Source organism: Bacteroidota bacterium, assembly GCA_021300195.1.
In the GTDB taxonomy this organism is placed as follows: Bacteria; Bacteroidota; Bacteroidia; order J057; family JAJTIE01; genus JAJTIE01.
Genome location: JAJTIE010000018.1, coordinates 57121 through 172463, shown reverse-complemented (window position 1 = coordinate 172463; position 115343 = coordinate 57121). Strand labels below are relative to the sequence as shown.

General features: G+C 58.3%; 96 protein-coding genes, 1 other RNA gene and 1 pseudogene (1 of these 98 running past the window's edge). 52 read left to right on the top strand and 46 right to left on the bottom strand.

Translation table 11 applies throughout. The features are described from left to right. Together LW884_05000 and LW884_04995 are read left to right on the top strand one after the other, a co-directional pair. Positions 1–595: the 3' portion of a hypothetical protein gene (locus tag LW884_05000; GenBank protein ID MCE3007694.1), read on the top strand. Its footprint begins 974 nt before the window's first position; the window shows 595 of its 1569 coding nt (coding positions 975–1569); its start codon lies off the left edge, out of view; its stop codon occupies positions 593–595. Then, a complete protein-coding gene (locus LW884_04995; GenBank protein ID MCE3007693.1) occupies positions 592–1467 on the top strand; it encodes a UbiA family prenyltransferase in 876 nt (291 codons plus the stop codon). The genes LW884_05000 and LW884_04995 overlap by 4 nt, the downstream gene beginning before the upstream one ends. A 147-nt stretch (positions 1468–1614) precedes the next feature. Here LW884_04995 and ssrA read toward each other — a convergent pair. The 3 genes from ssrA to LW884_04980 all read right to left on the bottom strand — a co-directional run bounded on the left by ssrA (position 1615) and on the right by LW884_04980 (position 3742). Next, positions 1615–1983, bottom strand: a transfer-messenger RNA (tmRNA) gene (gene ssrA / locus LW884_04990). A gap of 163 nt (positions 1984–2146) precedes the next feature. Further along, positions 2147–2683 (bottom strand): GtrA family protein, encoded by a 537-nt coding sequence (locus tag LW884_04985; GenBank protein ID MCE3007692.1) that lies wholly within the window; start codon positions 2681–2683, stop codon positions 2147–2149. A 75-nt stretch (positions 2684–2758) separates the two neighbouring features. Beyond that, positions 2759–3742 carry a glycerol-3-phosphate dehydrogenase gene (locus LW884_04980; GenBank protein MCE3007691.1) on the bottom strand — a complete coding sequence of 328 codons (984 nt, stop codon included), beginning with the start codon at positions 3740–3742 and terminating at the stop codon, positions 2759–2761. A 58-nt stretch (positions 3743–3800) separates the two neighbouring features. Between LW884_04980 and LW884_04975 the strand changes: the two genes are divergently transcribed. From LW884_04975 to LW884_04965, 3 genes are read left to right on the top strand one after another with little or no spacing between them, the layout of a single operon-like run. Further along, positions 3801–4391: a hypothetical protein gene (locus LW884_04975; GenBank protein MCE3007690.1), complete on the top strand. Its 591-nt coding sequence runs from the start codon at positions 3801–3803 to the stop codon at positions 4389–4391. Next, positions 4381–5433: an iron ABC transporter permease gene (locus tag LW884_04970; protein MCE3007689.1), complete on the top strand. Its 1053-nt coding sequence runs from the start codon at positions 4381–4383 to the stop codon at positions 5431–5433. Before LW884_04975 ends, LW884_04970 begins: the two co-directional genes overlap by 11 nt. Next, complete coding sequence (locus tag LW884_04965) at positions 5433–6218, top strand: heme ABC transporter ATP-binding protein (protein ID MCE3007688.1); 786 nt, start codon at positions 5433–5435, stop codon at positions 6216–6218. Before LW884_04970 ends, LW884_04965 begins: the two co-directional genes overlap by 1 nt. Positions 6219–6255: 37 nt before the next feature. Here LW884_04965 and LW884_04960 read toward each other — a convergent pair whose 3' ends face one another. After that, a complete protein-coding gene (locus LW884_04960) occupies positions 6256–6753 on the bottom strand; it encodes an acetyl-CoA carboxylase biotin carboxyl carrier protein subunit (protein MCE3007687.1) in 498 nt (165 codons plus the stop codon). Positions 6754–6834: 81 nt separating this feature from the next. Between LW884_04960 and LW884_04955 the strand changes: the two genes are divergently transcribed. Then, positions 6835–9474, top strand: a complete 2640-nt coding sequence (locus tag LW884_04955) for a hypothetical protein (protein MCE3007686.1) — start codon at positions 6835–6837, stop codon at positions 9472–9474. A 79-nt stretch (positions 9475–9553) separates the two neighbouring features. Further along, positions 9554–10456, top strand: a complete 903-nt coding sequence (locus LW884_04950; GenBank protein ID MCE3007685.1) for a histone deacetylase — start codon at positions 9554–9556, stop codon at positions 10454–10456. 213 nt (positions 10457–10669) lie between these two features. Here LW884_04950 and LW884_04945 read toward each other — a convergent pair whose 3' ends face one another. Further along, a complete protein-coding gene (locus LW884_04945) occupies positions 10670–13537 on the bottom strand; it encodes a DEAD/DEAH box helicase (GenBank protein ID MCE3007684.1) in 2868 nt (955 codons plus the stop codon). A 188-nt stretch (positions 13538–13725) separates the two neighbouring features. Between LW884_04945 and LW884_04940 the strand changes: the two genes are divergently transcribed. Then, positions 13726–14337 (top strand): YceI family protein, encoded by a 612-nt coding sequence (locus LW884_04940; GenBank protein MCE3007683.1) that lies wholly within the window; start codon positions 13726–13728, stop codon positions 14335–14337. A 163-nt stretch (positions 14338–14500) separates the two neighbouring features. On the opposite strand, the gene LW884_04935 is transcribed toward LW884_04940, so the two are convergent. The 4 genes from LW884_04935 to LW884_04920 are packed head-to-tail and all read right to left on the bottom strand — an operon-like array spanning position 14501 to position 16444. Continuing rightward, on the bottom strand, positions 14501–15241 hold the full coding sequence (locus tag LW884_04935) for a geranylgeranylglyceryl/heptaprenylglyceryl phosphate synthase (GenBank protein MCE3007682.1): 741 nt from the start codon (positions 15239–15241) through the stop codon (positions 14501–14503). Then, complete coding sequence (locus LW884_04930) at positions 15213–15647, bottom strand: hypothetical protein (protein MCE3007681.1); 435 nt, start codon at positions 15645–15647, stop codon at positions 15213–15215. The genes LW884_04935 and LW884_04930 overlap by 29 nt, the downstream gene beginning before the upstream one ends. After that, the gene (locus LW884_04925) at positions 15601–16011 is read right to left on the bottom strand and encodes a hypothetical protein (protein MCE3007680.1); all 411 of its coding nucleotides are present in this window, start codon (positions 16009–16011) and stop codon (positions 15601–15603) included. Before LW884_04925 ends, LW884_04930 begins: the two co-directional genes overlap by 47 nt. Positions 16012–16030: 19 nt before the next feature. Continuing rightward, the gene (locus LW884_04920; protein MCE3007679.1) at positions 16031–16444 is read right to left on the bottom strand and encodes an OsmC family protein; all 414 of its coding nucleotides are present in this window, start codon (positions 16442–16444) and stop codon (positions 16031–16033) included. A gap of 234 nt (positions 16445–16678) precedes the next feature. On the opposite strand from LW884_04920, the gene LW884_04915 reads away from it, so the two are divergent. From LW884_04915 to LW884_04905, 3 genes are all read left to right on the top strand, one after another. Continuing rightward, entirely contained in the window at positions 16679–20731 is a 4053-nt protein-coding gene (locus LW884_04915; GenBank protein MCE3007678.1) for an isoleucine--tRNA ligase, read from the top strand. After that, positions 20728–21102, top strand: coding sequence for a TraR/DksA family transcriptional regulator (locus LW884_04910; protein ID MCE3007677.1), 375 nt, complete (start codon positions 20728–20730; stop codon positions 21100–21102). The genes LW884_04915 and LW884_04910 overlap by 4 nt, the downstream gene beginning before the upstream one ends. Positions 21103–21204: 102 nt before the next feature. Further along, positions 21205–21924 carry a lipoprotein signal peptidase gene (locus LW884_04905; protein MCE3007676.1) on the top strand — a complete coding sequence of 240 codons (720 nt, stop codon included), beginning with the start codon at positions 21205–21207 and terminating at the stop codon, positions 21922–21924. Between the two features lie 108 nt (positions 21925–22032). Here the strand turns inward: LW884_04905 and LW884_04900 are convergent, their stop codons facing one another. The 5 genes from LW884_04900 to LW884_04880 all read right to left on the bottom strand — a co-directional run bounded on the left by LW884_04900 (position 22033) and on the right by LW884_04880 (position 26424). Next, positions 22033–22977, bottom strand: a complete 945-nt coding sequence (locus LW884_04900) for a restriction endonuclease (protein MCE3007675.1) — start codon at positions 22975–22977, stop codon at positions 22033–22035. Positions 22978–22997: 20 nt separating this feature from the next. Then, a complete protein-coding gene (bioB, locus tag LW884_04895; GenBank protein MCE3007674.1) occupies positions 22998–23984 on the bottom strand; it encodes a biotin synthase BioB in 987 nt (328 codons plus the stop codon). A 134-nt stretch (positions 23985–24118) separates the two neighbouring features. Continuing rightward, on the bottom strand, positions 24119–25267 hold the full coding sequence (locus LW884_04890) for a WG repeat-containing protein (GenBank protein ID MCE3007673.1): 1149 nt from the start codon (positions 25265–25267) through the stop codon (positions 24119–24121). Between the two features lie 57 nt (positions 25268–25324). Then, positions 25325–25795: a DinB family protein gene (locus tag LW884_04885; protein ID MCE3007672.1), complete on the bottom strand. Its 471-nt coding sequence runs from the start codon at positions 25793–25795 to the stop codon at positions 25325–25327. A gap of 62 nt (positions 25796–25857) precedes the next feature. Beyond that, positions 25858–26424, bottom strand: a complete 567-nt coding sequence (locus tag LW884_04880; GenBank protein MCE3007671.1) for a DNA-3-methyladenine glycosylase I — start codon at positions 26422–26424, stop codon at positions 25858–25860. Positions 26425–26619: 195 nt separating this feature from the next. Between LW884_04880 and LW884_04875 the strand changes: the two genes are divergently transcribed. From LW884_04875 to lon, 3 genes are all read left to right on the top strand, one after another. Continuing rightward, complete coding sequence (locus LW884_04875) at positions 26620–27042, top strand: hypothetical protein (GenBank protein ID MCE3007670.1); 423 nt, start codon at positions 26620–26622, stop codon at positions 27040–27042. Between the two features lie 48 nt (positions 27043–27090). Further along, positions 27091–27477, top strand: a complete 387-nt coding sequence (gene rbfA, locus LW884_04870; GenBank protein ID MCE3007669.1) for a 30S ribosome-binding factor RbfA — start codon at positions 27091–27093, stop codon at positions 27475–27477. Between the two features lie 130 nt (positions 27478–27607). Beyond that, on the top strand, positions 27608–30088 hold the full coding sequence (gene lon / locus LW884_04865) for an endopeptidase La (GenBank protein ID MCE3007668.1): 2481 nt from the start codon (positions 27608–27610) through the stop codon (positions 30086–30088). Between the two features lie 20 nt (positions 30089–30108). Here lon and LW884_04860 read toward each other — a convergent pair whose 3' ends face one another. From LW884_04860 to LW884_04850, 3 genes are all read right to left on the bottom strand, one after another. Beyond that, the gene (locus LW884_04860; GenBank protein ID MCE3007667.1) at positions 30109–31032 is read right to left on the bottom strand and encodes an alpha/beta hydrolase; all 924 of its coding nucleotides are present in this window, start codon (positions 31030–31032) and stop codon (positions 30109–30111) included. Positions 31033–31155: 123 nt separating this feature from the next. Further along, entirely contained in the window at positions 31156–33618 is a 2463-nt protein-coding gene (locus LW884_04855) for an MMPL family transporter (GenBank protein ID MCE3007666.1), read from the bottom strand. A gap of 193 nt (positions 33619–33811) precedes the next feature. Continuing rightward, positions 33812–36574, bottom strand: coding sequence for a 2-oxoglutarate dehydrogenase E1 component (locus LW884_04850; GenBank protein ID MCE3007665.1), 2763 nt, complete (start codon positions 36572–36574; stop codon positions 33812–33814). A gap of 412 nt (positions 36575–36986) precedes the next feature. On the opposite strand from LW884_04850, the gene LW884_04845 reads away from it, so the two are divergent. The 3 genes from LW884_04845 (at position 36987) to LW884_04835 (ending at position 43629) form a co-directional block, all read left to right on the top strand. Further along, the gene (locus LW884_04845; GenBank protein ID MCE3007664.1) at positions 36987–38444 is read left to right on the top strand and encodes a choice-of-anchor L domain-containing protein; all 1458 of its coding nucleotides are present in this window, start codon (positions 36987–36989) and stop codon (positions 38442–38444) included. Beyond that, positions 38420–40672: a gliding motility-associated C-terminal domain-containing protein gene (locus LW884_04840; GenBank protein ID MCE3007663.1), complete on the top strand. Its 2253-nt coding sequence runs from the start codon at positions 38420–38422 to the stop codon at positions 40670–40672. Before LW884_04845 ends, LW884_04840 begins: the two co-directional genes overlap by 25 nt. Before the next feature lie 281 nt (positions 40673–40953). Then, positions 40954–43629: a choice-of-anchor L domain-containing protein gene (locus LW884_04835; GenBank protein ID MCE3007662.1), complete on the top strand. Its 2676-nt coding sequence runs from the start codon at positions 40954–40956 to the stop codon at positions 43627–43629. Here LW884_04835 and LW884_04830 read toward each other — a convergent pair. From LW884_04830 to LW884_04820, 3 genes are all read right to left on the bottom strand, one after another. Beyond that, positions 43626–44291 carry a LysE family translocator gene (locus LW884_04830; protein ID MCE3007661.1) on the bottom strand — a complete coding sequence of 222 codons (666 nt, stop codon included), beginning with the start codon at positions 44289–44291 and terminating at the stop codon, positions 43626–43628. The genes LW884_04835 and LW884_04830 overlap by 4 nt on opposite strands. Next, positions 44291–45784, bottom strand: a complete 1494-nt coding sequence (locus LW884_04825) for a carboxypeptidase M32 (protein ID MCE3007660.1) — start codon at positions 45782–45784, stop codon at positions 44291–44293. The genes LW884_04830 and LW884_04825 overlap by 1 nt, the downstream gene beginning before the upstream one ends. Before the next feature lie 73 nt (positions 45785–45857). Next, a complete protein-coding gene (locus LW884_04820) occupies positions 45858–46907 on the bottom strand; it encodes an agmatine deiminase family protein (GenBank protein ID MCE3007659.1) in 1050 nt (349 codons plus the stop codon). A 63-nt stretch (positions 46908–46970) separates the two neighbouring features. Between LW884_04820 and LW884_04815 the strand changes: the two genes are divergently transcribed. Next, positions 46971–47447, top strand: a complete 477-nt coding sequence (locus tag LW884_04815; GenBank protein MCE3007658.1) for a hypothetical protein — start codon at positions 46971–46973, stop codon at positions 47445–47447. Between the two features lie 106 nt (positions 47448–47553). Here LW884_04815 and LW884_04810 read toward each other — a convergent pair whose 3' ends face one another. The 3 genes from LW884_04810 to LW884_04800 form a co-directional block, all read right to left on the bottom strand. Next, positions 47554–49878: a M1 family metallopeptidase gene (locus tag LW884_04810; protein ID MCE3007657.1), complete on the bottom strand. Its 2325-nt coding sequence runs from the start codon at positions 49876–49878 to the stop codon at positions 47554–47556. 387 nt (positions 49879–50265) lie between these two features. Beyond that, positions 50266–51342: an SPFH domain-containing protein gene (locus LW884_04805; GenBank protein MCE3007656.1), complete on the bottom strand. Its 1077-nt coding sequence runs from the start codon at positions 51340–51342 to the stop codon at positions 50266–50268. 53 nt (positions 51343–51395) lie between these two features. Then, positions 51396–51911 (bottom strand): DUF2480 family protein, encoded by a 516-nt coding sequence (locus LW884_04800; protein ID MCE3007655.1) that lies wholly within the window; start codon positions 51909–51911, stop codon positions 51396–51398. 149 nt (positions 51912–52060) lie between these two features. Between LW884_04800 and lgt the strand changes: the two genes are divergently transcribed. From lgt to LW884_04780, 4 genes and pseudogenes are all read left to right on the top strand, one after another. Further along, positions 52061–52879: a prolipoprotein diacylglyceryl transferase gene (gene lgt, locus LW884_04795; protein ID MCE3007654.1), complete on the top strand. Its 819-nt coding sequence runs from the start codon at positions 52061–52063 to the stop codon at positions 52877–52879. After that, positions 52837–53331, top strand: coding sequence for a hypothetical protein (locus LW884_04790; protein ID MCE3007653.1), 495 nt, complete (start codon positions 52837–52839; stop codon positions 53329–53331). Before lgt ends, LW884_04790 begins: the two co-directional genes overlap by 43 nt. Positions 53332–53392: 61 nt before the next feature. Beyond that, a pseudogene (locus LW884_04785) lies at positions 53393–53794 on the top strand (metal-dependent transcriptional regulator). A gap of 372 nt (positions 53795–54166) precedes the next feature. Beyond that, positions 54167–54346: a hypothetical protein gene (locus LW884_04780; protein ID MCE3007652.1), complete on the top strand. Its 180-nt coding sequence runs from the start codon at positions 54167–54169 to the stop codon at positions 54344–54346. Positions 54347–54441: 95 nt separating this feature from the next. Here the strand turns inward: LW884_04780 and LW884_04775 are convergent, their stop codons facing one another. Then, positions 54442–55134, bottom strand: a complete 693-nt coding sequence (locus LW884_04775; protein ID MCE3007651.1) for a response regulator transcription factor — start codon at positions 55132–55134, stop codon at positions 54442–54444. Beyond that, a complete protein-coding gene (locus LW884_04770) occupies positions 55121–56752 on the bottom strand; it encodes a HAMP domain-containing histidine kinase (protein MCE3007650.1) in 1632 nt (543 codons plus the stop codon). Before LW884_04770 ends, LW884_04775 begins: the two co-directional genes overlap by 14 nt. A 134-nt stretch (positions 56753–56886) precedes the next feature. On the opposite strand from LW884_04770, the gene pseB reads away from it, so the two are divergent. The 3 genes from pseB to LW884_04755 all read left to right on the top strand — a co-directional run bounded on the left by pseB (position 56887) and on the right by LW884_04755 (position 60538). Next, a complete protein-coding gene (gene pseB, locus LW884_04765) occupies positions 56887–57903 on the top strand; it encodes a UDP-N-acetylglucosamine 4,6-dehydratase (inverting) (GenBank protein ID MCE3007649.1) in 1017 nt (338 codons plus the stop codon). Beyond that, positions 57900–59732 carry an ABC transporter ATP-binding protein/permease gene (locus tag LW884_04760; GenBank protein ID MCE3007648.1) on the top strand — a complete coding sequence of 611 codons (1833 nt, stop codon included), beginning with the start codon at positions 57900–57902 and terminating at the stop codon, positions 59730–59732. Before pseB ends, LW884_04760 begins: the two co-directional genes overlap by 4 nt. Positions 59733–59794: 62 nt before the next feature. Continuing rightward, the gene (locus LW884_04755) at positions 59795–60538 is read left to right on the top strand and encodes an NRDE family protein (protein ID MCE3007647.1); all 744 of its coding nucleotides are present in this window, start codon (positions 59795–59797) and stop codon (positions 60536–60538) included. A 1-nt stretch (position 60539) separates the two neighbouring features. Here LW884_04755 and LW884_04750 read toward each other — a convergent pair whose 3' ends face one another. Together LW884_04750 and LW884_04745 are read right to left on the bottom strand one after the other, a co-directional pair. Continuing rightward, a complete protein-coding gene (locus LW884_04750) occupies positions 60540–61244 on the bottom strand; it encodes a hypothetical protein (protein ID MCE3007646.1) in 705 nt (234 codons plus the stop codon). Next, entirely contained in the window at positions 61241–63352 is a 2112-nt protein-coding gene (locus tag LW884_04745) for a hypothetical protein (GenBank protein ID MCE3007645.1), read from the bottom strand. The genes LW884_04750 and LW884_04745 overlap by 4 nt, the downstream gene beginning before the upstream one ends. Before the next feature lie 75 nt (positions 63353–63427). Here LW884_04745 and LW884_04740 point away from each other — a divergent pair, with 75 nt between their 5' ends. After that, positions 63428–65089, top strand: a complete 1662-nt coding sequence (locus LW884_04740; GenBank protein ID MCE3007644.1) for an Ig-like domain-containing protein — start codon at positions 63428–63430, stop codon at positions 65087–65089. Between the two features lie 41 nt (positions 65090–65130). On the opposite strand, the gene LW884_04735 is transcribed toward LW884_04740, so the two are convergent. The 6 genes from LW884_04735 to LW884_04710 form a co-directional block, all read right to left on the bottom strand. Then, positions 65131–66384 (bottom strand): efflux RND transporter periplasmic adaptor subunit, encoded by a 1254-nt coding sequence (locus LW884_04735; protein ID MCE3007643.1) that lies wholly within the window; start codon positions 66382–66384, stop codon positions 65131–65133. A gap of 4 nt (positions 66385–66388) precedes the next feature. Then, positions 66389–67738: a TolC family protein gene (locus LW884_04730; protein ID MCE3007642.1), complete on the bottom strand. Its 1350-nt coding sequence runs from the start codon at positions 67736–67738 to the stop codon at positions 66389–66391. Then, positions 67735–68412 carry an L-serine ammonia-lyase, iron-sulfur-dependent subunit beta gene (gene sdaAB / locus LW884_04725; protein ID MCE3007641.1) on the bottom strand — a complete coding sequence of 226 codons (678 nt, stop codon included), beginning with the start codon at positions 68410–68412 and terminating at the stop codon, positions 67735–67737. Before sdaAB ends, LW884_04730 begins: the two co-directional genes overlap by 4 nt. Positions 68413–68515: 103 nt before the next feature. After that, positions 68516–69172 carry a potassium channel family protein gene (locus LW884_04720; GenBank protein ID MCE3007640.1) on the bottom strand — a complete coding sequence of 219 codons (657 nt, stop codon included), beginning with the start codon at positions 69170–69172 and terminating at the stop codon, positions 68516–68518. Between the two features lie 181 nt (positions 69173–69353). Further along, positions 69354–69824, bottom strand: coding sequence for a potassium channel family protein (locus LW884_04715; GenBank protein ID MCE3007639.1), 471 nt, complete (start codon positions 69822–69824; stop codon positions 69354–69356). A 185-nt stretch (positions 69825–70009) separates the two neighbouring features. After that, the gene (locus LW884_04710) at positions 70010–70855 is read right to left on the bottom strand and encodes a DMT family transporter (protein ID MCE3007638.1); all 846 of its coding nucleotides are present in this window, start codon (positions 70853–70855) and stop codon (positions 70010–70012) included. 187 nt (positions 70856–71042) lie between these two features. Between LW884_04710 and LW884_04705 the strand changes: the two genes are divergently transcribed. Together LW884_04705 and LW884_04700 are read left to right on the top strand one after the other, a co-directional pair. Then, positions 71043–72002 (top strand): acetyl-CoA carboxylase carboxyltransferase subunit alpha, encoded by a 960-nt coding sequence (locus tag LW884_04705; protein MCE3007637.1) that lies wholly within the window; start codon positions 71043–71045, stop codon positions 72000–72002. A 140-nt stretch (positions 72003–72142) separates the two neighbouring features. Further along, positions 72143–73966: a tetratricopeptide repeat protein gene (locus LW884_04700; protein MCE3007636.1), complete on the top strand. Its 1824-nt coding sequence runs from the start codon at positions 72143–72145 to the stop codon at positions 73964–73966. Between the two features lie 87 nt (positions 73967–74053). On the opposite strand, the gene LW884_04695 is transcribed toward LW884_04700, so the two are convergent. Continuing rightward, positions 74054–74833, bottom strand: coding sequence for a (Fe-S)-binding protein (locus LW884_04695; GenBank protein MCE3007635.1), 780 nt, complete (start codon positions 74831–74833; stop codon positions 74054–74056). A 33-nt stretch (positions 74834–74866) separates the two neighbouring features. Then, positions 74867–76162 (bottom strand): (Fe-S)-binding protein, encoded by a 1296-nt coding sequence (locus LW884_04690; GenBank protein MCE3007634.1) that lies wholly within the window; start codon positions 76160–76162, stop codon positions 74867–74869. Between the two features lie 284 nt (positions 76163–76446). Here LW884_04690 and LW884_04685 point away from each other — a divergent pair, with 284 nt between their 5' ends. Beyond that, positions 76447–77307, top strand: coding sequence for a 3-hydroxyacyl-CoA dehydrogenase NAD-binding domain-containing protein (locus LW884_04685; protein MCE3007633.1), 861 nt, complete (start codon positions 76447–76449; stop codon positions 77305–77307). 13 nt (positions 77308–77320) lie between these two features. Beyond that, positions 77321–77938 (top strand): ribonuclease HII, encoded by a 618-nt coding sequence (locus LW884_04680; GenBank protein ID MCE3007632.1) that lies wholly within the window; start codon positions 77321–77323, stop codon positions 77936–77938. Here LW884_04680 and LW884_04675 read toward each other — a convergent pair. The 3 genes from LW884_04675 to dnaG all read right to left on the bottom strand — a co-directional run bounded on the left by LW884_04675 (position 77935) and on the right by dnaG (position 80833). Further along, positions 77935–78333, bottom strand: a complete 399-nt coding sequence (locus LW884_04675; GenBank protein ID MCE3007631.1) for a hypothetical protein — start codon at positions 78331–78333, stop codon at positions 77935–77937. The genes LW884_04680 and LW884_04675 overlap by 4 nt on opposite strands. A gap of 127 nt (positions 78334–78460) precedes the next feature. Beyond that, a complete protein-coding gene (locus LW884_04670; GenBank protein MCE3007630.1) occupies positions 78461–78757 on the bottom strand; it encodes a hypothetical protein in 297 nt (98 codons plus the stop codon). A 159-nt stretch (positions 78758–78916) separates the two neighbouring features. Further along, on the bottom strand, positions 78917–80833 hold the full coding sequence (gene dnaG / locus LW884_04665) for a DNA primase (GenBank protein MCE3007629.1): 1917 nt from the start codon (positions 80831–80833) through the stop codon (positions 78917–78919). Between the two features lie 404 nt (positions 80834–81237). On the opposite strand from dnaG, the gene nadA reads away from it, so the two are divergent. The 7 genes from nadA to mnmG all read left to right on the top strand — a co-directional run bounded on the left by nadA (position 81238) and on the right by mnmG (position 90237). Then, a complete protein-coding gene (gene nadA, locus LW884_04660; protein MCE3007628.1) occupies positions 81238–82233 on the top strand; it encodes a quinolinate synthase NadA in 996 nt (331 codons plus the stop codon). Between the two features lie 13 nt (positions 82234–82246). Further along, positions 82247–83296 carry a thiamine-phosphate kinase gene (gene thiL / locus LW884_04655; GenBank protein ID MCE3007627.1) on the top strand — a complete coding sequence of 350 codons (1050 nt, stop codon included), beginning with the start codon at positions 82247–82249 and terminating at the stop codon, positions 83294–83296. Next, complete coding sequence (locus LW884_04650) at positions 83297–84064, top strand: exodeoxyribonuclease III (GenBank protein ID MCE3007626.1); 768 nt, start codon at positions 83297–83299, stop codon at positions 84062–84064. It begins immediately after the preceding gene. 2 nt (positions 84065–84066) lie between these two features. Then, positions 84067–87432, top strand: a complete 3366-nt coding sequence (locus tag LW884_04645; GenBank protein ID MCE3007625.1) for a hypothetical protein — start codon at positions 84067–84069, stop codon at positions 87430–87432. Further along, positions 87432–87866 (top strand): ATP-binding protein, encoded by a 435-nt coding sequence (locus LW884_04640; GenBank protein ID MCE3007624.1) that lies wholly within the window; start codon positions 87432–87434, stop codon positions 87864–87866. The genes LW884_04645 and LW884_04640 overlap by 1 nt, the downstream gene beginning before the upstream one ends. Further along, positions 87863–88276: an rRNA maturation RNase YbeY gene (ybeY, locus tag LW884_04635; protein MCE3007623.1), complete on the top strand. Its 414-nt coding sequence runs from the start codon at positions 87863–87865 to the stop codon at positions 88274–88276. The genes LW884_04640 and ybeY overlap by 4 nt, the downstream gene beginning before the upstream one ends. 92 nt (positions 88277–88368) lie before the next feature. Beyond that, positions 88369–90237: a tRNA uridine-5-carboxymethylaminomethyl(34) synthesis enzyme MnmG gene (mnmG, locus tag LW884_04630; GenBank protein MCE3007622.1), complete on the top strand. Its 1869-nt coding sequence runs from the start codon at positions 88369–88371 to the stop codon at positions 90235–90237. On the opposite strand, the gene LW884_04625 is transcribed toward mnmG, so the two are convergent. Beyond that, entirely contained in the window at positions 90199–91044 is an 846-nt protein-coding gene (locus LW884_04625; GenBank protein MCE3007621.1) for a phosphoribosyltransferase family protein, read from the bottom strand. The two genes, mnmG and LW884_04625, sit on opposite strands and share 39 nt — an antisense overlap. An 85-nt stretch (positions 91045–91129) precedes the next feature. Here LW884_04625 and hemW point away from each other — a divergent pair, with 85 nt between their 5' ends. The 5 genes from hemW (at position 91130) to LW884_04600 (ending at position 95702) form a co-directional block, all read left to right on the top strand. Then, positions 91130–92245, top strand: a complete 1116-nt coding sequence (hemW, locus tag LW884_04620) for a radical SAM family heme chaperone HemW (protein MCE3007620.1) — start codon at positions 91130–91132, stop codon at positions 92243–92245. A gap of 12 nt (positions 92246–92257) precedes the next feature. Beyond that, the gene (locus tag LW884_04615) at positions 92258–93133 is read left to right on the top strand and encodes a DUF58 domain-containing protein (GenBank protein ID MCE3007619.1); all 876 of its coding nucleotides are present in this window, start codon (positions 92258–92260) and stop codon (positions 93131–93133) included. Then, positions 93130–94023: a hypothetical protein gene (locus tag LW884_04610; protein MCE3007618.1), complete on the top strand. Its 894-nt coding sequence runs from the start codon at positions 93130–93132 to the stop codon at positions 94021–94023. The genes LW884_04615 and LW884_04610 overlap by 4 nt, the downstream gene beginning before the upstream one ends. Further along, positions 94013–94939 (top strand): VWA domain-containing protein, encoded by a 927-nt coding sequence (locus LW884_04605; protein MCE3007617.1) that lies wholly within the window; start codon positions 94013–94015, stop codon positions 94937–94939. Before LW884_04610 ends, LW884_04605 begins: the two co-directional genes overlap by 11 nt. 79 nt (positions 94940–95018) lie before the next feature. Further along, a complete protein-coding gene (locus tag LW884_04600) occupies positions 95019–95702 on the top strand; it encodes a thioredoxin family protein (GenBank protein ID MCE3007616.1) in 684 nt (227 codons plus the stop codon). Here LW884_04600 and LW884_04595 read toward each other — a convergent pair. Beyond that, positions 95662–96993 (bottom strand): MFS transporter, encoded by a 1332-nt coding sequence (locus tag LW884_04595; GenBank protein MCE3007615.1) that lies wholly within the window; start codon positions 96991–96993, stop codon positions 95662–95664. The genes LW884_04600 and LW884_04595 overlap by 41 nt on opposite strands. A gap of 80 nt (positions 96994–97073) precedes the next feature. Here LW884_04595 and LW884_04590 point away from each other — a divergent pair, with 80 nt between their 5' ends. Further along, positions 97074–98858 (top strand): T9SS type A sorting domain-containing protein, encoded by a 1785-nt coding sequence (locus LW884_04590; GenBank protein ID MCE3007614.1) that lies wholly within the window; start codon positions 97074–97076, stop codon positions 98856–98858. 93 nt (positions 98859–98951) lie between these two features. Here LW884_04590 and LW884_04585 read toward each other — a convergent pair whose 3' ends face one another. The 3 genes from LW884_04585 to LW884_04575 form a co-directional block, all read right to left on the bottom strand. Next, positions 98952–100508, bottom strand: coding sequence for an Rne/Rng family ribonuclease (locus tag LW884_04585; GenBank protein ID MCE3007613.1), 1557 nt, complete (start codon positions 100506–100508; stop codon positions 98952–98954). A 253-nt stretch (positions 100509–100761) separates the two neighbouring features. Beyond that, positions 100762–101604, bottom strand: a complete 843-nt coding sequence (locus tag LW884_04580) for a hypothetical protein (protein MCE3007612.1) — start codon at positions 101602–101604, stop codon at positions 100762–100764. A gap of 86 nt (positions 101605–101690) precedes the next feature. After that, a complete protein-coding gene (locus tag LW884_04575) occupies positions 101691–101993 on the bottom strand; it encodes an integration host factor subunit beta (GenBank protein ID MCE3007611.1) in 303 nt (100 codons plus the stop codon). A gap of 138 nt (positions 101994–102131) precedes the next feature. Here LW884_04575 and mutY point away from each other — a divergent pair, with 138 nt between their 5' ends. Together mutY and LW884_04565 are read left to right on the top strand one after the other, a co-directional pair. Beyond that, positions 102132–103094, top strand: coding sequence for an A/G-specific adenine glycosylase (gene mutY / locus LW884_04570; GenBank protein ID MCE3007610.1), 963 nt, complete (start codon positions 102132–102134; stop codon positions 103092–103094). Between the two features lie 55 nt (positions 103095–103149). Continuing rightward, on the top strand, positions 103150–104424 hold the full coding sequence (locus tag LW884_04565) for a hemolysin family protein (GenBank protein MCE3007609.1): 1275 nt from the start codon (positions 103150–103152) through the stop codon (positions 104422–104424). A 9-nt stretch (positions 104425–104433) separates the two neighbouring features. Here the strand turns inward: LW884_04565 and LW884_04560 are convergent, their stop codons facing one another. Together LW884_04560 and LW884_04555 are read right to left on the bottom strand one after the other, a co-directional pair. After that, positions 104434–105111: a YggS family pyridoxal phosphate-dependent enzyme gene (locus tag LW884_04560; protein ID MCE3007608.1), complete on the bottom strand. Its 678-nt coding sequence runs from the start codon at positions 105109–105111 to the stop codon at positions 104434–104436. Further along, positions 105108–105785: a VTT domain-containing protein gene (locus tag LW884_04555; protein MCE3007607.1), complete on the bottom strand. Its 678-nt coding sequence runs from the start codon at positions 105783–105785 to the stop codon at positions 105108–105110. Before LW884_04555 ends, LW884_04560 begins: the two co-directional genes overlap by 4 nt. A 344-nt stretch (positions 105786–106129) precedes the next feature. On the opposite strand from LW884_04555, the gene LW884_04550 reads away from it, so the two are divergent. The 7 genes from LW884_04550 (at position 106130) to LW884_04520 (ending at position 113747) form a co-directional block, all read left to right on the top strand. Beyond that, positions 106130–107488 carry a peptide MFS transporter gene (locus LW884_04550; GenBank protein MCE3007606.1) on the top strand — a complete coding sequence of 453 codons (1359 nt, stop codon included), beginning with the start codon at positions 106130–106132 and terminating at the stop codon, positions 107486–107488. Between the two features lie 72 nt (positions 107489–107560). Continuing rightward, on the top strand, positions 107561–109093 hold the full coding sequence (locus LW884_04545; GenBank protein MCE3007605.1) for an NFACT RNA binding domain-containing protein: 1533 nt from the start codon (positions 107561–107563) through the stop codon (positions 109091–109093). Between the two features lie 171 nt (positions 109094–109264). Continuing rightward, complete coding sequence (locus LW884_04540; protein ID MCE3007604.1) at positions 109265–109591, top strand: YbaB/EbfC family nucleoid-associated protein; 327 nt, start codon at positions 109265–109267, stop codon at positions 109589–109591. Between the two features lie 17 nt (positions 109592–109608). Next, the gene (locus LW884_04535; protein MCE3007603.1) at positions 109609–110634 is read left to right on the top strand and encodes a glycosyltransferase family 2 protein; all 1026 of its coding nucleotides are present in this window, start codon (positions 109609–109611) and stop codon (positions 110632–110634) included. Continuing rightward, a complete protein-coding gene (locus tag LW884_04530; protein MCE3007602.1) occupies positions 110631–110981 on the top strand; it encodes an MmcQ/YjbR family DNA-binding protein in 351 nt (116 codons plus the stop codon). The genes LW884_04535 and LW884_04530 overlap by 4 nt, the downstream gene beginning before the upstream one ends. Next, positions 110978–111442 (top strand): RecX family transcriptional regulator, encoded by a 465-nt coding sequence (locus tag LW884_04525; protein MCE3007601.1) that lies wholly within the window; start codon positions 110978–110980, stop codon positions 111440–111442. The genes LW884_04530 and LW884_04525 overlap by 4 nt, the downstream gene beginning before the upstream one ends. Positions 111443–111467: 25 nt before the next feature. Then, positions 111468–113747 carry a hypothetical protein gene (locus LW884_04520; GenBank protein ID MCE3007600.1) on the top strand — a complete coding sequence of 760 codons (2280 nt, stop codon included), beginning with the start codon at positions 111468–111470 and terminating at the stop codon, positions 113745–113747. On the opposite strand, the gene LW884_04515 is transcribed toward LW884_04520, so the two are convergent. Beyond that, positions 113744–115222: an oligosaccharide flippase family protein gene (locus LW884_04515; GenBank protein ID MCE3007599.1), complete on the bottom strand. Its 1479-nt coding sequence runs from the start codon at positions 115220–115222 to the stop codon at positions 113744–113746. The genes LW884_04520 and LW884_04515 overlap by 4 nt on opposite strands. Positions 115223–115343: the final 121 nt, after the last annotated feature.

The window sequence follows — 115343 nt, the reverse complement described above, 5'->3', positions numbered from 1 at the left end:
CGCCCGCATCCTGGAGGGTATGGCAGCCCTGCTGCGGCAGCTGCCTAAGGAGCATGCAGACCGGCCACACACAGTAGCCCGGTTTGCAGCGGCTGTGCGCTACCTGCTGCAGCAGTACCGGGCCTGTGGTAACACAGCGGGCCTGGACTGGGCCCTGGCAGTACACAGCGTAGAAGGCCTGCCAGCGGAACTGCAGGACGATGTTTCTACCCTGATCGGGCAGCTGACGCAGCAGACTGAGGCCATACAAGACATCCCCGTACTGGCACGCTACGCCCGGCAGCTAGCCACAGCCAACCTGACCGACCGGAGTAGCAGCAGCGGGCAGGAGGCTACCTTGACAGCGTTTCCGGTTACCCCAAATCCCTTTCAGGACTATGCCATGATCTCCTTTGAAGTGCCAGAGCGATGCCCGGTGGTGCTGAAGGTGCTGAACGCAAAGGGCAAACAGCTGGCGGTGCTGATAGACGAGGAGCGGGAGGCTGGCATCTACCACATCCGCTGGGACAGCAGCCGGCAGCCCGACGGGGCCTATCTCTTTCAGCTAACCCTAAAGGGCCGGGCCTACCTGAGAAAGGCCGACCTGAAGCGATGAGCCTGACCGCCCGAGATGGATGGATCCTGCTGCGCCTCAGCCGCCCGGTCAACCTGCTGATCGCGGCCCTCACCTTCACCCTGGCCGCCTACCTCAGCGGCCTGCACCACACCTACTTTGTGTGGAGCCGACTGTACTGGCACCAGCTGGCGGTGCTGATGGGCATAATGGCCGGGGGATACTGGATCAATGACGTGTACGACCGGCGGATCGACCAGGTCAATAAACCCAGGCGCAGCCTGGTATCGGTGCACATATCGGCCAAGAAGGTGGTAAGCGCCTACCTTGTATCCGTACTTGTATGCCTGCTGGCCACTGCCTGGCTACCGCTCAAGTACCTGCTGCTAAACACAGCCGCACTGGGGGCGCTGCATCTCTACGCCCGCTACTGGAAACGCGCTGCCATACTGGGCAATCTGGCAATAGCCCTGCTGGCAGCCCTGGTGGTGCTGGCGGGGGGCTTTGTGTTTTATCTACGCCTATCTATCGTGTGGGGCATGGTCTTTGCCTTCCTCTCCACCCTACTGCGAGAGATAACCAAGGATGTGGAAGACATGCGGGGCGACATGCAGTTTGGCCTGCGCACCTTTCCCATCCTGATGGGCATAGGCCGCAGCAAGCAGCTGCTGGGGGCCTTTTACCTCCTGCTGGCACTGGCCCTGCAGCTACCTTTTTGGGTATATGGGCTGGGCTGGTATGGCGTGTGGCTGTGGGGCTACCAGCTGTACCTGTGGGTGGTGCTCTACCCCCTGCTGGGCCTGTGCGGCTGGCTGCTGTGGCGGGCGCGCAAGCCGGCACACTTTGGGCTACAGAGCCTGCTGCTCAAGCTGCTGATGCTGCTGGGCCTGGGCAGCCTGCTACTGATGCCGTAGTGCTACGATAGGCTGGTGGCGCTTGCAGTATCTACACCGGCCTACATGAATCGAAACACCTCATTAACAAGCCTTTAATTCAAAAAACAATAAAGGTTCAGACAAAAAAAGCGGGTGTTCTTTCTAGCCTGAAAAAACACCCGCGCGGTGTGGAGATGGGGGGAATTGAACCCCCGTCCGGCGAAGCTGGCCATAGAGCCTTCTACATGCTTAGTGCGCCCTGGGGTCTCGGCTTCGTGCTAAAGGGTGCACCAAATGCACAAAGCCCAGTGCCTGAAGTTTAGGGGGATTTAGGCACGTCCGCCCCCGAGTCTATCTGAGGTTGATACCGCAGAGGAAGGCCGATAGACAGGCCCGCCGAGCGGTAGCTAGCGAGTCCTAATACTAATTAGGCGGCTAGCGCATAAGAATGGTTGCCATTTACAGGCTGACGATCCAGTTTTAAGAGGTACACCGTCCCGGCTCTGCATGCTTATACCCTATACCCGCGCAGCCCGTCTAGTCCATGTCATCCCCAGAGGTCTTTATCCATTAGCCGTAGAGGGGGTTTTTATTCCAGCCTACTGCTGCCAGATGTACGCGATCGGTATACGTAGTATTCCGTGATTGCAAATATACGGGTATATAACCGATTTTCTTGCCTTTGGCGTTCCCATGTTTCAGGCCGCTGTCCGGGCCGCTAGTTTCGGGCCGGCCCTTCGGCCTCGGTTTCTTCTATCTCGGCTACCACGCGCTTCACCTCGAAGCTGAAGGCGCGGTGTAGTAGGAAGCTGAAGACGGCTATCAGGCCGGCACTCAGGGTGCGAACGATTAGCGCATCTACCGACTCTGGCAGGCCCTGCACCACATAGGGCACAATGCTCCACAGCAGCCGCGCCATCAGGTAGTTTGCCACAAATACAATCTCGGCCACCAGCCAAAAGCGTACAAATTGCGTGCGGGTACGCAGGTCGCTCTCGCCGAATACATAAAACTTGCTAATAACAAAATTCACCACCAGGCCGCAGTGATAGCTGAGCAGAATGGCCAGCATCTGGCGGGTAATGACCACATCGGGGGTAATGGTCAGGTAGGGCTGGTCGACGGTAAAGAGGTAGCCGTAGGCCAGGAAGTAGACCAGAATATCGACCACGGTGGCTATGCCAGCGGCTATAACGTAGCGGATAAATCGCTTCTCGAGTAGTTCGTATACCTTGCGCTGTACGCGTTCTCGCATGGCGGGTTAATGCGTTGGGGTAAAAATGTGCGACAAGATAGGGCATTCGGCCCACAAGTGTTCGTTTTTTTCTGTCTACAGGTCGGCCAGCAGGCTGGCAAAGGCCTGCTGTACAGGCACCTGCCGGTATAGCACCTGTGCCACCATGTGGATGATAGGGTTGGGCAGGGCATAGTGTTCGGCCAGCACGCGGCAGGCATAGTAGCCCTCTGCCACCATCCCCATCTGGCCCAAGGCCTCCTGGGGGCTGTGCCCCTGGCCGATCAGTATGCCCAGCTGGCGGTTTCGGCTATAGGGGCTGTAGCAGGTGGCCAGCAGGTCGCCCAGGTAGTGGGGTGCGCCCATGCGCCTGCCCGGCAGGGGGGCCTGGGCATACAGCACGTCCTCCAGCTCATACAGGGCCTCGCCCACCAGGCTGGCTATCATGTTATCGCCATGGCCCAGCCCCTTGGCTATGCCGGCAGCAATGGCAAATACGTTTTTCAGAATTCCGCCCCACTGTATGCCATCCAGGTCGCTGCTGGGCCGCGGGTGCAGGTGTGGCAGCTGCAGGGCCTGTAGCCAGTACTGCTGGCTGGCCGCACTGGGGGATGCCACGGTGAGCCAGGTGTGGCGGCCGGTGCTTACCTCCTCGCTATGGGCTGGGCCGCTGATGACGGCCAGCTGGTCGGGCGAGCACCCATGCGTGCCCACCAGATAATCCGACACCAGCTGATGCGTTTCGGGCACCAGGCCCTTGATGCCGCTGGCTATGGGCTTGCTACCCCAGCAGCCAGCAGGCAGGCCGCTCAGGGTGGTGTGCAGAAAAGCCGAGGGCGTTACCAGCAGGATAGCCTCTCCCGCCTGCATGGCCTCCTCCGGGCGGGTATACAGCTGCAGGTACTGTGTATCCAGGTGGGCCTCGGTCAGGTAGCGGGGGTTTCGGCCCTGGCACCGGATGTGCTCGGCCAGCGCAGGTGAGCGCAAGTGCCAGTGTACGCGGTGCTGCTGCTGTAGCAGGGCCTGCACCAGGGCGGTGCCCCAGCTGCCGTAGCCAATAACGGTGATGGCATGCTTCATGAGCGAACAAAACTACCTAAAATCTGCTGTCTTGCATAAATCCTTACATTTGTAAGGTATGGAGAATGCACCCGATGCGCAGCTAGACTTTTCCGATGAGGAGCTGAACCGGATACTGGATGAGGTGGAGCAGTGGTATGCACGCTTTGCCGATACGGGCCAGTATCAGCGGCTGAGCGGCTACGCCCACCTGGTAGGAGCTTCTGTTATCCTATACTTTGCCGAGTACCTGTACACCCATGTAGGGCAGGCACCACAGGAGTGGACACCAGGCGGGGTGGAGGAAGTATGCATGCGGGTGATGCCCAGCAAGATTGCTGCCGGGCCCGAGTTCTTCAGCGCAGCGCCCGATGTGCTAACGGCTTTTCTGGACTATACCCAAGAGGCAGGGCTGCTGGCCCAGGCACCAGCCCTGCGCAAGCGGGTGCAGCAGATGGCCACCGATATGCTAGCCGCTGCCGAGGACGAGGCCAACTGGAGCATGAGCAAGGTGGTGGGCATGATGGCCCTGAAAGCAGGTGTAGACCTGGAAGATGAGGACCAAATGCGCCACTTTATGCAGATGATGAACATCCGCTTCGAAGAACAGGCCTGGCAGGTGCAAAAAAGCAAGGATGCCGATGGAAAAGCAGGGGCCGATGAAGCCTAAGGGCCGATACCTGCTGATCTTTTTGATCCTGAGCGTAGGTCTTTTTGTTCTCATACTCTTATCGCTGGCACTGGGGGCAGAGCCTATACCGGTGCAGCACAGCCTTGCTATCCTGGCCAGTGTGCTGGGGCTGGATGCAGGCACTGCCTACAGCTTTAATGAAGCCTACACCCTGCTGGAGATACGGCTGCCCCGTGCCCTGATGGCCGTGCTGGTGGGGGCCACCCTGGCCACGGCGGGCACGGCCCTTCAGGGCCTGTTCCGCAATCCGCTGGCCGAGCCTGCGCTCATCGGCATCTCGGGGGGGGCTACACTGGGTGCCGTGCTGGTCATTCTGGTGGTAGAGGGCCTGGCCCTGGGTGCCAGCACCTTATCGGTGCTGGGCTGGCTGGTGCCCCTGGGTGCTTTTGGCACCGGTATGGCCTTTAGCTGGATCGTGTATCACCTGGCCACCTTCCGGGGCCGCACCTCAGTTATCCACCTGCTACTGGGGGGCATCGCCATGAATGCGCTGATAGGGGCCACCCTGGGGTTCCTCATCTTCCTGGCCGACGATGCCCAGGTACGCACCATCAACTTCTGGACACTGGGCAGCCTGAGCGCTGCCAGCTGGCGCACAGTAGGGGTGGTAAGCCCCTTTGTCTTGCTGGGCCTGCTGGGCCTGCTCAGCTTTGCCCGCGTGCTAAATGCCCTGCTACTGGGAGAATCGGAGGCTGTACACCTGGGTATCCGCCTACAGCGACTAAAGCAGCGACTTTTTGTACTGATCGCCCTAAGTGTGGGGGCTACTGTTGCCTTTACGGGCATCATCTCTTTTGTGGGGCTGGTGGTGCCCCAGCTGCTGCGCCTGTGGCTGGGGCCAGACCACCGCGGGCTGCTGCCCGGCTCGATCCTGCTGGGGGCTGCACTGCTACTGGCAGCCGACCTGCTGGCCCGCACCCTGCTGGCCCCGGCCGAAATGCCCATCGGCATCATCACCGCCCTGGTGGGGGCACCTTTTTTTATCGCACTCCTGCTCCAAAGCAAAAAAAGACAAGGCTAATGCTCTCCCTCAGGCAGGTATCCTTTTACTATCAAAGCCAGCCCGTACTGCGCAATATAGACCTACAGTTAGCGCCCGGCCAGCTGGTGGGCCTATTGGGCCCCAACGGAGCCGGAAAAAGCACCCTGCTGAGGCTAATGGCCGGGGAGCTGGAGCCGGGCGCGGGCCAGGTGCAGCTGCACGGCTATCCCGCCAGCGATAACCGCCGGCATGCCTGCTACCGGGCCATGCTACCGCAGCAGAGCACCCTCAGCTTTCCCTTCCGCGTTGTCGAGGTAGTGCTGATGGGCCGCCTACCCCACCTGCGGGCACGCACCGAGCGGGCCGAGGACTGGGAGATTGCCCGGGCAGCCCTGGCCGCGGCGGGCATGGCTGCCTATGCCGACAAGCGCTACACCGCCCTAAGCGGTGGCGAGCAGCAGCGGGTGCAGTTTGCCCGCGTATTGGCACAGGTGTGGCAGCCCGTAGCAGGCAGGCCCCGCCTGCTGCTGCTGGATGAGCCGATTGCCAACCTGGATCCCGCCTTTCAGCTCCAGATCCTGCAGGAGGCACGGCAGCTGGCGGCGGCGCAGGCACTGGTGGTGGTGAGCCTGCACGACCTGAATATGGCGAGCCTGTTTGCCGATCAGATCCTGCTGCTGCACGACGGGCACTTCCCCTACCAGGGGGCACCCGCCGAGGTGCTCACCGCGCCGAACCTGAATCAGGTCTATGGCCTACCCTTCCAGGTGCAGGCCTACCCCGGGCGACCAGAGCGGCCACTGGTGCTAGTACCCCCGGGCTAATCTGCGCAAGCCCAATACACCAACAGGCGCGGGATGATCAGGCAAAAGATACCAGCACCTGGTTCTTCTCCACTGCCTGGCCTACCTGAACCGCTATGCTGGCTATCACCACATCTGCCGGGCTTTTTATTACGTTCTCCATCTTCATGGCCTCCAGCACAATCAGGGGTTCGCCCTTGGCAATCTGCTGGCCCGGGCTGATGGGTAGGGCCCGGATAAGGCCGGGCATAGGGGCACGCAGGTCGGTAACCTTTTGCACGGCACCTGGCTCTATGCCTATTTTCTTCTGCAGGCGCATCTCCAGCGTCTCGTATTGCAGCTGCATGCGCTTGCCATTCAGGCGTATATCCAGCGTGGCAGTCTCTACATCTTGGCCCAAGAGAAGGATGCGGTAGGTTTTGCCGCCGTGCTCCGCCTGCCATCGGTAGGGGCCTGCTGGCTGCCATTGTACCCGGCTGCCATCGGGTAGGGTGCTCAGCCCCGCCTGATGAAAAATGGCTATGGGGTCCAGATCTGCTATCTGTACAAGTGTCATATCCCGCTGAAAAGCTCAAAGATGCACAAAGTAGCTGAGAAAAGTTTTGCCTATTTTGGGTGCCTAACCAAGTTGGTATTCATGCGTGTATTCTCCTTTTTTCTTCCGCAGGGGTGCCTTGCACCGGCAGCACGGGTATTGGGCCTATGTATACTGGTCGGCCTGCTGGCTGGCTGCAAGGCCCGCCGGGCCAACCAGCTTGAACCCCTGGGTGTGGCCGTAGACAAGGTGCTGAAGAGCACAGACCCCGGCCAGCAGGCACCCATATGGGCAGCAGCTGCCAGAGAGCCCAGGCAATACACCCGCGTGCGACGGATGGACCTGCTGCATACGGAGCTATCTGTGCGCTTCGACTGGGCCGAGCGCAGCCTGCGGGGCCGGGCCCTCCTGCAGCTTACCCCCTATTTTTATCCGACAGACAGCCTGGTGCTGGACGCAAAGGGGCTGGACATACACAGCCTGCAACTGGCAGGGGGCACGCCCCTGACCTACCGCTATGCCGACAGCCTGCAGCTGCACATAGCCCTGCCCCACACCTACACGCGTAGGGACACCCTGTGGCTGGAAATAGACTACACAGCACGGCCCTACCGCCTGCAGCGGGCGGGTAGCGAATACATCAGCGGGGCACAGGGCCTCTACTTCATCAATGCCGATGGACGGCACCCCTACAAGCCCCGGCAGATATGGACACAGGGAGAGACCGAGGCCAGCAGCTGCTGGTTCCCCACAATAGACCAGCCCAATGAGCGCTGCACACAAGACCTGCGCATAACCGTAGACAGCAGCTACCAAACGCTGAGCAACGGCCTGCTAATGAGCAGTACCCCCGCGCCAAGCGGACAGCGGACAGACCGCTGGGTACTAACGCAGCCCCACGCCCCCTACCTGTTTATGATGGCGGTAGGAAAGTTCTACAAGCATACCGACACCTGGCGGGGGCGCGAGGTAAGCTACTATGTAGAGCCCGCCTATGCCCCCTATGCCCAGCTGGTGTTTGGCCATACGCCCGAAATGCTGGAGTTCTTCAGCCAAAAACTAGGCGTACCCTACCCCTGGCCCAAATACAGCCAAGTGGTGGTGCGCGACTTTGTAAGTGGGGCCATGGAAAACACCACCGCCACCATACACTACAGCGAACTACAGCACGACAGCCTGGCACATCTGGACGAGAGTCGTGAGGACTTCATCAGCCACGAACTGGCACACCAATGGTTTGGAGACCTGGTAACCTGCGAAAGCTGGGGGCAGCTGCCGCTGAATGAATCCTTTGCCACCTATGGCGAGTACCTGTGGCGCGAGCATAAGTATGGAAAAGACAATGCCGACGCCCACCTGGCAGCGGAGAAACAAACCTACCTGAGCGAGGCCACCACCAAGCGGCGCCCCCTGATCCGCGAAGCGTATGCAGATGCCGGCGACCTATTCGATGCCCATAGCTACCAGAAGGGCGGGCTGGTGCTGCACTACCTGCGGCAGCAGCTGGGGGATGAGGCCTTTTTTGCCGGCATACAGCGCTACCTGCAGCAGCATGCGTACCAGCCTGTGGAGGTGCACGACCTGCGCCTGGCCCTGGAGGCCGTGAGTGGCCGAGACCTCACGCCTTTCTTCCAGCAGTGGTTTTATGCTGCCGGCCACCCGGCACTGGCTGTTACCTACGAATATGACCTGCAGGCCGAGGCGCTACGCGTACATGTGCTGCAGCAGCAGGACCTGCGTTACCAGCCCGTGTATACCCTGCCCCTGCAGCTGGAGATAGCCGGACACCGGGGCACACAGCGCGTGGCGGTTACCATCCATAGTGCCGATACGGTGCTTACGATTCCATATCCCAGTGCGCCCCCCACAGCCATCGAGCAGGGCTGGCCCGCATTCATCCAGAATGTGGAGCTGGATGCGGACCATGTGCTACCCGGAACTATAAGCGAAACCAAGCCCCCCCGCTTCTGGGTCTATCAGCTGGGCCAGGGCCGGGGCTTTGGGCAGCGCATGGCAGCCCTGGAGCAGCTGCCTGGCCTGGCACTGCCAGCAGCCGAGATAGAGGAAGAGCTGTGGCGCGCTACGCAAGACCCCATCTGGCAGATCCGTGTAGAGGCACTTCAGTACCTGGCGCAGCTAGCCACATCAACTAAACGGCCCGATCGCCTGGATAGCCTGCTAGGCTACTACCTGGGCGAGCCACAGCCTGCCGTACGCAGTGCCGCCATTGAGCTGCTGGCCAACTATGCCGGCAGTGAAGGAGGCGGTAGGGCCAGCCAGGCCTACCAGAAGGTGCTGACCGCGCTGGAGGCGGCCCTGCATGACAGCAGCTACAGCGTGCGGGCACATGCCCTGGTGCGGCTAGGCATGCTGGAGCCAGCACGGGCGGTGCAGGCTGCCCTACCCCTGCAGCATGCCCCCGATGCGCTACTGAGCCAGGCCGTGATAGACATCCTGCTGGAAAACAAGCACCCGGCGGCAAATGCCCTGGTGGTAGAGAAACTGTGGAGGCTGGAAAGCTACATGCGCATACTGATCATGAACTCCTACAGTGCCTTTCTGCAAGACCGTAGCCCGGAGGAAATGCGTGCCCTGCTGCCGGTGCTGATGTACACCGCCGAGATGGACAGCCAGGCGTTTGTGCAAGACGTCGCGGGCAGCCTGCTGGCCGAGATGGAGCCCCACCTGCCCGAACTGAAACCCTGGCTGGAGCGTTCGTACCCCAAACGCCTGCGCGAGTAGCTGGAAAAGCACAGCTAGAGTCTTGCATAGCACTCCCACGGGCAGGCCAAAGGCCCACACAGAGCCGGATGCACGCCCTATGCTGAAAATAGCCTACAAGCCCAACTACTGCCATCCGCTGCCGGAATCGCACCGGTTCCCGATGCTGAAGTACGAGCTGATACCCGAGCAACTGCTGTATGAGCACAGCATAACAGAGGCCAACCTGTTTGCGCCCACGCCCCTGAGCGAGGCGGAGGTGCTGCGCACGCACAGCGCCGCCTATGTGCAGCAGCTGCGCACCGCCAGCCTGGAGCGCCGCGCCGAACGGCGACTGGGCTTCCCCCTCAGCCAGGCCCTGTACCAGCGCGAGCTGGATATATGCGGGGGCACCTGGCAGCTGTGCCAGGCAGCCCAGCAGTATGGGGTGGCCATGAATGTGAGCGGAGGCACCCACCACGCCTACTACGACCGGGGAGAGGGCTTCTGCCTGCTGAATGACCTAGCCATGGCCGCCCGCCTGCTGCTAGACAGCGGCCGCGCCCGGCAGATCCTGATCATAGACCTGGATGTGCACCAGGGCAATGGCACAGCGGCGCTATTTGCCGGCGAGTCGCGGGTCTTCACCTTCAGCATGCACGGGGCGGCCAATTATCCGCACCCGAAGGAGCATGGCGACCTGGACCTTGCCCTGCCACGGTGTACCGAGGACGGCCCCTATATGCGGCTGCTGGCCGATACGCTGCCCCGCCTGATAGACGAGCTGGAGCCGGACTTTGCCTTCTACCAGGCGGGGGTAGATGTGCTGGCTACAGACAAGCTGGGCACCCTGGCCCTCAGCCTGGCCGGCTGCCACCAGCGAGACCGCTATGTGTACCAGCAGCTGAAGCAAAACGCCATACCGGTGGTAACCGTGATGGGTGGGGGGTACAGCCCACGCCTGCGAGACATTGTGCAGGCTCACTGCAACACCTACCGCGCCGCCCTGGAGGTATTCTTCTAGGCCCGGCAGGCATACAGGGGTAGCCCGAGAGCAGACTAAGCCTTCAGGCTACTGCACAAAAAAGGCCCGCACTTGCGTACGGGCCTCCACAGGCCTCTACTGGGGGCGACTGCATGCTCAGTTTGCCGCTGTAGGTGCCACTAGTTTCGTAGTGTACGAATTTGTTCTGTAGCGCATACCCACGCTGGCAAGGTCTTGCCCCGCCGGGGGTAGTTACCGGAACAGGTCCAGCAGTTCGGTCTTGTCCAGGCTCTTGAAGAAGTTCTCTTCGGTGTGGATGATGTCTCCGGCTATTTTTTGCTTGCGCTCCTGCAGCAGTTGTATCTTCTCCTCTATGCTGCCCTCGGTAATAAACTTGTACACAAATACCGGCTTATCCTGGCCAATGCGGTGGGCGCGGTTCATGGCCTGCTGCTCTATGGCGGGGTTCCACCAGGGGTCTAGCAGGAAGACGTATTCGGCAGCGGTAAGGTTGAGGCCGGTGCCGCCCGCCTTCAGGCTAATGAGGAAGAGCTTGGTAGCGGGGTCGGTCTGAAACTTCTCCACCTCGGCGCCGCGGTCTCGCACGCTGCCGTCTATGTAGCTATAGGGGAGGCCGCGCTGCATGAGGTCATACTTCAGTATCTGGAGGAATTTTACAAACTGGCTGAAAATGAGCACCTTGCTGCCTTCGGCCAGGATGCTGTCCAGCATGCTCCACATCTCGGCGTACTTACCGCTTTCGTTCACCTCCGGCTCTACCATGCGGGGGTGGATGGCTATCTGGCGTAGCTGCTGCAGGCCGCTCAGCACCTGTATTTTGTTGTTGTACAGGCTATCCAGGGCGGTCTCGCTGAAGAGGGTGCGGCGTATAGCGCCTTTGGTGTCGTTGTACAGGCGCTGCTGCTCGGGCAGCATTTCACACAGCTGAACCTGCTCGGTGCGGGGGGGTAGCTCGGTGGCTACCATTTCCTTGGTACGGCGTAGCAGGAAGGGAGCGGTGAGCTTTCGCAGCTTGGCGGCACGCTGCTCATTTCCTTCCCTCTCTATGGGGAAGGCATAGTAGCGCTCGAAGAAGGACTCGCTGCCCAGCAAGCCCGGGTTCAGGAACTGCATTTGCGTCCACAGGTCCATGGCGGTGTTTTCCACGGGTGTGCCGGTCAGGCTCAGGCGGTATTCGCTCTGCAGGCGCAGCACGGCGCGGGTTATCTTGGCATCGCGGTTTTTTATGGTCTGGCTTTCGTCTAGCACAATGTAGTGAAAGCGGTGCTGCAGCAGCTGCTCCAGGTCTTGGCGCACGGTGCCATAGGTGGTTATCACCAGGTCGTGGGTGTGCAGCTGCTCCAGCTCGGCACGGCGGCGGCTGCCGGTGTACTGCAGGCAGCGCAGGGTGGGGGCAAATTTTTTGGCTTCGTTCAGCCAGTTGTACACCAGGCTATTGGGCACCACCACCAGGCTGGGGGCTGCCGGCTTGGGCACCGTGCCGCCGTGCTGGCGCAGCAGCAGGCTTAGGGTTTGCAGGGTTTTGCCCAGGCCCATGTCGTCGGCCAGTATTCCGCCAAAGCCGTACTTCTGCAAGAAGCACATCCAGTCGTAGCCCGCCTGCTGGTAGTCTCGGGGGATAGCCTGTAGGCCGCTAGGCAGGGGCTGTGGCTCTATGCGGTCAAAGTCTGTGAGCGCTTCCGACTTATACTGCTGCTCACGGGGTTTGCCGGTCTGCAGGCTATCTAGCAGGCTAGCCTGGTAGTTGTACAGGGTATAGTGGCCGTCTTCCAGGCGGGCTACTTCGAAGAAGTGCTTCCACTCCTCCAGCCACTCGGTGGGTAGCAGGGCGGTGGTGCCATCGGGCAGATCCAGGTTCTGGTTTCCCTTCAGGATGTGGCTGCGCAGGTCGCTGAGCGGCAGCCGGTGGGGGCCTATCTGCACTTCGGCTCGTATCCAGAATCGGTGGTCGCGCTCCTGTATCTCGGCCCTTAGTTCGGGTTTCTGAAAGACGAGTGGCTTGCCGGGCCCGGTCTGGCGGATCTCGATGCCCCGGCGCTGGATGTCTTGCACATGGGCATACAGCCAGCGGTAGGCTTCGTCTTCGCTCAGCACCAGGTCGCTCAGCAGGCCCTGCTCGGGGCGGAGGCCCTGGAAAAAAGCACGCATCTCTTCCTCGGGCTCCTGCTGGCGGTGCACCTTGTAGAAGGTGTAGTCGTCGGTGGCCTTGTCGTGCAGCAGGCTTACCGAAACCGCGCGGAAAGGCACCAGCGGAAAGAGGTAGCTGCCATACTGCACTTTCATCTGGAAGGTGTAATGGCTTTGTGCATCGGCTGTTACCTGTAGTATGAAGTGGGGTGGTTGCTTAATTTTCTCTATACTGAAGCCCTTGGCCCATACCGGATAGTCTTCTACCAGCTTCAGCAGGAACTTCCGGTAGTAGTCTGGCTCCATTTTTCGGGGTATGCCGATGTAGCGCTTCTGTATGAAGGGGAGCAGTTTTTTTCCGTCCAGCTTCTGGTCGAAGGTAAAGGCCGTTTCGCCCACCATCATCCAGCAGGGCTCGTGGGTGAGTAGGGCCACGGGCTGGCGGTACAGGTCTAGCCGCTGGTCGCCCAGCTTTACAAAGGCCTTGTAGCGCGTTTCGTCCGGTTCTCGGTCTATGTTGAAGTTGGCGCGGGCATACAGGTCGCTTATCTCCAGGCGCTGATAGGCGGGGTAGCCGTCCTTGCCCATCAGGTAGAAGTTTCGGCCCCGCAGCAGGGGCAGGGCCTGCGCCACCCGGCGCTGTATGTAGGCCTGTATGTACTCGCGTGTGGGGAGCTGCTCATACTTTTTCAGGAAGGCATCGATGCTGCTGTGCTTCTGGCCAAACTGCTTGTACAGGGCCTGCACCGTCAGGTCGTTCAGCAGTTCTGTCAGCTTTCGGTCGGTTTCGTCCAGGCGGTGGGCAAACTGGGGGTAGTTTTCGGGCAGCAGGCGCTGGTTGCTCAGGCTTAGGCCGCCGGTGGCCGTGTTCTGCACCACGTAGGCACCCACAATGTAGCCCAGCTGCGGATGCAGATAGATGCTGTATACGGCCTCGAAGGCCTGGTTTTCGTCTATCAGGGCCTTTACCATGCGTATTTCGACTTGCGCTGTGTTTGCTTTTAAAATTTTATCTTTGCGCTGGTTCCGCCAGGCGCACAAACTGCCAAAGGTACGAGCGAAAAAACCTTTTAGAAGAAGTGTGGAAACTATGGAACTTTAATGTACGTACATTGTTTTTGTTAATCAGTTTGTTTTTTAACCCTAATCCATATCACAACATGAAAACCAAATTTTTTGTACTAGCCCTAGCCCTTATGGGCATCCTGGTGGCCTGCGGAGAGAAAAAGAAAGATGCCGCGGACGATCAGAAGGCTGACAGCGTAGTGGTGGCCCTACCCGAAAACCTGGACACGGCAAATACCTGGGTGGAGTTCCGCGCTACCAAGCAAGCCGGCCAAGGCGAACACACCGGCAAATTCCTCCTGAAAGAAGGCAAGCTGGAAGGTAAGGACGGTAAGATAACCGGTGGCAAACTGGTGTTTGACATTGCCAGCCTGAAGATTACCGACGAGCAACCGCTGCCCGCCGCCGATGAGAAGAAACTGGTGGACCACCTGAAGAGCCCCGACTTCTTCAACCTGGAGAAACACCCCGAGGCTACTTTTGAAATTACCGAAGTGAAGGAAAACATAGCCAAGGGTAACCTGACTGTGGCCGGCAAAACCAAAGAGGTGGAGCTGAACCTGAGCAGCCTGAACCTGGCTGGTGCCCAAGCTAAAGTAGAAGGCACTGCCAAGGTAATGCGCGAAGACTTCGGCATGAAGTTTCAGCCGAAGCAAGCTGTTATCAACAACGAAGTAGAGCTGAAATTCCAACTGGCTGGCAAGTAAGCCACCCGGAACACGATGCAGGCATAGCCGTAGCTAGCCGGATTGTGAAAAAGTCCCTGGAGGTATCTCCGGGGACTTTTTTTCTGCCCGACCGACAATCGGCACGAAACGCACTGAGAGCCTGGCCAGGAAAGGCTACTCTGGCCAAGGCCCGGCGCTAGTGCTATACAAAGCTTTTTACTGCCTGCACCAGGTCCAGCAGCAGGTCGGCATCCTGGGTGCGCTCCAGGGCGGTGCCCACCACCACACAGTCGGCCCCGGCGGCCAGCGCCTGCTGGATGTGGGCCACCGTGCGCAGCCCGCCCCCCACCAGCAGCGGCAGCTGTACCTGCCCACGCACGGCGCGGATCATATCGGGCGAAATGGGCCGCTCGGCCCCGCTGCCGCCATCCAGGTATAGGCACTGCAGGCCCAGGTACTGGCCCGCCAGGGCGGTGTACTGCGCCAGCTCCGGCTTGTCATACGGCAGGGGCTGGGTGCCACTCATATAGCTGGCACTGGTGCTGCGCCCACAGTCTACCAGCATATAGCCGGTGGGGATAACCTCTAGCTGCAGCTGTGCCAGCAGGGGCGCGCTGGCCACATGGTGGCCAATCAGATACTCGGGGTTTCGGCCACTGATGAGGCTGAGGTACAGCAGGGCATCGGCCTGGCCCGATAGCTGGAGCGGGTGCCCAGGGAAGAGTACGACTGGAAGCTGCGTGTGCGATCGTATCTGGCCTATCAGGGCATCCAGGGCCAGGCGGCTCACCAGGCTGCCACCCAGCAGCAGGTAGTCTGTGCCTGCGGCCTCGGCTAGGGGTAGCAGGCGGGCTAGTGCAGCCGGTTCGGCATGGTCGGGGTCCAGCAGCAGGGCAAAGCGCCTGTGGCCGGCCCTATGGGCGGCCTGCAGGCTGGCTAGCATCGTGTGCTGGGGTGGTGGGGGCAGACTTGGACTCGAGAAAGGCCGTCAGGCGCTTGCGGGCATAGGTTAGCAGAAAGGTCTGCACGGCACGCTGCAGCAGCTGGGTCCAGAAGCCGGGTGCCTCGGCCTCTACAACTACGGCCTGCACATGGCCGTCGGGCGACTGCATGGGCAGGATGCGCCTGCTACGCCCACCCAGCAGGCTGCGCACCAGTATATACACCACCACACCGGCTCCAAGGCCGTATAGCACGCGGGTCTGCAGGTCGGCCTGCATAAAGCGGCGGCGCAGGCCCGCCCACAGCGCGGCAGGTCGGAAGGAGGCCGCCAGGCTGTGCGCCTGCTGCTGAATCTGATCTTCAAACAGCTCGTTCTGTAGTTCCATCTCCGCCAGTCGTTCCCGCATCGTTCGGGCTTGCGCTGGTTGTTTCGGGCCGGTCCGGGGTGTCATCTTGTGCCAGATACTGGGTCAGTTTACGGTCAATCAGCTGCTGTAGAAGGGCTACAATACGGCTACGACAAAGATACAGCAAGAGCGAAATAATACCACAAAAAATGCCCGCTATCGCAAAGCCTAGCCAAACATGGCCCAGCCAGCTGCCCAGGCCATAGCCCAGGGCCAGGCACAGCAGCAGGAAGGCCAGCAGCAGCGGTACCAGCACCAGTGCCAGATAGCCCAGCACAGCCAGCACTACCGTGCCCTGGTACTGTAGCCGCAGGCCCAGCAGGCGTATGCGGTGCTCCAGGTAGGTCTTCAGCAGTTCGATCACAAAAACAGACTAAGGGTGGCTAGGCCGCTTCTACCTGTACTTCAAAGACGATGGGCACGGCCTTGCGGAGCAGGGCGCTCACGCCGCAGTACTTCTCGCGGCTCAGGTCTACCGCCTTTTGCACCTTCTGGGCATCCAGGTTGTGGCCCCGCACGGTGTAGCGCACTTTCATTTCGGTATAGGTCTGCGGGTGCTCCTCGGTTACGGGTGCCTCTACGCTTACATCAAAAAAGGTAACCTCCTGCTGCATCTTCTTCAGTAGGCTGATCACGTCCATGGCCGTGCAGCCGGCCAGGCTTAGCAGCGTCAGCTTCTTGGGGGTTACCTGCTGCTTGCTGTGGTCGCCATCCAGGTGAACCACCGTGCCATTTATGTCGCTGTCAAAGCCCAGACCCTCGCCGGTCCAGGTGCAGTGTATCTCGTGTGTGCTCATAGGGTGTGAAATTGAAAAGATTACCTGTTGTGAACAGGATAACAAGACCTCGGCCGAAATAAATCCCCCGATAGGGCCGGGCGCAAGATACAAAATAGCCGCAGCCGGGCGGGCCTCCGCGCGGGCCGCTGCACAAATCGGTACACAAAAAGCCGAGCTTTATTGCGTAATTTTGCGTTTTTATGCCTCGGCATATTTTTTCTCTCCATTCTCTCTCCCAAAGCGCCTAGCCCCATGAGCCCTACCCCCACCCCCCGCACACCCAGCTCTACCCCCACCGCTGCCACACCGGCGGCCCTGTATCCGCAGTACCGCCAGCCCGACTTCCCGGCCTGGGAGCGCGAGATACTGGAATACTGGGCGCAGCACCGCGTGTTTGAGCAGAGTGTGGAGAGCCGGCAGGGGCAGCCTACCTTCACCTTTTACGAGGGGCCACCCTCGGCCAACGGTTCGCCGGGTATCCACCACGTAATGGCACGCGCCATAAAGGACACCTTTTGCCGCTACCAGACCCTGCAGGGCCGCCAGGTGCACCGCAAGGGCGGATGGGACACCCACGGCCTGCCCATCGAGATAGCCGTAGAGAAGCAGCTGGGCATTACCAAAAAGGACATCGGCACCAAAATATCGGTAGACGAATACAACGCCGCCTGCCGCCGCGAGGTGATGAAGTACAAGCAGGAGTGGGACGAGCTGACCCGAAAAATGGGCTACTGGGTAGACCTGCAGAACCCCTACATCACCTACGAAACCTCCTACATGGAGAGCGTGTGGCAGCTGCTGAAGCGCCTGTACGACAAAACGTACCGGGATGAGCAGGGCAAGGAGCAGCGCTACCTGTACAAGGGCTACACCATACAGCCCTACAGCCCCGCTGCCGGCACGGGCCTGAGCAGCCACGAGCTAAACCAGCCCGGTGCCTACCGGATGGTAAAGGACACCAGCGCCGTGGTGATGTTTGAACTGACAGCCGAGCTGCCCTTTGCAGCGGAAGCCGGAGACACTGGCGAGACCCCCAAGACCTACCTGCTGGCCTGGACCACCACCCCCTGGACGCTGCCCGCCAACGCCGCCCTGGCGGTGGGTAAGGACATTGAGTATGTATGTGTAGAGACCTACTACCCCTATGCCCCGGACAAGGCAAATCCTGACCGCATTCGGGTCATCCTGGCCAAGGAACGACTAGGTGCCTACTTTGCTGCTGAGGCTGAGGTAAGGGAGGGGCCTATTTCGGTGCCCGCCGCCTGGCCCAAAGACCCAAGTAAACTGCCGTGGAAGATCATAGGCTTTTATGATAAAGAAAAGAACCAAGAATCGACGCAAATAACAGGAAAAACACTTAGAGTTTTAATAAAACTTGATTTTTCAAATTCACGTTACATTACGGTCTTTGATGGTCTATCAATTTTAAATAGCTACAAGCGAAAACCAGGAATGTTTCAGGTTATTCCTGCTGATTTTGTTACGACCGAAGATGGTACGGGGATTGTGCATATTAGTCCTACCTTTGGTTCTGACGACAAACTAGTAGCTGATAAATATGACATTTCTGGAATATTTATACCTGAAAATGGGGCGGAACTTCCTGAACCTATTGTAGACCGAGAGGGAAAATATAGCACGGCAACCGATAAAGAGGGAAATCCCCTGATGGGCCAGTGGGCAGGCCGCTATGTAAAGAACTATACCGACGACCCGAACTATCAGTCGCTGGACGTAGACCTGGTCGTCTGGCTAAAAGAACAGGGCAGATGCTTCCGGGCCGAGAAGTACGAGCACAACTACCCCCACTGCTGGCGCACCGATAAGCCGGTGCTGTACTACCCGCTGGATAGCTGGTTTATCGCCACCAGCCAGGCCAAGGAGCAGCTGATAGCCAAAAACCAGGAGATAAACTGGAAGCCTGCCAGCACCGGCAGTGGCCGCTTTGGCAACTGGCTGGAAAACCTGGTAGACTGGAACCTAAGCAGAAGCCGCTACTGGGGGATTCCGCTGCCTATTTGGAAAGCCAAGCGGAAGTATCTTGAATGGTTCAAATCAGGCGAGCAATGGACAAACTATCTTGCAGCAGTTCAGAATAAAGCACGCGCCCTGCTGGAACAATTAATTTCAATTGATTTTTTTGAAAATGTACGTAACGTCGACAATATCCGAGTTAGCATAGAAGATTTCTTAAATAAGAAATTAAATTCGGAAGATTTTATTGTTCTCGATGAAAAATCAAGAGAAACTCGAGATGCATTTCGGGAGTATTATTTTTTCATTCTAGAAATATATAATTTCAAAAACATCTTTACAGGCAAAGGGAAACAAGGGGAATTCGAAGACTATCGAGAATTGAGCAAAGACCTTCTAAATGCCGGGATTCTAAAACCATTATCTGATGAATCCCTAAAGCAATTAAGGGAGGGATATAAAGAAAGAGCAAATTTGCTAGATCGTACAGATGAAATGCTTAGAGATCTATTGTCTATTATAGAATCTGAACCCATCTGCATCGGCAGCGTAGCGGAACTAAAAGCGGAACTGGAAAAAGCCCTGGCGGCGGGGGTGGAGACCGAAGCCAACCAAGCCTACCTGGCCAAGATAAAAGCCTACGAAGCGGGCGACACCGAGGCGCTAGACCTGCACCGCCCCTATATAGACGAGATAGTGCTGGTGGACGACTACGGCCGCCGCATGACGCGCGAGCCCGACCTGATAGACGTGTGGTTCGACAGCGGCAGCATGCCCTTTGCCCAGTGGCACTACCCTTTTGAGAACCAGGATACCTTCCGCGCCAACTACCCCGCCGACTTTATCGCCGAGGGGGTAGACCAAACCCGGGGCTGGTTCTTCACCCTGCACGCCATCAGCGTACTGCTGGAGGACAGCGTGGCCTACCGCAACGTGATTGCCAACGGACTGGTGCTGGATAAAGACGGCAACAAGATGAGCAAGCGCCTGGGCAATGCCGTAGATCCCTTTGGCCTGATAGACCAATACGGGGCCGATGCCGTGCGCTGGTATATGCTGGAGAATAACCCGCCCTGGGAGAACCTGCGCTTCAACGAGGCGCACCTGCAGGAAACCCAGCGCAAGTTTTTCGGCACCCTGCTGAATACGTACAACTTCTTTGCCCTGTATGCCAACATAGACCAGTGGCGGCCTGGCAGCCTGGAGCAGAACGCCGTACCTGCCGAGCTGGACCGCTGGCTGCTGAGCACACTGAACAGCCTGACCCTGGAGGTGGAACAGCACTACAACGACTACGACCCCACGCGGGCGGCGCGGGCCATCCAGCACTTTGTGGTAGAGCAGCTGAGCAACTGGTATGTGCGCCTGTGCAGGCGGCGTTTCTGGAAAGGGGAGATGAATGCCGACAAGGAAGCCGCCTACCGCACCCTGCACGTATGCCTGTGCTCGGTGGCGCAGCTGATGAGCCCCATAGCGCCCTTTTACAGCGAATGGCTGTACCGCAGCCTGAACCTGGCAGGCCCGGGAGATGCCACCACCTCGGTACACCTGAGCTGGTGGCCCACCGTAGACAGCGCCGACCGGGATACCGACCTGGAAGCCCGCATGCGCTGGGCCATGCAGATATGCAGCCTGGGCCACAGCATCCGCAAAAAAGCGAAGATAAAGGCCCGCCAGCCCCTGCAAAAAATACTGGTGCCGGTGCTGAATGCAGACCAGCAGCACTATGTGGAGGCCGTGGCCGAGCTGGTGCAGGCCGAAATAAACGTGAAGGAGGTGGAGGCCATAGATGCCCGCAGTGGGCGGCTAACGAAGAAGGTAAAGCCGGACTTCAAGCTGCTGGGGCCCAAGCTGGGAGCCCACATGAAGCAGCTGGCCGCAGCCGTGGCACAGCTAGGCCAGGCCGAAATACTGCAGCTGGAGGCCCAGGGCGAGCTACGCGTCCCCCTGGGCCAGGCCGAAGCCTACACCCTGCTGCTGAGCGAGGTAGAAATCCACACCGAAGACATACCGGGCTGGAGCGTGGCCAGCGAGGGGGGCGTAACCGTGGCCCTGGACCTGACGCTAACGGAGGCCCTGAAGCAGGAGGGCATAGCCCGAGACCTGGTAAACCGCATCCAGAACCTGCGCAAGCAGCTAGACTACGCCGTAACAGACCGAATACAGATTACCCTATCGCCCGAACCAGCCTGGATTTCTGCCGTGCAGGCCTATGAGCACTACATAACTGGCGAAACGCTGGCAAAAAGTGTAACTTTGGCCGCGCCAATAGTGGGCGAACCCATCGAGATAGACGGGCATGCAGGACAAATTATGATAGAACGGATATGAGTGAAGAGAAAACACATTACGCCAAGGGCGAACTGCAAGAGTTCAAAGACATCATCCAGGACAAGCTGGCAGAGGCCCGCCAGGAGTACAAAACCCTGCAAGAGAGCCTGAAGCAACAGGGGAGTGAGGGCGGCGTGGATGCCCTGAATGTAACCGAGATGGGCACCGAGTTTGCCGACAAGGAGCAGACCGAAATGCTGCTGGCCCGCACCGGCAAGTTTATAGACGGCCTGGAGCGCGCCCTTATCCGCATAGAGAATGGCACCTATGGCCGCTGCAAGGTAACGGGCAAGCTGATACCCAAGGAGCGCCTGCGCGTGGTGCCCCACACCGAAACCTCGCTAGAGGCCAAGCTGAAGCAAAACACCTAGGCCCGGCCCAGCGCTACCCAGGTACACAGGCCCAGGAACGGCTATCCGCCCACTCCCGCACTGTACCCGTAGCCTGCCACTAGCCCATCCGCCCCCCCCTCCATGACCGAAAAACAAGACACTCCGGCAAGCGGGTACGGCCTTTTCCGGCCCGGCTTTCGCACCTACCTGCTGCTGGCCCTGGCCATTATTCTGGTAGACCAGATCGTAAAACTGGTGGTAAAAACCCAGATGCACCTGGGCGAGGAGTTCCGCGTGCTGGGCGATGTGTTCAAGATTCACTTTGTCGAAAATCCGGGTGCCGCCTTCGGCATGACGCTGGGCAAATTCGGCATCAGCAACCCGGATGTGGCCAAGCTGGTGCTTACCCTCTTTTCCATCCTGGCTGTAGGGGTCATCATCTGGTATCTGTACAAGATCCGCCACTACCGCACCGCCCTACCCTACTGGGTAGCCATCATCCTGGCGGGTGCGCTGGGCAATATCATCGATCGGGTGTTCTACGGGGCCTGGTTTGCCGAGCAGAACGCCTACGAGGGCGGCCTGCTGTACGGCCAGGTGGTGGATATGTTCTACGTCGACATCTGGCAGGGCGTGCTCCCCAGCTGGGTGCCCTTTTTCGGCGGCCAGTTCTATGCCTTCTGGCCCATCTTCAATATAGCCGATGCGGCCATCTCCACTGGTATCCTTGCCATCCTCATCTGGCAGAAGCGCCTGTTCGTAAAGCCCGACGCGCAGCCAGCCGCCCATCCGCAGGCACCCTACTCGCCAGGCACCGAGGGCGCTGCTACCCAGGCCCAGGATGCCCCTGCGGCCCAATAAGGCCAGCCCTCCAGCCCGAAAAAACGCGGCCTTTGCGCCACAGTAAGCCATATCCAGGTGGAGAAGTGAGGGGGGAGTTCAAAAAAAGCAGAGAAAGATGAATAGGCCCTACAGCAACTCAAAAAAGTCGCTGTCGAGTGCCTTCACATGGTAGGTGTCGCGTATGCTTACCCCCAGGTTAAACTCGATCATATAGTGGGTAAGCAGGCTGCCGTTGATGAGGACTACCTTCTGGTTTCGCAGCGTATCGGCATAGTCGCGCGCCTCTTTCGAGAAATCGGAGGTGGTGATGAACACCCCCTTCTGCGCGCCATGGCCTAGCAGGGCACCGGCAAAGGCCTGTATGGCAGGCCTGCCCACCCGGCTATCCTCAGCATAGCGCTTGGCCTGTACGTACACGCTGTCAAAGCCCAGAATATCGGCTTTTATCAAGCCATCTATGCCGCCATCTCCACTGCGGCCAATAACACTGGCGGCCTCGCGAAAGCTGCCACCATAGCCCATTTTTACCAGCAGCTTTACTACCAGTTGCTCAAAAAAACTGCTGTCCTGGGCCAGGATGGCATCCAGCAGCTCCCTTTCCAGGTTTTGGCGCTGTGCACGCAGCACCGTCTCCAGCATCTCGTCTGGGGTTTGGTTGGGCAGCAGGCCCTGTTCGTCGTCGCCGTTTGCGTCCTCGTGTGCGCTGTCCGCTGCATCCATTTTCGTCCTGGTCTGGAAAGCCCGGAAGCTCTCATACCGCATGAGGTCTTTGCGCTTTATCTCACCCGTATGGGTACGCAAAAACTGCCGTCCCTCGGGGCTAATGGCCACCAGGCCCCGGGTGGGGTTTAGCAGCAGGCCCGCCTTTACCAGGTAGGTCTTTGCCCAGCTCAGCCGGTCGTAAAAGGTGGAGCGCAAGCCACTGGGAATCATCAGGTTCATCTCCCCGTGCTGCACGCCCAGTGCTGCCTGCACAGCGGGTACAGCCGCCTGTAGCCGGAAGGGGGCTGCCTGGGTATCGGCATGCGCCAGCAGGGGCCGCATAAATGCCTGGTAGTCTGGGAGTGTCATGTTCGTTTTGGGCGGGATGGCTAGGCGGGCTGTGCCGCCGCCTTATAGCTGGGGCGGGGGTGTAGGCCCAGGGTGGCAAACAGCTCTGCGTCGCTGGTGGCATCGGGGTTGGGGGTGGTCAGCAGTTTATCTCCGGCAAAGATGCTGCTGGCCCCGGCCAGGAAGCAAAGGGCCTGCTCCTCGGTATTCATGCGCACCCGGCCAGCACTCAGGCGCACCTGTGCCCGTGGCATCAGGATGCGGGCGGTGGCTATCATGCGCACCATGTCCCACACGGGCACACGGGGCTGATCCTCCAGGGGGGTGCCCTCTACGGGTACCAGGGCATTCACGGGCACACTCTCGGGGTGGGGGTTCATGGTGGCCAGGGTGTGCAGCATGCCTATCCGGTCTTCTATGCTTTCGCCCAGGCCTATTATGCCGCCGCTGCACACGGTTACGCCGCTTTTCCGCACATTCTGCAGCGTCTGTAGCCTATCTTGGTAGGTGCGGGTACTGATGATTTCGCCGTAGTACTCCTCACTGGTGTCCAGGTTGTGGTTGTAGGCATACAGGCCTGCCTCGGCCAGTGCGCGGGCCTGCGCCTCGTCTACCATACCCAGGGTGGCACACACCTCCAGGTCTAGCGCCTTCACCTCCCGCACCATTTCCAGCACCTTGTCAAAGTCTCGGTTGGTGCGCACCTCGCGCCAGGCCGCGCCCATGCAGAAGCGGGTACTGCCGCTGGCCTTGGCCTCTTTGGCTGCTTCCACCACCGTCTCCAGCTCCAGCAGCTTGTGCACCTCTACATCCGTATGGTAGCGGGCAGCCTGGGGGCAGTAGGCGCAGTCCTCGGGGCAGCCCCCCGTTTTGATGCTGAGCAGGGTGCACACCTGCACCTCCTTGGGGTCGTTGTGGGCGCGGTGCACGGTAGCGGCATCGTAGATAAGTTCCATCAAGGGGCGATGGTAGATGGCCGAGATCTCGTCGGGTGTCCAGTCAAAGCGGGCTTGGGTGGGGGTGGTCATATTGTATCCTGCTAGGGGGAATAAAAGCGTACGAAACACACAAACAGCTGCTGTGCAGCCAGCCACAAAGATAAGGAATCCGACCGGAGTGCAAATGCGCGGACGGGGCGGGCTGCGGAGGCCGATAAGGCCCATCAGGGCTGATAGACGCGGGGGGGGTGGCTGTAGGTATGCCCAGGCAGGGCGGGCTGCCCCTGCCTGTTGATGAGCTGCCAGCCCTGCTGGGTGCGCACGGCTGCATATCCGGCCTCAAAGGCCTCGGCCTGCAGGTAGCGGGGGGGGATGGCCACCTTGCCTGCCAGGTCCATATAGCCCCACAGCCCGCCCAGCTGCACGGCCGCCATACTGTCTGCATAGGGGGCGGCCCACTCCAGCGGCTCGGTGGGTATGCGCAGCTGCCCGCTGGTATCGGCATACACCCAGCCCGTGTCGGTACGTAGGGGTGCCCAGCCCTGGTGGTAGTCTCCGGCAGCAGAGAAGGTGTCGGCCAGGGCACGCTGCCCGTCTGTGTGGTAGTAGTGCACCTGCTCGAACGCATCCATAGCCCATACACGCCCCTCGGCAGGTCTGCCTAGTTCTACAAACTGCGGCTCCATCACGATGCGGCCTTGCAGGTCTACCCAGCCCCACAGCTCGCCCCCCTTTACGGGGCCAATGCCCTGGGCGTAGGGCAGGGCCAGCTGGTAGCGGGGGGGGGCCACCCAGCGGCCCAGCGTGTCGATATACCCCCAGCCAGACTCCGTCCGTACGGCTGCCCGGCCCTGCTGAAACGGCAATACCTCCATGTACTGCGGGGCAATGACCCACCTGCCCCGGGTATCAATAAAGCCCCAATGATCGGCCTCGTACACAGCCGCTAGGCCCTGGCTAAAGCCTTCGGCATATTCATAGCGGGGGGGTAGGTGCCAGTTTCCGGTGGTATCCACGTATCCGGAGGTACTGTCGGTATGCACAGCCGCCAGGCCCTCCTGAAAAGAGGTGGCCAGGGAAAAGGCCAAGGGCGTGAGCAGCCTGCCCTGTGTGTCGATATAGCCCTCGCGACCCTGGCGCTGTACTACAGCATACCCCTGCCGATAGGGCAGCATCTGCTGAAAGGAAGGCGCATATAGCCACTGGCCATCCAGCGTCTGTAGGCCCCAGTAGCCACCCACAGCCACCTGTAGCACGGCAGGTGGTAGCCCGCTAGCCTGTGCGTGGGCTACCGCCACCCATCGGCCGCATAGCAGGGGCAGCAGGGCCAAGCACAGGGCCACACCAGCACGGATACGCTTGCCAGCCATCATGTGGCAAAGATAGGGAGTAGGGACACACAGCACCCAACCGCTGCACCAGGCCACCGGCTAGGCAGATGGGGCGTGCCGCTCGCGCGCATACAGGATAAAGCTGAGGTCGGGCGGGGTGTGGCCCAGCCGCCGCAGTTGGCTAAGCAGCTGCGCCCGGTGGTGCGTACCGTGATTGGCTACATGAAACAGCACCTCCTCCAGGGGAATGCGAAAGACCCGCCCTTCGGCATTGCTATGCTCCAGGGGGGCGGCCAAGGCCCCTGCATCCAGGCGCTGGGGCAGCTGGATCAGGGCCTCGGTAGTCTCCCGCTCCAGCGCGATCAAGTCCGGCCAAGGCAGTACCTGGAAAAAATCGGTGTAGCGCAGGGGCACCTGGGCTATGCGGTCCAGCCACACGGCTTGTGCAATCACCACATGGCTCATTAGCCGCTGTGTATAGGCATCGTCCGCATACACGGGCTGCAAGTATGGCAGCAGGCGGGCGTCTGCCCAGCGGCTGTAGGCAAAAAGAGCACTCAGGGAGATCATACCCGAAGATAGAAAAGTTGTGGCACAAAACCTGGCCCAGGTGTGGCGAGGGGGGCCGGAGCCTACTGCCCGCCGGCACGCAGCCAGGCTGGCTGCCGGGCCAGAACCAGGGGGTAGGTGGGGCAGTCGGGGTGGTGGGCACCGGGCAGGTAGCCAGTGCTGCGCAGAAACTCATTGCAGATTTCGCCACCCGTAAAGCGAAAGAGCCGCTTGAAGCGCTTGACCCAATCGGACAGCGGCAGCTGACCCTGCTGGTCTAGCCAGTGTGCGAAAGACCCGTGCTCGGCCTGAAGCTGCAGGATTACCTGCGCATTGTGGATGGCGGCGGCCACCTTCAGCCGGTTGCGAATGATGGCAGGGTCTTGCAGCAGGCGGTCTACCTCGGCCGGACCGTAAGCAGCCACAGTGGCGATGTGAAACTGATCGTAGGCCTGGTCGAAGCCCGCCTCCTTCTTCAGAATGGTAGTCCAGCTGAGGCCAGCCTGGTTTATCTCCAGTACCAGGCGTTTGAAAAGGTCCTGATCGGTGCCCACCGGGAAGCCATACTGGGTGTCGTGGTAACGACGGTGTACATTGTCTGCCTCCTGCTGCAGGGCATGGTGGCAGTAGGATTTTTCGAACGAGTCCATGATTTGGCCAGAACAAGAATACCTGAAAGTGGAAAGGGAAAGGATGGCGTGCCAAAGGTACGGGGAGATGCGCTGGTGTACAACGGCCATGCTAGCCGCACGGTGGATGCCTATGTATACCTACAAAGCGCCCTACATACAGGGATAAACAACCCGCCTGGGCGACAGAGTGGATCAGAATCTGTATCTTGCCAGATGCTCAAATTCGAGGACTCACTCACGGGTTTTGCCTCCGCAGCACTGGCCCACCTGTTCATCGGGCTGATGAAGGCCGATGGGGTAATCACCATCTCCGAAGAAATACTGATGGAGGAAATGCTGCTGAAGAAGAGTAACCTGCCCGGCGATGGACCTACCATCCACCGGCACATCCGGCAGATGGTGCGCGACAAAGACTACGAGCGCTGGGGGCCCCGGCAGCACTTTGACCACGCTTTCAACGTATACCAGCGGGTGCTGGATAGTGAGGAGGGCAAGGAGAAGAAGCTGGACACCCTGCTACACATGATGAACCTGCTGATGCGCGTAGACAGCATACAGCCCAGCGAGCAGGAGTACATTGCCAATGTGGCAGCCATGTTTCGCGAGCGCTACAACTACGAAGACAAAAACTACTAGGAAGACCGACAGGCGTATACCCCCCCCCGCCCGGAAAACAGCCATCTCATGGAATCGACCCGACAGAAAAAATTTGCCCGTGCCATACAGCGCGAACTAAGCGACCTGCTGCAAAAGGAAGTGGAAGGCGAACTGGGTGTGATGATTACCCTAAACCACATAAAAACCACACCCGACCTGCAGCTAGCCCGCGCCTATATAACCGTACTACCCGAAGAAAAAACCGCCCAAACCCTGGCACTGCTGGAGCAGGAGAACTGGCAGATACGCCACGCCCTGGCCAAGCGAATCCGAAATATGGTGAAACAGATGCCCGAGCTACAATTCTTTGAAGACGACACGCTGAAAACGGCTGCACGCCTGGAAGACCTGTTCCGAGACATAGACTACACAACACCAGACGGCGAAGAACCCCTGGAGGGCTATAAGGCCTGAGCCCCCGCTGTGGGCACGGGCCTGACAGCTTGTCTGTATACCCCGGACGGCATAGCATTTGTGCCCACGCCCCGGATAGATCAACACAGGCAAATCTCTGACACCCTGACGCAACCGCAAGAGACCACACATGAACTGGGATATAAAGCATCTATTAGCCGCAGACAGCCACTTCGAGTCTGACTTTCAGGAGCTAATAGAAGGAGACGATAAGCATCTGAATGACGAGGCACTGCCCCAAACACTGGGCATACTGCCCCTGCGAAACACGGTACTGTTCCCCGGTGTGGTAATCCCCATCACCGTAGCGCGCGATAAAAGCATTGCCCTGGTGCGCCAGGCCAACCAGCAGCAGCCCAAGCTGATCGGGGTGGTTACACAGCGAAATCCTGAAACCGAAGAGCCCGGGCCCGAAGACCTGTACGACGTGGGCACCCTGGCCAGCATCCTGCGGCTGATCCGCATGCCCGATGGCAGCGTTACCATCATCATCCAGGGCCGCAGCCGCTTCAAGGTGGAGAACTACGTGGAAACAGACCCCTACCTGCGGGCCAGCATCTCGCGCTACGACGAGGTGTACCCGGGTGCCAAACCCACCAAAGCCCTGATGCAGAGCCTGAAGCGCGAAGCCATACGTGCCATCGAGCTCTCGCCCCACATCCCCACCGAGGCAACCAACACCATCCAGAACATTAATAGCCTGGCCTTTCTGGTCCACTTCATAGCCAACAACCTGAACCTGGAGATACCCGACAAGCAACGGATCCTGGCCCTGCCCACCATGAAAGAAAAGTGTGAGCAGGTGCTGGAGGGCCTGGCCGGCGAGGTGCAGATGCTGGAGCTGACAGAAGAGATACAGAGCCGTGTGAAGCAGGACATGGACAAGCAGCAGCGAGACTACATGCTGCGCCAGCAGATGAAGGCCATACAGGACGAACTGGGCGACTATAGCGCCGAAACGGAGCTGGATGAACTACGCCAGCGCGGCGACCAGAAAAAATGGCCCAAAGAGGCCCGAGAGGCATTCAACAAAGAGCTGAACAAGCTGATGCGTAGCAACCCGGGCGCGCCAGACTATACCGTGAGCCTGAACTACCTGGACTGGCTGCTGGATCTGCCGTGGAATGCGTACACAAAAGACCACTTCGACCTGGACAAGGCACAGAAGACCCTGGACAAACAGCACTATGGGCTGGAAAAGGTGAAAGAACGTGTGGTGGAACACCTGGCTGTGCTGAAACTGCAACCCAAAGGCAAGGCCAACATCCTATGCTTCTATGGCCCGCCCGGCGTGGGCAAAACCAGCCTGGGCAAAAGTATAGCGGATGCCCTGGGCCGCAGCTTTGTGCGGATGAGCCTGGGCGGCGTACGCGATGAGGCCGAAATACGTGGCCACCGCCGTACCTATATTGGGGCACTGCCTGGCCGGATACTGCAGGGGCTGAAAAAAGCCAAAAGCAGTAACCCGGTGTTCATCCTGGACGAAATAGACAAGGTAGGGCAAGACTTCCGGGGCGACCCGGCCAGCGCACTGCTGGAGGTGCTGGACCCGGAGCAGAACAGCGCCTTCAACGACCACTACCTGGAGCTGGACTACGACCTAAGCCAGGTACTCTTTATTGCCACCGCAAACAGCCTGGACACCATACATCCCGCCCTGCGCGACCGTATGGAAATCATCGAGATAAATGGCTATACGGTGGAAGAGAAAATGCAGATTGCCAAAAGCCACCTGCTGCCCAGGATAAAGGCAGACCATGGCCTGGGAAACAAGCAGCTGAAGGCAGACCAAAAGGTCATCCAGCTGGTGATAGATGGCTATACCCGAGAGAGCGGCGTACGCCAGCTAAACCAGCAGCTAAGCACGCTGGCACGCAAGGTGGTGCGCCAGGTAGTAACCCAGCCCGAACTGGAAGTAAAGCTGACACCCGCCCTGGTGGAGGAGTATCTGGGCCCAGCGCGTTTCGACCTGGAGCAGTACCAAAAGGTGGAAATTCCCGGTGTAGCCATCGGCCTGGCCTGGACCCCCGTGGGTGGAGAGATCCTTTTCATCGAAACAGCCCTGAGCCGGGGTACTGGCCGCTTTAGCCTCACTGGCCAGCTGGGCGATGTGATGAAGGAAAGCGCAAACCTGGCCTACATCTGGCTAAAAGCCCATGCCCAACAATACAACATACCGGCAGATGCCTTCCGCCACTGGGATCTGCACATTCACATTCCGGCTGGTGCAGTGCCCAAGGATGGCCCGAGCGCGGGCATAGCCCTGCTCTCTGCCATGACCAGCGCCCTATGCCAGCGCAAGGTGAAGGTCGGGCTGGCCATGACCGGTGAGATCACCCTGCGGGGCAAAGTACTGCCGGTAGGCGGCATCAAGGAGAAAGTGCTGGCGGCAGCCCGAGCCGGAATAAAAGAGGTGATCCTGTGCAGGCAGAACCGTAAAGACCTGGAGCAGATAAAGGAAGATACGATCCGCAGCCTGACCGTACACTACGTGGAGCACATGGAGGAAGTGCTACAGCTAGCCCTGGAGCCTAAGCCCGTGCGCCAGCCGGTAGACCTGGTAATACCCGAGAGCGAAAAAAACCAGCTGCGTACCAGCCCCGCACTGTAGGCTGTGCGTGCGCGCACTAGCTACCCGCTGGCAGGGGGGCCATGGACTACCCCCAACTGATGGAGAGACCGGTGCACCGCCTGCCGTACGCGCTGTGGCTCGTCGAACGGAAACAAATGCCCCACCTGCGGGGGCAGGTCCCACACGATGGGCAAGTGAGACAGCCGGAAACGAGCAAAATCAGCATTAGACGGCGATACCAGCTCGTCCGCCCCACCCTGTACCAGCACGATGGGCTGCCGCAGGCTGTGGTAGCGGGGCAGCATGTCCTCCAGGTCTTGCTTAAGCCCCTGTATCTCGCGGTTGCTATACACCAGTGCATCCGGCATCATCCACTGCACGGCCCGCAGGTCTAGCAACTCGTTGTACCACGCCATTTCCTCCAGGGCTGGGTCCAGCGCTGCCGCCAGCAGCACCAGTCCGTCCACCTGCTGGGGGTAGTCCATGGCCAGCCGCACAGCCAGGGGGCCACCTAGGCTATGGCCCGCCAGTATCAGGGGGCCGCGTGCACGGAGGTACGCAACCAGAGGACCCAAACGACGGCTCTGCTCCGCCAGGCCAAGGGCACCACTGCCGGCAGACAGGCCAAAACCGGGCCGATCCAGGGTAGCCAGCCGGGCGCGAGCAAACAGGCTACTATCCGCCAGGTAGGGGGCAAAGTCGGTGCCGCTGCCCGGGCTGCCATGAATGAAAAGAACGGTGGTATCCTGCCCCCCATCTCGCAGGGCACATACTACTGGGGAGGGGTGGGCGGCGGGGCCAGCCTGGTAGGATATCAGCTGTAGCGGCACGGCCTGCTCCAGCAGGGGCCGAAAAGCCACCGGCCCACGGTCAAAGGGCAGGTTGTAGAGCAACAGGCCCCACAGCAAAAGGAAAAGCCAGAGAAAAGCATGTAGCAGATAGCGCCCAGCCTGGCGGAGGAAAAACAGAAAGCGAGTAGCCACCCGAAAAGATACAGAAAATACGTGCGAGCATACCCAGTCTGCACACTATTGGCGGCTGCGCAACGCGCTTGCGCCCATACTGTGCAGGCGGTGTTCCTTTCCCGTGCGGCCTGCACACGGTGCTCACTGCTTGTACGCCGTAGGCAGGGGTGTACCAGACGCATGGGCGGTGGCTTCCTCCGGGTCGTCATCCTCCTCATCGGCATCATCTATCAGGGCGTGCCCTTTACTGGTGCTATCCCGGTCGAACGAAACCAGCAGGGCCGGCATCAACAGCAGATTGCTGAACGTGGCCATGAAAAGTGTGATGCTGGTGAGGATGCCCAGGGCCTGGGTGCTGCCAAAGGTGCTGGGGGTGAATATGACAAAGCCCATGAAGAGCACAATGGAGGTATAGATAATGCTCATGCCCGTTACGCGCAGGGTGCTGCCCACTGCGCCCGGTATGCTCAGGCCAGCCCGACGCTTGTGCCGATACATGGCCAGGTAGTGGATGCTGTTATCGATAGCAATGCCAAATGCGAGCTCGTAAATAAGCGCGGTGCTAGGCTTCAGCGCAATGCCCAGGTAGCCCATCAGCCCCGCAGTTACCACCAGCGGGATGAGGTTGGGCACCAGGCTGATGAGCATAATGCGCACAGAGCCAAAGAGCAGCCACATCTGCAGGCCAATAAGAACAAAAGTGGCCAATAGACTCCAGAACAGGTTGTCTACCAGGTACTCGTTGGCCTTGAGAAAGATGGCGGTGGTGCCGGTAACAAAGTGCTCCAGCGGCTGGGTATTGGCAGATTTTTTCTGTTGTTCTTGTTCAAAGACGGCATCGATATCGGCCTGTATTTTCTCGATCAGCACCGGCATCTCCAGCGAGCCCATGTCTTGCACATAGCCAGTAATGCGTGCCACCTGGTAGCTGCTGTCTACCAAGCTGTGCAGGATGTCTCGCTGGCCTGCCGGGGCCTGTGCCTGTGCGCGGCGGTTGTGCAGGCGTGTGTTCTCGGCATAGTCTGCCAGAAAGGCCAGTTCGTCTCGGGCGGGCAGCTTATATTGTTCGGCATCGCCGCCCAGATAGGCCTGGCGGCTCCACTTCATCACGTCTACCAGGCTCAGGGTACGCCCCAGCTGCGGATACTTCTTCAGGCTATCCTGCAGGGCCTCTATCTTCTTCAGGTAGCGCAGCTTCTTCAGTGCCCCCGCCTGCCTGGTGTCTATTACGATCTCGAAGGGCATTACGCCATGAAAGTTTTCCTCCAGGAAGTTCAGATCCTTGCGGATTCGGTCCTGCTTGGGCAGGTCGTCCACCATATAGCTTACTGCCTGCAGCTTGAAGCATCCGGCTATGGCAACCCCAAAAATGACCAGGGTAGTCCAATAGATGGCACGGCGACGGTGCTGCACCAGCTTATCTGTCAGGCGCACGATGCGTACGATGTGGGGGGCATCCAGGTGCCGCAGGTTCTTGTCCGTAGGGGGCGGCAGCAGGCTGAAGACCCCGGGGATGATCACCATCGTCAGCACATAGGTCATCATAGTGGCCAAAAAGGCTACCAGGCCAAATTCCTGCAAAATGGTAACCTGGGTGAAGTATAGGGTAAGGAAACCGAAAGCCGTATTGGCGTTTATCATGAAAGTAACTAGGCCCAGCTTGCGCACCATCTTGCTAATGGCCAGCCGTTTGTGCCCATACTTCTTGTACTCATCGTGGTAGTCGCTGAGCATGTAGATGCTGGGGGGTATGCCCAGGATGACGATGATGGGGGGCAGCAGGGCACTGAGGGTGGTGAGCTGGTAGCCCAGCAGCGTGATAAGCCCCAGCGTAACCAGCGAGGCCACACACAGCAGGATGAGCGGGAAGATAACCGCATAAAAGGAGCGGTAGAAGAGGAAGAGGCAGGCCGCCGTAAAGAGGATGGCCAGGGCCATGAACAGATTAAGCTCGGAGGCAATCTGCGTGCTCATGTAGCTGCGGATATAGGGCAGGCCCACCAGGTGGTACTCCATGCCTGTTTCCTCGGCCAGCCGCTCCACGTCCTCCTTTAGCTTGGCTACCAGCGCGTGTTTCTGCTTACTATTGCTCGCTGCTTTGGTGATGGTAACAGCCACTACGGTGGTTGTACCCTTCTCGTTCAGGATCAACCCCTGGTAAAAAGGGAGATTAGTTACCTTTTCTCTGAGCGAATCGGCCTGGGCCTGGGTCTGTACGGGCTTATCCAGCAGTTTCTCGGCCTGGAAGATTTTCAGGCTGTCATTGGCCGTAAGCCTGTACAGACTGGTGATGCTGAGCACCTCCTTCACCCCATCTCGGCCGCGTGTCTGGTTTACAAAACGCTGTATGGCATTCAGGCGGGCGGGCGTAAAAAAGTTTTCGGCCTTCAGGCCAATTATGATGGTGTTGGCATCTTCGCCAAACAGCTGTTTGAACTTGAGAAAGTTCTGATAGTCGGGATCATCCTTTGGAACAACCCGGGCAAACTCCTGGCTCTTCTCTACCTGCGTACCCTTGTATCCAAAGAAAATGGTGAGAAGACCCACCAGAATGAGCAGCGTAATCCGGAAGCGGAGTATAAATCGTGAAACGGCTTTCCACATAAGAAGAGCGGGATAGGCAAAAGCCTTGCCTGAGATGAAGCGGCACTGTAAATGGGCCTAAAGTTACGACATATTCGGGCGCAACCCAACGGGACTGCGTGTTGTACGCGGCATTGTTATGCAGTAGCCTAGCCGGGCCAATGCCTGGGTGGCTAGACCTGTGGCGGGCTGCCTATTCCGGCAGGCTAGTCGGCTATGCCAGCTCCAGCTCTGGTGCCAGGTTCAGGGCCGTACGGATGATGTATTCCTGCTGCCGCTTGTGCTGGCTGGCGGTGCCGGTGGCGGGGCTGGCGCTCTCCTTGCGTGCCACTACCTCCAGGGGTATCTGGCGTAGCTTACGGGCCACAAAGGGCCAGGCACCCATATTCTCGGGTTCCTCTTGTGCCCACACATAGCTGCTAGCCTTCTTATACTTTTTCAGGGTAGCCTCTATCTCCTGCTGGGGCAGTGGGTACAGCTGCTCTAGCCGTATCAGGGCCACCTTGTCTTGCTGGTGCTTCTCTTTCTGCTCCAGCAGGTCGTAATACAGCTTGCCATTCACAAATACCAGTCGCTCCACCTTCTTCGGGTCGGCAGTGGCATCGTCTATCAGCTCCTGGAAGCTGGCCGTTGCGGTAAAATCTTCCAGGCTGCTTACGCATCGCGGGTGGCGCAGCAGGCTCTTGGGGGTGAAGACGACCAGCGGGCGGCGGGTGTTGCTATACACCTGGCGGCGCAGTGCGTGGAAGAGGTTGGCCGGGGTGGTGCAGTTGGTGATGTACATATTGTTCTCGGCGCACAGCACCAGGAAGCGCTCCATGCGGGCCGAGCTGTGCTCGGGGCCCTGGCCCTCGTAGCCATGTGGCAGCAGTAGCACCAGGCCACACAGGCGCTGCCATTTGGTTTTGCTGGCGCTGAGGAACTGATCGATAATAATCTGGGCACCATTCACAAAGTCGCCAAACTGGGCTTCCCAGATGGTGAGGCCATGGGGGGCACTCAGGGCATAGCCGGTTTCAAAGCCGAGTACGGCATACTCGCTCAGCAGGGAGTTGTAGATGGAGAGGTGGCCCTGCTGCTCAGCCAGATGGTTCAGCGGGATGTGGGTGCTGGGCAGGTTCTCCATGTCGTGCAGCACCGCGTGGCGGTGGCTGAAGGTGCCGCGCTGTACATCCTGGCCGCTTATGCGCACGTCCCTTCCGTCCAGCAGGATGGAGCCGTAGGCCAGGTGCTCAGCCATGCCCCAGTCTATTTTGCCGGTCGACTGCACCATCTCTCGGCGTTGCTGCAGCAGCTTCTCTATGTTTTTGTGTGGCACAAAGCCTTCGGGCAGCTGGGTGGACAGGGTGGCAATTTGCAGGGCTACCTCCTGGCTGATCTGGGTCGCGGGATTGGGCTCCACGGTTTTATCGTCGTAGTACGCCAGGCCGTGCCACAGGCGGGCGGGTGGGGTGCCCAGCTCGTAGGCGTATACCTTGCTCTCCTCCCATTCCTTGTCCAGGTATCCGGCCTGCTGCTGCTGCAGGTTCTTCAGGTAGGGGGCGTCTATGGCGTTCTCGGCTATCAGCTTCTGGGCATATACCTCAAAAGGGCTCTTTTGCTTTGAAATGGCCTGGTACATCCCTGGCTGGGTAAACCGGGGTTCGTCGCCCTCATTGTGGCCATACTTGCGGTAGCACACTACGTCTATAAACACGTCCCGATTAAACGCTTGGCGGAAAGCCATGGCTATCTGGGCTACGTAGTAGAAGGCCTCGGGGTCGTCTCCGTTTACATGGAAGACCGGACTCAGGGTTACCTTGGCCACGTCGGTACAGTAGGTGCTGCTGCGGGCATCGCGCCAGTCGGTAGTGAAGCCAATCTGGTTGTTCAGTACAATATGTATGGTTCCGCCTACCTCGTAGCCCTTCAGGCGGCTCATCTGTATCAGCTCATACACCACACCCTGGCCGGCCAGGGCGGCATCTCCGTGGATCAGGATGGGGCAGATGCGGCTATGGTCATGGTTATAGACGGCATCCATCTTTGCCCGGGCCGAGCCGAGCACAATGGGGTCTACGGCCTCCAGGTGGCTGGGGTTCGGCATCAGGCTCAGGTGTACCTTTTTCCCAGTCCGGGTTTCTATATCCGAGCTGTGGCCCAGGTGGTACTTCACGTCTCCGTCAAAGACGTGGTCGCTCAGGTAGCGGCCCTCAAACTCGCTGAACACATTGTCATACTCCTTGCGCAGGATGTTGGTCAGCACATTCAGGCGACCCCGGTGGGCCATGCCGAGTACGAACTCCTGTATACCCAGATCGGCTCCCTCTTCGATGATGGCGTGCAGGGCGGGGATTACGGACTCGGCCCCCTCCAGGCTGAATCGCTTCTGGCCCACAAACTTGCGGTGCAGAAACTGCTCGAAGGAGCTGCTTTTGCCCAGCATCTCCAGGATGGTCTTTTTCCGGGCTGTGTCAAAGTTTGGCTGCATCTTGCTGCCCTCTATGCGCTCTTCGAACCAGCCGGTAATGCGCGGATTGCGGATGTAGCGATACTCGATGCCGATGGTGCCGCAATACGTGGCCTCCAGATGGGCCACAATGGCTCGCAGGGGGCGGGCACCGATGCCCAGCTCGGAGCCGCTAACGAACACCTGATCCAGGTCGGACTCGGCAAGGCCAAAGTTCTCGATGGCCAGCGTAGGCTGAAAGTCTCGGCGGGGCAGGATGGGGTTTGTTTTTGCAAACAGGTGGCCGCGGCTGCGGTAGGCATTGATCAGGTTAACTACGCTAATCTCTTTGGCTATGTGCTCCGGACTATCGGCCACACCGGCATTTTTCGCCGTCTGCCCATTGTTGTACTGGCTGCGGGCAAAGGTAAAACCCTCGAAAAAGCGCTTCCACTCGTAGGCTACAGACTCGGGGTCTTGCTGATACTGGGTATACAGCCCGTCGATAAAGCCAATCTCAGCATTCGACAAGTAAGAGAGAGTGTCCATGTTTACAGTCCGGAAGGAAGTGGGGGTGAAAATCAATACTTAAAGCTCGCGGGATGCAAAATTACGCATTTTAGCACGAACCTGTCTTCCATGACTGTTCAAACACAAATTTGAGCCGTTCAGTTTTTTCATGGACGCTATCTGTCCCGAATTCATTATGTTCATCTTTTCATTGTTGTCTTATCTGTTGCTGTTCCTATCTGGTGCGTGCGCCTGGTCGGGAAAAGGCTTAGTGCGACAGCCCTCACTTGCCGACACAAGAGCTAGCTATAATTTTTTAGACGACCGCTACATAATGATGATACGCATTCATCTCCGCCTTCTCTTGCTTCTTTACCTGTCGGGGCTCGGCTTGGTACAACTAGTGACAGGGCAGGCCTTGCAAATAACCACGAACAATAATGCTACGACATTGTCCGAATCTCTGGAGGGTGCGGGCGTTACGATCCAGAACGCAATCTACACTGGCCCACCAAATGCCGTGGGCTTGTTTGAAAACACCAGTGAGGACTTTCCCATCCAGCGGGGCCTGGTGCTCACCACGGGTAGGGCTACTGTAGCTGCCGGGCCTAACGACATAGAAAACGCCACTATTGATAACACGGTAAGAAACCTCTTTGGGGTTCCCATAAATACCTGGCCAAACGCCTGGGCCGAAACCACAACCGGAAGAGAGAGCCGAGATGCGGCGGTACTCGCCTTCGATGTGGTGCCCGGCGGAAACCGGCTGAAGTTTCGGTATGTGTTTGCCAGCGAGGAATATCGAGAGTTTGTATACTCAGAATTTAATGACATTTTTGGGCTGCTTATTTCGGGCCCGGGTATAGTGGGCAGGCAAAACCTGGCACTGGTGCCGGGCACCAGCGTACCCGTTACGATTAACACCGTCAATAATGGAAATGACGATATTCTTTCCATTCCTTCCAATCCTGAGTTTTTCATCGACAACACGCCCCTGGATAGCCCGCTGCGCGAGGTTACCCAGTATGATGGGCTAACGGTGCTGCTGGAGGCCGAGGCCGAGGTGCAACCCTGCCAAACCTATCGAATCGAACTGATTGTCTCGGACATTGGAGATCCAACACTTGATTCGGGTGTGTTCCTAGAAGCCGAGAGCTTCACCAGCGAGGAGAACTATGCCCTGCAGGTAGAGAATGCGCTAAGTGAGGTAGACTTTGCCGAGAACTGCGGCGACGAACAGAAGATCGTGCTGGAACGTACGGGCGACATAGATCAGCCCGTAACGATCAGCTGGGTGGTGGGTGGCACCGCTACCCAGGGGGTGGACTATACGCTGGGCCTCAGCAGCCCCCAGCTGCTGCCCGCCGGTCAGGCGGTTATTGAGATACCGGTTACCATCCTGAGTGATGCCCTGGTGGAGGGGACGGAGACCCTGGAGTTCGATCTGTTCAGCAGCCTGTGCGGCTCGCCCATCCTGGCCCTAAAGGATACCTTCCGCATTCGCGACTTTCAGCCGCTGGTGGTTACCGTGCCCGGCGAGGTAACCTTCTGCGCCTCCGCCCCCACAAAGACCCTGACCGCTACGGCTAGTGGTGCCTTTGGCAACTACCGCTTCCGCTGGACAGGCGCACCCCAGGGGGCCGACCTGGCCATAACGGCACCCGGCACCTATACAGTAGCCGTACGCGACTCCTGCCCCGTGGGTGCCAGCAGTACCGAGGTGGTAAAGACCGTAAGCGTCAGCTTCGTAGGGACGGATGGAATAAGCAGCAACGACACGACCTACACACACTGCACGCTGGGTGCCTACTCGCTGCAGGCCCCGCAGGTGCTGGGGGGGGGGTGCGGCCCTATGCCTATCAGTGGGCGGTGGGCGGTGCCTTCGTGCCTGAGGCTATTTTTGAGGTGAACCTGACGGGCTTCCCCTACAGCCAGGCACTGGTGGTGCGCGACCAGTGCGGCCAAACAGACACAGTACAGCTGACCGTAAGCAACGAGGTGGACACCCCGCTAAGCCAAACCTACTCCTACATGGCCGAGCAGTGCTTTGCGGGCCATAGCCTGGGCTTTGCCACAGCGGGCACAATAGAGGCGGGCACTTACACCTGGGACTTCGGGCCCGAGGCCACCCCCGGCACGAGCAACCAGGTAGCCCCCACCGGCATCACCTACAGCCAGGCCGGGATGCACGAAATCACCCTGGCGGTGCAGCTTGCCAGTGGATGCATCACACGAGACACCTTTCTGTTAACCCTGGAGCTACCGTTGGAAAGTGTTGTATTGCAGGGCTTTGGCTCCGATACACTGGTCGAAAACTGTGGCACCAATCAGCGGATACGCATCCGCCGAACGGGCGGCACCACCACCGCAGAGACCCTGAGCTGGACACTGGCGGGCACCGCTACCCAGGGGCTGGACTACACCCTGGGCCTTACCAGCCCGCAGACCTTTGCCGTGGGGCAGGAGGAGATAGAGCTGCCTGTCAACGTACTTACTGATGTACTAGATGAGACCGATGAGACGCTGGAGCTAATCTTCAACTACACGCCAGCTACTGGCCTGTGTGCGGGCCGTGCTACCGAGGTGCGGGACACCTTTGTCATTCGCGACTTCAGGCCGCTGGTGGCGGTGCACGACGCTGAGCAGCAGTTCTGCCTTGCTGCGGATAAAACGATCGGCCCTACGGTTTCGGGGGGCTTTGGCAACTACAGGTACCTGTGGAGCACTGGCCAAACCACCCCTACCATTGTCCCCAGCGCATCGGGCACTTATAGCCTGCTGGTGGTGGACAGCTGTAGCAGCGGTACCAGGCTAACAGAGACCTTGGACTTTGACGTGGAAATATACTCTGAACCGGCTATGCAAGATAGCACCTATGCGCACTGCCTGCTGGGTGCCTACACGCTGCAGGCCCCGCAGGTGCTGGGCGGCCTGCCCCCCTTTGAATATCAGTGGACAGCGGGGGGTACCTTTGTGCCAGCATCTACTTTTGAGGTGAACCTGGCGGGCTTCCCCTACAGCCAGGCACTGGTGGTGCGCGACCAATGTGGCGAAACAGACACTGTGCAGCTTACAGTAGTGGATACACCGGTGGGCGTGCAGCGTTATCGGGTAGACAGTCTACAGTGCTTCGAGGGGCATGCGGTGGACCTTCAGGTAGCTGGAGCTGCGGTACCCATAGCGGGTGCCTACAGCTGGAGCTTCGGCCCCGGTGCCAGCCCGGCTACCCATGCGGGTGCCCTGCCGCCAGTGGTTACCTACGCCGCCGCCGGGGTATACACCATCTCGCTGAATATAGCGCTACCGGGCGGCTGCAACTATGACACGAGCCTTGTGGTACGCCTAACCACGCCCGAGGAGGTGGCACTGGCACAGGTGGCCACCTGCCAGGCCAATCTTTATCAGTTCGTGGTAGAGAACCCCACTGCCGGTGCAGACTACCGCTGGAGCCGGGTAGACCCCGCCACGGGTACCGAAACGCCTCTGCCGAGCACCGGCAGCAGCTTGGACCTGGAAGAGGCGACGCAAGACAGCATCACCCTGCTGCTTACCAATGTGCAAAACCCGTGTACCCGTGTGCAGCGGCGCTATGCCCTGGCCAGGCCTGTGGCCAGCTTTCTGCCAGTATCAGGCGAAGCAAAGCTGAATGAGCTCGGCTTTGCCGAGCTGCCCTTCCTCGGCTTCTTCCGTGGCGATGGCAACCTATATAGCTGGCAGATAGATGAACTGCCGGGTGCGGGTAGCTACACTGGGCCCGAGGTATCGATGCTTTTTGAAGCAACAGGTACTTACAGCTTTACCCTAACGGTAACGGATGCAGACGGATGTGACTGGTCTGCACGCTGTGAACAATGCATCACCATTTTGCCCGGCACGGTACGCCTGCAGCTTTCCAATGTGTTTACCCCTAATGCCGATGGCCGAAATGACCGCTGGCCCGACAATGTGAATACACTCTGGCCAGTGCGGGTAGCCAGCCTGAAGATATTTGACCGCCTGGGTGTGCTGGCCTATGAGGGGCAGAATGCCTGGGATGGAACCACTGACGGGGCCAATGCATTCGAGGGAACCTATTTCTATGTGTTGGAACTGGAGGACAACCAGTCCTTCACTGGCAGTGTAACCTTACTACGGTAAGGGGTGTACTGATATAAAGCCCGATCCCGGCATTCGATAGATAAGAGCGGGTGTCCTTCTTTTGCGAATAAAAGGATAGGAGCCAACAAGCGATCTATCAGCGCAGATTACACGCATTTCTTGAAGATTTGATGGAAACGCAAGGCTTGTATGCCAAGTCTGGGGCAGAAATATCAACCTGCCTGTATTTGCCTGTAGATTAGCTCCGTGTGGGGCTCCCGAGAGCGCACTAAGGGGCGGCTCTGCTCGTTCTATTACTCGGAATACTTCCCCCTGCTATTATGGTTAACGCATTTACCTGTTTCCGCCTTGTCTGGTCCACGCGCTGTATTCTGCTGGGGGTGCTGTGCTGGTCGGCACATGCCCAGCCGCTGCAGGTTACACCCGGCGGAAGTGCCACGCAGCTGGCGGGGGCGCTCGCAGGGACGGGTGTAACGATCCAGAATGCCAGCTACACCGGGGCCATAGATGCGTCGGGTTTGTTTCAGAATACAAATTCCGGTTTTCCGATTCGGACTGGTATTGTGCTCACCACTGGGCTAGCCGGGCTTGCAACAGGGCCAGGCTTCAACTTACCGACCTGGGTAAATGGTACAGAAGGCAACTTGTGGGCAACCACCACAGCAGGCGCTGCCAGCGAAGATGCGGTGGTGCTGGCCTTTGACGTAATTCCCTCAGGAAACAGGCTCAGTTTTCGATATGTATTTGGCAGCGAAGAGTATCCCGAATTTGTGGGTTCACTTTTCAATGATGTGTTTGGCTTACTGATATCGGGCCCCGGCATAGCCGGGCGGCAGAACCTGGCTGTAATCCCCGGAACAAGTACCCCGATCAGCATAGCAAACGTGAATGGTGGGAATCCGTTTGATGTGCCGCCCGTGGCACCTACAAATCCGCTTTTCTATGTAGACAATTCTGCGGCTGGCGGGCCGGTGTTTACTACCGTGGCGTACGATGGGCTGACCGTACTACTGGAGGCCGTGGCCACCGTACAGCCCTGCCAAACGTACCGCATCGAACTGATTGTGGCCGATGTGGGAGATGCAACCGTGGACTCTGGCGTGTTTCTCGAAGCCGGGAGCTTTACCAGCAACCTGTATGCGGTAAGGGCTGAAAACAGCCTGAATGCCAGCATACTGGCAGAAAACTGCGGCAATAGCCAGCAGCTGGCGGTAACAAGGAGCGGAGACCTATCTCAGCCCGCCCAGATAAGCTGGACGCTGGGCGGCAGCGCCACAGCAGGCCTGGACTACAGCCTGGGCGTGGCCAGCCCACAGACGCTGGCCCCCGGACAGGCTACACTGACAATACCGGTAACGGTGCTGGACGATGCCCTGGTGGAGGGCGAGGAACGGCTGGAGCTCAACCTCTTCAGCGAATCGTGTGGCAGCCGGATACTGGCACTGCGGGATACCTTTGTATTACGCGACTTTCAGCCCCTGCAGGTTACAGCGCCTGCCAGCTTGCGCTTCTGCACCACCGAACCTGGCAAGGTGCTGGAAGCCCTGGTAAGTGGGGGCTACGGAAACTACACCTACAGCTGGGGGGCCGCCAGCCCAGGCAACACCAACCGGATAGAGATAACGGCACCGGGCAGCTATACGCTTAGGGTGCGAGACTCGTGCCGCGCCGGCGAAGCAAGCCTACAGGCAAGCCGCACCATTGTCGTGAGCTTTTGGGATCTCCCTACAGCCCGAGATACCAGCTTCGTGAGCTGTGGGCCAGGCACCGTTACCCTAAGGGCGCCGAACGTACGGGGGGGACGACCGCCCTTTACCTACCGCTGGGGGAGCTCGGGCAGCTTCGGCACGATCGATACCCAGAACGTGTCGCTCACGGGGCCCTCTCTTACCCAGGCTCTCACCATCCGAGACCAGTGCGGTGTAACAGTGGACCTAACACTAGGCGTACTGGACGGAACGGCCCTTATCCAGCGATACCTGCTGGAGGCCACCCAGTGCTTTGTGGGGCACCGCATCCAGTTTGGCATAGCCGGGGGCGACACCGTGGCTGCCGTATATAGCTGGAACTTTGGCCCGGGTGCCAGCCTGGCCAGCTATGCCGGCGCACTGCCGCCGCCCATCACCTATAGTACGCCTGGCGCACACCGCATCACGCTCAGCATCACGCTAGACAATGACTGCATCTACAGCACGGCCTATGACATACTGCTTACCCTACCCGAGGAAGTAGGCGTCCGGGCTGTTCCTTCCTGTGTTCCGTATCGGTATGATTTTGAGATTGAGCGTGCCAGCCCAGGCGCACCGTACCGCTGGCTACGGGTAGGCACAGGGGCCGGGCAGCCCCCGGTACAGATAGGGCAGGGTGCGCGCATCAGCCTGACCGACAGCCTGGCGAATAACCTGCAGCTGGTGGTGGAAAATGCGGCAAACCCCTGCACGCGGGTAGAAGCCCGGTTTCCGCTTTTCACGCCCAGCCTCCGCTTTCTGCCTGCGCAGGCGCGCGCGCAGCTGAACGCACAAGACTATGTGGACCTGAGCTTCACCGCCATTTTTGATGGGGATCCGGTGGAATACCGCTGGCGGATTGGCGGCCAAAGGGGGCAGAGCTACCTGGGCGAACGGATCGTGGCCCGGCTGGACAGCACGGGCCTGTATGACCTGGAACTGACGGCTACAGACCGGGATGGCTGTGCGTGGCAGGCGCGTTGCACCGGCTGTATACAGGTGCTGGGGAAGCAGCTGCGGGTACCCAATGCCTTCAGCCCGAATGCAGACGGCCTGAATGACTACTGGCCGGGCCGGGCAGAGGTGTTCTTTCCCCGCATTGTACAGCATGTAATTTATGACTACTGGGGGAACCAGGTATACCGGGGTGCGGGAGCTTGGGACGGCACCGTAGAGGGCAAAACACCAGCACCCGAGGGAGCCTATGTGTACAGCCTACAGCTGGAAAACGGCGAGGTACTGACGGGTACCGTTACACTCATCCGCTAGAGCCAGCCTATCTCCAGCATAGTCTGTGCCATCAGGTAGGCCACGTATAGGCCCAGGCCGATGAAGAGATAGCCGATGATGCGGGTTACGGTCACTTTGCTCTTGTAGCTCATGCCGGCCTGCTTGCGTGCAGCCACCAGGGCCACACTCAGCTGGAGCAGAAAGGTGCCAAGCATAACCCCCATGGAGTAGATAAGCAGGTGCGCCAGGTCATTGCTCAGCCAGCTGCGGCTACGCAAAAAAGTAGCCACCATTAGCCAGAAGGGCAGCAGCATGGGGTTGAAAAAGTTGAGGGTAAAGCCTAGCATCAAGCCGCCCCCCTTGCGCACCTTTTTGGTAGCCATACCCTCCTCCTCATCGGTCTTTACCCGGCGAAACAGGTTGTAAAAACCCAGGCTGAGAATAAAGGGGATGCTAAGCATCTGCAGCACCAGTACAAACACATCCTGGTCTCGCTGGTTGCTAAAGAGCAGGTCTACACCAATGACTGCCAACAGACAGTACAGCAGCTCCATGGTACTGCTGCCAACGGCTACCAGGATAGCCTGATTCCGACCTTGGTTCAAGGCCGTTTGCACAACGGCCAGGTTTACCGGCCCCAGCGGCATGGCCGCAAAGAAGCTGATAAAGGTACCAAGCAGGAGGTGGATAAGGAAGGGCATTAGGCAATCGGTAAAGCGTATACCTGCACAAGTTTATCAGACAAATAACGGAGAAAATACCGGGGATCCAGGGGCTCGCCCAGCACTTGCAAGCTCCATTCCCGGGCCGAATACAGGCTGCCATACTGGTGCACCCGCTGGCGCAGCCAGGCGTGTATGGGTGCAAAGTGGCCGGTACGCAGCTGGGCCTGCAGCTCGGGCAGCTGCTGGGCCATGTGGGCGTACTGCTGGGCGGCATAGAGGCTGCCCAGGGTATAGGTGGGAAAGTAGCCTATGGCACCGATGGCCCAGTGGATGTCTTGCAGCGGGCCATCGGCCTCGGTGGTGGGCTGTATGCCCAGGTGCTGTAGTAAGAAGGCGCTCCAGTAGTCCGGAATATCGCGCACAGCCAGGCGGCCCTCTATCAGCTGGCGCTCCACCTGGTAGCGCAGCAGGATGTGGGTGTGGTAGGTAAGCTCATCTGCCTGGATGCGGATGGGGCCTGGCTGTACTTTGTTCACAGCACGATACAGGTCTTCGGGGGTTTTGCCAGCCAGGGCATGCGGCATATACTCGGCCAGTAGGGGGAATAGCCACTGGCAGAAAGCCTGGCTACGGCCTATGTTGTTCTCCCACAGTCGGCTTTGGCTCTCGTGCAGGCTCAGGCTACTGGCCTCGCCCTCGGGCAGGCCGTAGGCATGGGCAGGCAGGCCTTGCTCATACAGGCCGTGTCCCATCTCGTGCAGGGTGCTGTAGAGCATGGCCTGCATATCACGCTCCACAATCAGCGTAGTGAGGCGCACATCCTCCGGCCCCGCACTGGTGGTAAAGGGGTGGGTACTCAGATCCTGCCTGCCGTGCTGTAGGTCAAAGCCCATCTCGGCAAGCAGACGCATGCTCAGCGCCCACTGTGCGTCCTTGCCCACAGGTGTAGCCAGAAATGCATCTGGCACCTGGGGCTGCCCCTGCAGAGACTTAAGCAGCGGAACCAGCCCAGCCAGCAGCTGCTCAAATATCGGGTCTACCTCTGCCAGCGTCAGGCCTGGCTCATAGCTATCCATCAGCGCCTCGTAGGGGCTGTTTGTGTAGCCATAGTATTCGGCTTCGCGGCGCTTGCTGTCCACCATTTGCTCCAGGGCGGGGCAGAAGGCTTGCCAACTAGCCTGCTTTTTGGCCTGCTCCCAGGCATATTGGGTACGGGCGGCCAGCTCGGCCTGGGCCTGCACAAAGGCGGCTGGCAGCTTCAGGGCCTTCTGGGTTTGCAGGCGCAATTGGGCCAGGTTGAGCCGCTCTTTTTCGTTCAGGCTGGCAGTCTCCACCCTGGGCAGCAGGGGTGCCAGCTCTTCTGCCAGGATCCTGTGGCGCAGGGCAGCGAGTGTGCCCAGCTGGGTAGCGCGGCGCTCTATGGCACCGGCAGGCATGTACACCTCTTGATCCCAGCCCAGCAGGCTGGCAGCACCCGACAGGTCCTTGAGCTGGGCGGAAATTTTCTTGATGGTCTCGAAAGCCTCCATAAGCAAAAAAAACTTACACCATCCATCTAGCCTGGCCGGTAAAGATAGCGCATCTGAAATACAGAAGCCCGCCCTATGTCAGATTGACACCTGTGGGAACCTGCTGTGTAACACAGTGGATGCCGCCCAGCCCCCACAGCAGGTCCTCGCAACGGATGGGGATGATCCGGCGCTCCGGATAGCACTGCTGTAGTATCTCCATAGCTGCCTGATCTGTAGGTACCCCGAATGTGGGTAGCAGCACAACGCCATTGGCCACATAGTAGTTGGCATAGCTGGCGGGCAGCCGTACTCCGTCTGCAACCAGCGGGGGGGGCATGGGCAGCTGCAGCACCCGATACGGCTGGCCCGTGGCGGTGCGGAAGCCCCGGATGCGGCGAAGGTTTTCCTGGAGGATGGCATAGTTTTCGTCCTCAGCAGCTGGCTCTACGATGGTCAGAATGGTGTCGGTTCCCACCAGCCGGGTCAGGTCGTCTATGTGTCCGTCGGTATCATCCCCGGCTACGCCATCGGCCAGCCAGAGTATCCGTTCTATACCCAGGTGGGTGCGCAGGGCCTCCTCTATCTCGGCCTGCCCCAGGTGCGGGTTTCGGTTGGGGTTTAGCAGGCAAGACTCGGTGGTGAGGAGTGTACCCTGGCCGTCTACCTCTATGCTGCCCCCCTCCAGGATCAGGGGTGGGCTCACCACAGGCAGCTCCAGAAAGCGGGCTATGTGCTCCGGAATCTGATTGTCCAGGTCATAGGGCGGATACTTGCCTCCCCAGGCATTGTAGCCCCAGTTGGTTACGGCCAGCTCTTGTGTATCGCGGTGCTGCACCAGGATCGGGCCATGGTCGCGCATCCAGTTATCGTTGGTTTCAAAGGGTAGCAGGGTTAGCTCGCCAGGCTCTATGCCTGCGCGTGTAAGCACGCGGCTCACGCGGTGCTCTATGCCACCGGCACAGATGAGCACCGCCTCGTAGGGCAGCAGGGCCTGCACGATCAGGGCAAACACGCGTTCTACGCGGTCTAGCTTCTCGCCCGGCCAGGTCTGGGCATTTCGGGGCCAGCTAAGCAGGGTGGCGTAGTGGGGTGCCCACTCTGCGGGCATGCGGTACTGCTGGATAGGGTGGGGCAAGCGCATGAGCAAAGATAGATGAAAGCCCCATGGCCACGTGTTTTTTGCCACATTTATGTATATTTCTGCATGGCAGGGAGGTTGAGTCCATCTGTATTTCTATTCCGCTTCCGCCCAGGCTGGCTGCATGTGCACTGGCTGTGGGTATGTGCATCGTTGGCCGTGTGTGTATGTGGCTGTAGCTCGGAGCCCGACCTAACGGGCAGCTGGGTGGTGCAGCAGGCCGAGCTGGAGGACCCGGGCGGAACGGTGCCAGTAGCACTAAAAAACATGGTGCGGCAGGGCATGCCCGGCACCTGCTATACGTTTGGCGCAGATGGGCAATACCGCAAGGTGTTTGCACACGAGGCGGGCGTGAACCAGGCGGGAACCTGGGAACGAACCGGTGCTCGGCTTAGCCTGACGGACACAGCAGGCAACCGGGAGACCTGGCGCATAACCGGGATGGAGGGAGACCAGCTGAGGGCAACGGTAGTGGGCGACGAGGCCGAAGTAGGGGCGGCGCATGCACGCATGAACCTGGTGCTAAACAGGCAGCCCGAGTGATGAGTGCCATTTGAACACGGCGGTGCCCCGGCTAGAAGGCCGGGGTACTGCTGTGAAGTGTACCGATGATAAGCGCAATAGCGCATCTATGGCAGGGGCCGCAGGGCTACTCCCCCTGGTACCCCTTGCCGTCCTGGCGTATTGCACGGTCCAGCTGCATGGGGTTCAGGCTTGGCTCGCTCGCTTGCGGCTTGTCTACACTAATCTGCCTCCGGAGTATCTCGCGCGGATACACATTGTCTTGCCGGTCTATGTCTGCGGTCTCCAGGTAGGGGTCCAGCACCACTTTCTGCAGGGGCTTATCCAGGATGAGGGCCTTGCTACAGGCATAGTTGTTGCGGCGCCATATCTCTACGGGTATGCGCATCAGTTCGTCGCTACCATCCTGGTACACCAGCTGTAGCACCAGGGGCATCATCATCCCGCCCTCGTTTACAAAGTCTAGCTGATAGTAGTATTTGTTGGGCTGGTCCAGATACTTCTTGTCCTCCTCGCTCAGGCTTTCGCGAAAACGCGTATACAGCTGCCGGTGGTACGCATTCGGGGCATAGGGGTCGTAGGTGGTGTAGAAGTCGTGGGTGCTGGTGTCGCGCTGTGTGTAGGTGCTCTTTATGTCTCGCTCATTCCGTATTTGGGATATATGCCGGCTTTGTGCCTGTGCTTCCTTCCGTTCCCATTGCAGCACGCGCTCGGGGTTTTGGCCCAGTAGTTCATATTGGGTCAGGGTGGCCAGGTTAATGTCTACGGGGTCGCTACCCATCCACCATCCGCGCCAAAACCAGTCCAGGTCTACCCCGCTGGCATCTTCCATGCTGCGGAAGAAGTCTGCCGGGCGGGGGTGCTTGAAGGCCCAGCGCTGGCAGTAGGTTTTGAAGGCAAAGTCGAACAGCTGGCGGCCCATCACCGTTTCGCGCAGGATGTTTAGCCCAGCGGCCACCTTCAGGTACTGGGTGTTGCGAAATTGGCTTATGCGATCGCTATGCTGATGGATTGTTTCGCCGCCGCTGTTTCGCAAAAAGTCTGTAATACCGGTGCTAGGGCCCCGGCGGCTATTATAGCCCAGCTCCCACTCCTGCTCCGTCAGGTACTGGATAAAGGTGTTGAAACCCTCATCTTGCCAGGTATGGTCGCGCTCGTCGCTATTGATGAGCATGGGGAAGAAGTTGTGCCCCACCTCGTGAAAAATGACGCTGATGAGGGCATTCTTTTGTGCCAGGCTGTAGGTACCGTCTGCCTCGGGCCGTGGGCCGTTGAAGGTAATCATGGGATACTCCATGCCGACCACAGGTCCGTTTACACTGATCATGGTGGGCCAGGGGAAGTCTGCCGTGTACTTGCTGTAGGTTTTTACCGCATGGGCTATGGCCTTGGTGGAGTATTTCTCCCACAGGGGGTTTCCTTCGCGGGGGTAATAGCTCATGCACATTACGGGCTTTCCGTTCAGGTCCAGCTTCATGGCATCCCAGATGAAGCGGCGGCTAGCCGCCCAGGCAAAGTCGCGCACCTGCTCGGCCTTGTATATCCAGGTTTTTTTTGTCGTCAGGCGCTGCTGGGCATTTTCGTCGGCCTCCGCCTGGGTAATGATCAAGACTGGCTGCACCTCCTCCTGCTGGGCCTGCTTCCAGCGCTGCAGCTGGGTGGCGGCCAGCACCCGGCTGGCATTGGTCAGCTCGCCGGTAGCAGCCACTACAAAGTCTGCCGGTAGGGTAATCTGCACCTGATAGTTACCAAAGGGGAGTGCAAACTCTCCCTGACCCAGAAACTGCTGGTTTTGCCAGCCCTCGGCATCGTTGTACACCATCATACGGGGAAACCAGTGGGCCAGTTCATAAATTCGGTTGCCGTCGGCAAACTCCTCGAAGCCGGTACGTGCGCCAAAGCGTGCGTGCCGCTGCATCTGGTAGCGCCACTTCACTTTCAGGGTAAACTTGCCGCCCGGGCCCAGCGGCGCAGGCAGGTCTACCCGCAGGTTGGTATAGTGTATCTGGTAGGTGAGGGCGCGGCCCGATGCATCCGATACTTCCAGGCCCTGTATTCCGCCCGGGAAGTCTTGCCGGTAGTTCATCCCGTTCCAGTCTTCGGTGGTCATTTTTTGAAAGCGGGTACTCTCCGTCAGCTGGCTGATGCCTTGGGGGTCGAAGTAGTTCTGCTCCAGCTGCAGGAACAGATAGCGGAGGGCATCCGGGCTGTTGTTGGTGTAGGTAATGGTCTCTTCGCCCATAACCATCTGGGTGCTGTCTACCAGCTCTACCGAGATGTTATAGTCCGCCGTGTTTTGCCAATACTGGGGGCCGGGGGCACCGCTACCCGTACGATATACATTGGGGGTAGGCAGCAGGAGCTCTATGCTATCGAACAGGTTTTTCTGTGGATCGTGCTTCCTGGGCTCAGCGTCCTTCTGGGCCTGCATGGCTATAGGGAATAGCACCATACAGGCAAAAACAGCCAGAGATAAATAACGTTTTTTCATATAGCTATTGGTTTGGGTGCCAAAGATACACAATTCGCTTCAGGCGGGTGCACCATTCATCCCTTTTAGCCCGTTGTGTGGGCTGGTGGGGGTGCAGCTTGGCAGCGCTCTATACCTACTGATCTAGAAACGACTTGCCGAAAATAAACTCTGTAGTACACAGCGGCTATCGCTGTTGGGGGGAGTAGGGATGATTTTGTGCTTGTGGATGTGGGCAAATAGCAGCTGCCAAATATAGCCCGCCTTACTAACCCACCGATTTATTTTAACTATCTATCTATCAAGATTTTACAAAAATATAGGGGCCGTGTAGCCCCTATACATATCACAGTTCCCATGCCGGTAGTTCTACAGGCGGCTAAGCAGGTCTTTCTTCTTCGCCTCAAACTCGGCCTCGGAGAGGATGCCGGCGGCTTTTAGTTCGCCCAGCTGCTTCAGGGTTTCCATTATCTTTTCCTGCGTCATGGGCTCGGCTGCCTGGGGCTTCTGCTGGGCATTCATCATCTGGTTGGCCAGGTTCATGCCCATGGCCATCTGCATCATGTCTCCGGCGGTGCTGCTGCCGCCCGCACCGGCCTGGGGGTTGTTTTGTGCAGGGTTCATGCTGCTGCCAGCCTGAAACTGCATGTACTTCTGCACATCCTGCACGTTCTGGCTGATGTTGGCCTTGCCCATCAGGTTGCTCAGTTCCACCTCGTTCTGGTCCATGGCCTCCATTTTCTTGAAGTCCATTTCATTCAGGCGCTGCTGCACCTCTGGCGGCAGGCTTACGTTTTCTACATGAAAGGCGGTGAGGGTAAGGCCCGCCCCCTGAAAATCCTGCGTCAGGGTCTGTAGCAGGTCGGCCCCTATGTCGTGCGCGTTTGCGTTAATCTCACCCAGGCTCTTGCCGCTCTTCTTCAGCGCGCTACTAAACCGGGTAACCACCGAGCTACGGAAGTCTTCCAGAATATCGTCGCTGGTTACATGCGGGTCGGTTTTGGCTATCTCCTGGAAGAAGAGTTTGGGATCGGTAATGCGAAAATCGAAGGTGCCGAACGCACGCAGCTGGATGGGGAAACGAAAGGCAGGGTCGTTTACCAGGATTGGCGACTTGGTACCCCACTTCATGTTGCGTATCTGCCCCATGTTGAAGAAGTATACGTCGGACTTGAAGGGCGACTCAAAGCCATACTTCCAGCTTTTCAGCGAGGTAAGGAGGGGGATGTTTCGGCTTACCAGCTCGTGCCGGCCAGCCGCAAACACATCGGCGGCCTGGCCCTCGCTTACAAACAGCGCGGCCTGGCCCTCGCGCACCGTTAGCTGTGCGCCGTTCTTTATTTCCTTATCGGCATCGGGGAACTTCCACACCACCGTATCGCGGTCTGTCTGTACCCATTCAATAACTTCAATAAATTGGCCCTTGGCCCAGGAAAATAGTCCCATGTGGCGGATGTAAAATTGTTTTCGGGAGAATTATGACTGAAAGATACTAAAAATCAGGGAGTTTTAGGCTTTTTGTAGATGGGCACCGTGCTACAGGGCTCTCCGTACATCAGGCTTTTCACTACCGGCTTCAGGATGCGGCTAGCCTCTACATAGGCGCTGATGGGAACGCTGCCACAGCCCTTCAGGATCACCCGTGCATCGGCGTAAGCGGCCGGATCCAGGGCCTGCAGCAGGGCAGTGCGGTACAGCTCGTCCCGCCGGTGGTCGGGTGTGGCAAACACAACGGAAGCTGCCTGTGCCAGCCGGGTGGTAAGTAGCATATAGGCCCAAGTGGGCACAATGGCATCGGCACTACAGTGTATAGCCACGTGCTTGCCTGCATAGGCGGCCCAGTCGTGGGTATCTACCCAGGCCCGAAAGTCCTTTTCGCGCAGGATGAGGCCCTGAAACAGCTGTTCCTTTATGTCCATACCCACCACTGCCTGCGTAGGGGCATACTGCTCCAGATTCAGGGTAACGAGGCCACTCTGGGCTACTTTGTTCACAATTTCTTCTTGCACGGCCATCTGTCAGTTAGGCTATTCCTACACATGGAATAGTACCGCAAAAGCGATACCAACTAAACCCCGCTGTGGCTTATGCCGTTCCTTTCTGCCACTTTGTCTTTTTCACTTTTGTATATGGCAGCTGGGGAATGATGGCTAACTTGCCGGGTATGACAGCCGCCATCCATTGGGGCCCAGACCCCATTGCCTTCTCGCCTTTCGGGCTCGACATTGCCTGGTATGGTATTTTGTTTGCCGTGGCTTTTCTGGCCGGGCACTACTACATGCGCTGGGTATACCGGCGCGAGGGCCGCAGCCTGGAAGACTTGGATCGGCTAAGCATGTGGATCATCCTGGGTACAATCGTGGGGGCGCGGCTTGGGCATATGCTGTTCTATGACTTTGATGCCCTCGTGGCCAATCCCATCAGCGTGCTCTACATCCGCGATGGGGGCCTGGCCAGCCATGGGGCTGGCATCATGATCTTGGCCGTGCTGCTCTACTGGGGCCATCGGCACCCCGATCAGTCCTTCATCTGGCTGCTAGACCGCATAGGGCCCGTTATCCTGCTAGGGGGCATGTTCATCCGCCTGGGCAACTTTGTGAATGGTGAGATCTATGGGTATGTAACAGACCTCCCCTGGGGCGTATATTTTGAAGGCCCAAAGGTACCCTTGGCCGACCGGCTAGCACCACGACACCCCAGCCAGCTGTATGAGGCGATAGCAGTGCTGATCCTGTTTTTTGCCCTGCACTACGCTTATCTGCGCAGGGGACGCAGCTGGCAGGCTGGCCGCCTGGGGGGCCTGTTTCTGGTGCTCCTGTTTGCCAGCCGCTTCCTGCTGGAGTATACCAAGCTGGAGCAGGCCCATTCCGGGTCGGGCGGCCTAATCAGTGGCCTGAAGGTAGGCCAGCAACTGAGTATTCCCTTTGTGCTTATAGGGCTATGGCTACTGTTTCGGCCCGCCCGCCGGGCAAACGCCACCTAACACACCTACCGGCCTATCCCACCACCCTGCTCACTATCGTCCCGATGAAAAACCCCTTCCAGCCCGGAGACCGGCAGGTATATCAGGTGGTGGTGGGCCCAGCAGACTTGGCCAGCTTCCAGGGGCAGCAGGTGCACCCACTGTACAGCACCTTTGCCCTGGGCCGCGATGCCGAATGGTGCTGTCGGCTATTTGTGCTGCAAATGCTAGAGGAGGGCGAGGAGGGGATCGGCACCTACCTCAGTATTGAGCACCTGGGGCCAGCCCCGCTGGGGGCTACGGTAGACATTTGCGCTACGCTGCTGTCCGTATCGGGTAGCCGCATCCGCTGCGCCTACGAGGCGCGGGTGGGCCAGCGCCTGATCGCGCGGGGAGAACAGGAGCAGCGCATCCTGGAAAAAGCTATTTTCGAGGCACGGCTGGCAGAACTAAACCCGGGCCGCCCACGGTAGGGCCTACAGCTACACCCGGGCAAAACAGGACCCCCCCCACCCCACCACTCTCCAGAAGCTGATGTCAACGCCCACGATATCCGAAGAAAACTACCTGAAGGCGATCTATAAGCTGAGTGGGAATGACCAGCCTGTAAGTACCAACGTGCTGGCCCGAGAGCTGGGCACCAGCGCCGCCTCGGCGAGCGATATGCTGCGGCGGCTGAGCGAGAAGGGCTACCTGGTGTACAAGCGCTACTACGGTGCACGCATGACCGAGAAGGGCACCCGGCTGGCACGCTCCATCATCCGGAAGCACCGGCTGTGGGAAACCTTCCTGGTAGAGAAACTACAGTTCGGCTGGGAGCAGGTGCACGAGGTGGCCGAGCAGCTGGAGCATGTGCAGCACCCGCTGCTTATCCAGCGACTGGATGCCTACCTGGGCTACCCCCGCTACGACCCCCATGGTGCGCCCATACCGGATGCACAGGGGCTGGATGCCCCTACGGAAAAGGGTGCGCCCGGCCATGCTGGCCCGACGGAGGATGATGCCGATGGCCGCCCTACAGACTGACAACCCTGGTTTTTTTCGCCGTCTAAAATGAGCGGGCGCCCACGCGCCCCAATGGAAGCCCGACGGTACATGCCTAGCCATACAAAGATGGTAGTGTGTGGCACGCTGTACACCAGCGCCGCTACGCGCTGCCGCTACTGGCTACCAGCCAGAGACAAGGCCCTGTGCAGCGTCGATACAAGAGCTACCTTAAACGAATTTTTGGGATTATTAATCGAGGCCGTGTTGAAAACACAAAAGGTTTCGTTTATTTATCCACAGGATTACAACCACAAACTAACCATGGCAATGATACGCAACAAGGAAGAGAAGCCCAACCCATCCAAGCCCACGCGCTGGGTGGTGGACTACAGTAATGGCCGCTTTATCCCCATTGCAGCCTCAGATCTGGAGGCCGGATATTTCCTGACGGATCGCGAGATTGCCGAGCAGCGGGGAAAAGATCCGGGCAGCCGGAAGTAGATCCGGCTGATTTCTACTCCCATACAAACCACTAGCGCACGGCGCAGCGGGGGTGCTTTGGTGAACGCGGAGATGGGGGTGCGGGAAGCGAAGACTCAGTCCGGGTGGAGCAGCAGCTTGAAACCCTCCCCATGTACATTCAAGATTTCCAGCCGGGGGTCCTGCCTCAGGTACTTACGCAGCTTGGTGATGTATACGTCCATGCTACGGCTGGTGTAGTAGTTGTGTCCGCCCCATATGCGGGCCAGGGCTTGCTCCCGAGTCAGCAGGTGGCCCCAGTGCAGGCATAGCATCTTTAGCAGCTCGCTTTCCTTGCTGCTCAGCCGCTGCACTTCGCCGCCCCTATGGCTCAGGGTTCGCTTGGGGTAGCTAAACTGATAGGTTCCTATCTCGTAGGTATCCTGGTCCGTAGCCTGGCCCTGGCTGCGTTTTAGCACGGCCTCTACACGCATCACCAGCTCCTCTACGCTAAAGGGTTTGGTCAGATAGTCGTCCGCCCCCAGGGCAAAGCCCTCTGCCTTGTCTTCTATCCGGCCCCGGGCTGTAGTAAAGATGATGGGCAGAGTGGGCCGCTGCTGTTTCAGCAGGGCCGCCAGTTCAAAGCCGTCTCTCTTAGGCATCATTACATCCAGCACACACACATCCGGCTGTAGGCTATGGCATACGTGCTCGGCCTCCAGGCCATCTCGGCATAGGCTCACGCTATAGCCCTGCTCTTCCAGATATTCCTGCAGGAGCAGCCCCAGGTTCGGGTCATCCTCGGCAAGAAGAATTTTAGCTTTGGTCATGCGGAAAGAATAAGGTGAACGTAGTGCCACGGCCCAGCTGGCTCTGCACCTCCACCCGGCCATTGTGGCCCAGCATAACCGACTGTACGTAGCTTAGGCCCAGGCCATAGCCCCGCGTATCCTGCCGGTTTCCGGTCTGGCTGCGGTAGAAGGGTTCGAAGATATGCTTCAGCACTTTTGCATCCATGCCCGGCCCCTGGTCTACCACCTGCAGGGCGTAGTAGCCCGGCAGTGGGTAGGCTTGCAGGACAATCCGGGGCTTGGGGCCGGCATACTTCAGGGCATTATCTATCAGGTTTGCCAGCACCTGGTGCAGGTGTATGGGGTCGGCCAGCAGGTGCGCGTCCGGCTCTGCCAGGTGGGTATCCATCTGGCCCTCCGCCTGCTCCAGCGCTAGCATAAACTGCTGGCCCAGCGCGGCAAACACAGGCTGCAGGGCCACACGCTCGGGCATATAGGCCCTGCCATGCTTCAGCTCCACCGTTTGCAGCACGCGGGTTACCTGCTGGCTTAGGCGCTGGCTCTCCTCCTGTATAATGCCGGCATAGCGCTGTACGCGCTGCTGGGGTAGTGGCTCTCGGGCACGGTATAGGGCCTCGGCAGCTATGCCGATTGTAGCCAGGGGGGTCTTCAGCTCGTGCGTCATGTTGTTTATGAAGTCTGTCTTCATGGCACTCAGCCGCTTCTGCCGGCGTAGTGCCCGCAGGGTGTAGGCAAAGAGGGCCCAGAGGCAGAGCAGCAGTAGCATGCTTAGGCCTATCTCGCCCCACATGCCCAGCAGCAGCCAGGCATAGTTGGGGGGTAGATAAAGGGTAAGGTAGGTATCCGGGGTAAAAACCTGCCGGGTGAAAAGCTGCACCACCACCGAGTCTGACCCGGCAGGCTGGGCTGGTACATAGAGGCGCTGATCTCCATCCGGTAGCCTGCGCAGCAGGCTGAAGTTCACGGTCTCGTGGATGCCCGCTGCAGCCAGGCTGGCATGCAGCTGCTCGGCCAGGTACAGGCTGTCCAGCTGGTGGCTAGCCAGGGGTTGCGGGGCTATCATCTGCACAAACACGCGGTCTAGCACCCGCCGGCTGCTATCCAGCAGATACTGGTAGCGCTGCTGCGCCTGCTGGCGCTGGCGCTGCAGGCTGTCTTGGGGCCGGGCGCCCGGCCGCTGGCGCAGCACATAGGTGGTATCGGTATAGTAGCGGGGGGCCAGCCTACCCATAATCAGCGTATCGGTATGGAAGATCAGGGTATCTCGCACATGCTCCATACGCATGTGGCTCCGGGGGATCTTATAGTACGCATCCTCTTCAGCACGCACCCCGCCCCCTAGCACAGGCCCTGCCAGCTCGCCCAGGGCATCGCGCAGGGTGCGCAGGGTATCGGCCATCTCTCGAAACTGCAGCTGGGTGCGCTCCGTAGTCTCGGTATACTGCAGCTGTTCGGCTAGCTTCTGGGCTGCCGAGCGGGCTTTCTCCAGGCGCAGTGCGCGCTGCGTATTCAGGCCCACACCCACCCAGCGCGCCTGCACCCACACGATGCCCGCCATCGCCAGCGCCATGCACAGCATCAGCCACTGGCTCTGGCGCCAGCGCAGAAAAGGGAAATACTGCTGCCAGATGTGCATGCACGCAAAAATACGCGCATCTAGCCAGCCAGGCGGCGCCTTAACAATCTTTAAAGCTTTTGCTACCCCAAAAAGCCTAGGCTCAGCCCCTGGGCCGTGCAGGGCCTGCAGCAGAAAAAGCTACCTTTGTGCACATGCTACGCGATGCTTCCTTGCTCATAACAGGAGGAACCGGCTCCTTCGGCAGGGCCTTTGTGCGCCAGATACTGGGCCAGTATCCGGATATCGGGCAGCTCATCATCTTCAGCCGAGATGAGCAGAAGCAATATGAGATGGCCCAGGAGTATCCACGTGCACGCTACCCGGCGCTGCGCTTTGTGCTGGGCGATGTGCGCGATGAGCAGCGCCTGATACGCAGCCTGCAGGGGGTAGACTATGTGGTGCATGCCGCAGCACTGAAGCACGTGCCCATAGCCGAAGAAAACCCCTGGGAGTGCATACGCACCAATGTGATGGGGGCCGAAAACCTGATCAACGCCGCCCTGGAGACGGGTGTAAAGCGCGTGATAGCCCTGAGTACAGACAAGGCCGCTGCCCCCATAAACCTGTATGGTGCCAGCAAGCTGTGTGCCGACAAGCTCTTTATTGCAGCCAACAACCTGGCGCAGCGCAATGAGGCCACACAGTTCTCTGTAGTGCGCTACGGCAACTTTATGGGTAGCCGTGGCAGCGTGGTGCCCCATTTCCTGAAAGCTCGCCATACCGGTGTGCTGCCAATCACCCATCCGGACATGACGCGCTTTGGCATTCGGCTAGACCGCTGCATAGAGCTGCTGCTGTATGCCCTGGCCCACAGCTGGGGCGGAGAGATCTTTATCCCCAAAATCCCCTGCTTCCGTGTGGCCGACCTGGCCACAGCCATAGGCCCAGACTGTAGGCAGCAGATCATTGGCATACGGCCAGGAGAGAAGCTGCACGAAGACCTGATTACCCCATCAGACGCGCTGAACACCCTCGAGTTTGCCAAGCATTATGTAATTGGCCCTACCCTGCCCCTATGGGATACGGACGAATACCTCGCATACTTTAAGGGCAAGCGGGTGGAACAAGACTTCAGCTACCACAGCAACAGGCCGGCAGACTGGCTAAGCATAGAAGCACTGCGCCAGGAGGTAGAAGCCGCGCTGAATATCCAACTAGCACCCCTATGAGAAAATTCTGGGCCATCCTGGCCTATGGCCGCGCCTACCGCACCCAGCTCATCCTGTCCTTTGTATTTCTGGTACTGTTCAACCTCTTTGGCATCTTCAGCCTGGGGATGGCCATTCCCTTCTTGCAGATCCTCTTCGAGCCTGGGCAGCCCACCCAGCCCGTGGATCCTGGTCCGTTCCAGCTTAGCGGAACGTACATCAAGGCCTACGGCGAGTTTTGGATAACGGAAAACATCCTGGCTTATGGCAAGATGCAGGTGCTCTATCTATTCAGCGGGGTTTTGTTCCTGCTGGTGGTGATCAAAAACTTCTTTCGCCTGCTCAGCAGCTGGGTGCTGGCCCCGGTGGAGCAGGGGGTAATAGAGGAAATGCGCAACGTGATCTTTGACCACCTGAACCGCCTGGGGCTGCCCTACTACACCCGGATGCGGAAGGGGGGGCTGATGACGCTGGTGGTCAATGATGTACAGATCATCCAGGAAGCGGTCATTGGCACACTAATGCCGCTTTTTCGAGATCCGCTAAGCATGCTCTTTTTGCTGCTGGCCATGCTGTTTCTCAGCTGGAAGCTCACGCTCTTTACGCTACTGGTGCTGCCGCTTACCGGCTACGTAATCAGCCGGGTAAACAAGAGCCTGAAAAAGCGGGCCAGGCGGGGCCAGGCCAATCTGGACGTGCTGGTATCCTACCTGGATGAATTTCTGAGTGGCATCCGCATCGTCCGTGCCTTTGCGGCCGAGCAGTACGTACGCCGCCGCTACCGCGAGATCAACGGGAAATACTCGCACGAGATGGTGCGATTCCGCGAGCGAGAGTCCATAGCAAGCCCGGTAAACGAGGTGCTCACCATACTCGTCGTCCTGGTCATCATTTTGTACGGCGGCAGCCTCATTGTACAGGGCGCTAGCGAGATGAGTGGGGCCCAGTTTATTGGTTTCATCATCTTTTTCTCCCAGTTCATTGCACCTATCAAGACTTTTACCAGCGCCCTGAACCGGGTGCAGAAGGCACTGGTAAGCTATGACCGGGTAAAGGAGCTGCTAGACGAACCGGTGCGAGATGCCGAGTCCGATACGGGGCAGCAAAGCGTCCGGCTAAAACATGGGCTCAGCATCCGCAAGCTACGCTTCCGCTACGAACCCGACAGCAAAGAGGTACTCAAGGGCATCCAGCTGGAGATAAAGAAAGGCGAGAAGATAGCGCTAGTAGGGCCCAGCGGCGGCGGAAAGAGCACGCTGGCCGACCTGATAGCCCGCTTTCACGACCCCACCGAGGGAGCCATCCTGCTGGATGGAACCGACTACCGAAACCTGAACGCGACAGCCCTGCGCAGCAGCATGGGCATTGTAACCCAGGAGGCGATCCTGTTCAACGACACCGTGTACCACAACATCGCCTTTGGCCGGCCCGATACCCCGCTGGAGCGGGTAATTGCAGCCGCCAAGATTGCCAATGCACACGATTTCATCCTGCAAATGGAGCAGGGCTATGACACCCTGATAGGAGAGCGGGGGGGTGCCCTGAGTGGCGGCCAGCGGCAGCGGCTGTGCATTGCGCGGGCCATCCTGCACAATCCGGATATACTCATCCTGGACGAAGCCACCAGTGCACTGGACAACCAGAGCGAAAAAATTGTGCAGCAGGCGCTGGATCGTATTATGGAAGGCCGCACCAGCATCATCATTGCCCACCGGCTGAGCACGGTGCGGAATGTAGACCGTATCGTGGTGATAGAAGAAGGCGTAATGGTAGAAGAGGGGACGCATGAAGCACTACTGGCCAAGGGCGGCGTGTATGCACGCCTGTACGAAATGCAGTTCCAGGTATAGCAAAAACCCCAGCCGCCGGCCCAGCACGTGCCTGGTGAACAAAAGAAGCGGAATAAAAAGAAGTGTGTACGCTTACTTATCACCCAGGTATACGCAGGGCGTTTACCTTCAGCCGCGACGAGCGGAGTAGCAGGCCTGCTGCCCTGCTGCCCGAGCGGCATGCACCCACCGGGGCCGAGGCCCGCTGGTACCCGCTGGACCCGCAGGGGCTGGGGAGCTGGATAGCCCTGGGCGAGCGGGGCCGCTTTGCCTGCCTGCTAAACGGGGCCTTTGTGCGCCACGAGCGCCAACCGCCCTACCGGCACAGCCGCGGACTGGTGGTAACACAGTATTTTGATTATCCCGATTTTTCTGCATTCCACACGCGCTATGCACTACAGGGCCTGGAGCCCTTCACCCTGGTGGTATATGAGCACGAAGCCCTGTATAGCCTGGTATGGGATGGCAGCCAGGCCCACGCTAGGCAGCTACCCACAGCCGAACCCGTCTTGTTTGCCAGTGCTACCCTATACACCCCAGCGGTGCAGGCGGGCAGGCAGGCAGCCTATGCGCGCTTCCTGGTACAGCAAGCGGACCCGACCCCCGCGGCCCTGCGCGATTTCCACCTGCAGCCAGGTAGCCAAACAGACAGCGCGGGCATACACCTGCCACCGGTGGCAGACCTACGCACCGTTAGCCTATGCCAGGTAGTACTGGCACCAGCCGAGCACCGGGCATCTTTTCTTTACGAAGACTACCACCCCGAGCAAGTGGGTGTTTGGAGGCAAGAAGTCCCTTTGAACCCTAAAAGCCCGCCGGCGCTTTAGGTCAATAAAGCAGGAGGCCAAAGCCCAGTTTTACATTCAGGCCGGTGTGGTTCAGCAGGCGAGCCTGCACACGGGGGCGGAGCTGCTCGGGGCTTAGGCTGGTTTTGCTGCTTTGCCCCGTACTCAGCCATAACCCGGTCTGCACACCCACATCAATCAGAAAACGATCTGCTACCACCCAGTGGTTGCCCAGCTCGGCCTGAAGGGCCAGTCCGCGCGTCCAGCCCTGGTGGTAGCCACCATACTGTGCCTTGAGGCGGCCACTACTGGCATCCGGCTCGTAGGCAAGTGCCCAGTGGTGCTGGGCAGCCAGGGCAGCATACAGGCCCACAGGGGCTACACCACCCGCCAGCCTACGGAGGAAATACTTGGCCCGCAACCCCAGGTAGTAGCTGTTGATCCGCAAGTAATCGTCGGACGAACCCCTGCCGGTACCTACCTGGCCCGGCTTGGCTGGCGGCAGTTTGTAGGGCAGGGTAGTAGTGAGGAAACCCAGCTGTAGCTCGGTGGCCAGCTGTGGCCCCAGCACAAAGCCTCCAGCGGCCTCTTGCCGCAAGTTCCAACGCATGGAAGGAAAAGGCTGATAACGCAAGTTTGGAAACAAGTAGGCATTCCCCAGTACATAAAAACGATGACCCAGGTAGCCCGCCGTCTGGGCACCGGCCAGTGTGGGTAGTGCGCATAGGATCAGCAAGACTTTCTTCATTTCTGGGGTACCTCCAGGCTTTTCAGGGTCATGAGCTGCTGATACAGCTGGGCGCGCAGCAGGTCTCGGCGCCACCAGTCTCCCCGTATTTGCTGGCTGTGGCTATACACTGCTTGTCCATCGTGCGCATCCCATACTTCGGTCTGCACATCAAAGGTGGCTTGGGGGCTAAAATAGTAATACAGCCCGGCAGGCAACAGGGGAAATACCAGTACGCTGGCGGCCAGCACATAGCCCTTGTGCTTGCGGGGGCTGCGCAGGCCGGCCATGTGGTAGCTCAGCACATAGGGGTTGGGGCCCAGGGCAAGGGGCAGTACCAGCTCGGGCACCAGCTGCTGCATGCCCGGGCAGCGCTGGCGCTCCGCCACCCACAGGCCCAGCAGGGCCATACGGTTATAGGCGGCCATGCTATCTCTGCCGTAGTGAAAGGGGTCCAGCAGGTCGTAGGTCGGGTAGGTTTCGGGCAGCGTCTGCCTCAGCGTCTGCAGGTGTAGCTGCTGCTCAGCCTGGGCGCGCGCATATAGCTGCGGCTGCGGCCTACGTGTGTCTGTCAGGCTATAGGTTGGCACCAGGATATGCACCCTGCCCAGGCTACGCGTAGGCAGGGCAGGGGGGCGTGGACCCAGGCGGGGCCACCAGGCAAACCGGGGCCGCGGGGCCGCCGGAGACACGGCATCCGGGAACAATGCCTGTATCGCCGGGTTGCCAGCGTGGGGTTTCATGGCACCCAGCGAAATATCCGTTAGCAGTAGCGAATCTGGAAAGTCTGACGGGCTCGACCGATCCGTCATGCGCAGCACATGCGCCCGCTGCCAGCCCCCCTGCTGGTGCAGGAGCAGGGCCAGGTGGCGGGCATAGGACCATGCCAGGGTGTCGGCGGGGTGCAGCGCCAGGTGGCTGGCTACGCTGTGGAAGGCCAGGGCCTGAACCTCCAGGGGCCTTAGCCCCCGAAAGAGGTGGTAAACCCGAGTAATCTGCCCGCTGTGCGCACTGGGATTGGGTATGAAACCGCGTGCCGGATCCTGTGCCGTGTAGACGGCAAGCCCATACAAGGCCCGCATCTGCACTTCGGCCAGATAGGCATTGTTAAAATCGCTGAGCGAGAGCGCATACGCCTGGTAGAGTGCCTGGCAAAACTGATGTTGTGCCAGATACAGCAGGCACAGTTCGTAGCGGGCCACGCGGACAATGGTGGCAAAAGCAGCTGCCGAAACCGGGCGAACCTGCCGGGGCTGATTTTGATAGGCATATAGGGCTATATGGAGTGCGCTAAGCCGCTGGGCAGGGGGGGCAAAACGCAGTGGATCGCCCGCAGCCCGGGCGGGCGGGGCCAGGTCGGGCACCTCCTCGGGCATCAGCTCAGACGGGATACGCAGCCGGGCGTGCTCCAGGAAGGCGGGGGAGAAGTACAGGTCTTCGTGGGGTGCATAAGAATGCCCCAGGAGGGCCAGGGCGGATTCCACCTCCGCCGGCGGATAGCCCGCTTGCAGGTAGTAAGTCAGGGCCGCCGTATCGGCATAGATCTGCTCCTGGGCAAGGTATCGGCTGTTTGTCAGCAGGTATTCCATGGGGGCCTGGCGCTGCGGGCCAGGTACCGATTCATCCGGCTGCGGGTGCTGCGGCATGGCCCCGGGCAGGGGTGCTGGCTGGAGCAGCTGCTGCGCCGCGTGCTGGGCGATTAGCCGGCTTAGCATCCAGGCCAGGCCACCCTCGGTGGTGCAGCCGGCAATGGCTCCCAGCGTGATAAAGGCCATATCGCCCTCGGCCACAAAAGCATGGATGGCAGGGGAGCGCAGTACATAAAAGCGCAACTTGGCCACCTGGGCGGGTGCGGCCTGCAGCAGCCGCTGGGCCAGGTGCTGCACATGGCGGCTCACCGTATCTCCCACCAGCACCAGGCCCTGCTGAAACAGGGGTTGTGCCAGGGACTGCGGGGCCTGTTGTGCTCCGGCCAGTGCCCCCTGCTGATACGGGCCCGGGCTGGCATCGCGGTGCAGCAGCTCCAGGGCCTGGGGGGGTAGGGTCCCGGCATTCAGCAAGCCCTCGTAGCGGCCAAAGTCTGGCTGCGCATACAGCCCCGGCGGCAGCAGGCATAGTAGCCAGCACACTGTTTTTTTTATTCCGCCTGCCTTCACACCCTAAAATGTGCACAAAGGTAGCCAAAAGCCCCTAGTTTTGTGCAGATGCAACCTCCCTTGTGTATAGGGGCCGGTCTACGCCGGCACTTCTGGCTGGGCCTTCAGTGTATCGGCTGCTTCCTGCTTATTCGGTGTGCATCCGTACAGGCCCCCCAGGGGGGCCCACGCGACCAGCAGGGCCCGCTGCTGATGCGTGTCAGCCCGCCCCATCAGCAGACGGGGATACGGCCCCGGCGCATCCTCTTTCAGTTTGATGAATATCTGGATGCGAAAAGTGCGAGCCAGGCGGTCTTCATCTCGCCAGTGCAGCAGAATAGCCCGGATATCTGGATCAAAAACCGCCGGCTGCACATCCGGCTGCGCGATAGCCTGCTGCCCGGCACCACCTATGTGATCAGCCTGAATAGCCAGCTGAAGGACTTTCATGAAGGCACGCCCATTGCCCAGCCCTACACCTACGCCTTCAGCACCGGCAGCCAGATCGATACAGGCTATGTGGCAGGCCACATTACGAATGCCCATACGGGCCAAGCAGCGGGGGGCTACCTGGCACTGCTGTACCCGGCCGATAGTGTGGTGGAGGGAAGCACAGCGGAGTACCAGCGCATTCGGCCCCTGTACGCCAGCCAGGCCGGCCCAGATGGCAGCTTCCGCTTGGGCTATATTCGCCCGGGGCGCTATCGGCTACTGGCTGTGCAAGACGGAGACAACAGCAACAGCTATAGCCTGGGCACAGAGTCTATTGCGGTGCTGGCGGACAATCTCTTTGTGCTAAGTGCCGACACCACAGCCTGGCATGCAGAGCTGACGGCCTTCGCACCCGACGAGCAGGGGCCCCAGGTGGTAACGGTGGTACCCGCAAGCACTACGGCCCTGCGGCTAACGCTGAACGAGCCCCTCAGCCAGGTGCAGGCCATACGCACGGCAGGCGGAGCTAGCCTGCCCTTCCGGCTGGATCCCAAAACCCCCACGCAGCTGCTGGTGGGGGCCCACTGGCAGCAGGCTGCCGATAGCCTGCTGCTTTCGCTCATTGGGCTGACGGATACTGCGGGCAATCGTACTGATAGCCTGCTGACACTGGAGATAGCGCCAGACTGGCGGCTGCCTGGCCGCCGCCAGCTGCGGCCCAGCATACAGCCGGGGCCCGACCCCTATACCTATGAACTGCAACTGCCTGGGCTGCCAGACAGCCTGGCCTACCAACAGCTGAGCGTAAGCGGGGGCGATACGCTGGCGAGCGGCAGCTGGGCACTGTGGGACCTGAGCCAACCCCTGGGCCCGAGGCTCATGCTGGACAAGTACTATCCGGATACGCTGTGGATTACCCTGCCCCAGGATAGCCTATGGAGAGACAGTGCGCGGGTACTACCCCTGGTAATGACCAAGCCGGAGGCACTGGCCCGGCTACAGCTGCCTGTGGCTACAGCCGCGCCAGCCGTGCTGGAGCTGTGGCAGGGAGCTGTGCGGATGGGGGCACGTATTGCCCTGCCAGCCGGTACCGATACCCTGCTGGTGTGGCCCTACCTGCCGGCCCAGCCGGTACAGGTACACATCATCCACGACCGGGATGGGAACGGCCTGTGGACCCCCGGCCGCCTGCACCCCTACCGTGCGCCAGAGGGCTACTATCGCTGGCCCGAGCAGATCGGCCTACGGCCTGGCTGGGAGATAACCGCACCCAAACTGATATACCCACCGCGCCAGTAGCGCGGGCAAGCATTCTCCGATCCAGGAAGCAGGATCGGGGCTTATTCGGTGGCTTGCCCATCCATTACGTCTACGGCCTGGCCGTCCTCCAGCTCCTTTTCTATCACAGTAAAGGGGCCTACCACTATTCGCTCGCCTTTCTTCAGGCCGTTCTTTATCTCTATATACTGGTCGTCGCTCAGGCCGGTGCTTACCTGTCGCGTGCGCACCGTACCATCGGGCTGCCACACATACAGGATGGTGGGCAGCAGCCCGGCAGCAGCGGGCTCTGCACTACGGTCTACCGTTACGGCCTGTATGGGCACTGCAAGCACGGAGTCTGCCCGATCTGTATAGATCTGCACCACGCCCGACATGCCTGGGCGGAAGGGGCTTTCGTGCGCCTTCAGGCCCCGCATCAGGCTGCTATCCCGTGCATAGCTCTCGCGCAGGATGCGCACCTCTACGGCATAGTTGGTTACCTGGTCGGTGGTGCCCTGGGCCTGTAGGGCAGCACTGTAGGCAATCTCGGTTACCCGGCCGCTAAACACACGGTCTCGGTAGGCATCTACGGTAATGGTGGCGGTATCTCCCGGGCGTACGTGCACAATGTCGTTTTCATTGATGCTGACCTTTAGCTGCATTTCGCGGAGATCGGCCAGTTTTATCACCTCCGTGCCGGCCATCATTCCGGTACCTACCACCCGCTGGCCCATCTCCAGTTTCAGGTAGGTAACGGTGCCCTCTACGCTGGCATACACCCGCGTACGCTGTAGCTGGTCTAGGCTCTGGCGCATGCTAGCCCCGGCACTCAGGCTGCGGTAATAGGCAGCCTGGCGGGTTTCCAGTGCACCCACATAGCTGGCGCGGCTCAGGCTATAGGCCAGCTCGGCCTGCTGATACTCTTGCTCGCTTACCACTTTGTCCTTGTACAGCAGGGCCTGGCGCCGCCAGTTCACACTGTCCTGGGTTAGCTGGTTTCGGGCGCGTATCACCCCAGCCTCGGCATTGCTTTGTTCGGCCTTGGCGGCATTTACACTGGCGGTGCTCTGCTCCAGGGCGGCCTGGTAGTTGTCTGGGCGGATTTCGAACAGTAGCTGCCCGCGGTGCACATACTGCCCCTCGCGCACGTGTATGGCGGTTACCTCGCCAGAGAGGTCGGGGGCAATGGCCACCTCCAGCTCGGGCTGCACCGTGCCCGACTCTGTAACACTGGCAACAAGCGTGCGGACCTGTACAGGGGCCAGCTCTACCTGTGGGCGGCTGCTGCAGGCGGCCAGCACAAGCAGGCACAAGAAACCGGGGCTAAGCTTCATTGTTTCAAAAGGAGAGGGGTGTACCTTGATAGAGGAGCAATATCTTCTGCCGGAAGTAGTATTCAAAATGGGCTTGCAGCAGGTCTATCTGCGCCTGGTTGTATCGGTTCAGGGCCTCTATATAGGCATAGAAGTCTAGTGCACCGGCTTCGTAGCGTTTTTCGGCAAACTGGTAGGCCAGGCTTAGTGCCTCTAGCTGGCGGCTGGTGGCCTGGTGCTGCTCACGGGCTGCACGTACGTCTAGCCAGGCCTGCTGCACGTCCTGCTGCAGCTGCTGCTCCACCAGCTGGCGGTTCAGGCTGGCCGTACGCACCTGGTTTTTAGCTAGCTGCCAGTTGTTCCGTGCCTGGTAGCCATTGAAGAGCGGGATATCCAGGCTGAGCCCAATGGATTGAAAGAGATTATCGTCCAGCTGGTTTCGCAGGTTGCCTTGTTCGCCCAGCAGGTCTTCCACGTTGCTGCTGTAGTTGCTACCCAGCCCGGCGTTAAAGCTCAGGCGTGGGCTTAGGCTGGCCCTGCTCACCTGGCTGCCCAGCTGGGCGGCCCGCAGGCGCTGTTCGGCCTCGGTTAGCTCGGGCATATGGGCCATGGCCTGCTGCTGCACCAGGCTGAGTGGGGGCATGGGGGCATCCAGTGGCAGGCTTGCGGTGTCGGGGGTCAGAAACACATAGCTGGTATCGGGCCCCAGCAGCAGGGCGTGGAGTAGCAGCAGCTGGTTTCGGTCGTGCTGGTTCTGGGCCTGCATCTGGCTGCGCTGCTCGGTGGCTAGCTGGCCTTTCAGGTTCAGCACTTCGGCCTCGGTGGTGGCCCCTGCTGCCTGGCGCCGCTGTGCCTGTTCCAGCTGGCGGCGGATGAGGGCCAGCCGCTCGCCGCTAATGCGCAGCGTAGCCTCGTCCAGCACGCGCTGCAGGTACAGGCTTAGCACACGGGTCAGCACCTGGTTCTCCTGCTTGCGGGCGTTGGCTTGCTCGGCATACTGGCTGGCCTGCTGCTGCTGCAGGCTGTAGTAGCGGCTCAGCCCCTCGAAGAGGGGTAGGCTGGCGTTGGCCGAGAAGCGGAGGGTGCTGGTAGCCTGGTTGGTGCGGGTGAAGGTGAAGGAATCGAAGGTGGTGCCAAACTGCCGATTGGCATTTACGTTGCCGTTCAGGCTGGGCAGGTAGTTCAGCTGGGCCTGGCGCAGGTTTAGCTGGCTATTGTCCTGCACCACAGCCTGCTGCTGTAGCTGCAGGTTTCGGGCCATGGCCAACTGGATACAGTCCTGCAAGCTGAGCACACGCTGGGCACGCGCACTGCCGGCGGCGGCTGTGGTGGCCAGCAGCAGGGCCACACATAGGTGGGCGCGCAGGCGCCTCATAGGTCTATATCGGGTATGTAGTTCAGGTCTTGCACCCAGCTCAGGTTTCGCAGGTAGTCCAGCGTAAGGGGGCGCAGGCCACTGTCCATCTCCAGGCACAGCAGGGCCGTTTCATTTTTGGCCCGGCGGCTCACGGTCATGGTGGCAATGTTGCAGTCCTCGTGGGCCAGCACGCTGGTGATGAAGGCAATGCTGCCCCGGCGGTCCTCCGCCTGCAGGATGAGCGTGTGGGCCTGTGCCGTGAAGTTGCAGGGGTAGCCATTGATCTCGGCAATGGTGATCAGGCCCCCACCCCGGCTGATGCCTACCAGCTCAAAGCTGCGGTCTCCTGCTGTGGCAGCCAGGCGTATCGTATTGGGGTGCATCTTGCTGCTGCTGCCTATGCGCTTCATGTGGATCTGCATAGCCTGCGCCTCGGCCAGCTTCAGGGCGTCTCTTATTCGTTCGTCGTCGGTCTTGAAGTCCATCAGCCCGCCTATCAGCGCCCGGTCGCTGCCGTGGCCCTCATAGGTAGTGGCAAAACTGTTGTACCAGGTGATGGTTACGTGCTCGGGCGTGGCCTTCAGCAGCTTGCGTGCCACCCGGCCTATGCGCACCACGCCGGCGGTGTGGCTGCTACTGGGCCCGATCATTATCGGCCCGATCATATCGAATATGCTACTGCCCTCAGACATGGTGGTTCTTTATCCTGCAAGTTAAGCCGATTCGTACTAAGATAACAGGTGGCCCCAAGCCCGAATGTACTGCCGCGCAGCGGGCGTGTATGGCACGGGCGGCCTAGCGGGAGCGGTCGCCCACATACATGCTTATCATCCGCGCCACAAAAATGGCAATAAACATAACCCCCATTATGGCCTCGGAGCTGGCCAGCATGCGGGCTAGATGTGTGTGTGGCGTGATGTCGCCATAGCCCACCGTAGTTAGCGTCATGAAACTGTAGTAGAGCAGCACCTGCCACGCCTCTTTCTCACTTTGTAGCAGGGCGGGGTCTATGTTGAAGGAGGTGGGGTCTATGAACAGTAGGTTGACATAGGCGGAGGAGTAAGTGAGCCCAATGAGGATGTAGGTGATGACTACGACCAGAATATGGTCCAGCTCCACGCGTTCCGTGCGGCGTGTATAGCGGTGCATCAGCCAGGTAATGTATCCATTGAAGAGGGTCCAGTTTATCCCACTGATGATCCGGACCAGGTGTTCATCCGATGCCCGGGCCCACTGATTAAGGCCCCAACTAAAGAGCACCAGGATGCCCGAGATAAGCAGGTAGCTACGGCGGCGAAAAACGATATAGGGTCCCTGGATCATAGCCAGGCAGTAGGCTAGCGAAAAAAAGAACTCGTAGCCAGAACCCTGAAAGAGGCCACTTGCCAGTATGATAAAGGATAGGGAGCAAAAGAAAAAGAGAATCTGTGAATGCTTTGTACCGTATTTCATAGCGCATGGGTATTACTTGTGGGCGGGATGGGCGCTGCCTATGGGCTACCCGGCGGGGCTGGGGCCGTAGTAGGCTTCGCCATAAAAACAAAACCAAAGATAAGCTGCCTACCCGGCAGACACTGGCCCTGGCGGCACTGCTGTAGTGCAGCAGACTATACAGAACGTAGTGACAGACTAACTAACGATCGCGCTCCGCCGCATAGAGGGAAACCATGCGGGCTACAAAGATGGCCATGAACATAATGCCGGCTATCGCCTCGGAGATGGCCAGCATGCGGGAGAAATGGGTCTGGGGAAGAATGTCGCCATAGCCCACGGACCCTAGTGTCATATAACTGAAGTAGAGCAACTGCTGCCATATCTCTACCTCGCTGATTGCAGTGGCAAAGTCAATGTTAAAAGACTGAGGATCCAGGTACTCCAGCGTAGTGTAAGCACAGGCATACGTTAGGCCGATGAGGATATACGTAATAACTACCACCAGAAGATGGTCTCGACCTACCCGCTCGGTACGTAGGGTGTATCGCAGCATCAGCCAGGCAACATATCCATTAAAAATGGTCCAGTTTATAGAACTTAAAATTCCGAGGGAGCTACTGGCCAGTAGCTTGGCCAGTAGCTGAAAACCCCAGCTTGAAAAAATCAGCATACTGAAAACCAACCAGTGCCACCGACGACGATAGATGATGTAGGGGCCCTGCACGAGGATAAGACAGTAGGCAAAACTGAAGATCGTGTCGTACACCAGGCCTGTAAAAAAGCCGTCCACTACGACAATCGCAAGGAGCGTAAAAAGGAAAAAAAGCAGTCGTTGATGTGTTGTGCGGAATCGTATCATACCGGCTTATGTACTTTTAAGAACATACTAACAGCCACACTGGCCACTACCAGCAGGATACCCAGCAGGCTGATCCAGTGGTAGGTTTCGCCCCAGAGCAGAAAACCAAAGATGAGTGCCAGCACGGCACCCAGATAAGCCACCACCGACACATTGCCTGCTGGCTCGGCCTGATATGCCTTGGTGAGGTTTACCTGGGCCAACTGGGTAGTAAGGCCCATAATGAGGACAATGAGTGCATCCATCCAGCTGGCCGGCCACACCCACACCGGTAGCGACAGGGGTGCTACAATGGGTAGCGAAACGAGGGGGAAATACAATACCACCACCAGTGGATGGTCTGTTTTGCGCAGCATGCGGATCATGAAATAGGCAGCCCCGCCCGATAGCGCGCCGATGAGGGCGATGCCCAGCTCGGTAGGGGAGATACGGGGATCGAAGTCGCTAATGAGCACCACCCCCATAAAGGCCAGTAGTAGCAGACACCAACGTGCGAGGGATAGGCCCTCCCCCAGCAGCAGCGCACCCAATATCACGGCAAATATGGGAGCCAGATACTGGAGGGTAACGGCAGACGCCAAGGGCATGTACTGCAAGGAGAAGAAGTAAGCAAACAAACCCAGGCTGCCAAAAGCACCCCGCAAAATCAGGTTCCGCCGGTGTACGCCTAGGGGCGCAATGCCCAGCCTGCGTAGCTGGTAAAAAGTAACCGTGGCAGAAATGATGGATCGGAAAAACATTAGCTCCACCGTGGGCAGGTAGCTCAGGCGTTTCACCGTTATGTTCATCAGGCTGAAGAACAGGGTGGCCATAAACATGTAGCGTACGCCTGCAGGGATCATGCAGCAAAGGTAGGCAGCCGAGCCTATTTATCTGTATATTCGCCCCTTGTGCAGGTGTTCCCTTTCTCTGCTTCGCCTTTATGCCGGAGGGGGCGGTGCCTTGCAAGGCCTGGGGCTACCTGATAGCCGGGCACTATATGCCTGGCCGGTGAATGATAGAGCGTACATTAAAACAAAACCCGTTTAGATGGCTACACCAACCGCACTGGATTTTGAGCAACCCATTTCTGAACTGGAGTCGAAGCTGCAGGATGTAAAGTCGCTGGCAGAGCAGAACCAGGTGAATATGGACGAAACCATAGAAGCCTTGGAAAAAAAGATCTCGGACCTGAAGAAAAAGATCTACAGCAACCTGAGTGGCTGGCAGCGCGTACAGCTGGCACGGCACCCCAATAGGCCCTACACGCTGGACTACATCTATGCCATAACGAGTAATTTCATAGAACTGCATGGCGACCGTAGCGGCGGAGACGACAAGGCCATCGTGGGCGGGCTAGCCAAGATCGGCACCGACCGGGTGGTAATAATTGGACACCAGAAGGGCCGAGACACCAAGAGCCGACAGTACCGAAACTTCGGCATGGCCAACCCCGAGGGCTACCGCAAGGCCCTACGCCTGATGAAGATGGCCGAAAAATTCGGCCTGCCCGTCGTTACCCTCATCGACACGCCGGGGGCCTACCCGGGCCTGCATGCCGAGGAATACGGCCAAGCCGAAGCCATTGCAAAAAACCTGATGGAAATGGCCGTACTACGCGTACCCATCCTGTGCATTGTCATCGGCGAGGGGGCAAGTGGGGGCGCGCTGGGCATAGGCGTGGGCGACCGTGTGCTGATGCTGGAGAACACCTGGTATAGCGTGATAAGCCCGGAGAGCTGTAGCAGCATCCTGTGGCGCAGCTGGGACTACAAGGAGGTGGCTGCCGAGGCACTGAAGCTGACCGCCAATGACAATAAGGCCCTCGGCATCGTGGATGGCGTAATAGCCGAGCCGCTAGGGGGTGCGCACAGAGACCCAACGGCCATGTACAAGACGCTAAAAAACCGCATCACCAAAGAACTAAAGCAGCTGCGCGAGCTAAGCACAGAAGAACTACTGAGCCAGCGCATCGAAAAATTTGCCCAAATGGGTGTGTACAGCGAGTAGAAACGCGGATACAAAGAGGACGGCCTGTGAGATAGAAGGAAGACGGGAAAGAGGCAGTAGCCGATAAAAACAAAGGTGCGCGCTGGCAGATACACCGGAGAAACAAAACTGGCGGGGTGGATTTTGCGTTTCTTAGCTGTATGATATCACCACTTAGCCAGGTTGCCAGGTTTATCCTGCTGGTTTTTTTCTTGCAGATGGGCTGTGTATCCGGCGTACGGGCGCAGGCAGATGCCGAGGAAAAACTGGCGCACGCATACTACCTGGACGGAACGTACGAAAAGGCCATCCCGATCTATGAACGCCTGCACAAGAAAAGTCCGCTAGACTTTGAGGTGCTGAAGCGGCTGACAGACAGCTACGTAAAGACCGGCGCAGGAGATGAAGCCCTGGTAGCCCTGCGCAAGGCCCAGCGCAAGGACCCCCGAGCCGTAGTAGTGGCACTGGAAAGCCAGGTACTAGCGCAGCTGGGCAAAACGCAGGAAGCCGACAGCCGCATGAAAGACGCTATAGCTGCCTGCCGAAACGAGGCCGAGTACCGCATGCTGGGCAGCTACCTGCTGGCCAACCAGCAGTACGAAGCCGCCGAAGCCACCTATGTAGCCGCCAGCGGGGCAGCAGGGGTGGCAGACCGCTTTGCACTGGAGCTAAGCTATGTGTATCGGTACAAAAATGACTACCTGGCGGCCACCAAGGCCCTTATAGACTACTACCGGGCGCAGCCCGAACAGGCCAGCATGGTGCGTAGCCAACTACTGGGGATGGCGGAAACAGCGGCCTACCAAAAGGACATAGAGACCGGAATCATACAACGAATGGCCAAACTGCCCGAGGACCGGCAGCTGCCCGAATGGCTATACGACTTCTATGTGCAGACCGAACACTACGAAGCTGCCCTGCGGCAGGCCCGCGCGCTAGACAGGCAGCTGCAGGAGCAGGGGAAGCGGCTATATGAATTGGGCGTCATCCTGCAGCAGAACGAGCAGTACCTGCTGAGCAACGAAGCCTTTGCCACCATTACCACAGCCCAGCGCCAAAACCCCTACTACGTGCAAGCACTGGGCGAGCAGGCCAAAAACCTGGAGCTGATTGCCTTTGCCAGCAAGCCGCTGGATACCACAGCACTGCGCAAGGCCGTGCAGAACTACGATGCCCTGCTGCTGCGCTACGGCCGAAACCCACAGATGCGCGAGCTGCTGTACCGAAAGGCACGGCTCTGTGCCTTCTACCTACAGGAGCCGGAGGTGGCCCTACAAGAGCTGGCAGTGATAGAACAGCTTCCCATTGCCCCCAGCGATAAAGCGACTGCACGGCTGCTGCTGGGCGATGTGCTGCTGCTACAGGGCGAGCGGCTGAAGGCCGAAATCCAATACAAAAAGGTGCTGGAAGACTTCAAGGAAGACCAGGTGGGCGCACAGGCACGGTACAGGCAGGCGCGACTGCAGTACTTCACCGGCCGGTTTGCCGATGCGCAGGCCTACCTGAAGGTGCTGAAAGAGCGGCCCGAAAACGACATTGCCAACGATGCCATCCGGCTGTACCTGACCATACAGGACAATACCGGCCTAGACACTGGCACCGTTGCGCTGGAGCAGTTTGCCCAGGCCGAGCTGCTGGCCTACCAGCACCAGGATGCAGCGGCCCTGCAGCTGCTGGACAGCATACTACTGGGTTTTCCGGGCCATGCGCTGGAAGACGACATCTACTTTACGAAATCCTCCATCTACCTGAACATGGGCAAGCTGGAGGAGGCTATTCGTTATCTGGACCGACTGCTACAGCAATTTCCGCAAAGCGTGCGAGCAGATGAAGCCCTGTTTACCAAGGCCGATCTCTATCAGTTTCAGCTAAAAGATGCAGAGACAGCCCGCAAGCTGTACCTAGACCTGCTGGTACAGTACCCGGCCAGCCTGTATAAGGTGGAAGCCCGGAAGCGCATACGGGCCATGCCCGGTAATCCCTAGGGGAGCCAGCGGCTGGTGCTGCCGGGCCACAAACCGAAGGCGGGGATAGAACCGGATGCGAGAATAGCGAGGGAATAGCAAAGACAATCAGGAAAGATCCTGTGCCAGCAGTTCTGCCAGATCCATCACTTTCAGGCTGTCCTGTTTCTCAAAATGCTTGGTACCGTCGGTCATCATGGTGCTGCAGAAGGGGCACCCCACAGCGATAATCTCTGCCTGGGTTTCTATCGCCTCTTCGGTACGCGCTATGTTGATCTCCTTGTTGCCCTTTTCCGCATCCTTAAACATCTGGGCACCCCCGGCACCGCAGCACAGGCCCTTGCTACGGCAGCGCTTCATCTCCACCAGGTCAGCATCCAGGGCTTCTATCAGGTTACGTGGCGCATCATAGATGTCGTTGGCGCGGCCCAGGTAGCAGCTGTCGTGCCAGGTTATGCGCTTGCCCTTGTAGGCACCCCCCTGCACCCGCAGCTTTCCGGCATCCAGTAGCTGCTGTAGGTAGCTGCTGTGGTGCAGCACCGTGTAGTTTCCGCCCAGTTCGGGGTACTCGTTCTTTAGCGTGTTGAAGCAATGCGGGCAGGTGGTTACGATGGTGTGGATGCCATAGCCATTCAGTACCTGTATGTTGGTGCTGGCCTGCATCTGGAAGAGAAACTCATTTCCGGCGCGCTTGGCGGGGTCGCCAGTGCAGCTTTCCTCCGGGCCTAGTACGGCAAAGTCGATCTGCAAATGCTGGAGTATCTGCACAAAGGCACGCGTAACGCGCTGTGCCCGGTCGTCAAAGCTGCCGGCACAGCCCACCCAAAACAGGATTTCGGGGGTTCGGCCTTCGGCAGCCAGCTCGGCCATCGTCTTTATTTTTTCCATGTTTTTCCTGTTTTTTTATGGATTTCCGTTGGACTAAGCACCTGTCTGGGCCCAGTTAAAGCGGTCGCTGGCGGACATGGGCCAGGGTGCTCCGTTGTTTTCAATGTTGGTAAACATAGCCATCAGAGCTTCGGGTGCCTGGCTCTGCTCCATCACCAGGTACTGGCGCATCTTCAGGATAATATCCAGCGGGTTGATGTTCACCGGGCAAGCCTGTACACAGGCATTGCAGCTGGTGCAGGCCCACAGCTCTTCGGCGCTTATTCGGTCGTGCAGGGTTTTTCCGTCATCCTGCCACTTCTTTTGCTTGTCCAGCTGGGCACCCACCTCCTCCATACGGTCGCGGGTATCCATCATTATTTTTCGGGGGCTCAGCTTCTTGCCCGTCAGGTTGGCTGGGCACTCGCTGGTACAGCGGCCACACTCGGTGCAGGTGTAAGCATCCATCAGGTTCTTGCGGCTCAGGTCAAAGATGTCCTTTGCCCCAAAGGTTTGGGGTTCCGCTGGGGCGGCGGGGGCTGTAGCGCCAGGGTCCAGCATCAGGGCCACCTCCTGCTTCACCTGCGCGTTTAGCGGAAAGTATCCCTTGGGCCGCTGGCGTGTAAAGTAGGTGTTGGGAAAAGCCATCATGATATGGAAGTGCTTGCTGCACGGGATGTAGTTGAGGAAAAGGAGGATGCCCACAATGTGCAGCCACCACGCCAGGCGCTCTATCAGGTGCAGGCTGGAGACCTCAAAACCCATAAAGGCAGGCACCAGGACGTGGGTAAGGGGATAGCTGCCATACAGCTCCTCGCCTGCTTTTTGATGATAGGCCTGGTAGCTGGCATTCATCACCACCAGGGCCAGGATAAGCACGATCTCTGTCCAGAGGATGATATTGGCATCCAGCCGGGGCCAGCTGCTCATTTCAGTACCACTAAACCGACGGAGCTTCAGCACATTGCGGCGGAGCAGAAAGATAACCGTAGCCAGGAGTGCAAGCAGGAAGAACACCTCGGCCCCGGCAGTAACCAGGCTGTACACCGGCCCTAGCAGCCCGCCCAGGATGCGCTGCGTACCCAGCAGGCCATCCAGGATGATCTCGACAATCTCGATGTTGATGATCAGAAAACCCAGGTACACACACAGGTGTAGGGCGGCGGGTATGGGGCGTACCACCATCTTCTGCTGGCCCAGGGCCACACGCAGCATGGTGCCCAGACTACGATCCATGGGCTCACTTCGGCCCAGGCCAATGTTTCGGATGATTTTGTAGAATGTGCGGGCAAAAAAACCGAGGCTGAGCACCAGCAGCAGGGCAAATGCGAGCTGTTCAATGTATTGCATGGTCCGAGATTAAGCTTGTCGCAAGATAAGAAATTTGCCTCCCCTGTGCGAAAAGCCACAAACTGGGCTTCCGGATGTGGCAGGATGCACTGGCTCGAGCCCAAAATCTGCTTATCTGGAGCCTGGATGGCCACAGGCTGGCTGGGCGGCCATCAAAAGCGGCAAGACTATCCTGACGCAAAAGATGGGCAAAGAGGAGCATAAAGCCTGAGCTACCCACCTCTTTTTTTGCTTTTTGAGGGCTAGGCCGGGCTGCTTTACCGCATATCCTGTATTTTGGCAGGATGAGCAAGATTGGGACAAAAGTAGGGATAGCAGGCGGAGGCATCATGGGTCAGGGTATAGCCCTGGTGGCTGCCACGGCAGGTGCCGAGGTGCTGGTGTACGACGTAAATGAACAGGTGCTGGCCAATGCCCAGGAGAAAATAGAGGACTTTACGCAAAAGGGGGTGGAACGGGGCAAAATGACCGCTGCGCAGCGGCTGGATCTATTGAATCGCATAGAATACACGGTGCATGTGCACGAACTGGTGGGCCCGTTAATGATAGAGGCCATACCCGAAAAGCTGGAGTACAAGCAGGATCTATTCCGACAGCTGGAAGCGCAGAACGCTGCCGACAGCATCTTTGCCACCAACACCAGCAGCATACCGGTAACACAGATTGCCGGCGGACTGCAGCGGCCCGAGCGGGTAGTGGGCATGCACTTTTTCAACCCTGCACCGCTGATGCAGCTGGTGGAGGTGATAGCTGCCGAGGCCACAGATCCGGGCGTGGTGGCGCAGATCATACAGCTGTGCCGCAGCTGGGGCAAAACACCCGCAGTGGTGAAGGATACGCCCGGCTTTATTGTAAACCGTGTGGCACGCCACTACTACCTGGAAAGCCTGGAGCTGGTGGAAGCGGGTATAGGTGGGGTGGAGACCGTGGACAAGCTGCTGGAGAATGCAGGGTTCCGGATGGGTCCCTTCCGGCTGATGGACCTCATTGGGGTAAATACCAATCACCGTGTGAGCGAAAGCCTATACGAGCAGTTTTACCAGGCTCCGCGCTTCCGGCCCAGCCGACTGCAGCAGAAAAAGGTGGAGGCAGGACACTGGGGGCAGAAATCTGGCAAGGGTTTTTACGACTACCGCGAAGCCTAACAGTGGCGAGGAAGTGGAAGCACTGAAGAGCTGCTACCAGCCCGGGCTGACAGAAGCAGGGGTGGACGAAGCGGGCCGTGGCGCACTGGCCGGGCCTGTGGTGGCGGCGGCGGTTATTTTACCCGCAGATTTTTCCGATCCACTGATTCGAGACAGCAAGCTACTGACTAGCAGGCAGCGGAACGAAGCCCGAAAACGCATCCTGGCCGAGGCCGTGTGCTGGGGGCTGGGCATGTGCTCCGTACAGCAGATAGACCGGGAAAACATCTTGCAGGCAGCATTTAGCGCCATGCATGAGGCCATAGAGGCACTGGGCATAGAGGCAGACCTGCTGCTGATCGACGGAAACCGGTTTCGGCCACACAGGCTAGCACATGTGTGCGTAGTAAAGGGCGATCGCCAGTATGCCAGTATTGCTGCTGCCAGCATCCTGGCCAAAACCTATCGGGACGAACTGATGGAGGAACTGGACCCTGTATACCCCGCCTATGGCTGGGCGCAGAACAAGGGCTACCCTACCCGAGCGCACAGAGAAGCCTTGCAGCGGGTGGGGCTTAGCCCCTGGCACAGGCGCAGCTTTGCTTGCATCCCTGCACCTGGCCTATTCGGAACCAGGCAGGAGAAGGGCTAGCGCACCAGTATGCGAAACGTGCGGGTAATAGCCCGGCCCGAACTGGTGATGTAGCGGATCTCTACGGTGCCGCCCACCTTTTGGCTGCCGCTGGTTACTTCCAGCTGCAGTTGGCCTGCCTGATTAGCATCATAGCTCTGGCGTGCCAGTACACTGCCAGCCTTGCGCACCTCTATGTGTACCTTGCTCCAGGGTTTCAGGTAGGATACAGCCAGATCCATCTTCTGCTCGCGCTCAAATACCATCTCCTGTTGCAGCTGGTAGGGCTTTCCGTTCACCCTAACTTCCACCTCGTCTCGGGCGGGCACCTCTGTGGCTTCACCTCCGTCAAAGCCCAGATCTTCATCCGAATAATCTTGCGCGGCTGCGGGCAGAGCCAGGGCAAGGAAAAACAACGACAGGAGAAATCTTCCGCAGAACGAATGGAGTATTGTCTTCACGCTATTCATGTATTCCAAGAGTATGAGTGTTACAAAGATAGCCCAACCGGGGCCATTATAGAGGGCATTGGAAGGCAGAAGCCTAATTGAGCATAACCGGTGGAAGCATAGCCTGAGCCGAATGATGGAAGAGCAGACTGTGTACCCGGCAGGTGGAGAATGCTGTTAGGGGCAGTAGCCCTACTTTTTCACGCGCAGTAGGCTCATTCTCCGCATCCACCACAATCCATAGCTTGGTGCGGGCTTCATTCAGGATATAGTCCTGTATTTCTCCCTGTTTAATCATCTGCTCTACGCGGGCTCGCTGCTCGGGTATGCGCAGGATAAAGTCGGTAGACTTATGCTCCGGAAAATCCATTTCTATCAGATACCTCGTCATGGCTAGGCTATTTGTATTTAAACCTCTGTGGCACTGCCCCGCGGGGTAGAATAGGTGGAGCTTTTTACCACTATATATACACTGAACGACAGCGGGTCTATACTTTATTTTGTGGTCTACCTGGCATACACCCACTTGCAAGTAATTGAGCCTCTAGCCCTAAAATACCACTGTGCCAATGCGCTCAGATAGCGGTTTCAACAGCTTATCCAGCTTTTGCGTTCGCTTCAGCAGTTTTATCACTTCTTCTTCGGCTGGCTCGGCCCCCTGCTGTTCGCGGATCATAATGAGCAGCTCTTGCTCCAGCTGCTTGTAGCGGTGGTAGTGGTAGTAGTCCAGGGCAGCCGTTACACATCGATCCAGATACTGGTCTGCAGCGGGTGTGTCTACATCTATCTGCTTCCAGCGTTCGCTCAGGGTATGCTTTTGTGTAACAAGCTGCGTTATCAGGCTCTGCGCCTCGCTACCCAGTTCATCTATCATGGCCGGTACGGTGTTTTCCTGCCGCTGGGGATAGTAGAGGAAGAAATGCTGGCGGATGCGCTCCAGCAGTGGATGCTGGAAATGCAGCTCGCCCAGCATTTCACTCAGTAGCTCAAATACGGTGGTGGGGGCATCTTCATACTGTATGCCTTGCTCGGGGTAATTGAGCAAAAGGCGGAGCAGTTCGCGCTCCTGCATTTCGTAGTGGCCTGTTAGTGGTGCCTGCGCCGGTTGTAGCCCGCTGGCGGCTGCTTTCTGTTCACTTCGGTGGGCGGCGCGTAGCTGCTGCTGGTGGTCCTGGCGGTACAGCTGTGCCATCTTGCCCAGCAGTAGGTCAGCCTCCAGCTGCAGCTGGCGGGCCGCCTCTTGGGTATACAGGTGCCGCTGGATCTCGTCGGGGATTTTGGCAATGAGGGTGAGCAGGGCCTCTGCCACCTGTGCTTTTTGGCCCAGGTCGCGTGGATCCTTCAGGTTATGGGCCAGAAAAAAAGAAACGACATCCTGTGTATGCTGCTCGGCATAGCGGCGAAAGGCAGCAGCACCCTCCTGCAGCAGGTAGGTATCGGGGTCGTGCCCCTCGGGCAGCAGCAGCGCCCGGGCAGAAAGGCCGGCAGAGAGGATCAGCTCCATAGCACGCAGGGTAGCCTGCTGGCCTGCCGCATCACTGTCATACACCACCAGGATTGTTTTGGTGTATCGGGCCAGCAGCTGCACCTGCTCGGCCACCAGGCTGGTGCCACAGCTGGCTACAGCCGTATTCAGGCCGGCCTGGTGCATGCTCAGCACATCCGTATAGCCCTCTACCAGGATAGCCTGCTGCTCCGTACGGATGGCATTGCGGGCTTGGTACAGGCCATAGAGTAGCTTGCTTTTGTTATAGACGGCACTATCGGGGCTATTCAGGTACTTGGCCGTCTTTTTATCCGATCCCAGAATGCGCCCGCCAAAACCAGCCACGGTACCATTGGGCTCCAGGATGGGGAACATTACCCGGTCGTGAAAGCGATCCAGCAGCTTGCCCGTTTTGTCGCTACGCAGGCTCAGGCCAGTATCCAGCAGGAATTTTTCCTGATACTGTGCCTTGAGGGCAGCCTGGGTAAAGGGATCCCAGCCGGAAGGGCAATAGCCGAGCTGAAATTCCTGGATAATGGACTCGCCAAAACCACGTTCGAGAAAATAGGAGCGGGCAAGGGTACGTCCCTCCTCACTGTGGATAAGCTGCTGATGAAACCAGCCTGCAGCAAAGTGGTTGAGCGCCCGCATGCTGGCACGTGCATCGGGGTCTTCGGCCTGCATCTGTTCCGTCTCCAGCGGAATGTTGTACTTACGGGCCAGATGCTGAAGCGCCTCGCCATAGGTATAGCCCTCCATTTCCATAAGGAAACCCACCAGGGTACCGCCTTTGCCCGAAGCAAAATCCTTGAATATACCCTTTTGCGGATGGACAGAAAAGCTAGGGGTGCGTTCGGCCTTGAAGGGAGACAGGCCCCACCAGTTTGTACCTCTTTTCTTCAGCTGCACGTAGTCGCCTATAACCTCCAGTATGTCAGCGGTTTGATAGATCTGGTCTTTTATATGCTCGGGTACGCGCATAGGGGGCGGAGCCAGGAACAGGGCTGTGCAAAACGGTAGCTACCGGTGTGGAAGAAAGGGGGAAAAATAGGGAATAAAAAAACCTGCCTGGTTACTGCTGCAGCCACGGGAAAGACAAGTTATTTTTTTCTCTCTTCATCCACCAGGGAACCGTTCTGCCTGTGGATAGGTAAATATACACAAGTGTGGGGAGGAAAACCGAAAGAAGCCGGGTAGGCAAGTGGAAAGCACGGGCAAAATCGGTGGATTCTGGGGTTTTTCGCGTACTTTTAGGGTGTCAAGTAGTCTGAACAAAATGTGGATTGTGATTTATCCAAATTTGGCGCAAACAGGTTTTGCCCCTATTCACACCCCCATTATGACTATGTTTTTTTAAATAGAAAAAGAACAAGAATTAATAAGAGGTGGAAAAAGTAAAGCAGGAAGCCCAGCGAGTTGGTTTTGTGCAGGCAGAGGTAGATCCGTTCCTGGATCTGTTTGCCGAGATAGAGCAACTGAAGCGGGAGAAGCGAGCAATCATCCTGGCACACTACTACCAGGATGCCGATATACAGGACGTGGCAGACTACGTGGGCGACAGCCTGGGGCTGAGCCAGCAGGCTGCCAAAACCGATGCAGACCTGATTCTGTTTGCAGGGGTGCACTTTATGGCAGAGACAGCAAAGATCCTGAATCCGCAGAAGAAGGTGCTGATACCCGACCTGAATGCGGGCTGCAGCCTGGAAGAGAGCTGCCCGGCAGAGGCCTTTGCCGCCTTCAAGGCGCAGTATCCCCGGCACAAGGTGGTGAGCTACATAAACTGCAGTGCAGAGCTGAAGGCCATGAGCGACGTGATTGTTACCAGTAGCAATGCGGTGAGCATTGTGAACAGTTTTCCCAAGAGTCAGCCGCTGATCTTTGCGCCAGATAAGAATCTGGGCGCTTTTGTGAGCAAGGTAACGCAGCGGCCCCTGGTGCTGTGGGATGGTGCCTGCATGGTTCACGAGATTTTCAGCCGAAACAAGATTGTGGAGGTGCAGCGGCAGCATCCTGCTGCTTTGCTTATTGCGCACCCCGAGTGCGAGGAGGCGGTGCTGCAGCTAGCAGATTTTGTAGGCAGTACTAGCGGGCTGCTCAAGTTTGTGCAGACTTCGCCAGCCAGGGAGTTTATTGTGGCCACAGAGCCAGGTATCCTGCACCAGATGCAGAAAACGAATCCGGAGAAGCAGCTGATTCCTGCGCCCAGCAACCAGCCCTGTGCCTGCAATAATTGTCCACACATGAAGCTGAACACCCTCGAAAAGGTGTACCTTACCCTGAAGTACGAAGCTCCCGAGCTGGAGATGGATCGTTCGCTGCTGGAGGCTGCCTACCTGCCCATACGGCGGATGCTAGACCTGAGTGCAGAATTGGGCCTATAGAAGTTAGTTCAAAATGCTGGAGGAGAGAGACATAGTGGGCACGCCCTTGTCGGCCATTGGTGAGTTCGGGCTGATAGCCGGGCTTCGGGCACGTTTTCAGGCCGATGCCGCCGAAATAGTCCGGGGCATTGGAGACGATGCCGCCGTGGTGTCCATTTCCGATACGGATGCCCTACTGATCAGCAGCGATATGCTGATGGAGGGAGTTCATTTCGACCGCAGTTATGGTCCCATTCTCCACCTGGGATACAAGGCCTGCATGGTGAACTTCAGCGACATCCATGCCATGAATGCTCGGCCCTTTGGCCTGGTGCTAAATCTGGCCGTGGGCAACCGGATGAGCACCCAGGCTTGGGATGCCTTTTACACCGGTGTAGAATATGCCTGCAGGGAGGCGGGCGTAACACTGCTGGGGGGCGACACAACCAGTACACGTTCGGGTATCGGTATTTCCGTCACAGTTTTTGGCAGGCAGCAGCGGGATAAAATCAGTTACCGATCGGGTGCACAGGTGCATGATGTGCTGTGCGTAACCGGAGACCTGGGGGCAGCCTATGCAGGGCTGCAGATACTGGAGCGAGAGAAACAGGTGCACCAGCAGAATCCGGATTTGCAGCCCGATCTATCCGGATATTCCTACATCGTGGAGCGGCAGCTGAGGCCGAGTTCCACCGCAAAGTATATCGACTGGTTTGCTGAGCGGGGCGTGGTGCCCAGCAGTATGATAGACGTAAGCGACGGGCTGGCCAGTGAGGTGAACCACCTGGCACGGGAGAGCGGGCTGGGTGCCCGGGTGCTTTTGAGCAGGCTACCCATAGACTATGAAACCAGCAAGGCTGCCGACGAAATGCAGGTAGCTCCAGGCACCTTTGCACTATACGGGGGCGAGGATTATGAGCTTTTGTTCACGGTTTCTCCTACAGACTTCGATCAGATCAAAGATCATCCACATATTTGCCCCATCGGTTTTATGACGACAGCGGAGACCGGCGTTATGCTGGTAACCGATGGCGGCGAGGCCAGCGAGCTAAAGCCCTTGGGCTATCATCATTTTCAATCCTAGATGCGCATCATTTCCTTTAACCTGAACGGATTGCGAGCCGCTATGAAGAAGGGCCTACGGGAGTGGGTGCTGGCGCAGGGTGCGGACGTATATCTGTTTCAGGAGATCAAGATCGATGAAGATGCCATTCAGGATTTTAAGCATACTTGGGATGGCTATGAATTTTACTACCATCCGGCCGAGAAGCGGGGCTATAGTGGGGTAGCAACCCTGACGAAGCGTGGGCCCAAGGAGGTGCGCTATGGCTGCGGCCACGCAGCCTATGATGCTGAAGGACGCTGCCTGCTAACAGATTTTGGCGACCTGGCAGTTCTGAACCTGTACCTGCCCAGCGGAACTAGCGGAGACCACAGACAGGAAGTAAAGGATCGGTTTCTCGAGTTTTTCAGGCCTTATGCCGCTAGCCTGCTAGAGCAGTACCCCAGGCTGGTTATTTCTGGCGACTACAATATCGCCCATATGGAAAGGGATATTCACGACCCCGTTCGGAATAAGAAGAGCAGTGGCTTTTTGCCGCACGAGCGGCAGTGGATGAGCGACTTCCTATCCGACGGGTGGGCAGACAGCCTGCGCCTGGTGACGGATGCACCCCAGCTGTACACCTGGTGGAGCTACAGGGCCGGTGCAAAGGCAAGAAACAAGGGCTGGCGAATAGATTATCACATTGTCAGTCCAGCTTTGGCACCCAGCGTGCTCGATCAGCGTATTTATGCAGAGGTGGACATGAGCGATCATTGCCCCCTGGAGTTGATTTTGGACGATGCATAACTATGGTGGATATTCAGCATAGACTACTTGCCTTCAAGCGCCGCTACTATCTGAACAAGATTGTTAAGGGCTTGCTTGTGCTCCTGCTGCTCGTGCTTGCTCTGTTCACGGCCCTGGTACTGGCTGAGAGTATGCTGTGGATGGGGGTGGGTGCGCGCACCAGTTTGTTCTTTTTGCTGCTTGCGGCGGCGGGTTTTGTTCTGGTTCGTTCTGTTGTTTTGCCGACTCTAGGCTATTTCCGGCTGGGTGCTACGCTCAATGAGGAAGCTGCTGCACGGATGATCGGGCAGCATTTTCCCGAGGTTCGAGACAGGCTTTTGAATCTGCTACAGCTTGGCCAGGCTGCCAGTGCACAGGAGTATAGCCTGCTTAGGGCCACCATTGAGGAGCGCACGGCCAGTATGCAGCATATATCTTTTGCGCGGGCCATCAGCTTCCGGGCCAATTGGCGCTTTGCCCGGTTGCTTGCTGTTCCACTCATGGTGCTGGCGGTATTTTTGGTAATCAATCCCCTGGTTTTGTACCAGAGCTCTACCCGCATCTTTCGCTATGCTACCCACTTTGTTCCGCCTCCGCCATTCGAGATTTTGGTTTCTGGCCACCCGGAGCGAATGATGGACGGTGCATCTGCCACCATTCGGATTAAGGCACGGGGCAGGCAGATACCCGATGATCTTTTTATCTATATCCAAAAGCAAGAGGGGGGGAGTTTTATTTCCTATCCACTGCTGAGAGATCGGGTAGCTTCTTACCACTATACGCTCGAAAATATGCACGGAGATTTTTCCTATTACATTGGTAATGAGGGATATGGCTCCAGGTTGTACGAAACACGTGTACTCCGGCGTCCAGAGCTGCGCCGTTTCCGAGCTGTTGTTTTTCCTCCTGCTTATACAGGCTTGGCACCAGAGACAATGCCCGATAATGTGGGCGATTTCAATGTGCTGAGGGGCAGCACAGTACGTTGGCTATTTGACTTTAACGGGCCGGTGGATAAGGCCTTCATCGCACTGGGCGACAAGCGCGAGCAGGTAATGAAGACCGATGCCGGCGGTTACCTATACGAGCGTACTGTTTTATCCAATCTTGCTTACAGCCTGCAGTTACAATCCGTAGACGGGATACAGAATCAGGATACGCTAGGATATCGTCTTACCGTTTCTCCAGATCGTTATCCTTCTGTCCGGCTGGTACAGCCAGAAACAGGCACCGATCTACCAGGTTCCGGCTTTGTTCTGGTACTGGCGGATGCTACCGATGACTATGGGCTTTCTGGCGCCAGTCTTTCCTATCGCTTTGTAGCCAGCAAGAACCCGGCAAAGGTTTCAGATTCTTTTAAGTCTCTGAAAATCAACTTATTGAATTCTATCCCTGTGCAATCCTTGCGTTCGGAGGTCGATTTTTTTGCCCTGGGTGCAGAGCAGGGGGATGAGCTGGAGCTGTACGTGACTGTATGGGACAACGACCAGATTTCGGGGCCTAAGTCGGCTAATTCTAGCCTGGTTAAGTTGTCTTATCAATCCGTGCAGAGCTTGTATGAGGAGGCTGAGAAGGATGCTGCCAACTGGAATGCTTCTACCAATGAGCTGATACAGCGTAATCAACGTCTGCAGTCCGAGCTGGAGCAGGTGCAGGAGAAGATACTGAGCAAGCAGCAGTTGGGATACGAGGATAGACAGCAGATACGCCAACTGGTGCAGCAGCAACAGCAGATTCTGAGCCAGCTGGAGGAGAATCGTAAGAAGCTGAATGAGCAGCGGCAGAATGCAGAGTCACAGAACCTCTATACACCCGAGACGCTGCAGAAGCTGGAAGAGCTTGAGCAGCTGATGGAGCAAATGGATCCGGAGGCGTTGCAGCGGATTATGCAGGAGCTGGAGAAGAATTCGGACAAGATGTCTCAGCAGGAGCTGAAGAATAAATTGGATGCGTATAAGCAAGAGGCTGAAGAGTTGCAGAAATCCATCGAGCGTACGCTTGAGCTTTTCAAGCAGCTGGAAATAGCTCAGAAGGTGGAGGAGCTAATTAAGCGGTTGGATGAGCTGGAAGCACGTCAGCAGCTACTTGAGGATAAGGTTCGTTCGGTGGAGGAGAGCAAGCAGAGCCGAGATTCGCGTCAGGCTCGCCTGGATTCTCTTGCCCGTGAGCAGGACGGACTCACAAAGGAAATGCAGGGCATAAACAAGGAGCTGGGGGAGCTGAAGGATAAGAAGGCGACGAGCCAAACGCCCGACGAGACGGAGATGAAGGAGTTGGAACAGCTGGGTAAGGAGGCACAGCAGAGTCAGCAGGATGCTTCGGAGCAGCTACGGTCTGGCAAGCCAAAGTCTGGTGCCCAACAGCAGCAGCAGAGCCAGCAGCAAATGCAGCAGATGCAGCAGCAGCTGAATGACATGCAGCAGCAGGCTGAGCTAGAGCAGCAGCAGGAAAATTATGACGACCTGCGGAGTTTGCTCGAGAACCTGCTAACCCTTTCTTTTGAGCAGGAGGAATTGCGAGACGAGGTAAAGGCCTTGGGCCGGAATGACGCAGGATTAGTTCGGTTGAGCCAGGAGCAGCGAAAATTGGCGGATGACATGCAGATGATAGACGACAGTCTTCGCGCCTTGTCGGGCCGGGTTTTTGAGATTAAGGCTTTTGTGATCGAGCGACTGGCCCAGATAGATAAGGAGTTCGATCGGGCAAATACGTTTTTTGCCGAGCGGAGAACCCCCATGGGTGTTGCCAGTCAGCACGAGATCATGAAGAATCTGAACGAGCTGGCAAACATGCTTACAGAAGCCCTGCAGCAGATGCAGCAGCAGATGCAACAGATGAAGGGCCAGCAGAGCAAGATGTGCAAGAACCCCAATGCCAGCGGGATGGGCAAGATGCAGCAGCAGATGCAGCAGATGGGTAAGATGCAGGGCGAGCTAAATAAGCAGATGGAACAACAGCGGCAGTCTGGCCAGGGCTCTATGGACGAGCTGGCCAGGCGGCAAGAGGAGATCAGACGCAGGATGCAGCAGCTCATGCAGCAGATGGAGGGACAGGGCGATAAGGGCCTGGGTAGCCTGCAAAAGGTTGCAGAGGATATGCAGCAAACAGAGGAGGACCTGCGGAAGCAGCAGCTAACGTCCGAAACCTTGGCGCGGCAGCAGCGTATACTAAGTCGTATGTTGGACTTCGACAAATCTATTAGAGAAAGAGAGTTTGAGGAGCAGCGCGAAGGAAAAACAGCATTCGAGGACGAGCGCGTGCCTCCTCAGCAATTGTCTCAGGACGAGCTACAGCAGCGGATTCGAAAGGAATTGTATTACAAGAATAAGTATGAGTACACTCGTTCCTATAGGCAGTTGATCGAGTCGTATTTTAATCTACTAGAATGATGACCACGATGAGCGCTTTTACCAAAAGTCAACCCACCGAACGAAACCTTGTCATTAGCAGTAGGATTGAGGAAATCTCGCTGGTAGAGGACTTCATAGAGGAGCTAAACCAGCTATATAACTTTCGAGAGGATGTTTATGGCAACATCCTTATCACGGTGACAGAGGCAGTGAATAATGCTATCCTGCATGGTAATCGAAATGATTCTTCGAAGAAGATCCGGATCACCTGCTCCTTCCTTACCGAGTACATGATTTCCTTTGCCGTAGAGGACGAGGGTGCAGGATTTGATTTTAAGAGCATTAAGGATCCAACCGCACCAGAGAACCTACTGGATGAGCATGGACGGGGTGTATATGTGATGCAGAATTTGGCCGACGAGATTCTATATAAGGGCAGCGGGAACATTGTGGAGCTCCGGTTCAGTATATGATTTCTTTTTATTCAATTCTTCCGTTCGGGCTGGGGCAGGAGGCAGAGGTGACGGACTGGCTGCTGAACGTAGCTGCCCGCTACGGCAGAACTGTGGAGAGCCTGGAGTACGTGTTTGTGGATGATGCATACCTGCACCGTATGAACCTGGATCATTTGGGACATGATACCTTGACCGACATCATTACCTTCGACTACTCTGTTTCAGCATCAATTGTAGGAGAGATCTACATAAGCGTTGAGCGCGTGCAGGATAATGCCCAGGATCTATCTATTCCCTTTATCGACGAGCTGCATCGTGTCCTGGTGCACGGCCTGCTGCATATTTGCGGCATGAGCGACGGTACTTCCGATCAAGAGCGAGAGATGCGGCTTGCAGAGGACCTTTCCTTGGGACTAAGAATGTTTTAAATTTCCACATGGTGTGTTCCACGTGGAACACAGTTGTACTTCTCCAAGAGACCTTTCCTTTTTGTTCTCTATGTTTTCTCTTCACCTAATCCATGTTCCACGTGGAACCATATGATGTACTAGTAGTGGGTGCTGGCCACGCTGGGTGCGAGGCCGCCGCCGCCGCCGCAAACATGGGCTGCAGGGTTCTGCTCGCTACCATGAACATGAATACCATCGCCCAGATGTCTTGTAATCCGGCCATGGGGGGCATCGCCAAAGGCCAGATTGTTCGCGAGCTGGATGCCCTGGGCGGATATTCGGGGCTGATTACGGATCGAACTATGATCCAGTTTCGCATGCTTAACCGGAAGAAGGGGCCCGCCATGTGGAGCCCCCGGGCACAGAGCGACCGCATGCGCTTCGCCGAGGCCTGGCGTCTTACCCTGGAGGGAATAGCTGGCATTGACTTCTGGCAGGAGATGATTACCGGCCTTGTAGTCAAGGATGGCAGATGTGTCGGCGTCCGTTCGGCCATGGGGCGCGAGCAGTATGCACAAACCGTCATTCTTACCAATGGTACCTTTCTGAATGGCATCATCCATGTAGGTCACACCCAGTATTCGGGGGGGCGCAGTGGCGAGCGTGCTAGTAGGGGCATCACCGAGCAGCTGGTGGAATTAGGCTTCGAGAGTGGCCGCATGAAGACCGGCACCCCGCCCCGCGTGGACGGACGTAGTATTCGATATGAGGCCCTGGAGGTACAGGAGGGAGACGAACCCGCAGGGCAGTTCTCTTACCTGGATAGCCCACCCCTACTTACCCAGCGCCCCTGCTACATTGCCTACACCAATCCCAGGGTGCACGCCGTACTGGAGGAAGGCTTTGAGGCATCCCCTATGTTCTCTGGCCGAATTCAGGGGCTGGGTCCGCGCTATTGCCCCTCTATCGAGGATAAGATTGTTCGGTTTGCAGACAAGGATCGTCATCAGCTCTTTGTAGAGCCAGAGGGCTGGCATACGGTGGAGGTCTACCTCAATGGTTTCTCCAGCTCGCTGCCCGAGGAGGTGCAGCTCAAGGCACTGCATCTGGTAGAGGGCTTTGAGCGTGCTAAGGTCTTTCGCCCAGGCTATGCCATCGAGTATGACTACTTCCCGCCCCATCAATTGCAGCTCAGCCTGGAAACGCGCTTGATTCAGAATCTTTACTTTGCGGGCCAGATCAATGGCACTACGGGCTACGAGGAGGCGGGTGTCCAGGGAATGATGGCCGGAATTAATGCCGCCCTGCGTGTACGCGGCGAGGATCCGTTCATCCTTGGCCGAAATGAGGCCTATATCGGTGTGCTAATAGACGACCTGATACACAAGAGTACCAGCGAGCCATACCGTATGTTTACCAGCCGTGCCGAGTACCGCATTCTCCTGCGACAGGACAACGCAGACCTCCGCCTCACAGAAAAATCCTATCGGCTAGGCTTGGCAAGCGAAGCGCGCTACCAGCGTGTGCAGGACAAGCGAAGCCAGACCCAGGCCGTACAGCAGCTTTTTAGGCAGATATCGATAGAGCCTGAGCAAATAAACGGTTGGTTAGCCGCTCAGGATCTATCGCCCATACGCCAGAAGCTTAGGGCGGAGCAGCTGCTGATGCGACCAGAACTGACAATAGCACAGCTACGTACCTTTAGTGCTACGCTGGATGAGTCTCTATCGGCATTCGACCCTGCCCATCTGGAGCAGGCGGAGATAGAGATTAAGTATGCAGGATACGTAGATAAGGAGCTGGCTATGGCAGAGAAGATGCTACGCCTGGAGGATATGCGGTTGCCTATGGCGCTGGACTATGACCAGGTGGGATCTTTGTCTAACGAAGGAAGGCAAAAACTGAAGCAACTGCGACCGGAGACGCTGGGGCAGGCCAGCAGAATTTCGGGCGTACGTCCCTCAGATATTAGTGTGCTCATGGTGCACCTGGGCCGATAGCAGTCCCTTGATGAAATGTGCTTGCGGCGCATAATCTGACAGACGGTCGTATCCATCGGCCTCTATAGCCTGTACCACTATCCGCCATTTTTCTGGTCCGCCCAGTTTTCGCAGCATTTGTAGTTCCGCAGGTTTGGGTTTGGTTAGTAGATACTTGCAGCAGCGTGCATTTGGTAGCCAATTGGTTTCCATCATCAGCTGGGCGAACCGGTCGGGGCTGTTCATCCAGCTGTGGTTCAGCTGGTCCTCCAGTTTGGGGTCTGCTAGCTGGCTTTCTGCTACGTATAGCTTGAGCAGGCTCCGCACTCCCTGTTGCTCCAGGAAGTTTGCCACGCATGCCTCATGCGCACCCGTTACACGCATGTCATCTATGATTAGCACAGCTTTGTCTGAGAGCTTGGTGCTTGTGTACAGCTGGTTTTCTCGCATAATGGCCTGCCTCCCGGCCTCTTCTAGCGCCCCGTAGTCTTGGGGAAAGATGGTTCTTCGGTGTAGCGAAAAAACACTTAACTGATTGATATTCTGTGATTTACGCCATCTGTTCAGCTGATTTACCACGGTGTAGAGCAGGAGCTGTGCAGCGGTGGGCACCGCCTTGTAGGCAGAGGCGGAGATCCACAGTTCTTCTTTTGCTACATAGCTTGGGTTCTCCTGGATGGCCATTTCGGCCAGGGCTTTTCCAAGCAGGCGTGCGCTTTCTGCGTGGCCGTACTTATAGCGGCTGTACAGGTCCGCAGGAAAGTCAGGCTGTCCCCAGGGGGATTCTTGTTGGTCGAGCGTATAGCGGGCCTGGCGGAGGAACTGCATGTTGTAGATAGCGTGTCCTTGGGTACAAACTTAAGTCTTAATTTGCTGTCGGCTATCGCCATTTCTGGCCTGCCTACCTGTATACGTGAATACGGCTCTCTATCTACACATTCCGTACTGCAAGCAGGCCTGTAGCTATTGCGATTTCTACTTTACCACCCATCCCGGGCGTAATGAGGCTGCGCTGGTGCAGGCATTGGCTTCCGAGTTTCGCATCCGGCATACACAGTTCGGGCACCCGGCTGTAGATACCCTGTACATAGGCGGGGGCACCCCCTCGCTTTTGCATCCAGACAGCTTGGCACAGCTGTTTGCGGCCTTGGGGCAGGCTGTACACCCCGGCAAACTGCTGGAGTGCACCCTGGAGGCCAATCCGGATGACTGTACACCGGAGCGCATTGCTGCCTGGAGCGCCTTGGGTATAAGTCGGCTCAGCCTGGGCATTCAGAGTTTTCAGCCCCAGATACTCGCTTGGATGAACCGGGCACACACTGCGGATCAGGCGCAGCAGGCGCTGGAATTGGTGGCGGCTTCGGGCCTGGCGTTTTCGGTAGATCTAATTTTTGCAGTGCCTGGCCGAGATATGGCGCGTTTGCGCCAGGATGTAGAGCTTCTCTTAGCTTACCAGCCCCTTCATATCTCTATCTATGGTTTAACAGTTGAGCGCAAAACGCTTCTGCATCATTGGGTTAGCACGGGTCATACTCAGCTGGATGAGCAGCAGTATGTGGCAGAGTATACCTGGCTACACCACCGCCTTTCAGCAGCAGGCTATGTGCACTATGAGTTAAGCAGCTATGCCCAGCCCGGGCAGGAGGCCGTACACAATGCCCGCTACTGGGCACAGCGCCCCTACATAGGGCTAGGTCCCTCGGCCCATGGCTACGATGGGGTCCGACGGCGTTATGAGAATGTGCGTTCTCTGCCACGCTATCTGGAGGCCCTGGGTAGGGGCCAGCTGGCACAAACGGAGGAGGAACTGGACGACGAGGCTTTGTTTATCGAGCAGCTGATGACCCGCTTGCGCACGGCCGGGGGACTACCTTTCTCCATACAGCACCATCCTGCCTGGCGGCGCGTGCATACGGCTCGTATGGCGGCGTGGGTAGATTCGGGCTTATTTTCCGTAGGCCCAGCTGCCTGGCATCCAACAGTAGATGCCTGGCTTATCCTGGATCGACTCATTGCAGATCTGTTGTAACTTGCGGTATAAATGGATGTCGTTTCCCTGCTGAATCGGGTAAAGCGCCTGCGCATTGCTACACGCCTTGCGGTGGAGCAGCCTACCGTGGGCCTTTTCCGTACGGCCATGCGTGGCCAGGGTATCGACTTTGAGCAGGTGCGGCCTTATCAGCCTGGCGACGATGTACGCCGTATAGACTGGAACGTATCGGCCCGGCATGGGCAAACGTACATCAAGGAATACCGCGAGGAGCGCGAACTGAATATGCTGCTGATGGTAGACCAGAGCGCCAGCGGCTTGTTCGGCACACCGCAGCAGCAGAAGAGGGACATCATCCACGAGATAGTCACCATTCTGGCCTATGCTGCACAGGAGCATCAGCATCGGGTGGGCTTGCTGGCCTTTACGGACCAGGTAGAGCAGTACCTGAAGCCTGCCAGGGGAAGGCACCAGCTTATGCAGCTGCTAGAGCGGCTACTGCAGCCTCCTGGATCTACGCAAACGAAATTATCTGTGGCCGCAGAGGCTGTTCTGCGCCTTCACCCCAGGCGTACGCTCCTCGTGCTCATCTCTGATTTGCTGGACACGAACTATGCTTCCACGCTGCTCCAGCTGCACCACCGGCACGAGCTGGTTATCATCCGGCCCTATCACCCCAGCGAGGAACCACACGCCCTACAGGGTATCCTGCCCCTGCAGGACCTGGAGAGCCGCCGTACGGCCTGGCGTGTGCACTGGCTGGGAGGGCGCAGTAGTGCACGCGCCAGCGCCTATCAGCAGCGTGTGGGCGAGGCACAGGCCTTTTGTAAAAAGTACGGCGTGCCGCTGCTCTCTGTAGATGTTTCTGTGCCCTACTACCGTCAGCTCGAGGCCTTTCTTACACGAAAAGCCCGCCCCAGCCTATGAGCAACCCCGCCCGATGGATCTGCCTGCTGGTGCTGTGTGCGCCATACACGCTCCCTGCACAGGACGTTAAGCTACAATTCCACTGGCAGGCCGATAGCCTCTATCTGGCCCGGCCCATCGGTCTATCCGTTCTGCTACAGCATCCTGCCGATCTTCCCGTAGAAATCGAGGTGCCTGATGGGGGTAGCTGGGAGCTTATGAAGCAAGCGCGCTATGTGCTAAACCCCACAACGGACAGTTTGTACTTTCTGCTGCGTGTATGGCAGCTTACACCCTGGCAGCCCTTTGTTCTGGACTACCAGTACCTGCACCGTGGTAGCCTGGTGCAGCAGCGGGCTACCAGCCCTACCCTGCCTGTCCGCTCGCTGCTGCCGGAAAACGCCGATACCTTGTCCTATCGGCCCGATCTGCGCTTACTCGCACAGGCCGATACAGACCAGCAGCCCGCGCCGGTTACTTCCGGCTGGTATTGGCTGCTCGGGGGTGCACTACTTGCGCTACTACTGGCCCTGCTGGCCCGGCGGCCCCTTTACCGCCTATGGCGGCGCTATCGCCTACACAGCGCTTATCAGCGCGGGCTACGCCAGCTGCGGCAATGCCAGGCCCTGATGGAGACCGAACCGGCGCAATACCTCACACGGGTCTCTCACCTCTGGAAGGAGCAGTTGGGTAGTCAGCCTGAGTGGTTCAGCCTGACACCCGCAGAGGTACAGCAGGCCCTGCCCCGCCTCCGCCTGCCCGACAGCCTTGTGCTCTACCAGTGCGAGTGCATGCAGACCGAGGCCATATATGGCCGAAAACAGCCCCCCGTCGATCAGCTGCGCCAGCTGCATGCGCGGCTACAGGCACTATACAAAGCACACTATCTACAGGCCCGCCATGAGCTTTGAGTATCCCTGGATGTTTGCCTTTGTGCTGGGGCTACCTGCGCTCTGGCTCTACCGCAGGTTTCGGCGCCGGCGCCGCATAGCCCTGCAGTATACCTACGCGCCTGCCCCTGGGCCCGGCGGCTGGCTGCTGAGTGTACTGGTACCCGCCTGCTATCTACTAGCCTGGCTCCTGCTAGTTGTGGCACTGGCCCGGCCGGTACGCTACGTGCGTACTGCTCAAGACACTGGCCGCGGCCTGGAGGTGGTGATCATGCTGGATATATCTAGCAGTATGCTGGCTACGGACTGGAAGCCCAACCGGCTGGCAGTGGCGCGCCACGCTATCAGCCAGTTCGTTCAGCAGCGCCCGCAGGACCGTATAGGCTTGGGTCTATTTGCTCAGCGGGCCCTGTCATTTGTGCCCATTACACAAGACCATCCCTATCTGCTAGCCCAGCTGGCAGAGGTACATGTGGGCATGATACCCCCGGCAGGTTCCAATCTGGGCGATGCCATTGGCCTGGGCATCCAGCGGTTAAGCCAGGCTACGGCTTCGGATCGTATTTTAATCCTGGTAACCGATGCACAGAACAATACGGGCATGATGGACCCAGAGGCGGTGGCCCGCTATGCACGGGCACATCAGGTAGCCGTGCAGGGTATTTATCTGGGCGACACGGCTGACGCGCAGTCTGCACGAAACTATCTTCGCCAGATATGTAGTCATACGGCTGGCCGCATCTACACGCCCGGGTACCCCCAGGATATGGCTGCATCCCTCCGCCACCTGGATCAATATCTGCAGGCCAACCGAATGCCGCGCTATGTGCAGCAGGCAGTGCTACTGCACCGGCCCATCCTGTGGCTGGCATTGGGCTTGTGCTTATTGGCCGCGGTGCTACAGTTTGTGGGATTGGCCAATCCCATAGAGCAATAAATTTGCCCGTGTAGCAGCTATTTCCGGTTCCTGTAGCCCTGCACGGAACTTTTGAGGTGGTTTCTTGCCTTACCATCCCATGTTTTCAAAGGGACAGGCGGCAGAAATAACCGAGTACCTGGGTCGGCATGTGCAGGCTCCGGTAAGCCTGTATACCTATGCAAGGCAAAAATGCTTTCGCGATCGGTTTGTCAAAAATGTGTGTAACAGCGAGTGGACAGCACGTTTTGCCGCGCATTTTGCTGCCTGTAGTTCATCCATCCGCTTGCACCAGCAGGAGGTAAAGAGCCTGGATGAGCTGGACAGCGCCTTGTACATCCGCTGGCTACCCGCTATACGCCTGCTGGGCGAGGTAGACCACCACATACGCTACTATGGCATCCCGTCCGGCTACGAGCTGAATTCTTTTCTGAGGGCAATAGCCATGACCTCTGGGGCCGAAACCAGCCTTTCTTCTTCTGTTGTGCACGAGCTGCAGGCCATAGATGAGCTGATTACCCTGGACGTGTTCGTTACGCCCACCTGCTTCTACTGCCCGGTAGCGGCCCACTTGGCCAATCAGTTTGCCATCGTAAATCCCTACTACATTCGCACGAACATCGTAAATGCCACGCAGTTTCCGGAGCTGGTTGCGCAGTACGGAATCCGGGGTGTCCCTCGCGTGATTATTAACCAGACCTTGCACCACACCGGCGTTCCAGACGAACGACTGCTGCTCGGCCTTATTCGCCAGTCGCTCCGCCAGCGGCGGCAGGTTTACTAGCCCGCTCGTAGCTGCGCCAGTATAGGAAAGCAGCCAGCGCTGTGAGGCTGCACAGCAGGGCTATGAGCAGAAAAAGCGCGTTCCACGTGTACTGCCGCAGCAGGTAGGCCGCCACGATGCCACTGGACAAGGCACCCAGATAGCCAGCCCCATCTATCAGGCCCACAGCCGTAGCCGAGGCCTTCTTGGCTCCCAGGTCCAGCGCAATGGCACCTGCCAAAAAAGTATAGGGCCCGATCAGCAGAAAACCCACTACCCCAAGCCCTACCAGGCTTGCCCACAGTGAGCTGCGCTGCCCGGCAGCATAAAATGCCAGGCTGATGAGCAGCAGCAGGACCATGGAGCCCAGTATAAGGGCTCCTCGCTTGCCACGCGCCCATCTATCTGTGCCAAAACCAAAGATCAAGGCCGAAATACCTCCCACAAAGGAAAAAATGGCACTATAGCGGGCCGCCATTCCAGCGGCCATCCCACTGATTTCTTCCAGATAAAGTACACTCCACTGATTAATCAGCTCCCGGGCACCCGTTAGACCAAAACTCATGAGGGCCACTAGCCAGAAGGCGTGATGCGAAAAGAAGGGCTTTATCAGCCGAAGCATGCCGTAAGCTTGCGGTTTGTCCCCAGCCTCGCCAAAAAGGTTTTGTGGATTGATGCGCGCGGGCGGTAGTTTTTTCTGCTCGGGCGAGCCGGGCAGCATCCACCAGGTAATCAGCGCTACAGTGGATAGTACGGCGGCACTAAAGTAAAATATCCCACGCCAGCCAAAGCCATCCTCAATCAGGTAACCCAGGAAAATGCGTGCCAGGCTGTCTCCAAACAAGTAGCTGAGGCTGAGGATACCCATTATCTGGCCGTAGTGCCAATAGTTGAACCAGCGTGCCACACTCTTTACCAGGGCTGCCCAGCCCATGCTCTGGGCCAGCCGGTTTGCCCCCCACCCAATAAACAGCGTACCAAAGCCCAGCGCCAGGCCCATGTACAGGGTGGCCACTACCGAGAGGACCATGCCCAGCACAAACATCAGCTTGCCTCCGATAAAATCGCCCAGTATTCCATTCACAACCTTGCCGAGCATATACATACCCAGCCCAAAACTGCTTATCCACTGGATGTGGGCCATGGTCAGGCCCATCAGTGCATACTCCTTTAGTAGCAGGGGTGTTACCACCGCCCAGTTGGACCGGCAGATATAGTAGCCCATATAGCCCAGCAGCAGCAGGCTGGTGGTAAGCATGTGCCAGCCTGTAAAGCGGAGGAGGCCGGCGGGGGCCAGGCGGTCTGCCTTCATACACCGCAAGATAACGCAATGCAGGCCCACTGCGTACAACCACACTCAGTCAAACACATTCATTACCCAAAACAAACAATATGGCACCCCTGCGCACCCCTATTTTCCTACTCCTCACCCTACTGGCGAGGTTGTCTTTTGCCCAAACCATCTATACCGACGATGGCGACATTGCCTATGTGAATGCCAGCCCAGCTGCCAACTATACCGTAACCAATGCAGTATGTAGTGGCCAGGGTGGTTCCATTCAGCTCTCTGCTGCCAATGTGATTGGCACCGAGACATTTACGCCCGAAGACTTACAGTTTGCCGTTTTTCCGGCCTCTACCACTGCTACCCCTGCCAGTCCGGGTTGGGTAGACCACACCTTTGCCGGTGCTACCATCTCGGGCCTGTCCGCAGGTAGCTATGACCTGTATGTTCGCCTGAACTGCGGTGTACATTCCTGTCCACTTCTTTGCGCCGCATGTAACATTGGCACCATTCATGATGATGATTGGCAGCGCATAGCCACAAATGTAAGTATATCGGCCTCCAACAACCAGATCCAGGCAGCGGCACCCAGTGCATCCGCCTCTGCCTGCCCCGGCAGCACCGGCCAGATAAATATTGGTGGCATCACGGCCAACTATAGTTATGCGGAGTCGGACCTTCGGCTAGGCCTGTACTCAGCTGCCACAGGCGCTTTTGTTGCGGGCCAGCTGCATACACCGTCTGGCGGCCAGGTCAGCTTTACGGGCTTGGCACCCGGTGCCTATCGGGTTTATGCCTGGGATGTAACCACACAGGCCACCACTCCGGCAGACAATAACCAACCGGGCTGCTACAACCAGTTGGGTGGCACTATTGCCGTAGGGCAACAGCTAGCTTTTACCGTTAGCCAATCAACTACTCCGGCCGGTTGCCTGGGCAATGATGGCTCAGTAGAGTTGACCATTAGTCCCGCCGGCACCTATTACTTTTATGACGGAAACACCTGGAGCCCCGTAACCAGCAACCCCTTTACACTGGATGGCTTTGCGCCCAATGCCTATACCGGCCCCTATCAAATATCTACCAGCAGCGGTGGTGGTGCATGCGATTATACCCTCAGCTTTGTTATAAACCAGGGTAGCCAGCTGCCATTTTCTGTACAGCACACCACTACCGCAGCTAGCTGCCCGGGTGCCACAGATGGGTCGCTTACCCTGTCACTTAGTCCGGCCGGTAGCTACTATATGCAGCAGGCAGGTCAGGCATGGGTACCCATCCCGGCCAATCCCTATACCTTGTTCGATTTACCCGCAGGTACCATCAGCCTGGCTGTTTCCAATCATCCGAGTGGCGCCAGCTGCGCGAGTTCACTTTCTGCCGTTGTACCTGGCCCTGCGGCATTCGCCGGTATGGCAGAGGCCCGCGCTACCGGAGAAATTATGGCCACGGCCAGCGGTGGCACAGGCGTGCTTCGTTTTGGTGTAAGTACGAATGCCAATCCTCCCACCAGCTTTTTGCCCAGTCCGCTTCAGGATTTGCCCGCGGGCACCTATCAAGTATGGGTGCAAGATGCGAATAGCTGCCAAGCCCAGATAGCCAGTGGTATAGAAGTGAGCCAGCTTACCGCTCGTGCCAAGGGTAGTACGGGCCAGCTAGCCTGGACACTCTATCCCAACCCCAGTAGCGGGCAGCTACAACTGAGTGGTAGCCAGCCACTGGCTGGTGCCTGGATAGAAGTAGTAGATCCCCTTGGGCGCACGGTACAGCGTCATACCATCGATACCGCTATACTGCCCTGGCGGCAGAGCATCGGTATTCAGCAGCCGGGTGCCTATAGTATACGGCTGCATACGGCCAATACTACCGTAGCCCGAACGGTGCTTATTCACTAGGTCGCAGCGGGTGTACCTGTGTGTACCTATGCCCGAGCCAGGGGAGGAGTAGTGGCCTTTGCGAGACAGGTGTCGTGCTCCTCCCCCCGTGCTCTAGTCCAGTTTTATTTCCTCGTCACCCTCGCCAAAATAACGCACTTGGGTGAAAGGCATGGAGGTTACCGCATCTATACGCACCCACTTTCCATATCGCTTCAGCCATTTGAAGCGGGGGCTACTGAGGAAACCTTTGGTGAAGTAGGCAGCCAGGAAGGGATTCATCTTCATCCTTAGCTGCTTCATTTTATTCTTGCGGAATAGAAAATCCACATTTCGGTTCACCTCGTCTGCCAGCAGTATCGAGGGATTTATCTTGCCGGTGCCGCCGCAGCTGGGGCACACCTCTTCGGTGCTGATGTTCACCTCGGGCCGCACCCGCTGGCGCGTAACCTGTATGAGGCCAAAGCGGCTCATGGGCAGGATGGTGTGCCTGGCCCGGTCTTTCTTCATCTCATCACTCAGCTGCTCAAAAACCTTTTTCTTGCTTTCGGCGCTGCGCATATCGATGAAGTCGATCACGATAATTCCGCCCATATCGCGCAGCCGTAGCTGTCGGGCTATCTCACTGGCTGCATCCAGGTTTATACGCAGGGCATTTTCCTCCGGGCTTAGGCTGGGCATGCGCAGGCTCCCGCTGTTCACGTCTATCACGTGCAGGGCTTCTGTGTGCTCTACCACCAGGTAGGCCCCACTGCCCAGGTTTACGGTCTTGCCAAAGGCACCTTTGATCTGTTTTTCCACGCCATATTGCTCAAATAGTCCCTCGCGCGATTTCTTGAGTTGCACAGCCCGCTTCAGGTCTGGCTGCTGCTCGTTTACGTAGGCCATCAGGTCTTCGTACACACTGGTGCTATCCGTCAGGATGGAATCGAAGCCGATGGAAAGCATGTCGCGCAGTACACTGCTGGTCCGGTTTATCTCACTCAGCACTTTTCGGGGCGGTTTGGCCCCCACCAGTTCCTCCACCATGGCGTTCCAGCGTGCTAGCAGCTGGTTCAGGTCGGCCTGTAGTTTTTCTGCCTCTACCCCCTCGCTTGCCGTACGGGCAATGACACCCATGTGCCGGGGCTTCCAGGTTTCCAGAATCTTGCGTACGCGCTTCTTTTCCTCGCCACTGTGCATTTTTCGGCTTACCGAAACCCCCCCGCCAAAGGGTAGCAGAATGCAGTACTGACCAGCAAGAGATAGCTGGCTAGCCAGCCGGGGCCCCTTGCTGCTAATGGCCTCTTTCATGATCTGAACCAGAATGACCTGGCCCGTCTTTAGCACCTCGCTTATCTTGCCGTGCTTGTCAATGTCTGGCACGGCCTCCAGCTTGTCTAGCGCTATGTGCCGCCCGTTGGAGCTGAGCACAGACTTGAGGTACCGGGTTTGTGTCTCAATCTGAGGACCCAGGTCGCTGTAGTGCAGGAAACTATCTTTTGTGTAGCCAATGTCTACAAAAACGGCATTCAGGGCAGGTAAAACACGCTTTACCTTGCCCAGAAAAACATCTCCTACCGCAAACAGGTTGTTGCGTTTCTCATACTGAAGTTCAACAAGGCGTCTATTCTCCAGGATCGCAAGCTGTAGCCCCTCTTCGGTGCTGCTTACTAATAGCTCATTCGCCAAGGCATGGTTATTTTGGGTATACCTTTCGCTAAATCGGCGTACCTGCGTATGGGTGTGCTTGTGTGCCTGTATAGCGGCACAGCATCTGTGCTACTCAGGCCCCTGGTGCTTTGCCCAGGGCGAAGAACTACCTGTTCTTCTTCTTGTGCCGATTCTTGCGAAGACGCTTCTTGCGTTTGTGGGTCGACATTTTGTGACGCTTTCTCTTTTTACCGCAGGGCATATACGTGGAAATTTACTGTGTCTTACTCTCTTATTGTATCGTCTGGGATTCCTCTCCCATCAGGGCCCGAATCTCCGACCGAATCTCAGTGTTGGGGGCCAAAGATAAGGCTTTTTCAAACAAGGGTCTTGCTTTTTCCGCTTGTTGTTGCATTTTGTGTGCGAGTCCGGCCAGATAGTAGGGCTCAAATTCTGCCGGTTTCAGTGCCATACATACAGATAGTCGGCTAAGGGCTTTTTCCGCCTGCTGTGTCTGGATAGAAAAGGTTGCCAGCTCCATATTGGCCCGGTATTGTACCTCTACACTAGCTTGCTTGTTTTCTGCCAGTTCGCGCAGGGCACGTATACCGTCCATGGGTGTATCGCTCTGTACCAGGCTGCTGGCCAGGCCCACTTGGGCCAGGGCATCTGCGGGTTGTGCAGCCAGATAGGCCCGGTAGTGGGCTATGGCTTCGGTGTTAAGCTTACGCACCGTTATTTGCGCTTGCTTTAGCTGGCTGTACTGCCGCCGGGCCAGGCTTAGCAGCTGTGCCGCCTCCAGGTGGTCGGTAGCCTGTTCGCTTTTTGCTGCCAGCAGGCCAGCGTAGTAGCCGGCATAGTCTGGCCGATTGTCCTGCCTGGCCTGCTGCACCAGCTGCCGGAGCACTGTGGCCGAGTCTGCCGCTTGGCGGGCCCCTGCCAGCTGCTGCTGGCTTGCTTGCCAGTTGCGCTGCTGGGCTTCAGTCAGTGCCTCCAGGTCTCCAGCTTGCAGTGGCTCGGTGTCGGCCTGGGCCCTTTCCTTCCCTTCTGGCATAGCTGCCCCAGCAGCGGCTGCCGGTGGCCCAGCCTGCACCAGGGCCTTTCGGTCTGTGAAGGAGAGAAACACCAGCGCCACGACACCCAGTGCTATCAGCGCAAGCTGTAAAACGTAGGTCTGTTTCGTCCGAATCGGTTTTTTCCCTTCGAGTGGCTGGTTCGGCATTATTCCTCTTTCGTCTTGATTTTGTCGCTCTCTTTTACCTTGTCTATAAAGACTTTTGCAGCCTTGAAGGTGGGCACGTAGTGCTCGTTGATAACAATTGGCTTATTGCGCGAAATGATGCGGGCCACTTTTTTCGCCCGTTTCTTAACTACGAAGCTGCCAAAGCCCCGGATGTAGATGTTCTCTCCCTCGGCCATGGAGGACTTCACAACCTTGAAGAAGGCCTCTAGCGAGGCACTCACATCGGCCTTCTCCAGCCCGGTTTTCTGGGCTATTTTGCTTACAATCTCGGCTTTGGTCACAGTAGCGAAAAAATTTAGTTAGCAGGATTACGTACTTTGGGTTTTGGCCTGCGCCAAACCCGGTGTTAATAACTGGTAAAACTATTAACAGCAAATTTAGGGTAAAATTTATTCAGGATAAATTATTTTTTGAGGATCATGGATACTGCCTTGCAAGGGCTTAAAAGCTGGTACCTACACCACAAGAGGGACCTACCCTGGCGCGAAACCCGCGACCCCTACGCCATTTGGCTCAGCGAGGTGATCCTGCAGCAAACACGCGTAAACCAAGGGCTTGCCTACTACGAGCGTTTTCTGCGCCGGTTTCCCACCGTGGCAGCCCTGGCGGATGCAGAGGAAGCTGCTGTGCTGAAAGCCTGGGAGGGCCTGGGCTACTACAGCCGTGCCCGAAACCTGCAGGCTGCCGCCAGGCAGATTGTGCAACAGGGCCACTTTCCGCCGGATGTGCCCGGCCTGCTTGCCCTCCGGGGTGTGGGGCCCTACACCGCCCGCGCCATTGCCTGTTTTGCCTTTGATAGCCAGGTGGGCGTGTTAGACGGCAATGTGTTTCGTGTACTGGCCCGCCTGTATGCAGATGATACGCCCATAGACACGCCTGCCGCCAAAAAACATTTTCAGGCACAGGCCGATGACCTGGCGCGGCTGAGCCAGGATGCCTATACGCACAATCAGGCTATGATGGAGCTGGGGGCCACCCTGTGCACACCCACCCGCCCTGCCTGCCCCTACTGCCCCCTGCGAGCGTCTTGTGCGGCCTATAGCAGGGGCCTACAGGCCCAACTGCCCACCAGGGGCAAGAAACAAGCCAAGCCGCGCCGCCCTTTCACGTTTTACCTCCATATCCAAGACCAGCAACTGGCGCTGGTGCAAAAGCCCGAGGGATTTTGGCAGGGCCTGTACACCCTGCCCTATCAGGAGCTGGCGGGCCCAGATGCCCCGCTCTTTTCGCACATTTTTACGCATTTTGAGATGCAGCTATACCTAGCCAGGCAGGCCCCGCCGCCGGCCCTGCACTGGCAGTGGGTGCCCCTGGCAGCCCTGCCTGCCCACCCCATGCCCCGGGCCATGCATCGCCTGTTTCAGCAGCTTCAGCTCTTGTGAGTATTCTTGAACAGACTGTTATCTTCATAGCCCCACTCATTCCATCGCGATACAGATGCTCTACCTGATTCTGGCACTTTTTTCGCTCGGTTTTTCCTGCTTATTGTCTGCCTACGAGTCTGCCTATTTTGGCCTGCCGGGCAGCCAGCAGCTGCGCCTGCGGCAGCGGGCCCGGGGCCTGAGTGAGCGCTGGCTCCGGACCTTCTACGAGCAGCCGCGTACTTTTCTGGGCACACTCGCTATTGCCGATACGCTCGCCATTTTGCTTTGGGTTTTTAGCCTCGCGTTTCTGTTTCGCTCGTTCTGGCCAGCCGGGGCTACGGCTGGGTTCTATCTCGTGCTATTTCTTGTTGCTCTTCTGGCTCAGCTTTTTGTGGGCGAGTATCAGCCCCGTTTGTTCGGGGCGGCATTTCCGGCCGCTGTCTTGCGCTGGGGCACCTTGCCGCTCTTGCCTGCCTACTATGTGCTATACCTACCCGGACGCGTGCTGGGCCGCCTGGCGCAGTATGCCCACCAGGCCTGGGATGAACAAGGCGAGGGCATGACGGCCCGGCAGCTAAAGGAGGCTATCCTGCACACGCCGGAAACGGAGTCGCCAGCGGAGGAAAAGCGCATTCTGCGTGCGCTGGTAGACCTGGACCAGACGGCCGTGCGCAGCATTATGCGGGCACGCGTGGATGTGCGCGCCCTGCCCGACACGGCAAGCCCGGAAACGGTGTGGCAGGCGGCCCGCGCGTATGGCCATTCGCGCATACCCGTTTATCGCGCTAGCCTGGACCACATTATGGGCATCCTGTATGTGAAGGACCTGCTAAAGCAGCCCGACAAGCTGCAGAACTGGCAGCAGCTGATCCGGCAGCCCTTTTATGTGCCCGATACCAAGCGGCTAAATACCCTGCTCCGGGCTTTTCAGCAGCAGCGGCAGCACATGGCCATTGTGGTGGATGAGTACGGGGGTACCAGTGGCATCATTACGCTGGAAGATATCCTGGAGGAGATATTTGGCGACATTCGGGATGAAGGCGACACCCACGACCCCGGCTACACCCGCCTGGCCGACAATGCCTTCGTTATATCTGGCCGCATGCCCCTGGTGGATGTATGCCGGCTAGCTGGGCTGCCAGAGGCGGAATTTGAGCCCTACCGGGGCGGCCATGGTACACTGGCCGGACTGGTACTGGCCCTGTACGGGGGCCTGCCCCCCACCGGAGCCTACCTGCATGCAGGCCGCTTCGAACTACAAGTGCTAACTGCCACCGATACGCATGTAAAGCGCGTGAAGCTGGTAATAAATGACCCAGCCCCCCAGGATGAGGAAGACGATGCCTAAACGGCTACTCTAGCTGCGGCCACCGAAAATGGCCGAGCCAATGCGCACCATCGTGGCTCCCTCGGCAATGGCCAGGGCATAGTCTCCGCTCATGCCCATGCTCAGGTGCTGCATCTGCACCTGTTCGCTGGTTTGCCTCCCCAGCTGGTCGTATAGCCCCCTTAGTCGGGCAAACTGGCTGCGGATCCGGTTCGTATCCTCCGTCAGCTCTGCTATCCCCATCATTCCCCGCACCCGCACCTGTGGATACTGGGGCAGGCAGCGCAGGAGGCCAGGTAGCTCTTCTGCCGGAATACCGCTTTTCTGTCCCTCGCCCGATATATTGATTTGTATGAGGCAATCCACGGGCCTCTTCGCTCGCTTCTGTATCTCGCTCGCCAGCCGCTCGCTATCCAGGCTGTGGATCAGGTGCACCGTATCCACCACATACTTCACCTTGTTTGTCTGTAGTGGGCCTATCAGGTGCCAGTGTGCTGCGGGCAGCAGGGGCTGCTTCTGCAGGTACTCTTGCACACGGTTTTCGCCAAAGTCCATCTGCCCGGCGGCACAGGCTGCCTGCGCTGCCGATACCGGGAAGGTTTTGCTTACCGCCACCAGTTTTACCTCCTCGGGTAGCCTGCCCACCGCCCTACAGGCTTCTGCCAGCGAGGCCTTTACGGCCTGCAGCCGATCGGCAATTGTGCTCATGCCCCTTTTTGGGCTTTGCTGCGCCGCCGCTCACTCAGGTAGGTGGTGAGGATGGGCACCGCGCTGACGAGGATAATGCCCAGCGTAATGTAGTGCACATTGGGCTTGATGTACTGCTCGGCCAGGCGCGGCCCGGCCAGCGCCACCGGCAGGTAGCCCAGCAGCGTCATGCTGCCTATCCATACAATGCCGCCTATTACGTTGTACGACACAAACTTCCGATACTCCAGGTTGGCCACCCCCGCTATCATGGGCACAAAGGTGCGTACAATGGGCACAAAGCGGCCCAGAATGATGGCTTTGCCCCCGTGCCGATCGTAAAAGGACTTGGTGCGTGCTATGTACTGCGGCTTGAAAAAACGACTCTCCGGCTTCCGGAAAAGTGCCGGGCCCAGCTTGCGGCCAATGATGTAGCCCGTCTGGTCGCCCACAATGGCAGCCACCATCAGCACACCCAGCACCACCACCAGCGGAACGCTAATCAAGCCCGTGGCTGTGTACAGGCCCACCAGAAACAGCAGGCTGTCTCCGGGTAGAAAAAAGCCCACCATCAGGCCTGTTTCGGCAAAGATGATGCCTGCTAGCACTACCAGCAGATAGGGCCCCGCCGACTGAATGATGTATTCCGGCTTGATGTATTGCAGCATATCGCTGAGGGCAGACAAAAACTCCATGTTTCGCGAAGCGTGGTTAATGGTAGGGCCGCAAAGATACCACAAAAAGAGGGGCTATAGGGTGTCCTTTTTTTCGTGTTCCAGCCCACTCTGCCACACACGCGTACGATTCAATGCCCGGTCTCCGTTTCCCTTCAGCCCCGATACCCAGGCTGGCTACCCACTGTGCAGGCTGCTACAAAGCTGGCCACAGAACCACTGGTCTCTCGCCAGGGTCCGCCAGGCTGGCCTGTGCGTGTAATTAGGTAGTGTAGACCTGACCTCTGCAGGCACTAGGAGCGAAAAAGAATTCGTGTATTTTTGTGCAATCCTGTAAAGAACTATTCCCTAAAACCCCTAGAAATTTGGAAACTGCTAAAACCGGAAAAGGACACCCCAAGGGGTTGTACCTGCTCTTTACCGTAGAGATGTGGGAGCGCTTTGGCTACTATGGCATGCGCGCCATTCTGGGTCTCTACATGGCTGCCGCCGTGATACAGGATCCGGGCAAGGAAGGCATGGCGGGCCTGGGCCTTACCGAGGAAACGGCTGGCTTGATTGCCAACTTTTTTCAGGCCTTTGTTTACCTGACCCCCCTACTGGGTGGTTTTCTGGCCGATGCCTTCATTGGCCAGCGCAGGTCTATCCTGATGGGTGGCCTACTGATGGGGCTGGGATATGCCATGCTGGCGGTGAGCAACGATTTTTACGTGTTTGTTTTCGGCCTGATCCTGATCACATTCGGAAACGGCTTTTTTAAGCCCAACATCTCGACTGTGGTGGGAGACCTGTACGAGCCGGGCGATAAGCGCAAGGACACCGCCTTTACCATTTTTTACATGGGCATCAACCTGGGTGCACTGGTGGCACCCATTGTGTGCGGGTGGTTTCGTTCGCCCGAGTCGGGCTATATGGGCTACAGCTGGGGCTTTGGTGCAGCCAGCGCGGGTATGTTTCTGGGCCTGCTCGTCTATGTGCTTTTCGGAAAAAAATACCTGGGTGATGCCGGCATGAAGCCGAAGACAAAGAAAAAGGCCGCCACCGCCAGCACCCCATCCACCCCCCTTACCAAGGTGGAAAAAGACCGCATCTGGGCCCTGGTGATCCTGGCGGTGTTCAACATTGCCTTCTGGACCGGCTTCGACCTGGCCCCCACTTCCATCACCTTCTTTACCGAGAACCACGTAAACAAAGACATGGCCGGACTCTTCACCTTCGATACGGCCTACTTCCAGTCGCTCAATCCTTTGATGATCGTTGTCTTTGCCCCCCTGTTTGCCCTGCTGTGGACGCTGCTCTCCAAGGCAAAACTGGAACCCAATACGCCCACCAAAATGGGTATTGGCATCGTGTTGGCAGGTGCTGGCTTTCTTTTCATGTACATGGCTGCCCTGGAGGTGGAGGCCAATAGCACGGTAATGGCCAGCATCTGGTTTGTCATGTTCACGTACGTCTTCCATACTTTTGGCGAGCTCTGCCTCTCCCCCATTGGCCTATCCATGGTTACCAAGCTGGCACCGCCCCGGCTGGGTTCGCTTATGATGGGTGTCTGGTTTGGCAGCGTATTTATCGCCAACATCTTTGCCGGCCTGTTGGTGTTCATCCGCTCCAACTTCAACTACTCCACCTTCTTTCTAGGCATTGCGCTGGTGGTGATGTTTTTGGGCCTGGTGCTGCTGCTGCTCTCGGGCCGAATTCGCAAGATGATGCACAACATAGGCTAGCAGTCTGCTCGCCTGTACGCTATACCCCAGACCGGCCTCGTGCCGGTCTTTTTTTCCCCTCTGCTCGCGCCTATGCAGCATACGGTAGCTTATCCGGTTCTTTGGCAGTTGGTGTACCTCAGCCAGCCGCTGGTGGGTAGCCGCTGCACGGCAGCCTTCACCCAGCAGCGCGATGAACTGGTGCTGGAGTGGACTGCCCCAGCCGCCGCCGCGCCACACCACTGGCGCATAGGGTTTGGCACGTTCAGCTACTGCCTGCCCGTATCGCACCTTGCCCGCAAGCGGAGCAATAGTGCCGATGTGCTGGCACCGGTGGTAGGCCAGGTTCTGCAGAAACTCGAAATAGCCGAGAACGACCGTGTATTGGCTCTGCGCTTTCCGCACGGAACGCTCTACCTGGCCTTCTTTGGCCCCCGTGGCTACGCCTGCTGGCAGGCCAGGCAGAAAGCCGACTCCCCCCTGTTTTTTCGTAGCCCGGGCCAGCTCGATCTTGCAGCTCTTAGCCTTGTTTGCCCTGCCAGCTTGCTGCCGTCTGTTCCCCCCACGCATGTGCCCAGGTGGATAGACGATGCCATGCGGCAGTATATGCAGGCGCACACGTACACCCCGGCCCACTACCTGGCCCACTGCTGCGATGGCAGTGCTACGGTGGGCGAGCAGGCGGGCCGCCCGGTTTTTTGCCTGCATCCCCTGCCGGGTTTGGCCCGCCTGCCCCTGCCCGAGGCCCTGGCCACCCATGTGCGCCAGTACTACCGGCAGCAGCAGCATCAGCACCGGTATGCCCGTGTGGCCCACTGGGTGCACCGGCAGTACCGCCTGGCTACCGCCCGCCATGCCGACCGGGAGGCGGCCCTGGCAGCCCTGCTGGCCGAGCGTCCGCCCGAAGAGATAGGCCACCTGCTGATGGCCAACCTTCATCGTATCCGGCCCGGTATGGAGGCAATCGAACTGGAAGACCTGTATCGGGCCGGGGTGCTGCGGGTGCAGCTGGACCCCCTGCTGCCCGCTGCCGAGCAGGCCGCCCGCTGGTACCGGAAGCAGAAGGACCGCAGCAAGCGCCTACAGTGGCTACAGGCCCAGCTGCCCCAGCTACAGGCCGCAGCTGCGGCGGCGACCCAGGCTTTTACCGATTTTCAGCAGGTAGATGGCCCGGAGGCACTCAAGGCCTTTATGAGCCGATACCCCCAGCCCGAAGCCGATACGGCTGCTACCGGGGATGCCCCCGCGGCCCCCTTTCGCCGCTTTGAATATCAGGGATTCAAAATCCTGGTAGGCCGGAATGCCACCAGCAACGACCGACTGACCTTTGGCTACGCCCACAAGCACGACCTGTGGCTGCATGCCCGAGACGTACGGGGTAGCCATGTGGTGCTCCGCCGGGCCCATGCGAAACAGGAGGTTCCGCCCGCCGTACTGGAATATGCCGCTGGCCTGGCAGCCTGGTTTAGCAAGCAGCGACGGGCCAGCCTGGCCACCGTGAGCTATACCGAACGCAAGTATGTGCGAAAGCACAAAAAGCTGGCTGTAGGCCAGGTAGTCCTGGACCGGGAACAGACCCTGCTGGTGGCCCCGCAGTCGCCGGAATCTCCCGTAACTCCGGCCTGAAGTGTTCCTTGTGCGGCACAAGCACCGCTGGTCGGCACCTCCTGCGCTACAGCTGCCCTCGGTTGGCTGAATGAAAAATACCGAAATTGCCCCTGTGTAACCCCATGCAAGTGCAAAGGCCTACCTTTGTTCTCCGCTGGGTACCCAATCGGATAACAAATTCTGAATAGCATGAATATCGCAGATATGTTTGGCAAGATGCAGGAAATGCAGCAGCGCCTGGAAGAGGCAAAGAAGAAGCTGGCCGATATCACCGTAGAGGGCATGGCCGGCGGGGGCATGGTACGGGTAACAGCCAACGCCGCACGCCAGATCTTGCACGTACAGCTGGAGGCAGACGTGCTGCAGGACAAGGAAATGCTGGAAGATCTGATAGCCGCTGCCACCAATAACGCCCTGGAGAAGGCCGAGCAGGCCGCCCGGCAGGAAATGAGCAAGATTACCCAGGGCATGTTGCCCAACATACCGGGCCTGGATATTAGCCAACTCGGACTATAGCTACCCTGCCCCCACCCGTGCCTGCTACGGTTACCCTTGTGCTTGTAAACTGGAACGGCAAACACCTGCTCCAGCAGTTTATGCCCACGCTACAGCCAGCCGGCTGGCCGCAGCTGCAGCTGTGTATGGTGGATAATGCCAGCACAGATGGCTCGGCAGCCTGGCTGCGCACACACTACCCCGATGCCCGCCTGCTGCAGCCTGCACAGAACCTGGGTTTTGCGCATGGAAACAACCTGGCCGTGGAGCAGATAGAGAGCACCTACGTACTGCTGCTGAACACCGATGTGGCCTGCACCCCAGGCTGGCTGGCCCCCCTGGTGGCGCTGGCCGAGCAAAATCCCCGCCTGGCCGCCGTTATGCCCAAAATCCGTTCCTATCGCCAGCCCACCTGCTTCGAGTACGCCGGGGCCGCAGGGGGCTGGCTCGATGCCTGGGGCTTTCCCTTTTGCCGGGGCCGTATTTTCGGCACACTGGAGCCAGACAAGGGGCAGTACGATGACGCGCGGCCTGTTTTCTGGGCATCTGGGGCCTGTATGCTCATACGCACCTCGGTTATTCGCCAGCTTGGCCTCTTCGACCAAGGATTCGGCGCACACATGGAGGAGATCGATTTCTGCTGGCGTGCCCAGAATGCAGGCTACGAAATATGGGTGGAGCCGAAAAGCCTGGTGTACCACCTGGGTGGAGCTAGCCTACCCATGGGCCACCCACGAAAGGTGTTTTACAACATCCGCAATAGCCTGCTGACGTATGCAAAGAATGCCCCCCTGGGCTCGGCAGTGCGGATGCTGGGCTTCCGCCTTTGCCTGGACGGAGTATGGGGCCTTGTGCAGCTGCTGCGCCTGCGCCCGGCACTTACCTGGACCGTTATTCGTGCCCACCTCTCCTTCTGGGGTAGGCTTCGTTCCGCCTGGCGCAGCCGCCGGCTGCAGCCTCCCCGTCGGCTGCACCAGCTGGCAGGCTACTACCCGGGCAGCCTGCTGTGGCAGCACTATGTGCGGGGCAAAAAAACCTTTCGATCCTTATTTCGATCCCTATGAAAGAGCTAGATACCCTGCAGGCCTACGCCCTGGCCAAGCCGGGCAGCGAACCGACCATGCCCTTTGGCGACGACGCACTGGTGCTGAAGGTACGGGGCAAGATCTGGATGATTATTCGCCTGGATAGCACGCCCCTGTACATCAGTGTAAAGTGCGACCCGGCGCAGGCCCTGGAGCTGCGCGCGCGCTATGCGGCGGTGCAGCCGGGCTACCACCTGAGCAAGAAGCACTGGAATACCATCTGCCTGGATGGCAGCCTGCCCGATGTGGAGCTACGCCACTGGATAGACCATAGCTACGAGCTGGTTGTATCGGCCCTGCCAAAAAAGGAGCGAGATACCCTATGATGCCAGGCCTGGAGCCCTGGCTGACCCGTGCGCAGCGCTACTGTGCGCAGCAGGAGCGCAGTGCTATGGAGGTACTGATGAAACTGCAGGGCTGGGGCTGCCCCACCCCATGGGCCCTGGAGATACTGAGGCTGCTACAGGATGAGCGCTACCAGGACGAGCAGCGCTTTGCCAGCCTGTATGTGCGCAGCAAGGCCAATCAAAACCAATGGGGTAGGCAAAAAATAGCCGCAGGCCTGGCCCGGAAGGGGGTGCCAGGGCCGATCGCCGAGGCTGCCCTGCAGGCCCTGGATGGGGCCGAGCAGCAGCAGCGCATCCAAAAACTGATGCGCCGAAAGCTGGCCCAGCTGCCGCCAGACAGCCCGCAGCGATACGAGCGCGTGGTACGCTATCTGCTGCAAAAGGGCTTCTCGTATCCCGACATCCGGGCGGCCTGGGACGTACTGCTTCACGAAAAATAAACACGTACCTGATTAATATTGCCAGATGAAGAAATGCCTGACAGTCCTCATTTTCCTCTTGGCCGGCCTGGCGGAAGTGCGTGCCGCCGGATTTGTACCCTATCCGGCCCAATGGACCCAGCCGCTGGCCGGGGCTGCCATTCGCTACTACGCCCGTTTTTCGGGCCTTACGGTCTATGTGTCCGACCTGGGCCTGCACTATGTGCCCACTGGCACCCTCGATGGCTCCGATGCTGCCGTCCGGATCGATTTTCTTTTCCCCACCCGTCCGCACGCTTTCGAGCCCAGTGTAGCGGCGGATGCAGCTACGTACCGGTTTATCACCACGGGGCATAGCCACAGGGCGCAGGCAGGCCTGCAGGCGGCGCACACCCTGCTGCTGCGGGGCATAGCACCCGGAGTAGACCTCGAGCTGATGGAGCAAGCGGCTTCGTTCAAGTACAACCTCCTGGCACAGGATGCGGCAGCCTTGTCAGCTTTCTACTGGCAGGTGGTGGGTGCGCACCTGCAGCCCGAGGAGAATGCCCTGCACCTGCACACCCCCCTGGGTAGGCTCGCAGAGCACATACCAGCTGCCTGGCAGGGACCGAATGGGCACCCGCTGACGGTACAGCACCGCCTGGTAGGCACCCGCCTGTACTACCAGGCAGTGGCCGCAGCATCCACGGGCCCGATCGTTGTGGATCCTCTTTTGCGCACGTCTTCGTCCTTTATAGGGGGTAGCGCTGCCGATGCCATCCGGTCTATTGCCACCCTGCCCGACGGCGGCTTTGCCTGGGCGGGCTATACCGATAGTGAGAACTTTCCGGCTACTGCCGGCCAGGTGGTAAAGGGCGGCCCCGCCAGAGATGCCGTAGTGGGTGTGAACAATGCAAATGGCAGCCTGCGCTGGGCTACCTACTTCGGTGGGAGCGAGGCCGATGAGGGCCTGGCAGTGGCTGTAGATGCAAGTGGGGCAATCTATCTGGGCGGCAGCACCCTCGGTTCCATTGCTACCTTTGGCCTGGGTCAGCTGGCCTATGGGGGCAATCAAGACGCATTTTTGGCCAAATTTAATGCACAGGGCTTGTATCTATGGAGTCAGTACTTTGGCCAGGTGGGTATCGATGCCATTACCCACCTGGCCATCGATACATCGGGCTTTGTGGTTGTGCTGGGTACCACCACGGGTGGCCTGGCCAGCCTGGGCACGGGTGGCCTGCAGGGCAGCCCCCCGGGTGGCGGAGACCTGTGGATGGCCAAGGTGCACACAACGGGTCGACTCCGCTGGGCGGGCTACTATGGCGGAACGGCTTTTGAGCAGCCGGGCGGCCTGGCTGTGGATGCCCGGGGCGCACACTACTACCTGGCCGGCAGTACCAGCAGCCCCGATCTGAATGTGCCAGGCGCGGCCCAGCCAGCGTTTTCGGGCACAAAGGATGCTTTCTGGATCAAGCTCGACTCGGCAGGTGCTTTGCGGCGCGGTACCTACTGGGGTGGAACGGATGAGGAAGAGGTGCACGGCCTGGTGCTGGACAGTGCCTGGAAGCCGGTGCTGCTGGGCCATACCTTTAGCCCCAACTTCCCCCTGCTGCTGCCCACCCAGCCTAGCTTGGTAGGCCGATCAGACCTGTTTCTGGCACGTTTTGATACGGCCGGGCTAAACCTGTGGAGTACGTATGCCCTGGGCGGTAGCGAGTTCGAGTTTGCCCACGGCCTGGCTGTCAACCGCAAGCAGGGTGAGCTGTATGCCGTAGGCGAGACTCGCAGCACCGATCTACCTACCCTGCGTGCCGGGTTTCTGGACGAATATCGGGGCGGCACCACCGATGGCTACTGGGCTGTGTTTTCGCATACGGCAGTACTTTTGCAGGCCTCCTACTACGGGGGTGCAGCGGCAGACGTGCTATATGCCGCAGCGGCCGACAGTGTACAGACGGTGATGGGTGGGCAGACCTTTGGTGAGGCCCGTTTCCCCGCCCTGAACGCCAGCCAGTTTTTCTACGGCGGGGGCCCCTCAGACGGCATACTGGTGCGTTATGTCTTTACCTCCGACCCCACCGTTTCCCGCGCTTCTTCTGCGGGTGCTACCCCCAGCCCCCTGCGCGTGTATCCCAACCCAGCGACAGATCAAGTATGGGTTGAGGCTATGCAGCCGCTACAGCTGGCACTACAGGACGTGATGGGTAGAGAGCTGAAAACCTGGGATCTGCCAGCGGGCAGGCAGCTGCTCTCGCTATCAGGCTTGCCTGCCGGGCTGTATATCCTACATGCTCCTGGCCAAGAGTTAGCCTTACCCCCAGTTCGGTTGATACTGAGCCACTAGTCCTCGGCAAAGTGCGTGCGCATCAGGTTGTTCCGCTCCAGCCGCCGCACGATCCAGATAAAGGCCACACAGCAACCAATCTTCAGCAGGCTGAACCAGCCCTGGGTGTAGCCCGCCAGTGTAAGCTCCATAAAGCCCCATACCAGCGCAAAAGCAATGAGCCCGTACACCAGCAGCCGGTTCACCTGGTAGGGTACGGGGTAGTACCGGTTGCCCCATTTGTAGCTCAATATAGCCAGGGTAGCGTAGCTGACCAGGGTAGCCACAGCCGCCCCCATAAAGCCCATGTATGGAATGAGTAAGCTGTTTAACCCGATGGTTACCACTGCTCCTACTGCCGATATTAGCAGGGCGTAATTGAGCTTGGCCTTTACCTTGTACCAGATACCTAAGCTAAGGTGGGCACCCCAGAAAACATTGGCAGCTAACAGCAGGGGTACCGCCTGTAGGCCCGGCCAGTAGTCGGGGTGGATAAAGCTAAAGCTCAGCAGCCCAAAGCCATTGAAGCTCACTATCTCATAGGCCAGGCAGCCTGTTACCAGCATGATGAAGATCTTGATCATCGTGAAATAGTTGAAAATACGCGCAGTATTCTCCAAGCTATTCTTCTTTTTTGCCTGCCTGAAGAGGAATGGCTCGGCAGCCGCCCGATAGGCTGTGGTGAAAAGTGTGATGATAATGGCAACCTTGTATATGGCTGAATAGATTCCATTCAGTTCCGCTCCGGTATAGGCTTTGCCTTGCCACAGCTGCCCATCCGGCCATAGGCGTGTAATCAGGTTGCGGTCCAGCTGCACGCTCATTACACCCAGCATGCCGCTTACCATAAACCAGAATCCATAGGTACACATTAGGCTCAGGGTGCGCCTCTCTACCAGCTTCAGTCTGGGTAGGTTGTTGTGTAGGCTCAGGGCTAGCCTTAGCCCGCTGGCAAACAGGTTGGCCAGAAAGATATAAAACACCGTGGGCTCCAGCGTCAGAAAAAAAATCAGATTCAGCGCCACCATCAGTAGGATATGGCTTAGGGTGATGGAGGCAAAGCGTACGGCCCGCTCCTGCATACGCAGGGCTGCCATGGGCAGTGCTCCCAGTGAATCCAGGGCTGTGATGAGCAGCAGCATCCAAACCAGCTGCGTGTCATTGCCGTAGCCCATGAGGCCGGCAATCTGTACGTGAAACGGCAGTGAAAGCAGCAAGAAGATGCTGCTAAGCAGCAGGATCCAGCTAAAGGCCGTGGCATAAATGCGGTCTCCGTTCCGGCTCTTGGGGTAGTAGTTGAAATAGGCCGTTTCCAGCCCAAATGTGAGCACGACAATGCCGTAAAAGGCAAAGGTGAGCAGGTCGGAGTACACCCCGTACTCACCCGTGGTCAGGTAGTAGGTGTACAGGGGCGTTAGGCCCCAGTTAATGAGGCGGCTCCCGATCGAGCTAAGCCCATAGATGGCTGTTTGCCGGGCCAGGGTTTTTACACTCATGTGTGCAGGGGGCTCAGGCTTGCTTCTCGGGCTTGTACCGCTTCCGCTGGGGGATTACCCCCGGTCCAGGGGTGCAGCTCTTGGGTAGGGCGCGGGTGCATGCAGGCCCACAGCCTGGGTA

Excerpts from the sequence above, each read along its gene's own strand:
- LW884_04650 (MCE3007626.1), top strand. The coding sequence starts at position 83,297 with ATGCGCATCATTTCCTTTAACCTGAACGGATTGCGAGCCGCTATGAAG.
- LW884_04615 (MCE3007619.1), top strand. The coding sequence starts at position 92,258 with ATGGATGTCGTTTCCCTGCTGAATCGGGTAAAGCGCCTGCGCATTGCT.
- LW884_04760 (MCE3007648.1), top strand. The coding sequence starts at position 57,900 with ATGAGAAAATTCTGGGCCATCCTGGCCTATGGCCGCGCCTACCGCACC.
- LW884_04610 (MCE3007618.1), top strand. The coding sequence starts at position 93,130 with ATGAGCAACCCCGCCCGATGGATCTGCCTGCTGGTGCTGTGTGCGCCA.
- LW884_04645 (MCE3007625.1), top strand. The coding sequence starts at position 84,067 with ATGGTGGATATTCAGCATAGACTACTTGCCTTCAAGCGCCGCTACTAT.
- LW884_04520 (MCE3007600.1), top strand. The coding sequence starts at position 111,468 with ATGAAGAAATGCCTGACAGTCCTCATTTTCCTCTTGGCCGGCCTGGCG.
- rbfA (MCE3007669.1), top strand. The coding sequence starts at position 27,091 with ATGGAATCGACCCGACAGAAAAAATTTGCCCGTGCCATACAGCGCGAA.
- LW884_04770 (MCE3007650.1), bottom strand. The coding sequence starts at position 56,752 with ATGCACATCTGGCAGCAGTATTTCCCTTTTCTGCGCTGGCGCCAGAGC.
- LW884_04920 (MCE3007679.1), bottom strand. The coding sequence starts at position 16,444 with ATGAGCACACACGAGATACACTGCACCTGGACCGGCGAGGGTCTGGGC.
- LW884_04565 (MCE3007609.1), top strand. The coding sequence starts at position 103,150 with ATGCTCTACCTGATTCTGGCACTTTTTTCGCTCGGTTTTTCCTGCTTA.
- LW884_04820 (MCE3007659.1), bottom strand. The coding sequence starts at position 46,907 with ATGCGCTTGCCCCACCCTATCCAGCAGTACCGCATGCCCGCAGAGTGG.
- LW884_04955 (MCE3007686.1), top strand. The coding sequence starts at position 6,835 with ATGCGTGTATTCTCCTTTTTTCTTCCGCAGGGGTGCCTTGCACCGGCA.
- thiL (MCE3007627.1), top strand. The coding sequence starts at position 82,247 with ATGCTGGAGGAGAGAGACATAGTGGGCACGCCCTTGTCGGCCATTGGT.
- LW884_04905 (MCE3007676.1), top strand. The coding sequence starts at position 21,205 with ATGACCGAAAAACAAGACACTCCGGCAAGCGGGTACGGCCTTTTCCGG.
- pseB (MCE3007649.1), top strand. The coding sequence starts at position 56,887 with ATGCTACGCGATGCTTCCTTGCTCATAACAGGAGGAACCGGCTCCTTC.
- LW884_04780 (MCE3007652.1), top strand. The coding sequence starts at position 54,167 with ATGGCAATGATACGCAACAAGGAAGAGAAGCCCAACCCATCCAAGCCC.
- LW884_04965 (MCE3007688.1), top strand. The coding sequence starts at position 5,433 with ATGCTCTCCCTCAGGCAGGTATCCTTTTACTATCAAAGCCAGCCCGTA.
- LW884_04815 (MCE3007658.1), top strand. The coding sequence starts at position 46,971 with ATGGCAGGGAGGTTGAGTCCATCTGTATTTCTATTCCGCTTCCGCCCA.
- LW884_04775 (MCE3007651.1), bottom strand. The coding sequence starts at position 55,134 with ATGACCAAAGCTAAAATTCTTCTTGCCGAGGATGACCCGAACCTGGGG.
- LW884_04935 (MCE3007682.1), bottom strand. The coding sequence starts at position 15,241 with ATGCTAGCCAGCCTGCAGGCCGCCCATAGGGCCGGCCACAGGCGCTTT.
- LW884_04710 (MCE3007638.1), bottom strand. The coding sequence starts at position 70,855 with ATGATCCCTGCAGGCGTACGCTACATGTTTATGGCCACCCTGTTCTTC.
- LW884_04715 (MCE3007639.1), bottom strand. The coding sequence starts at position 69,824 with ATGCTGATTTTTTCAAGCTGGGGTTTTCAGCTACTGGCCAAGCTACTG.
- LW884_04975 (MCE3007690.1), top strand. The coding sequence starts at position 3,801 with ATGGAGAATGCACCCGATGCGCAGCTAGACTTTTCCGATGAGGAGCTG.
- LW884_04915 (MCE3007678.1), top strand. The coding sequence starts at position 16,679 with ATGAGCCCTACCCCCACCCCCCGCACACCCAGCTCTACCCCCACCGCT.
- LW884_04555 (MCE3007607.1), bottom strand. The coding sequence starts at position 105,785 with ATGGAGTTTTTGTCTGCCCTCAGCGATATGCTGCAATACATCAAGCCG.
- LW884_04560 (MCE3007608.1), bottom strand. The coding sequence starts at position 105,111 with ATGAGCACAATTGCCGATCGGCTGCAGGCCGTAAAGGCCTCGCTGGCA.
- LW884_04695 (MCE3007635.1), bottom strand. The coding sequence starts at position 74,833 with ATGGAAAAAATAAAGACGATGGCCGAGCTGGCTGCCGAAGGCCGAACC.
- LW884_04985 (MCE3007692.1), bottom strand. The coding sequence starts at position 2,683 with ATGCGAGAACGCGTACAGCGCAAGGTATACGAACTACTCGAGAAGCGA.
- LW884_04625 (MCE3007621.1), bottom strand. The coding sequence starts at position 91,044 with ATGCAGTTCCTCCGCCAGGCCCGCTATACGCTCGACCAACAAGAATCC.
- mutY (MCE3007610.1), top strand. The coding sequence starts at position 102,132 with ATGGATACTGCCTTGCAAGGGCTTAAAAGCTGGTACCTACACCACAAG.
- LW884_04885 (MCE3007672.1), bottom strand. The coding sequence starts at position 25,795 with ATGATCTCCCTGAGTGCTCTTTTTGCCTACAGCCGCTGGGCAGACGCC.
- LW884_04670 (MCE3007630.1), bottom strand. The coding sequence starts at position 78,757 with ATGACGAGGTATCTGATAGAAATGGATTTTCCGGAGCATAAGTCTACC.
- LW884_04980 (MCE3007691.1), bottom strand. The coding sequence starts at position 3,742 with ATGAAGCATGCCATCACCGTTATTGGCTACGGCAGCTGGGGCACCGCC.
- LW884_04590 (MCE3007614.1), top strand. The coding sequence starts at position 97,074 with ATGGCACCCCTGCGCACCCCTATTTTCCTACTCCTCACCCTACTGGCG.
- LW884_04685 (MCE3007633.1), top strand. The coding sequence starts at position 76,447 with ATGAGCAAGATTGGGACAAAAGTAGGGATAGCAGGCGGAGGCATCATG.
- LW884_04705 (MCE3007637.1), top strand. The coding sequence starts at position 71,043 with ATGGCTACACCAACCGCACTGGATTTTGAGCAACCCATTTCTGAACTG.
- LW884_04995 (MCE3007693.1), top strand. The coding sequence starts at position 592 with ATGAGCCTGACCGCCCGAGATGGATGGATCCTGCTGCGCCTCAGCCGC.
- dnaG (MCE3007629.1), bottom strand. The coding sequence starts at position 80,833 with ATGCGCGTACCCGAGCATATAAAAGACCAGATCTATCAAACCGCTGAC.
- LW884_04875 (MCE3007670.1), top strand. The coding sequence starts at position 26,620 with ATGCTCAAATTCGAGGACTCACTCACGGGTTTTGCCTCCGCAGCACTG.
- lon (MCE3007668.1), top strand. The coding sequence starts at position 27,608 with ATGAACTGGGATATAAAGCATCTATTAGCCGCAGACAGCCACTTCGAG.
- LW884_04970 (MCE3007689.1), top strand. The coding sequence starts at position 4,381 with ATGAAGCCTAAGGGCCGATACCTGCTGATCTTTTTGATCCTGAGCGTA.
- LW884_04930 (MCE3007681.1), bottom strand. The coding sequence starts at position 15,647 with ATGCGGGAACGACTGGCGGAGATGGAACTACAGAACGAGCTGTTTGAA.
- LW884_04600 (MCE3007616.1), top strand. The coding sequence starts at position 95,019 with ATGTTTTCAAAGGGACAGGCGGCAGAAATAACCGAGTACCTGGGTCGG.
- LW884_04530 (MCE3007602.1), top strand. The coding sequence starts at position 110,631 with ATGAAAGAGCTAGATACCCTGCAGGCCTACGCCCTGGCCAAGCCGGGC.
- LW884_04720 (MCE3007640.1), bottom strand. The coding sequence starts at position 69,172 with ATGAAATACGGTACAAAGCATTCACAGATTCTCTTTTTCTTTTGCTCC.
- ybeY (MCE3007623.1), top strand. The coding sequence starts at position 87,863 with ATGATTTCTTTTTATTCAATTCTTCCGTTCGGGCTGGGGCAGGAGGCA.
- LW884_04940 (MCE3007683.1), top strand. The coding sequence starts at position 13,726 with ATGAAAACCAAATTTTTTGTACTAGCCCTAGCCCTTATGGGCATCCTG.
- LW884_04690 (MCE3007634.1), bottom strand. The coding sequence starts at position 76,162 with ATGCAATACATTGAACAGCTCGCATTTGCCCTGCTGCTGGTGCTCAGC.
- LW884_04805 (MCE3007656.1), bottom strand. The coding sequence starts at position 51,342 with ATGGGACTATTTTCCTGGGCCAAGGGCCAATTTATTGAAGTTATTGAA.
- lgt (MCE3007654.1), top strand. The coding sequence starts at position 52,061 with ATGACAGCCGCCATCCATTGGGGCCCAGACCCCATTGCCTTCTCGCCT.
- LW884_04790 (MCE3007653.1), top strand. The coding sequence starts at position 52,837 with ATGGCTACTGTTTCGGCCCGCCCGCCGGGCAAACGCCACCTAACACAC.
- LW884_04810 (MCE3007657.1), bottom strand. The coding sequence starts at position 49,878 with ATGGTGCTATTCCCTATAGCCATGCAGGCCCAGAAGGACGCTGAGCCC.
- mnmG (MCE3007622.1), top strand. The coding sequence starts at position 88,369 with ATGTTCCACGTGGAACCATATGATGTACTAGTAGTGGGTGCTGGCCAC.
- LW884_04825 (MCE3007660.1), bottom strand. The coding sequence starts at position 45,784 with ATGGAGGCTTTCGAGACCATCAAGAAAATTTCCGCCCAGCTCAAGGAC.
- LW884_04900 (MCE3007675.1), bottom strand. The coding sequence starts at position 22,977 with ATGACACTCCCAGACTACCAGGCATTTATGCGGCCCCTGCTGGCGCAT.
- LW884_04540 (MCE3007604.1), top strand. The coding sequence starts at position 109,265 with ATGAATATCGCAGATATGTTTGGCAAGATGCAGGAAATGCAGCAGCGC.
- LW884_04750 (MCE3007646.1), bottom strand. The coding sequence starts at position 61,244 with ATGAAGAAAGTCTTGCTGATCCTATGCGCACTACCCACACTGGCCGGT.
- sdaAB (MCE3007641.1), bottom strand. The coding sequence starts at position 68,412 with ATGTCTGAGGGCAGTAGCATATTCGATATGATCGGGCCGATAATGATC.
- bioB (MCE3007674.1), bottom strand. The coding sequence starts at position 23,984 with ATGACCACCCCCACCCAAGCCCGCTTTGACTGGACACCCGACGAGATC.
- LW884_04800 (MCE3007655.1), bottom strand. The coding sequence starts at position 51,911 with ATGGCCGTGCAAGAAGAAATTGTGAACAAAGTAGCCCAGAGTGGCCTC.
- LW884_04830 (MCE3007661.1), bottom strand. The coding sequence starts at position 44,291 with ATGCCCTTCCTTATCCACCTCCTGCTTGGTACCTTTATCAGCTTCTTT.
- LW884_04950 (MCE3007685.1), top strand. The coding sequence starts at position 9,554 with ATGCTGAAAATAGCCTACAAGCCCAACTACTGCCATCCGCTGCCGGAA.
- LW884_04835 (MCE3007662.1), top strand. The coding sequence starts at position 40,954 with ATGGTTAACGCATTTACCTGTTTCCGCCTTGTCTGGTCCACGCGCTGT.
- LW884_04730 (MCE3007642.1), bottom strand. The coding sequence starts at position 67,738 with ATGAGGCGCCTGCGCGCCCACCTATGTGTGGCCCTGCTGCTGGCCACC.
- LW884_04740 (MCE3007644.1), top strand. The coding sequence starts at position 63,428 with ATGCAACCTCCCTTGTGTATAGGGGCCGGTCTACGCCGGCACTTCTGG.
- LW884_04545 (MCE3007605.1), top strand. The coding sequence starts at position 107,561 with ATGCAGCATACGGTAGCTTATCCGGTTCTTTGGCAGTTGGTGTACCTC.
- LW884_04595 (MCE3007615.1), bottom strand. The coding sequence starts at position 96,993 with ATGAAGGCAGACCGCCTGGCCCCCGCCGGCCTCCTCCGCTTTACAGGC.
- LW884_04890 (MCE3007673.1), bottom strand. The coding sequence starts at position 25,267 with ATGATGGCTGGCAAGCGTATCCGTGCTGGTGTGGCCCTGTGCTTGGCC.
- LW884_04735 (MCE3007643.1), bottom strand. The coding sequence starts at position 66,384 with ATGAAGCTTAGCCCCGGTTTCTTGTGCCTGCTTGTGCTGGCCGCCTGC.
- LW884_04945 (MCE3007684.1), bottom strand. The coding sequence starts at position 13,537 with ATGGTAAAGGCCCTGATAGACGAAAACCAGGCCTTCGAGGCCGTATAC.
- LW884_04640 (MCE3007624.1), top strand. The coding sequence starts at position 87,432 with ATGACCACGATGAGCGCTTTTACCAAAAGTCAACCCACCGAACGAAAC.
- LW884_04855 (MCE3007666.1), bottom strand. The coding sequence starts at position 33,618 with ATGTGGAAAGCCGTTTCACGATTTATACTCCGCTTCCGGATTACGCTG.
- LW884_04910 (MCE3007677.1), top strand. The coding sequence starts at position 20,728 with ATGAGTGAAGAGAAAACACATTACGCCAAGGGCGAACTGCAAGAGTTC.
- LW884_04880 (MCE3007671.1), bottom strand. The coding sequence starts at position 26,424 with ATGGACTCGTTCGAAAAATCCTACTGCCACCATGCCCTGCAGCAGGAG.
- LW884_04515 (MCE3007599.1), bottom strand. The coding sequence starts at position 115,222 with ATGAGTGTAAAAACCCTGGCCCGGCAAACAGCCATCTATGGGCTTAGC.
- LW884_04700 (MCE3007636.1), top strand. The coding sequence starts at position 72,143 with ATGATATCACCACTTAGCCAGGTTGCCAGGTTTATCCTGCTGGTTTTT.
- LW884_04525 (MCE3007601.1), top strand. The coding sequence starts at position 110,978 with ATGATGCCAGGCCTGGAGCCCTGGCTGACCCGTGCGCAGCGCTACTGT.
- LW884_04605 (MCE3007617.1), top strand. The coding sequence starts at position 94,013 with ATGAGCTTTGAGTATCCCTGGATGTTTGCCTTTGTGCTGGGGCTACCT.
- LW884_04850 (MCE3007665.1), bottom strand. The coding sequence starts at position 36,574 with ATGGACACTCTCTCTTACTTGTCGAATGCTGAGATTGGCTTTATCGAC.
- LW884_04960 (MCE3007687.1), bottom strand. The coding sequence starts at position 6,753 with ATGACACTTGTACAGATAGCAGATCTGGACCCCATAGCCATTTTTCAT.